This window comes from Streptomyces curacoi, assembly GCF_001513975.1.
Classification (GTDB): domain Bacteria; phylum Actinomycetota; class Actinomycetes; order Streptomycetales; family Streptomycetaceae; genus Streptomyces; species Streptomyces curacoi.
The window spans coordinates 225,724-341,066 of sequence record NZ_KQ947992.1 but is presented as its reverse complement, the minus strand read 5'-3'; the positions used below and the strand labels follow the sequence as shown (position 1 = coordinate 341,066).

The following is a 115,343-nucleotide window of genomic DNA, read 5'->3' as shown; positions in this document are numbered from 1 at the left end:
CTATCCGAACCTCAGCTTCATCCTTCCGCACGGAGGGGGCTTCCTCCCCTACATGGCCACCCGGCTGGAACTCTTCGGCGGGAGCCTCACCCCCGCCATCGAGCCCGGCCGGGTCCGTGACTACCTGCACCGGTTCTACTTCGACACGGCCGGTCCCATGTCCCCCTCGGCCACGCCCACCCTGCTGTCCACGGTGGACCCGGGCCGCATCCTCTTCGGCACCGACTGGCCGCCCACCCCCGCCCATGTCATCGCCGACCGCGTGGCTCCCGCGCTGGACAGCGACCCCTTCCTCTCGGAGCAGCAGCTGCGGGACATCAACCGGGAGAACGCCCTGCGGCTGATGCCGGCGCTCGCCCGTCCCTGACGGCTGCACCGGGCGACCGGGCTCGCCCGGAACGGCCGCCGCCCGCGCCTGGTGGGCGCGGGCGGCGGCCTTCTTCGTTCTTTCAGTCGCTCTCCCTGTTCAGTCTCTCTCCCAGTGGTAGAAGCACCGCGCCATCGCGTCCCTGGGACTGCGCCAGGTCTGCGGGTCGTACGGGCTGACGTACGCTTCGAGCTTTCTGCTGATGTCGACGAACTCGGGGTGCCCGGTCACCTTCGCGATGGCGGGGCCCGGGTCCTGCTCGGCTTCGATGAAGTGCATGTACACATCGCCGAACTGGAAGAGGGAGCGCTGGGTCACCCCGACGAGGTGCGGGAGTTCGCCGCGGTCGGAGGCCGCGAAGACACCGGCTATGTCCTGGGCCGACTGCGGGGCCATCCTGGCGACGATCAGGGCGTGGTGCACGAGACCTCCTCGATGCGGTCCCGGATGAGGGCCATCTGGATGGGCGAGTTGCGGTTGATGATGTCCGTCATCCCGGCGTCGTCGACCGGGGCGTCGGGCTTCATGGCGAAGTCCTGCGTCCAGTGCATGCGGGTGCCGTCGGGGGTCTCCTCGTACTCCCACACGATGTTCATGTACTCGAACGGGCCGGTCTCGACCCGGCGGGCACGGACGACGAGCTTCTCGCGGTCGGCGGTCCGTTCCGAGACCCAGCTCCACACCTTGCCGTTCTCGTCGGGGTGCATGGTCAGACGGAAGGTCACCGTGTCGCCCTCGCGGGAGAGCACCTCGCAGGAGGCGTACTCGCTGAACAGCTGCGGCCACCGCTCCAGGTCGTTGGTCATGTCCCAGACGAGGTCGACGGGTGCGGCGATGGTGATCTCGTTCTCGGTGTGTCCAGCCACCTCAGGCTCCCGTCGCCAGTGCGCCGTTGACGACGTCGAGGAAGGCGCGAGGGCTCTTGCAGCGCTCCGCGTCGGTGGGCAGCGCCCGGCCGTACCGGTTCTCCAGCTCGCCCACGATGCCGAGGAGGCCGAGCGAGTCCAGCCCGAAGTCGGCGAAGGGCGCGTCCGCCCGGCGTTCGAGGTCGCGCGGGTCGACGGTGACACCGGCGGCCTTCTTCATCAGCGTGGCCAGTTCCTCGACGGTCACTTGGGTCACTTCGGTGGTCATGCGGGTTCTCCTTCGTCGTACCAGGTGCGGAGGTGGTGCCGCCGGGCCGCCGCCTGTCCACGGCATCGGCCCGGCGGCAGCCGTTCTAGGCGGTCGACCCGGGGCCTCGGCGCAGCACGAGCGCCGCGTTGGACCCCATGAGTCCCCGGCTCAGGACCAGGGCCGTGCGGAGCTCGGCCGGGCGGGCCGTGGCGGTCACCAGGTCGATCTGGTGGCAGATGTCGAAGACGTTCGGCGTCGGCGGTATCTGCCCGTGCTCCATGGCCAGCACCGCGGCCGCGATGTCCAGCAGGGGCGCCCCGCAGTAGGACCGCCCGATGCCGGTCTTGGGGGCCGTGACGGGCACGCGGGTGCCGTGCCGGCCGAGGGCGTCGACGAGGGCGAGTGCCTCGGCGCGGTCCGCCTCGGGTACGCCCATCGCGTCGGCGAAGACCACGTCGATCTCCTCCGGCGCACAGCCGGCCTCGTCGAGGGCGCCGTGTATGGCGTGGGCGAGTCCTTCCCGTGACTGGTCCCAGTGCGAGGCGCCGGTGAAGGTGGCGGCGTGTCCCGCCACCGTGGCGCGGACGACCGCACCACGGCGGTGTGCCCGGTCCGCCTCCTCGACGATCAGTACGGCACCGCCCTCGGCGGGCACGAAGCCGCGGGCCGCCGAGGTGAAGGGCCGGTAGGCGGTCGCCGGGTCCTCGTCGGTGCTGAGTTCGGGGTAGCCGAGCTGGCAGACCATCGAGTACGGGGCGAGCGGTGCCTCGGCCGCCCCGACCACGACCACGTCGGTGCCCCGCTCCACGACCCGGGCGGCGTGCGCGACGGCGTCCAGGCCGCCCGCCTCGTCGCTGGCCACCACCCCGCAGGGGCCCTTGAAGCCGCTGCGGATGGAGATCTGGCCGGTGCTGGCCGCGTAGAACCAGGCGATGGACTGGTAGGGCCCGACGAACCGGGACCCCTGTCCCCACAGCTTCTGCAGTTCCCGCTGCCCGAACTCGCCGCCACCGGACCCGGCGGCGGTGACGACACCGACCGAGTACGGCGAGTCGGCCACGGCGGCGGCCTTGGTCAGCCCCGCGTCCTGGAGGGCGGCGTCCGCGGCGGCCAGGGCGAAGTGGGTGAACAGGTCGGTCTGGACGAGGAAGGTCTCCTCGATGAGCGCCGACGGGTCGAATCCGCGGACCTCACCGGCGACGCGGAGCGGAAGGTGCTCGCAGCCCTCCCGGGTGATGCGGTCCAGTACGCTCGCGCCCTCCTTGACGGACTTCCAGTAGGTGTCGGCGTGCAGGCCGTTGGGCGCGACCACACCGATCCCCGTGACGGCGGTCCGCCGGGTGCGTATGCCACTACCACTGCCGTTCATCGTTTCCTCCCAGCCGGCCCCGTCAGGAGCACCGCGGACTGGAACCCGCCGAAGCCGCTGCCCACGGAGAGCACGTGGTCGAGCCGGCGGGGCCGTGCGGTGCGCGGTACGTAGTCCAGGTCGCACTCGGGGTCCGGGGTCTCGTAGTTCGCCGTCGGCGGGACCACCTGCCGGGCCAGGGCGAGTACGCAGGCGACGACCTCGATCGCGCCGATCGCGCCGAGCGAGTGGCCCACCATGGACTTGATCGAGCTCATGGGGGTGTCGTAGGCGTGGGCGCCCAGGGACTTCTTGACCGCGGCGGTCTCGTGGCGGTCGTTCTGCCGGGTGCCCGAGCCGTGGGCGTTGACGTAGTCGATGTCGGTCGGGTCGACGCGCGCGTGGTCGAGCGCGACGTCGATGGCCCGGGCCATCTCCAGGCCCTCACTGGTCAGTCCGGTCATGTGGTAGGCGTTGCCGAAGGTGGCGTAGCCGCCGATCTCGCAGTAGACATGTGCGCCGCGCGCACGGGCGTGTTCCAGTTCCTCCAGGACGAGGACGGCGGCGCCCTCGCCCATGACGAAGCCGTCGCGGTGGGCGTCGAAGGGGCGGGAGGCGTGCTCCGGGTCGTCGTTGTTGGGCGACGTGGCCTTGATGGCGTCGAAGCAGGCCATGGTGATTGGGGAGATCGGCGAGTCCGACGCCCCGGCGATGCAGACGTCGGCGCGGCCCTCCTCGATGGTGTGGAAGGCGTAACCCACCGCGTCGAGCCCGGAGGTGCAGCCGGTGGACACGGTCTGCACCGGTCCCTGGGCGCCGAACCGCTCCGCGACGTCCGCGGCCAGCGTGCTGGGCGAGAAGGCGCGGTGCAGTTCCGGCTCGGCGGCGCGGTGGTCGACGTCCCAGCGCTGTCCCCGTTCGCTGACGAGGACGTAGTCGTGCTCCAGCCTGGTCGTCCCGCCCACCGCGCTGCCCAGGGACACGGCCACGCGCCAGGGGTTCTCGGTGCCGAAGTCGATGCCGCTGTCGGTCACGGCCTCGTCGGCGGCGACCAGGGCGAACTGTATGTACCGGTCGGCGCGTTCGACCAGCTCGGGGTCGAGGCCGTGGGCGAGCGGGTCGAAGTCGCACTCGGCGGCGATGCGGGACCGCAGCCCCTCGGGGTCGAACAGGGTGATGCCACGTGTCGCGGTACGGCCGCTCGAGAGGAGGTCCCAGAACGCGGGCACCCCGATGCCTCCCGGAGCGACCACGCCTATGCCGGTGACCGCCACCCGCCGGGTCACGACAGGACCCCGGGTCGTTCCGGCCGCCCGCTCTCCTCCTGGACGAGCGGGTACGCCTTGACGTCGTCGCTGATCGCCGGGGCCTCCGTGTCGACGTGGCCGAGGCTCGGCTTCGGTGCCAGCGGGCTCAGATGGAAGACCATCCGGGCTTCCTCGTCACCGACGTTGCGGAAGCGGTGCCGCATGTCGATGGGGATCATGAGGCCCTGGTCGGCACGGAGAGGAAACGTTTCGCCATCGAGGTCGACCTCCAGCCTGCCCTCGACGACGTACACGAACTCCTCGGAGTACGGGTGGTAGTGCTCGCTGATGCGTTCGCCCGGCCGCATGATGGCCAGGCCCATGAACCCGCTGGTGGCACCCACCGTGACAGGGGTGAGCAGCGTGCGCAGGTCACCGCCGCGCTTGCGGTTGGGCTCGATCTCTTTGACGTCCACGACGCGCGGGCGCATCTTGTCCATGGTCTGTCTCCAGGTCGGTCGGTGGGGTGGGGGTCCCTGCGCTGTCAGGGCTGCGCGGCCCTGCGGTCGGTGATCAGCGTCATGTCGGCGTGCGTCAGGAGACGGGTCGCCTCACGTTCGCTCGTGGGCGGTCCCGCCAGGCCGAGTGCGGCACCGTCGAGCAGACGGGCCAGCACGGCGGCCTTCCTCTTGCCGTGGATGCCGAGCGCCATGACCGGATCGGTCTCGGGGTCACCCGGTACGTCGATGAGGCGGACGACGATGTCCTCCCGCTGGAAGACGGTGCTGCGGTACACGGGGCCGGCCGGGTCGGCCGCCGCGGTCTCGTCCTGCCGGGAGAGCAGCCGGGCCAGCGCCATCCCACAACCGGGACGTGCCGGGTAGTACAGGGCGTGCCGCCGCAGGCCGGCCGGCTCCGGTCCGCCGCGTGCCACATGGTGGACGGCCGGCATGGCCGCGCGGGCGAAGAAGGCCCGCGCCGACTCGGGGTCGGTCAGATCCCTGTGCTGCTCCAGATGGGGGTTCATGGCCTCCTCGACCGCCCGCACCTCGGGCTGACGCGCGACATGGCGCAGCGCCGCCATCAGGTCGCCCTCCACCTCGACGGTGCGCACGACCCGGTTGCCGTGCATGAAGAGGGTGGTGCGGCGCAGCCGCGTGGAGTCGTCGACGCGGGCCTGCGGCGGGGCGTATCCGGCGAGGACCTCCGCGACCTTGGACTCGGAGCCGGGCTTGACGGTGAAGGTCAGGGCATGGCGCGTCACTCCGTCGCCCACCCGTACGGCCGTCTGGAGTCCGCCGAGGTGGGGGCGGGTGCCGCCGGTCTCCCGGACGATGCCGTACCGCATCGAACGGAGGTCACGGACGCAGCTCTGCAGGGGCTTGACCGTCTCGAGATGGTCCTCACTGTTCACCCAGGCGAGGTACGGCGGGGCAGCCGCCCATTCACTCGTGATGAGCCACTGGGACGGGTTTTCCAGGGACTGGCACAGCTGGTCACCGAGGTGACCGGGGACCGAGGCGACCCGGTCACGCATCTGCTCGTACGCGTCGAGGAACTCTTGCTGGGCGCCTTCGCGCAGGTCGACGAGCAGGGTGACCCGCATTCTGGAGCCGTCGAATGCCGACTGGGACGTGTAGGGCGAAGTGGTCATCCGGCAGACCCTTCCTTCGCGGGAGCAAGCGGCGGCCGTCCGTGTCCACCAGAGCGAACTCCGGTCGGCCCTGAGCCTTCATCGTGGTTGAGCGGCAGGAACCGCGCGAGCCATGCGGGCCAATTGAGGGAACTGCCCGGGCTCGCCGATGGTCGTTCGCATGTGCAGCCGGACGAAACGGGACGAGCGGACGCCCCCCGCCGACACGGCGTCAGGCCGCGCCGGGCCGACTCGAAGAGGCGGTCGCCGATACGCCGTTCGGGCGGTGGCAGGGCGGCGGCCGGTGCCTGACGGGTTCGGCGGCCGAGCGGGCGGCAGCCCGGGAGCCGGGGAAGTGCCGTTCGCGCTGCGAGGGTTGTAGGGGCGGGTCCGGCGAAGCTGGGAGTGGATCACCCTGGGCCCTGCCCGGGCGCGCTACGGGGTGGCCCGCCGGGCGGGCACACCGAGCCGCGGCCCGCGCTCAAGCGCTGCGGACCCAGGCGTTTCATGATCGGAGCGCGTACGGCTCGGCGCCCTCGACGTCCACCTGACAGTCGAGGGCGCTCAGTCGCCACGGGACGGCCCGCCAGGCGGGCTCACCGAGCCGCGGCCCGCGCTCATGCGCTGCGAACCCCGGCGCTTCTTGATCGGAACGTGTACGGCTCGGCGCCCTCGACGACCACCTCATAACCCGGATCGCCCAGCCACCACGGGATGGCCTGCCCGGCGGGCTCACCGAGCCGCGGCCCGCGCTCATGCGCTGCGAACCCCGGCGCTTCTTGATCGGAACGTGTACGGCTCGGCGCCCTCGACGTCCACCTGACAGTCGAGGGCGCTCAGTCGCCACGGGGCCTCATAACCCGGATCGCCCAGCCGCCACGGGATGGCTCGCCGGGCAGGCGCACCGAGCCGCGGCCCGCGCTCAAGCGCTGCGGACCCCGGCGTTTCATGATCGGGAACCTGCGAGCCGGCGCCTCTCGCCCGGCCACCGGCAGTCGGTAGCCGGTAGCCGGTAGCCGGTAGCCGGCCGCTCAGGGTGTCGCGGCAGGGAGTCGGTAGCCGGCCGCTCAGGGTGTCGCGGCAGGGAGCCGGGTCGGGACCACCGGCAGCATGATGCCGTCACCGATCGGCGCGACGTGCGGCACGAGCAGGCCCTCCCTGGCGACCTGGAGCAGGTCCGGCAGCGTGTACGGCTCGGCGCCCTCGACGTCCACCTGGTAGCCCAGGTCGCCCAGGCTCGCCGCGGTCATCCTGCTCAGCGGGTTGTCGCGGCCGGAGATGAACGGTGACATGAGCTCGTTCACGAACACCGACTCACGCCAGTGGCTGTCCTGGGTGCCGGGACCGCCGAAGTTGGCGACCGGTACCGGCTCCGGTTCCTCCTGGCCGAGGAGCGCGGCGAACTCGGCCATCGCGCCGGGGCCCGTGAAGGTGGGGTTCTGGGTGCCGGCGCCCTTGAGGAGGCCGAAGAAGTGCCACTGGGTGCCGACGCCCACGACATGCCCCATCTCGTGCGTGATGACGTCGACGAGGGTGTTGTTCGCCTCCATCTCCGCGAGGTCGGCCGTGTCGAACCTCATCAGGCCCTTCGCCGGCAGGTGGGCGCCGAACTCCGCGGTCTCGTCGCGGAAGTCGGTGGGTCCGGCCATGCCCAGGACGCGCCCGGGGCCGTCGATCTCCACGCCCTCCGCGTCGATCAGCAGGTCGTCGATGATGTCCTCGCCGACGAGGGCGGTGTCCAGGTCCCCGACGATCACCCGGGACCAGCGGTCGGCGGCGGCCGCGAAGGCGTCCTGCTGATTCTGGGTCAGCCCACCGAGAAAGCGGACCTCGATGGTGAACGGTGACGTGGTGTTCGCGATCTCCCTGGCCCGCTCGAAGCTGGCCACGGCCCGGTACGTCTTGAAGGTGCCGGTGGTGACTTTGCCCATCATGGATCTCCTCTGGCTAGGGCCTGGCGGAGTCGACCCCGCAAGCCAAACTAGGCCAAATGAGGCATATGTTCTTGTTGGCGAATCAACCACCGGCTGTTCTCGTTGGCGGATCAACCACCCGCGCACCGGCCCGCCCGCCCTCCGCGCGAGCAGACCGTCACCGGCGGCTCGTCCGCCGCAGGCGATGCCGAACCGCACGCTGGGCCACCGGCCCGAGGTCCTCCAAGGCCGCCGCGAGCACCCCCAGTTGCTCCAGCGCGTCCAACGCCGCGCCGGCTCCCGCCGCGTCCACCCCCTCGTACAGCTCGATCCCCACGAACGACGCCCCGACCGCCCGCGCCAGCCCCGCCGGGTCCGCGAACTCCCCGAACGGCGTCCCCGCCAGCACCCGCACGAGCACCTTCTCGATCTCGGCGATCCACAGCTCCAGCCCCGCCGCGGTGGCCGGCCCGAGGCTGTCGTGGGTCTGGGCGCCGGCCAGCAGCTGACCGAGCAGGGCGACATGGCCCCCGGCGCGTTCCTGCTCGTGTATCTCACGGCCCACGGCGAGGAGTTCGGACAGCGAGGTCACCGCGGCGAAGCGCTCCCGGTAGCGCGCCACCGACCGTTCCGCCCCGAACCGGCACGCGGCGGCGAGCAGTTCGTCCACCGATCCGAAGTGGTAGAAGACCAGCGCCTGGTTCACGCCCGCGGCGGTCGCGATCGTACGGGCCGACGCCTTCGCGATGCCCTGCTCGGTGAGCGTCCGCAGCGCGCCTTCCAGGAGCTTGGTCTTGGTCTCCTGGGACTTCTCGTGGGCCTTGTCGTGGGCCTTGTCCTGGGCCCTTTCCCGGGCCTTCGCCGACTCGGGGCTCACGCGCGCGCTTCCTCGCGGACGGGGCGCAGGCCGGGCCGTACGCCGCACTGGTCGATGTCCGTGTACGTCACCCGGAACGACCCCTCGTACCCGAACAGCGGCCCGAAGTACCGGTTCTCCACGCGCACCCGGATCCGGAACCGGCCGGCCGACTCGTCGTACGACTCCCGCACCTCGGCCGTCGCCCCGATCAGTTCGGGCACGCGCACGTCCACCGGCCCCTCCCGGAAGCGGTGCTCGCCGGAGCGGATCAGCAGCGAGCCGTCGGCCTCCGCGCGGAAGTGCAGTTCGCTGGCGAGATGCTGATGCGTGCCGAGGTAGTCGAGGATGCGGTCGCCCTTGGGGCTCAGCACCATCTGGGCGTCGAAACGGCGTGAACGGCCGGGCAGGTCAAAGGTGCGCACGAAGCTCACCGTCTCACGGCCGAAGGTGTCGAGGTACGGCACGTTCTCGATCACGAACGGCACGCCGCGCCCCGGCCGGGGCACGAGGATGTTCCGGGTGCCGCCGAGCATCAGGAAGGGCCTGACGAACGCCCCGCCGTGCCAGATGCGGTCCATCACGCCCCGGCCCGTGCAGGCCTCGCCGCCGGCCAGTCCGACGGAGAAACGGCGCTGCAGCTGAGGGTGCAGGCGCTCGAAGCCGGCTCCCATCACCGTACGGAACATCGAGGTCATCGCGGGTTCTCCAGAGCACGCAGGACACGCGGGGCGTGCACGCGGGTGGGCGGCCGGCGCAGACAGCGACGGCTCGCCGGGGTGGTGGGCAGGGGCGCCGCGAACAGCGCCGCGGCGACGGCGACCGCGCACAGCAGCGGCACCAGGTACGCCGCCGCGGGCGCCAGCGCGCCGAAGAGGTGCACGGCGGATTCCAGGCCGAGCCCGGCGCAGCCGAGGGCCAGGACGAGGGCGCGGACCGCCAGCTCCGCCAGCCAGTTCCGCAGTGCCCGCTCCGGGGTGATCCCCCGCTCCAGCCAGAGCCGCAGCCGGTCGAAGGACCACGCCGTCGCCCAGCCCATCAGCGGCCGGAACAGCCATCGGTCGGCCACGGCCCCGAACCGCCCCCAGCGGGGCCGGTAGTCGTATCCGGTGAGGAAGCGCACTCCGTCGCCGTCGGGGATGTACCGCCAGTAGCCGCTGCCCTCCGCGAGCAGGGAGAGCGGGTGCGGGGAGGCGAACCGCAGGGCGGAGGTGCGGGTGCCGTCCGGGCGCTCCTTCTCCCCCGCCGAGACGCCGGTGCCGGCGACCGTGAGGAACGGCAGCACGCGCGTGGCGTACCGGAAGCGCTGCGGCTCGCCCTCCGCGCGCGGGAGGTGGTCGATCTCGGTGAAACGGAGGTCCCAGCGCTCGTGTCGGGCCGGGTCCTGTGTGCGCGCCCACAGGTCGTCGAGGTCGGCCCGTATGCGCGCCTCTACGTAGAGACCCATTGATTCCCCCAGGTCAGAGCAGTGTTTGAGCGACTGCTCAAACCTCTTGACCCGAAGGCTATACCTGTTTGAGCGATCGCTCAAACAGCAGGGACGAGAAAACCCTGGCCCACACGGGCCAGGGTTCGCGGTGCGCTGTGACCGTCGGCGGTTACCCGGCGAGATACCGCTCCACCGTCTCGACCTTTGAGGTGAGACCGTCCGTCACGCCGGGCCTGATGTCCGCCTTGAGCACCAGCGACACCCGCGGTGCCCGTGCCTCGACGGCGGCGACAGCACGCTTGACCACGTCCATCACCTGGTCCCACTCGCCCTCGACGGAGGTGAACATCGCGTCGGTGCGGTGGGGCAGACCCGACTCGCGGACGACACGGACGGCGTCGGCGACGTACTCCCCCACGTCCTCACCGACCCCGAGGGGCGTCACGGAGAACGCGACGATCATGCGTTGACGATTCCTTCCTTGCGGGCGCGGGAGGCGATGACCGCGTCCTCCGCCTCGCGCCTGAGCTTGCGCTCGGCGAAGAAGCCGCCGGCCGGGAGGACGGACAGGACGAAGTAGAGCGCCGCGGTCTTCCAGGGCCACTTGGTGCGGTTCCAGGCGTCCGCCCAGAAGATCACGTACAGGATGAACAGGACGCCGTGGGTCAGACCCATGGGGAACACCGCGTCGAACCCGACGGTCCGCTTCAGTACCGAACAGACGAGCAGCAGCAGGAAGGAGATCGCCTCGGGGGCGGAGACCAGGCGGAGTCGGCGGAGGGCGGTGGCGGTCTTGATGTCCACGGGTCACCTTCGGGGTGGGAGAGAACGTCGGTCGGCTCGGATCGCTTGTGAACGCAAGCACAAACGCTCGCCCATTGTGGCAAACGAATGGGCGGGCGTAGGCCCGGGGGGCCGGAGCGGGCCTCTAAGGGTGCCGTCAGGGGTGATGTCCACCTGTGGGAGCTGTTGGCGGCGGGCGCCTGCGGTTACCTTCGCTGCGTGGCGATGTTCCGACTCCAGGGCAGCAAGGTGCTCGCCGTCGACATGACCGGGGACGCCGTGAAGGCGAAGAACGGCTCGATGGTCGCGTACGACGGGCAGATGGCCTTCAAGAAGATGAGCGGCGGCGGTGAGGGCCTGCGGGGGATGGTCACCCGGCGGCTCACCGGTGAGCAGATGACGGTGATGGAGGTGAAGGGGCACGGGACGTGCTGGTTCGCGGACCGCGCCGCCGAGATCAACCTAGTGAACCTCCAGGGCGACAAGCTCTACGTCGAGTCGAGCAACCTGCTCGCGACCGACGCCGGGCTGCGGACCGGCACGAGCTTCACCGGGCTGCGCGGCGCCTCACAGGGCAACGGCCTGTTCACGACGACCGTCGAGGGGCACGGACAGGCGGCGATCGTCTCGGACGGACCGGCCGTGGTGCTGCGGGTCAGCCCGCAGTACCCGCTGACCGTCGACCCGGGCGCCTATGTGGCCCATCAGGGGAATCTGCGGCAGTCCTTCCAGTCCGGTGTGACGTTCCGCACTCTGATGGGCGAAGGCGGCGGCGAGGCCTTCCAGATCCGGTTCGAGGGGGACGGGCTGGTGTACGTACAGCCGAGCGAGCGGAACACGATCGCGGGGGAGGTGTGACATGGCCTTCCGCGAGATCAACCCCAAGATGGTCGAGGCGACCGTCATGCCGGGCCAGAAGCTGTTCAGTCAGCGCGGTGCGATGCTCGCCTACAAGGGCGAGGTGTCCTTCACCCCCAACATGGCCGGCGGCCAGGGCGGGCTGCTGTCGATGATCGGGCGCCGGGTCGCCGACGAGGACACCCCGCTGATGACCGTCGAGGGCAGCGGCACTGTGCTCTTCGGGCACGGCGGCCACCACGTCCACGTGATCAACCTCGCCGGGGACACCCTGTGCGTGGAGGCGGACCGGCTCCTCGCCTTCGAGGGCACCCTCCAGCAGGGCACGATGTTCCTCGGCTCGCAGGGCGGCGTCATGGGCATGGTCCGGGGCCAGATCAGCGGGCAGGGACTGTTCACGACCACCCTGAAGGGGCACGGCGCGGTGGCGGTCATGGCACACGGCGGCGTCTTCGAGATCCCGATCACCCCGCAGCGCCCCGTCCATGTCGACCCGCAGGCCTACGTCGCCCACCACGGCGACGTCCGCAACAAGCTGTCCACCGCCCTCGGCTGGCGCGACATGGTGGGCCGTGGCTCCGGCGAGGCCTTCCAGCTGGAGCTCAGCGGCAGCGGTGCGGTGTACGTCCAGGCGTCGGAGGAGAAGCTGTGAGCACCCCCTACGGAACCCCCGGCCCCGGCTACGGCACCCCCGGCGGCCCCGCGGTCTTCGACCCGACGACGCTGCCCGCCGACGACAACGTCACGCCCTACACCTTCTGCGTGGAGCTCAAGGGGAGCCAGTGGTTCCTGCAGAAGGGGAAGATGATCGCCTACTACGGCTCGATGGAGTTCAACGGCATCGGGCACGGGCGACTCGACCGTCTTGTCCGTACGTCTTTCCATTCGCCTCTGCACGCGAGCGACTGGGTGGTGGCCGAGGGCTCGGGGAAGATGCTGCTGGCCGACCGGGCCTTCGACGTGAACTCGTACGACCTCGAAGACGGCAATCTGACCATTCGCTCGGGCAACCTGCTCGCTTTTCAGCCAAGTCTTGCGCTCAAGCAGTCGATCGTGCCGGGTTTTCTGACACTCATCGGAACCGGAAAGTTCGTGGCCGCATCTAACGGTCCGGTGGTGTTCATGGAACCCCCGATCCGGGTGGACCCGCAGGCCCTCGCCGGCTGGGCCGACTGCCCGTCGCCGTGCCACCACTACGACCATGGCTACATGACCGGCGTAATGGGCGGTCTACGTGCACTGACAGGCCTCGGCGGGGCCTCCGGAGAGGAGCATCAGTTCGAGTTCGTCGGAGCCGGCACGGTGCTGCTCCAGTCGACCGAGACCCTCATGGCCGAGCAGGCCACGGGGGCGGTTCCGCCGGACGCCGGAGTACCCGGTTCCGGTGCCGCGCACACAGGCCCTTCACAAGTGGCTGGGGGACAGCGCCTTCCCGGACAGCTGGGAGACCTCCAGCGTCGCTTCGGGCTGTGAGCGGTAGTCTGCGGAGTGTGACATCGAACGTGTGCGCACACAGCCATGTCACAGAAAACCCTCACTAGTTCGCCTTTCAACTTCTTAGGTAGACTTCATTCATGGAGACCGAGACGGCCACCCGCTGGCTGACCGATGCGGAGCAGTGCGCCTGGCGCACCCACCTGGAGGTCAACAGGCTGTTGACGTACCAGCTCGAAAAGGACCTGCAGCCGTTCGGCCTGACAATGAACGACTACGAGATCCTGGTGAATCTCTCCGAGTCGGAGGACGTACGGATGCGGATGAGCGACCTCGCGTCCGCCACCCTCCAGTCCAAGAGCCGCCTCTCCCACCAGATCACCCGGATGGAGAACGCGAACCTGGTCCGCCGCGAGAACTGCGAGTCCGACCGCCGCGGGCTCTACGCCGTGCTCACCGAGCACGGCATGGAGACGATGCAGAAGGTCGCGCCGTACCACGTGGCGTCCGTGCGCAAGCACTTCATCGACCTGCTGTCCCCCGAGTCCCTGACCGAGCTCGACAAGGCCCTCAAGCCGATCGCGGAGCATCTGCGCGGTCAGCGCGGACGTCCCTGACCCCCCGCGCCCGGGCGGTACCTACTGAGCCGACGGCAGACGGAGTTCGAACAGGGCTCCGCCCGTCGGCGCCCGGCGCACGGTGAGCGTGCCACCGTGCCGTACGGCGACGTCGCGGGCGATGGCCAGGCCCAGCCCGGCACCGCCGTCGTCACGGCTGCGGGCCTCGTCGAGCCGTACGAACCGCTCGAAGATCCGCTCCCGGTCGGCCTCGGCCACCCCGTCCCCGTCGTCGGCGACGGCCACGACCGCCCACGCCCCGGCCCCTTCGGCTTCCCGCCGGACGGTCACGGTCACCGCCGAGCGGGCGTGCCGCTGGGCGTTGTCCAGCAGATTGGTGAGCACCCGCCCGACCTGACCCCGCGACCCGGCCACCGCCACGGCCTGCGCGTCCACCGTCACACCCGTCCGCCCCTCGGCCTCCTTGCGCGCCAGCGCGCCGAGGTCGAACCGCGTGTCCCCGGGCCGCTCGCCCGCGTCCAGACGGGCCAGCAGCAGCAGATCGGCCGCGAGGCCCTGCAGCCGTACGGTGTCCTCCACGGCGCCTTCCAGGTCGAGCAACTCGGGGTGGGCGGCGCCCACTTCGAGCTGGGTGCGCAGGGACGCGATCGGGCTGCGCAGCTCGTGGGAGACGTCGGCGACGAACCGGCGCTGGCGTTCCACCGACGTCTGCAGCGCGGCCAGCGTCTCGTTCGTGGTCAGGGCGAGCCGGGCGACCTCGTCGTGGGTGTCCGGTACCGGCACCCGGCGCGCGAGGTCCTCCGAGGCGGTGATCGCGGCCATCTCGCTGCGGATGCCCTCGACCGGGCGCAGCGCGCGCCGGGTGACCAGCCAGGTGACGCCCGCGACGACGCCGAGCAGCAGCGGGAAGCCGATCAGCATGACGGTCAACGCCGTCTTCACAGCGCTCTGTTCGGCGGAGAGCGGCGCGCCCGCGTACACGGTGAGCGTGCCCCTGCCCTTGACCTCGACCTGGACGGCCGCGAAGCGGTAGTCGTCGGTCTCGCCGTCGAGCGTGGCGGTGCCGTTCGTGAAGGTGGTGTGCTCGCTGATCTCGCCCGGTTCGAGGGATTCGGCGGAGGAGTCGTCGTCCGAGTCGCCCGAGTCGCCCGAGCCGCCGGTGTCGTCCGCGTCGTCGTCGGCGTCACCCGCGTCACCGGAGTCGCTCGCCGCTCCGCCGGGCGAGGGCTGCGGCTGTGGCCGCACCGCGTCGGTGCCGGTGCCGTCGATCCGCTCCAGGTCCTCACTGGCCGCGAGCAGCCTCCTGTCCTCGTCGACGACCTGGACGGGTTCGTCGTTGTCCACGGACAGCGACTTGTGCGGCGGTGTGATCGCGATGTCCGTCGCGACGGCCCGTGCGGTGCGTTCCGCCTCCGTACCGGCCTGCCCGATCAGGTTGGACCGCAGCGACAGCAGTACGGCGGTGCCGGCCACGACCAGCGCCACGGCGACCACCAGCGTGGCGGCCAGCGTCGCCCGGGACCGGACGGAACCGAAAAGCCGGGCCCTCATGGCGAGGCCTCGGCTCTCTCCAGCCGGTAACCGGCGCCCCGGACCGTCCGGATGAGCCCGGCGCGCAGCTTGCGCCGCAGGGTGCTGATGTACACCTCGACGATGTTCGGATCGCCCTCGTACGCGAAGTCCCAGACGTGCTCCAGGATCTCGGCCTTGGACACCACCTCGCCGGCCCGCACCACGAGCTGCTCAAGGACGGCGAACTCCTTGGCGGTGAGCGTCACTTCGCCGTCGCCGAGGAAGACCCGGCGGGCGGCGGTGTCCACCTTGAGGTCACCGTGGACGTGCACGGGCGAGGCCCCGGCGCCCTGGCCGCCGCGCCGCAGCAGCGCCTTGACGCGGGCGACGAGGACGACGTACGAGAACGGCTTGGTGAGGTAGTCGTCGGCGCCGGTGTCCAGCCCCTCGGCCTCGTCGTACTCGCCGTCCTTGGCGGTGAGCATCAGGATCGGCACGTCGTGGCCGGCGGCCCGCAGGGCGGCGCACACGCGGTAGCCGTTCATGCCGGGCAGCATGATGTCGAGGATCACCAGGTCGTACGACCCCTCCGAGGCCCGGTACAGCCCTTCCCGCCCGTCGTGGACGACGTCCACGGCGTATCCCTCGGCCGTCAGCCCCCTGGCGAGCGACTGGGCCAGGCGTTTCTCGTCCTCCACGATCAGCAGGCGCATGCGTCAAGGTTCGCAAAGCCAAGCTGAAGATCTCTTCAGGGGGCTTCAGGTTCCTCTCAGCGTCGGTTCGGCAGATTGGTCCTCGTCGAAACGAAGCGAAACGAAGCGACACGAAACGACGTGAAACGCAACGACCCGGGAGGGAACCCCATGAAGCGCAACATCGTCATCGCCACCGTCGCCGCCGCGGCACTGATCGGAGGCGGCACCGTAGCGGCCTACGCGGCGGGGGACGACGGCGGCGCGCCCACGCAGGGTCAGTCGAACGTGCGGGTCGCCGACGACCGGGACGACAGCGCGCGGGACGACGCGGACGACCGGGACGACGACGCCACCGAGGTCCGCGACGCGGCCCGGACGGCCAAGGTCACGGCCGCCGACGCGATCACGGCCGCGCTCAAGCACACCCCGGGCACCGCCGTCGCCGCCGACCGGGACGACGACGGTGCGCAGGCCTGGGACGTGGACGTGGTGAAGAGCAACGGCACCGAGTACACCGTCTCCGTCGCCGCCGACTCCGGGAAGGTCCTCGGCGCGCACCGCGACGACGACAACGACGGCCGCGAGGACCTCGCCGCCCTGAAGGGCACGAGCGTCGACGCCCGCGAGGCCGCCCGGGCCGCCGCGGCCAAGGGCACGGTCACCGATGTCGACCTGGACGACGACAACCGCACCGCGGTGTGGAGCGTGGAGACCACCCACGGCGAGTGGCTGGTCGACGCCAAGACGGGCAAGGTGACCCAGGACCGCGACGACGCGGACAGCGACGACGACTGACGAAAGCCGCTACGCGAGGGGCACGGAAGCTTCCGTGCCCCTCGTTCGGCGTACGCCCGCGCCACCGCCACCGCCGTCGCCGTCGCCGTCGCCAGCATCACCCCGCCGGTCGCCGCGAAGCACACCCCCGCTGGCCGTACTCCCCGCGTTGACGGCCGTGTTGACCCAGTCGCCGGCCCGGACCCGGGCGTCGGGCGCGGCGGCCTCGTCGGCGACGAGGTACGCGGTGGTGATCAGCGGGGAGACGAAGAGCCCGGCGACCGCCACGGCCAGGGTGAGGGCGCCCAGCCCCTGGGCCAGCCCGGCACCGCACAGCGCCAGCCCCAGTCCGGCCGCCTGCCGAGGCAGCCGGGTCCCGGCGGCGGACCGCCAGGCGACGGCCCCGTTGAGCAGCCCGCCGACGGCGCTTCCGGCGGACAGGGCGGCGAGCACCCAGGCCGCGCTCCGTCGCCGCGACCCTGTTCCTGGGCGAAGGCCACCACCAGCAGCTCGACCACGCCCAGCGCGAGGCCGGCCCCCGCGGCGGCGACGACCGGCCGCCCGAGCCCGCGCGCCATCCGCCGCTCGGCCGTACGCCGCCCCGGCTTTCGGCCGCCGGACGGCACCGCCCGCACCGCGCCGCGTGGTGCCGCAAGCCGCTGCGGCCCCGGCCGTACGGAGAGGACGCCGACCCACACTCGCGAGCCGGCCGCGCGAAGGGGCTCAGGTCTGCGTGAGGCCCGTCACCAGCTCGTCCGCCGCCCGGTAGGGGTCCAGCTCCCCGGCGACGATCTTCTCCGCCAGCGTTCCGAGCCGACGGTCGCCGTGCAGGTCGGCGATGCGCTCGCGCAGGGCGGTGACGGCGATGGTCTCCACCTCGCGAGCGGCGCGGGCGCGGCGGCGTTCCGCGAGGACGCCCCGCTCCTCCATCCACGCCCGGTGCTTCTCCAGGGCCTCCACCACCTCGTCGACGCCCTCGCCGCGCGCGGCGACCGTCTTGACGATGGGCGGACGCCAGTCACCGGGGCCGCGGGACTCGCCGAGGCCGAGCATGTGGTTGAGCTCGCGGGCCGTGGCGTCGGCGCCGTCGCGGTCGGCCTTGTTGACGACGTACACGTCGCCGATCTCCAGGATGCCCGCCTTCGCCGCCTGGATGCCGTCGCCCATCCCCGGGGCCAGGAGGACGACGCTCGTGTCCGCCTGCGAGGCGATCTCGACCTCCGACTGGCCGACGCCGACCGTCTCGACCAGGATCACGTCGCAGCCCGCCGCGTCCAGCACGCGGATCGCCTGGGGGGCGGCCCAGGCGAGGCCGCCCAGGTGGCCGCGAGTCGCCATCGAGCGGATGTAGACGCCGGGGTCGGAGGCGTGCTCCGACATCCGCACCCGGTCGCCGAGCAGCGCGCCGCCCGAGAAGGGCGAGGACGGGTCGACGGCCAGGACGCCGACCCGCTTGCCCTGCTTGCGGTACGCGGTCACCAGGGCGGACGTGGACGTCGACTTGCCCACGCCCGGAGAGCCCGTCAGGCCGACCACGTACGCGTTGCCCGTCAACGGGGCCAGCGCCGCCATGACCTCCCGCAACTGCGGGGACGCCCCCTCCACCAGGGAGATCAGCCGGGCCACGGCCCGTGGCCGGCCTTCCCTGGCCTGGGCCACCAGGGTGGAGACGTCCTGCATCACAACTCCGTTCACGAGAGGTCCTACAAAGGAGAACTCAGGCCTTGGGTACCCGCACGATGAGCGCGTCACCCTGACCGCCGCCACCGCACAGCGCGGCCGCGCCGACCCCGCCGCCCCGCCGCTTCAGCTCCAGGGCCAGATGCAGGACGAGACGCGCACCCGACATACCGATCGGGTGACCCAGGGCGATGGCTCCGCCGTTGACGTTCACCTTTTCTGTGGACACTCCGAGGTCCTTCATTGACTGCACCGCGACGGCGGCGAAGGCCTCGTTGATCTCGATCAGGTCGAGGTCGGAGACCTCCAGGCCCTCCTTCTTCAGGGCGTGCAGGATGGCGTTGGAGGGCTGGGACTGGAGGCTGTTGTCCGGGCCCGCGACATTGCCGTGCGCGCCGATCTCCGCGATCCAGTCCAGGCCGAGCTCCTGCGCCTTGGCCTTGCTCATCACGACCACGGCCGCCGCGCCGTCCGAGATCTGCGAGGAGGAGCCGGCGGTGATGGTGCCGTCCTTGGAGAACGCGGGGCGCAGCTTGCCCAGCGACTCCGCGGTCGTGTCCCCGCGGATGCCCTCGTCCTTGCTGAACAGCACCGGGTCGCCCTTGCGCTGCGGGATCTCGACCGGGGTGATCTCGGCCTCGAAGATGCCGTTCTTCTGGGCGGCGGCGGCGCGCTGGTGGGACAGGGCGGCGATCTCGTCCTGCTCCGGACGGGCGATGCCGAGGCGCGTGTTGTGCTTCTCCGTCGACTCGCCCATGGCGACGCCCTCGAAGGAGTCGGTCAGACCGTCGTACGCCATCGCGTCGAGCATCTGGACCGCGCCGTACTTGAAGCCCTCGCGGGACTTCGGCAGCAGGTGGGGGGCGTTGGTCATGGACTCCTGGCCGCCCGCGACGATCACGTCGAACTCGCCGGCGCGGATCAGCTGGTCCGCCAGCGCGATCGCGTCGAGGCCGGACAGACAGACCTTGTTGATGGTGAGCGCCGGGACGTTCATGGGGATGCCGGCCTTGACCGCGGCCTGGCGCGCCGGGATCTGCCCCGCCCCGGCCTGGAGCACCTGGCCCATGATCACGTACTGCACCTGGTCGCCACCGATCCCCGCACGGTCGAGGGCGGCCTTGATCGCGAAGCCGCCGAGGTCGGCCCCGGAGAAGGACTTCAGCGAGCCGAGCAGTCGTCCCATCGGGGTGCGGGCACCCGCGACGATGACGGACGTCGTGCCGTTTTCAGAAGACATGAGGTGCGATCCCCTTCCAGCTTGAACAGCCGAGGAGTGAACGAGGGTTTACTTCGAATGTACTGAGTGGCACTCCGTGCCGTCACCGGGCTGTCGGTGTGATCGCGCGCACGTTGCGTAACCATCCCAGGAGCGCTGCACTGAATCCATGCTGACGCGAATCGACCACATCGGAATCGCTTGTTTCGATCTCGACAAGACCGTCGAGTTCTACCGGGCCACTTATGGCTTCGAGGTGTTCCACTCCGAGGTCAACGAGGAGCAGGGCGTCCGCGAGGCCATGCTCAAGATCAACGACACGTCCGACGGCGGCGCCTCCTACCTGCAGCTTCTTGAGCCGACGCGCCCGGACTCCACCGTCGCGAAGTGGCTCGACAAGAACGGCGAGGGCGTCCACCACATCGCTTTCGGTACGGCGGACGTCGACGGCGACGCGGCCGCCATCAAGGACAAGGGCGTACGCGTTCTGTACGAAGAGCCCCGACGCGGCTCCATGGGGTCACGAATCACGTTCCTGCACCCCAAGGACTGTCATGGCGTACTGACAGAACTGGTCACTTCGGCGCCTGTTGAGTCACCTGAGCACTGACCCTCGTACATAGGGGCCGGTAGGGTTGGGGGCGGTCGCTCCTCTCACCGGGGTGGCCCGGTCCCTCCGTCAGAGGTGGTGTCTGCCCTTCGGGCGGACGACACCCCCTCTGCCGGAGGGACCGTTCCGGGGTCCGGGTTTCGGGGGACGAGCGTCGGGGCAGCAGCCCATGCTCTGCCGTTGATCTGACACCATTCCCCGGGGGCCCCGTCCGGCGGACGGACGGAGCTCGTTTGGCCAGACTTGCGACCAGGGGACGGATGGGACCGCGCAGTGCGGGGCTACGAACGCCAGGAGCGAGAGCCGGCGGCTGACGTCGACCACCTCTCTCGGTTCGAGGCCGAGATGGATCGGCTGAAGACCGAGCGGGAGAAGGCGATCCAGCACGCCGAGGACCTCGGCTACCAGGTCGAGGTGCTGCGCGCCAAGTTGCACGAGGCGCGGCGCACCATCATGTCCCGGCCCGCCTTCGACGGCGCCGACATCGGCTATCAGGCCGAGCAGCTGCTGCGCAACGCCCAGATCCAGGCCGACCAGCTGCGCCAGGACGCCGAGCGCGAGCTGAGCCAGGCCCGCGCGCAGACCCAGCGCATCCTCCAGGAGCACGCCGAGCAGGCCGCCCGGCTCCAGGCCGAGCTGCACCAGGAGGCGGTGACCCGCCGCCAGCAGCTGGACCAGGAGCTGGCCGAGCGTCGGCAGACCGTCGAGTCGCACGTCAACGAGAACGTGGCGTGGGCGGAGCAACTGCGCGCCCGCACCGAGCAGCAGGCCCGACGCCTCCTGGAGGAGTCGCGCGCCGAGGCCGAGCAGGCCATGGCGGCCGCGCGGGCCGAGGCCGAGCGGCTCACCAGCGAGGCCCGGCAGCGGCTGCAGAGCGCGGCCGAGGAGGCCCGCGCGGAGGCCGAGCAGATCCTGCGCCGCGCGCGTACGGACGCCGAGCGGCTGCTGAACGCCGCCTCCACCCAGGCCCAGGAGGCCACCGACCACGCCGAGCAGCTGCGCAGCTCCACCGCGTCCGAGTCGGACGCCGCCCGCCGTCAGGCCCAGGAGCTGAGCCGGGCCGCCGAGCAGCGCATGGCCGAGGCCGAGACCGCGCTGCGCGAGGCGCGTTCCGCGGCCGAGAAGCTGGTCACCGAGGCCAAGACGGCCGCCGAGAAAGCGCTCGCCAGTGCCGAGTCGGCCAACGAGCAGCGCATGCGCACGGCGAAGGAACAGGTCGCCAGGCTGGTCGAGGAGGCCACGAAGGAGGCCGAGACCACCAAGGCCGACGCCGAGCAGGTCATCGTCGACGCCCGCGCCGAGGCCGAGAAGCTGCTCGCCGAGGCCGCCGAGAAGGCCCGCACCCTCACCGCCGAGGAGAGCGCGACCGCGCTGTCGAAGGCGGCCAAGACCGCCGAGGACGTCCTCAACAAGGCGCAGGAGGACGCGCGCAACACCACCAAGGCCGCGGCCGAGGAGGCCGAGCGGATCCGCAGGGAGGCCGAGGCCGAGGCGGACCGGCTGCGTTCCGAGGCGCACGACATCGCCGAGCAGCTCAAGGGCGCGGCGAAGGACGACACCAAGGAGTACCGCGCCAAGACGGTCGAGCTGCAGGAGGAGGCCCGCCGGCTGCGCGGCGAGGCCGAGCAGCTGCGCTCCGAGGCGGTCGCCGAGGGCGAGAAGATCCGCGCGGAGGCCCGCAAGGAGGCCGTCCAGCAGATCGAGGAGGCGGCCAAGACCGCCGAGGAGCTGCTGGCCAAGGCCAAGGCGGACGCAGACGAGCTGCGCCAGAGCGCCCAGACGGACAGCGAGAAGGTCCGCACCGAGGCCATCGAGCGGGCGACGACCCTGCGCCGGCAGGCCGAGGAGACCCTCCAGCGCACCCGTCAGGAGGCCGAACGGCACCGCGAGGAGGTCATCGAGCAGGCCGAGGGCATCAAGGCCGACGCCGAGCGGGCCGCCGCCGAACTGCGCGAGGAGACCGAGCGTGCCGTCGAGGCCCGCCGGGCGGAGGCCGCCGAGGAGCTGACGCGGCTTCAGTCCGAGGCCGAGCAGCGGCTCGTGGCGGCCGAGCAGGCCCTCACCGACGCCCGCGAGGAGGCCGCGCGCATCCGCCGCGAGGCCGCCGAGGAGACCGACCGGCTGCGCACCGAGGCCGCCGAGCGGATCCGCACGCTCCAGCAGCACGCCGAGGAGGAGGCCGACCGGCTGCGCACCGAGGCCGCGTCGGACGCGTCCGCGTCCCGTGCCGAGGCCGAGGCCATCGCCGTACGCCTGCGCTCGGAGGCCGCGGCCGAGGCCGAGCGGCTGAAGTCGGAGGCCCAGGACACCGCCGACCGGGTACGGGCCGAGGCGCAGGCCGCCGCCGAGCGGCTCGCCACGGAGGCGTCCGAGACGCTGGCCGCCGCTCAGGAGGAGGCCACCCGGCGCCGCCGCGAGGCCGACGAAGTCCTCGGCTCCGCCCGCCAGGAGGCCGACCAGGAGCGCGAACGGGCCCGCGAGCAGAGCGAGGAGCTGCTGGCCTCCGCCCGTAAGCGGGTGGAGGAGGCGCAGGCCGAGGCGGTGCGGCTGGTCGAGGAGGCCGACCGGCGCGCCACCGAGATGGTCTCGGCCGCCGAGCAGCACGCCCAGCAGGTCCGCGACTCCGTCGCCGGGCTGCACGAGCAGGCCCAGGAGGAGATCGCCGGGCTGCGCAGCGCCGCCGAGCACGCGGCGGACCGGGCCCGCCGGGAGGCCGAGGAGGAGGCGGACCGGGTCCGCTCCGACGCCTACGCCGAGCGGGAGCGGGCCAGCGAGGACGCGGGCCGCATCCGGCGCGAGGCGAACGAGGAGGCCGAGGCCGCCAAGTCCCTCGCCGAGCGCACCGTCGCGGAGGCGATCGCCGAGGCGGAGCGGCTGCGGTCGGACGCCGCCGAGCACGCCCAGCGGGTCCGTACCGAGGCGTCGGACAAGATCGCCGAGGCCGACCAGGCCGCGGCGCGCACCCGGGCGGACGCCCGCGAGGACGCCAACCGCATCCGCTCGGACGCGGCGACGCAGGCCGACACCCTCATCACCGAGGCGCGTTCCGAGGCGGAGCGGCTCCAGTCGGAGACGGTCGCGGAGGCCGACCGGGTGCGGGCCGAGGCGCTCGCCAAGGCCAAGAAGCTGGTCGGGGACGCCACGTCGGACGCGGAACGGCTGCGCGCCGAGGCCGCCGAGACCGTGGGGTCGGCACAGCAGCACGCCGAGCGGATCCGCGGCGAGTCCGAACGGGTCAAGGCCGAGGCGGCGGCGGAGGCCGAGCGGCTGGTGGCGTCGGCGCGCGAGGAGGCCGAGCGCACCCTCGACGAGGCCCGCAAGGACGCCAACAAGCGGCGCTCCGAGGCGGCCGAGCAGGTCGACAAGCTCATCAGCGAGACCACGGCCGAGGCGGACAAGCTGCTCACCGAGGCGCAGGCGCAGGCCCACAAGACGACCGCGGACGCCGAGGCGCAGGCCGACACCATGGTGGGCGCCGCCCGCAAGGAGGCCGACCGGCTGGTCTCCGAGGCGACGGTCGAGGGCAACTCGCTGGTGGAGAAGGCGCGTACGGACGCGGACGAGCTGCTCGTCGGCGCCCGCCGGGACGCGACCGCGATCCGGGAGCGCGCGGAGGAGCTGCGCGACCGCATCACGACCGAGATCGAGGAGCTGCACGAGCGGGCCCGCCGCGAGTCCGCCGAGACGATGAAGTCGACCGGCGACCGCTGCGACGCGCTCATCAAGGCCGCCGAGGAGCAGCTGGCCAAGGCCCAGGCGAAGGCCAAGGAGATCGTCTCGGAGGCCAACTCCGAGGCGGGCAAGGTCCGTATCGCCGCCGTCAAGAAGGCCGAGGGGCTGCTCAAGGAGGCCGAGCAGAAGCGGTCCACGCTGATCAAGGAGGCCGAGGAGCTCAAGGCCGAGGCGATCCGCGAGGCCAAGCGCACGGTCGAGGAGGGCAAGCGCGAGCTGGAGGTCCTCGTGCGGCGCCGGGAGGACATCAACGCCGAGATCTCCCGCGTCCAGGACGTCCTGGAGGCGCTGGAGTCCTTCGAGGCGCCGTCGGCGGGCAAGGACGGCGGGGTCAAGGCGGGTGCGACGGTTGGCGCCCCTCGTTCGGGTGGCAAGTCGCCGGAGAGCTAGCCAAGAGACCGGACTCCGGTGTTTTCTGGGGCCTTTGACCAGATCTTTGGCAAGCAGTCCTGAGGTTAGCCACCCAAAAGGGGTGTCATTCTCCAGATCAAACACGCATCCGCTCGATGACACACCGCTTCGGCCCCTAGGATTCCACCTATCACCTCACCGGTCTCATTCGACAGGAACCCCATGAGCGACACTTCCCCCTACGGCTTCGAGCTTGTGCGGCGTGGGTACGACCGCGCTCAGGTGGACGAACGGATCTCCAAGCTCGTCTCCGACCGTGACAGCGCTCTCGCCCGCATCACCGCTCTGGAAAAGCGCATCGAGGAGCTCCATCTCGAGACGCAGAACGCCCAGGCCGCCGTGACCGACGCAGAGCCGTCGTACGCCGGTCTCGGCGCGCGTGTCGAGAAGATCCTCCGCCTCGCCGAGGAAGAGGCCAAGGATCTGCGCGAGGAGGCCCGCCGCGCGGCCGAGCAGCACCGCGAGCTCGCCGAGTCGGCCGCCCAGCAGGTGCGCAACGACGCAGAATCGTTCGCTGCGGAGCGCAAGGCCAAGGCCGAGGACGAGGGCGTCCGGATCGTCGAGAAGGCCAAGAGCGACGCCGCTCAGCTGCGTGCCGAGGCGCAGAAGGACGCGCAGTCCAAGCGCGAGGAGGCGGACGCCCTCTTCGAGGAGACGCGCGCCAAGGCCGCGCAGGCCGCCGCCGACTTCGAGACGAACCTCGCCAAGCGCCGCGAGCAGTCCGAGCGCGACCTGGCGTCCCGTCAGGCCAAGGCCGAGAAGCGCCTCGCCGAGATCGAGCACCGCGCCGAGCAGCTGCGCCTGGAGGCCGAGAAGCTGCGCACCGACGCCGAGCGCCGCGCCCGCCAGACGGTGGAGACGGCCCAGCGCCAGGCCGAGGACATCGTGGCCGACGCCAACGCCAAGGCCGACCGCATCCGTTCGGAATCCGAGCGCGAGCTCGCGGCCCTCACCAACCGCCGCGACAGCATCAACGCCCAGCTGACGAACGTCCGCGAGATGCTCGCCACGCTCACGGGCGCCGCGGTGGCCGCCGCCGGCACGCCGGCCGAGGACGAGCCGATCTCCCGCGGGGTGCCGGCTCAGCAGACCCGGTAAGCAGTAGCGCGATCAGAGGCCCGCACCGTCTCCCCCGAGGGTGCGGGCCTTTGGCGTACCAGGGGAGGAAGACGTCGTCGAGGCCCGCCTCCCCCCTGGTGCTGGACCTTCTACGTCAACCTTCCCGTCTGCCTGCCCGTCTGCCTGCCCGCCTTCGCCCTCACATGGCGGAGGGTGCCCCGGGACACGGCGAGGTGGCCGTCGCCCACGCCGTCCTCCGCTCGACCGCGTTCACGGTTGTTTGCCGCCCTCGTCGGCCTCCGTTTGCCCCGTGGGGTGGCAGTCGCCGGGTCCCGGTCCTAGCGTGGCCGCATGATTGAGCTTGAGGGGCTGACCAAGCGGTACGGCGAGAAGGTGGCGGTCAACAACCTCACCTTCACCGTCAGACCGGGCATGGTCACGGGCTTCCTCGGGCCCAACGGCGCCGGCAAGTCGACCACCATGCGGATGATCCTGGGGCTCGACCGCCCCACCGCCGGGGACGTCCGCATCGACGGCAAGCACTACGACCAGCTCAAGGACCCGCTGACGTACATCGGCGCCCTGCTGGAGGCCAAGGCCTGGCACGGCGGGCGCAGCGCCTACAACCACCTGCTGTGTCTCGCGCAGAGCAACGGCATTCCGAAGCGCCGGGTGGCCGAGGTGCTGGAGACGGTGGGGCTCACGGCGGTCGCGCGCAAGAAGACCAAGGGCTTCTCGATGGGCATGGGGCAGCGGCTGGGGATCGCCGGCGCGCTGCTCGGCGATCCGCGGATCCTGATGTTCGACGAGCCGGTCAACGGCCTCGACCCCGAGGGCATCCACTGGATCCGCAACCTGATGAAATCCCTGGCCGCACAGGGCCGTACGGTCTTCGTCTCCTCGCACCTCATGAGCGAGATGGCGCTGACCGCCGACCACCTCGTCGTCATCGGCCAGGGCCGGCTGCTCGCCGACACGACCATGGCCGACTTCATCGAGCGGAACTCCAGGTCGTACGTCCGTATCCGCACCCCGCAGCGCGAGCGGCTGCTCGACGTGCTGCACACCGCCGGGATCACGGCCGTGGAGACGGGCAACGGCACCCTGGAGGTCGACGGCGGCAAGGCGGAGCAGATCGGGGAGCTGGCGGCCCGGCACGGCGTCGTGCTGCACGAGCTGAGCCCGCAGCAGGCCTCGCTGGAGGAGGCGTTCATGCAGCTGACCGCCGAGTCGGTGGAGTACCACGCGCACTCCGCGGCGCCGCCCCCCGGGCCGCAGGCACCGCCTCCCGGGCAGCAGGCACCGCCTCCCGGGCAGCAGCAGTGGGGCGAAGGCTGGAGGAGGAGCTGAACATGGCAGCAACCCAGGTCATCCGCTCCGAATGGACCAAGATCCGGTCCGTGGCGTCCACCGTGTGGACGCTCTCCCTCGCCGTGGTGGTCACCATCGCGCTCGGCATGCTGATCTCGGGCCTGTCGGCCAACGAGTTCGACAACATGAGCGAGCGGGACAGGCTCTCCTTCGACCCGACCTTCATCAGCTTCGCCGGGATGAGCCTCGGTCAGCTCGCGATGATCGTGTTCGGGGTGCTCGTCGTGTCGAACGAGTACAGCACCGGCATGATCCGCAGCTCGCTGGCCGCCGTACCGCAGCGCGGCACCTTCCTGTTCAGCAAGATCGCGGTGGCGACCGGCCTCGCGCTCGTCGTCGGCCTGGCCACCAGCTTCGTCGCCTTCTTCCTCGGACAGGCGATGCTCGGCGAGCACAGGGCGGCCCTCGGTGATCCCGGCGTGCTGCGCGCGGTGATCGGCGGCGGGCTCTACATGACCCTCATCGCGGTGTTCTCGATGGGCGTCGCCGCGATGCTGCGCTCGCCGATGCTGTCGCTGGGCATCCTGATGCCGTTCTTCTTCCTGATCTCCAACATCCTGGGCAACGTCTCGGCGACCGAGAAGCTCGGCCGCTATCTGCCCGACCAGGCCGGCAGCAAGATCATGCAGGTGGTCGCCCCGGTCGGCGACGACACTCCGTACGGCCCCTGGGGCGGGCTCGGCATCATGGCGCTCTGGGTGCTCGCCGCGCTCGCCGGCGGTTACGCCACGCTCAGGAAGCGGGACGCCTAGCGACGCCTAGCGACGCCTAGCGACGGAAGAAACGGGACGGCCGGCGCCGGGAGAGGGGGCGGGCGGCGCCGGGCCGGGTCCGGGAAGGTTTTACCCAGGCTTGAGCGGAACCGTCAGCGCCTGGATATCCTCCTAACCCTTACGGGGGCGTGTGCCCCGCTGTCCTGAACCTTTCGATGGGTGCGGAGCATGATCGAGGCTGTCGGCCTGACCAAGCGCTACGGCGACAAGACCGCTGTGTACAACCTGTCCTTCCAGGTGCGGCCCGGCGCCGTCACCGGCTTCCTCGGCCCCAACGGCTCGGGCAAGTCGACGACGATGCGGATGATCCTGGGCCTGGACAACCCGACCGCGGGCCAGGTCACCATCGGCGGCTATCCGTACCGCAAGCTGCCCAACGCCCCCCGCCAGGTCGGCGCCCTGCTGGACGCCAAGGCCGTGCACGGCGGCCGGGCGGCCCGCAACCACCTGCTGTGTCTGGCCCAGCTGTCCGGCATCCCGGCCCGGCGGGTGGACGAGGTGCTGGGCGTGGTCGGTCTCCAGGACGTGGCCAGGCAGCGCTCCAAGGGCTTCTCGCTCGGCATGGGCCAGCGCCTCGGCATCGCCGCCGCGCTGCTCGGCGACCCGCAGGTGCTGCTGTTCGACGAGCCGGTCAACGGCCTCGACCCCGAGGGCATCCTCTGGGTGCGGAACCTGATGAAGTCGCTGGCGGCCGAGGGACGGACCGTGTTCGTCTCCTCCCACCTCATGAGCGAGATGGCCCTCACCGCCGATCACCTGATCGTCATCGGACGCGGTCAGCTGCTCGCCGACATGAGCGTCAAGGACTTCATCGCGGCGAACTCCGCCGGCTTCGCCCGGGTCCGTACGCCGGACACCGAGCCGCAGCTGCGCGAGAAGCTGGCCGGCGCGCTCGCCGAGGCCGGCGGGCATGTGCTGCCCGAGCAGGACGGCGCGCTGCGGGTGACCGGGCTGCCGCTCCCCCGCATCAGCGACATCGCGCACGACACCGACGTACGGCTGTGGGAGCTGTCGCCGCACCAGGCCTCGCTGGAGGAGGCGTACATGCGGATGACGCAGGGCGCCGTCGACTACCGCTCGACGATCGACCAGAAGGCGGGGCTCCAGCAGCCGCTGCCGCCGGGCGCACAGCCGCCGATGCCGGTTCCGGGGCAGGGCCAGCCGGGCTGGTACGCCCCGCCGCCGCCCCAGCCGGGCGGGCAGCCGTTCGCCGCGCCGCAGGGGCCGTACGGCGCCCCTGGCGCGCCCGCCGCGGCGCCCGGAGCGGACGCGCCCAACCCGTATGCGCAGCAGGCCCCGCAGGCCCCCCAGAGCCCGCCGCCGGCCGCGCCCCCGGCTCCCGCACAGCCGCCCGCCGCTCCCGCGGCCCCCTCCGCCCCTGCCTCCCTGACCAAGCCCGAGGACGCCCGATGAGCACGCCCCAGCCCCCGATGCCGCAGACCGCCGCACCGAACTGGCAGGCGGCGCCCGGCTCGTCGTACCCCACCTACAACTCGCCGATCCCCGTCGTGCGCACGCACCTCGGGCACGCGCTCGCCTCCGAGTGGACGAAGATCAGGTCGGTGCGCTCCACGGTGTGGACGCTCGGCGTGTTCGTGCTGCTCGTGGTCGGCATCGGCCTGGCGGCCGCCGCGCTGATCGCCGCGAACTCGTCGGAAGGGAGCATGCGCAACGAGAACCCGCTGTCGTTCGGCTTCTTCGGCCTGCTGCTCGGCAGCATGTGCATCATCACGCTCGGCGTGCTGACCACGGCCTCGGAGTACGGCACCGGCATGATCCGCACCACGATGACGGCGTGCCCGTCCCGGGGGCGGGTGCTGACGGCGAAGGCGATCGTGTTCTTCTCGGTCGCGTTCGTGGTGACGCTGGCGTCGGCGCTCGTCGTGGCCCTCGCGGACGTGGCGTTCCTGGACGCCCGGGAGCCCAGCGGCCAGGAGTGGCTGAAGGGCACGGTCGGCATCTCGCTCTACCTCGCGCTGCTCGGCCTGCTCTCGCTCGTCGTCGGCTCGATCATCCGGCACTCGGCGGGCGCGATCACGATCATGATCGGCGTGCTGCTGGCCCCGCTGGTCATCGCGCTGTTCATGTTCTCGCAGTCGCTGCAGGACCTGCAGAAGGCCCTGTTCGAGTACTCCATCCCGAACCAGCTCAGCGTCTTCTACGAGCAGTCCCTCAGCAATTCCGGTCCGTCCGGCTGGGACCCGCTGTGGATCATGCTCGGCGTGACGGCCGCCGCGTTCGCCGGGGCCTACGTGCTGCTGGAGAAGCGGGACGTGTGAGGCCGCCCGGCCGGTCCGGCTAGAACCTCGGCGCGTTACGGGACCGCTGCACCCGCGTGGTGCGGCGGTCCTTCGCGTTCCAGCACGCCCTGTGCCAGTGCCTGCGGTCGTCCACGCCCGAGTGGTCCGGCCAGGCGACGACGTGCGGGACGCCGTCCGGGATCATCTGGTCGCAGCCCGGGCAGCGGTACGACTTGCCCTGCGCGCTCGCACCCGCCACATGCCGTACGTTCCAGTTCTCGCCCTGCCAACTCTCCGCGGACTGCCAGCCGCCGTAGCGGCCGGGGCGGTCGTCCTCGGCGCTGCGTCCGGACCAGCCGGAGTCCTTGGGTCGGTTGCGACGCGGGGACACGGAACACCTCACGGGGCTATACAGGATGCACGGGTCAAGCCCAGCCTACGCGGCACGGACAGGGGTAGTCGTACAGGACCAACCCCCACAAGTCCCTCACCCCGGAGATCCATTCTGCAGACAATCCGCAAATCTCTTCGCCAAGCCGTGTCCTCGGCACGTGTCAGACGGTTATGCCGGGCGGGGGAGCTCCGCGTCGGAGCCAAGGAAGCAGGAAAAAGCAATGCGCGTAGGAAGTTTCGTGTTGGCGGCCCGGTTCCCGGGACAGGGCGACGGGGAGGCGCTGCACCGCGCGGTCCGCTCCGCCGAGGTCGCCGAGGAAGCGGGGCTCGACTCGGTCTGGCTGGCCGAGCACCACTTCGTGCCGTACGGCACCTGTCCGTCCGCGGTCACCCTGGCCGCGTTACTGCTCGGCCGCACCCGCCGGCTGCGGGTCGGTACGGCGGTCAGTGTGCTGCCCACCGCCCACCCGGTGGCCCTCGGTGAGCAGGCCGCACTGCTGCACATCACGTCCGGCGGGCGGTTCTCGCTGGGGGTGGGGCGCGGTGGGCCGTGGGTCGATCTGGAGGTGTTCGGCTCGGGCCTTCAGGCGTACGAGGAGGGGTTCCCGGAATCACTCGATCTGCTGGTGCGCTGGCTGCGCGAGCCGTCGGTCGCGGCCGCCGGCGAGCGGTTCAGCTTCCGCGAAGTCCCCGTCGTACCAAGGCCGTCGGAGTGCCTCACGGAAGCCGACGGACCCGAGGTCGTCGTCGCGTGTACGTCCCCGCAGAGCGTGCGCCTCGCGGCCGAGCGCGGGCTGCCGATGCTGCTCGGGATGCACGTGGGCGACGAGGAGAAGGCCGAGATGGTCGCCCTGTGGCGGGAGTACGCCCGCGCGGCCGGGCGGCCGGCGGAGGAGATCCTCGGCGCGGCCCATGTCTCGGCCGGTGTCTGTCAGATCGCGGACCGGCGTACGGACGCGGTGGAGACCCTGACGAAGGCGATGCCGGGCTGGCTCCGGCAGGGCCTGGAGGCCCATGTGACGGTGGACGGCCGCCATCGCACGATGCGCGACCCGCTGGCGTACACCGAACTGCTCTGCGGGCTGCACCCGGTGGGCACCCCGCGGCTGTGCGCCGACCGCCTGGCGGCGACCAGCGAACGGACCGGCATCTCCCGTTTCGCCCTGCTCGTCGAGGGCTCGGGAGATCTCGCGGCGACCGAGGAGAACGTACGCCGGCTGGGCGCCGAAGTGCTGCCGCACCTCGACTGAACGCCCTGTCGTGGCCGACGTGGCTGAACGCCCGGTTCCTCAGGGAGCTTGCCGCCCAGTACTGAATGCACCTCCCACGTACGGAGCGGCAAGCAAGCGGCGTTCTGCGTCAGCAGTCCCTGAACTCCGGAGACTGGTTCAGCAGCTGGCTGCGGACCGAGGTGAAGCGGGCGAGCGTCTCGTCGACCGAGGCGTCAAGCGGGAACACCGCCACCCGGTGGCAGTTCTGGAAGGCCAGTCGCACCCCGAAGTGCCGCTGCAGCGCGCCGCGTATCGCGTCACTCGCAAGCGCACGCAGCAGCTGGCCACGTGCCTGCTCGTCCGGCGGGGGCGTCTGGTTGTCGGCGAACGAGCCGCCGTCGACCTTCAGCTGGGCCACCAGGGAGCTGATCATCTCCCATGCGTAGGGCAGGGAGGTCCGGACGCAGTCGACGAAGGCGGCTTCGTCGACCTCGCCTCGCTCGGCCTGTTCGAGTAGGGCCGGTGAGACGTCGAGCGACATGGGTTCTCCTCTCGCACCCCCAGAACAGCAGGGGTTGCCGGACAGATAGGGGAGTTCGCGATACCGGACACTCTGCGTACACGCCTCGCGACCTCCCGTTTAATACGGTAGGCAACGGACGGTGACCGCACCAGGAGAATGCGTACATGGGCGGTCCCCGTTGGGCACACAATCGGCCAGAAATGAACAGGGGCAGTCCGGGGTCTTACGGACTCCCCCAGGGCGAATCGCGTCGACCGGCGCCCGTCGAGTAGCGTTGCCGACCATGCGTCTCGTCATTGCCCGATGCTCCGTCGACTACGCGGGCCGGCTCACCGCCCACCTGCCCTCGGCGCCCCGTCTGATCCTGGTCAAGGCGGACGGCAGCGTCTCGATCCACGCGGACGACCGGGCCTACAAGCCCCTGAACTGGATGTCGCCGCCCTGCACCCTGAAGGAGGGTGACGGCGAGCAGAAAGACGTCTGGACGGTCACCAACAAGGCGGGCGAGAAGCTCATCATCACGATGGAGGAGATCCTCCACGACTCCTCGCACGAACTCGGTGTGGATCCCGGCCTGATCAAGGACGGCGTGGAAGCGCACCTCCAGGAACTCCTCGCCGACCGCATCGAGACGCTGGGCGAGGGCTACACGCTCATCCGCCGCGAGTACATGACGGCCATCGGCCCGGTCGACATCCTGTGCCGGGACGCCGAGGGCCAGACGGTCGCGGTGGAGATCAAGCGGCGGGGCGAGATCGACGGTGTGGAGCAGCTCACGCGCTATCTGGAGCTGCTGAACCGCGATCCCCATCTCGCGCCGGTGCGGGGCATTTTCGCGGCGCAGGAGATCAAGCCGCAGGCCCGGGTGCTGGCGACGGACCGCGGGATCGGATGCCAGGTGCTGGACTACGACGCGCTGCGGGGCATCGAGGACGACAAGCTGCGGTTGTTCTGACCCCGTTGACCGTCGCCCACCTGTCTCCGCCGCAACAGCGCTCCAACCGTACGGCGGCGTCCGGCGGTGCCGAACTCGTCTGAGGTCGGTTCGGCACCGTCAGAACGCGCCGTTGTGGTCGATCGCCGTTGCGGCGGCGCAGTTTTTGGCTGACGCAGGTCAGATCATCGAGTCCGAGCTGCTGGGCGATCCCGCCTCACCTGTCTCCGGGGCGCTCGCCGAACTGCTCGCGGGGGCGCTGGAGGTTGCCGGGCCGCTGGCCGAGTCCGACGTCTCCGGGGAGGAGGGCGGCGGGTCGCTGGTCGGCGGCTCGGAGGTCGGGGGCTCACTGGTCGGCGGCTCGGACGTCGGGGGCTCGGTCGTCGGCGGTTCGGACGTCGGCGGCTTGGAAGTCGGCGGCCTCGTCGTCGAGGACGGCGGCTTCGACGGCGAGTTCGAGGAACCGCCGCCCGAACCCTGCGTACCGCTCGGGTCGTCCGAGGGCTCCCCTGATTCCGCCGGGGTCGGATCGTCGGACGTGCCCAAGGTGCCGTCGGGACCCGGATCCGTGGGCCGGCTGGTCGCCTTGCCGGTGTCGCCGGAGCCCTTCCCGTCGTCGCCCTCCGCCTTGTCGGCGCCCAGGCTGCCGTCACCGATTCCCTGGCTGGCGGACGGGTTGACGCCGACCTGGTCGGCCGGGGCATTGGGGTCGTTGTCGGAGGTGGCGCCGAGCGTCACCACCGTGCCGAGCACGGCCACGAGCAGCGCCCCCGCGCCGGCCGCGACGAGGTTGCGCCGGGCGAAGCCACGGACGCCTCCGCGGCCCTTGTACGAGGCCGCCAGGGACGACGGCGAAGCCGACGAGCGGTGGAAGGTGACCAGCGTCGTGCCGTCCCCGCCGGGCGGGAAGGCGGCCGGCACTCCTCCCGGCGGCGAGGCCGACTCCTCGTACCGCGCGTCCGGCACCTCCTCCCCCGCCGTCGCACCGAACGCGGCCACGCCCGGCGTCGTACCGGAGCGGTCCGCGACCAGCGCCAGGGCGCGGCGGCCCGCGACCGTGCCGCGCTTGTCGGCGAGGGCGCCGCGCAGGCCGACGGAGGTCTCCAGCTCGGCACGGGCCCGGTCCAACTGGCCGCCGCACAGCGCGAGGACACCCAACTCGTGGTGGAAGTAGGCCTGTTCGGAGACGTCACCGGCCAGCCGGGCGGCCTCGGCGCCCGCTCGCAGCGCCCGCTCCCAGGCGCTCCAGTGCAGCCCCGCGGCGAACGCGGGCGCGGCCGTACGGGCCAGCTGCACCGTCGGGCTCTCCTCGCCCTCGGCGGGCGGCGAGCCGGGCACGAGCACGCCCAGCGCGGCGAGCACGGCGTCCGCCTCGGCGCACACGCGCTCCGGGGTGACCGACGGGTGCCCGGCCCACCAGGCGTAGTGCTGGGCGGCGGTCAGGGCGTCCGCTTGGACGTCCTCGGCGTATCCGGCGGCCGTCAGCTGGGCCTGCACCCCGGCGGCCAGCCGGTAGCGGGAGCCGACCGGCGAGACCAGCCCGCAGTCGGCCAGCTCGCCCAGGGCGGCGTCCGCGTGGGTGTCACCGACCAGCGCGGGCAGATGCGCCTGGTGCGGCACCTCGCCGCCGAGCGCGACGGCGAACTTCAGGGCGGCCCGGGCCGAGGCGCTGAGCCGCGAGGCGAGCAGCGGCGCGGGGCCGGCCGCCTCGCCGACCGACGGCAGCGGCACCTCCTCGCGGCGGCCCTCGGCCTCGGCCTCGGATGAAGCGTCGAAGGGGGCGGCGAAGGAGGCGTCGACCGGCGGCGCGTCCTCGAAGACGCCGAACTCGTCGACGGCGTCCGCCCCGGCCCGCAGCCGGTCCCGCTGCCGCAGCAGGGCCCCGGCCTGGACGAACCGCAGCGGCAGGCCCTCCGACTCGAACCACAGGTCGCCCGCCCAGTTCGCCTCGTCCTCGGTGAGGACCCGGCCGACCTGGCGCTCCAGGAGCTCCACGCTCGCGGCACGGTCCAGACCGCCGAGGGCGACGTCCTCGACGCCGGACTCGACGGAGGGCGCGGGCACCTCGGGGGTGGCGCCGATCAGGAAGGCGCACTCGGGCGTCGCGTCCAGCAGCTCGTCGAGCGCGGCGCCGCCGAACTCGATGTCGTCCAGGACGACGACCGCGCCGATCTCACGGACGAGGGCGAGCAGTTCGTCCTGGGCCGGGCGGTGCAGGGGCGCGCTGTAGACGGCGTGGAAGAGGTCGTACAGCAGGTCCTCGGAGGTGCGGTGGAAGCCGTTGAGGCGGACCACGCCGTCGGGGGCGAGATCCGCGCAGTCCTCGGCCACGAGGTCGAGCAGGCTGGTGCGGCCGACGCCCGGGGGGCCGACCAGGCGGACGGAACGGCCGCGCGCGAGCATCCGTACCAGCTGTTCGCGCTCGTCCTGGCGGGCGAGGAGCGGCTGTGCGGGCCGGCTCGGGCCGGGCGGGACGGACGGCTTGGCGGCGCGGTCGACCTCGGCGCGCTCGGCCGGGGTCAGCTTCTCGGGCCGCGCGGGCCGCTCCGCCGGCGGACAGACCTCGATCTCGCTGCCGTCGACGGGATTGACGGTGAGCAGGTAGTCGCCCGAGACCAGTTGCACCGTGCGGGCGAGTGCGGGCGAGTGCTGTCCGAAGTCGGGTGTGAGGGGATCCCTGGGCGGGCGCTGGCGCGGCGGCTGGCCGTCGCCATCATGGCCGTACTCCTCGGGTCCCCGGTTGTTCGGGTCCATAGGTTCAAGCCCCCCAAAAGCGTCGTGTGCTGTTTGCGGCCCCTCCCGGCCTTTGCACTCGCGCTGTCGCTTCTGGTCCGGGCCCGCTCGAAGGGGTTTGTTTAGGCAGCGGGCAGCCGAACCCTAAACCTTCGCACAGTATCTACGACAGTTCGGGGTACCGCGCCGTCCGAGACGTCACAGTCTCGTGAGGATTGTGCGCGACGTGCGGTTCGCAGCCGGAACGCCCGACTGTCCGGCCCCACCCGTGCCGGGTGTCACACCCGGGGCAGTGACTCCACCCCGATACTGCCCTCGATCGCCAGGATCCGGTGCAGTCGGGTGGCCACCAGCAGGCGCTGCATCTGCGGCGGTACGCCGCGCAGCACCAGGCGTCGGCCGCAGCGGCCGGCCCGCCGGTGGGCCCCCATGATCACCCCGAGTCCGGTGGCGTCCCAGGAGTCCAGCTCGGACAGGTCGAGCACCAGATCGCCGGCTCCGTCGTCGACGGCCGAGTGCAGGACCGTACGGGCGTCCGCCGCGCTGCGGACGTCGAGGCGCCCCCCGACGACCAGTTCGGCGTGGTCGCCCCTGATGTGCATATGCGCTCCCCAAGCGTGCGTTCGTGCTCCGCGGTGCTCTGTCTGTGTCTGTGCCTGTGTTTGCTATGAGTCTTCGCTGTGGCCGGTGATGCAACCTCTGACTGCGTTGAGCGGTCAGAGGTTGCCGTCTGTAAGCGAACCGATACCGAATTCACCCCATCGCGTGATGCGTCGAGGGGCCGGGCGGTGCTTTACGAACGCTCAGTAGCTGTAAAAGCCTTGCCCGCTCTTGCGGCCGATGTCACCCGCGTCCACCATCCGGCGCATCAGCTCCGGCGGGGCGAACTTCTCGTCCTGGGACTCGGTGTAGATGTTGCTGGTGGCGTGCAGCAGGATGTCGACGCCGGTGAGGTCCGCCGTGGCGAGCGGGCCCATGGCGTGGCCAAAGCCCAGCTTGCAGGCGATGTCGATGTCCTCGGCCGAGGCGACGCCCGACTCGTAGAGCTTGGCGGCCTCGACGACGAGGGCCGCGATGAGGCGGGTCGTCACGAAACCGGCGACATCGCGGTTGACCACGATGCAGGTCTTGCCGACGGACTCGGCGAACTCACGCGCGGTGGCGAGGGTTTCGTCACTCGTCTTGTAGCCGCGCACCAGCTCGCACAGCTGCATCATCGGGACCGGCGAGAAGAAGTGCGTGCCGACCACGCGCTCCGGGCGCTCCGTCACGGCCGCGATCTTGGTGATCGGGATGGCGGAGGTGTTGGAGGCGAGGACGGCGTCGTCCTTCACGATCTTGTCCAGCGTGCGGAAGATCTCGTGCTTGACTTCGAGCTTCTCGAAGACGGCCTCGACGACGATGTCCGCGTCGGCGACGGCGTCCAGGTCGGTGGTCGCGGTGATCCGGGCGACGGCGGCGTCGGCGTCGTGCGCCTCCAGCTTGCCCTTGCTGACGAACTTGTCGTACGAGGCCTTGATGCCGTCGGTGCCACGCTTCAGCGCCTCGTCGGTGACGTCACGCAGGATCACGTCCCAGCCCGCCTGCGCAGAGACCTGGGCGATACCGGAACCCATGAGTCCGGCCCCGATGACGGCGAGCTTCCGTGCCACTGACGACTCCCCTTTGAATCACGGCAGCATGACTGCGCGTGCGCTGACACGCTGTTGACGATTGCTTCTCCGGCGGACCTTAGCGCTCGTGGGGGACGGTGTGACCGCTTAGTAATGCGAGTCACGTCTCATCTGACGGACATCACACCGGCGCGGGTCATTGCGCGCCTCGGACGGCGTAGTTGAGCACCTTCTCGCTCAACAGCTCCTCGATGTCGTCGAGAAGCACCAGCACCTCGCGTGACACTTCGTCCGGATTGCGCCCGGCGACCATTTCGCGGCCGATCGTCACGAAAACGGTCTGATGGATCCAGGAGATCTGACCGGCGATCAGGCCGGGCAGCGGGTCGCCGTCGGGCGCGCCCGTCTCCTCCCGCAGGGTCGCCTCCAGGTGGTCGTGGATCTCCTGCTGCAGGCTCCACAGCCGGGAGCGCAGCGGCGGCGCCTCATGGATGACGCGCATGAAGCGGTCGTAGCCCTGCATGAGGCCGATCCGGGGCGAGACGGCCTCGGCCTCTGCCCGCAGCTCGCGCAGCACGGCACGGGCGGCCGACTCCCCCTCGTCCCGGCCGCGCACCCAGCGCGACAGCTGCTCGACGACGCCGGCGGAGCGGTCGAAGAACAGGTCCTCCTTCGCCGGGAAGTAGTTGTAGACGGTGTTGACGGACACGTCGGCCGCCTCGGCCACGTCCGCGATGGTCACCGTAAGGAACCCGTGCTCCAGGAACAGCCCCGTGGCGATGTCCGAGATCCGCTGCCTGGTCTCGCGCTTCTTCCGTTCCCTGAGCCCCTCTGCCATGGCCTCATCGTAGGCCGGACCACGATCACTGGGGTCTCTGAAAACTTGGAGTCGTTGCAAAATTTGGGGGACTCTGTTTTTCTGGGGTCATGGCAATCATCAGCACGGCCGGACTGGCCCGCACCTTCCAGACGAAGCTCGGCCCCGTGGAAGCCGTGCGCGGCATCGACCTGACCGTCCGCGAAGGGGAGATCCTCGGCTTTCTCGGCCCGAACGGCGCGGGCAAGACGACCACGCTCCGGATGCTCACGACCCTGCTGGCCCCCACCGGCGGCGCGGCCACCGTCGCCGGCTGCGACCTCGCGACCGACTCCGCCGGAGTGCGGCGGGCGTGCGGCTATGTGGCGCAGTCGGGCGGGGTGGACCCTCAGATCACGGTGCGGGAGGAGCTGGTCACCCAGGGGCGGCTGTACCGCCTGACGAAGGATCAGGCAGCCGGGCGCGCCGAGGAGCTGGCCCGCGATCTCGGCCTCACCGACCTGCTCGACCGCAAGTGCGGCGCGCTCTCCGGCGGCCAGCGGCGCCGTCTGGACATCGCGATGGCGCTCACCCACCGCCCGAAGGTCCTCTTCCTCGACGAGCCGACGACCGGCCTGGACCCGGGCAGCCGCGCCGACCTGTGGGACCTGGTCCGGCGCCTGCGCGACGAGCACGGCACGACCGTCTTCCTGACCACCCACTACCTCGACGAGGCCGACGCCCTCTCCGACCGCCTGGTGATCGTCGACCAGGGCGTGGTGGTGGCCGAGGGCACACCGAGCGCGCTCAAGCTCCGCTACGGCGGCTCGATCGACGCCCCGCTCCAGGACACGTTCCTCGCGATCACCGGCCGCAGCGCCGAGCCGGCCGGCCGGCCCCCCGTAGCCGTATAGGACGCCCAGGACGGACAGGACCTCTCAGATGCTGACCCACGACACGGCCCTCATCTACGGCCGCTACCTCCGCCAATCCTTGCGCTCCCGCTTCGCCCTGTTCTTCGGCGTCCTGATGCCGCTGCTCTACCTGCTCTTCTTCGGCCCGCTGCTGACCGGCCTCCCGCTCGGCGGGCGAGGCAGCTCCTGGCAGGTGCTCGTGCCCGGTCTGCTGCTCCAACTGGGCTTGTTCGGCGCGTCGTTCGCCGGCTTCGCGATCATCATGGAGAACGGCCAGGGAGTGGTGGAGCGCATGCGCGTGACCCCCGTCAGCCGCCTGGCGCTGCTGCTGGGCCGCGTGCTGCGGGACGCCACGGTGTTCGTCTTCCAGGCCGTGCTGCTGGTGCTGGCGGCGCTGGTGATGGGGCTGAGGGCGCCCCTGCCGGGCGTGCTGATCGGCTTCGCGTTCGTCGCGCTGCTGACGGTCTCGCTGGCCTCGCTGTCGTACGCGCTCGCCATGAAGGTCCGCACCCCGCAGGAATTCGGCCCGGCGGTCAACGCGCTGACCCTGCCGATGATGCTGCTGTCGGGCCTGATGCTGCCGATGACACTGGGACCGGCGTGGCTGGACGTCCTCTCCCGCTTCATCCCGTTCCGCTATCTGGTGGACGCGGTGCGGGACGCGTACGTGGGCTCGTACGCGACAGCGCACATGCTGTACGGCGTTCTGGTGGCGGTCGCCTTCGCGGCCCTGGCCGTGACGGTGGGCACACGTGTGTTCCGGACGGCCGGAGCATAACTACGCTGGCCACATGGTCAATCTGACGCGCATCTACACCAGGACCGGCGACCAGGGCACCACCGCCCTCGGCGACATGAGCCGGGTCGCCAAGACCGACCTGCGGATCTCCGCGTACGCGGACGCCAACGAGGCGAACGCGGTGATCGGCACGGCGATCGCGCTGGGCAACCTGGACCACAAGATCGTCAAGGTCCTCACCCGCGTGCAGAACGACCTGTTCGACGTGGGTGCGGACCTGTCGACGCCGGTGGTGGAGAACCCGGAGTTCCCGCCGCTCAGGGTGGAGCAGTTCTACATCGACCGCCTGGAGGCGGACTGCGACCACTTCAACGAGCAGCTGGAGAAGCTGCGGTCCTTCATCCTCCCGGGCGGCACCCCGGGCGCGGCTCTCCTCCACCAGGCCTGCACGGTCGTACGCCGTGCCGAACGCTCGACCTGGGCCGCGCTGGAGGTGCACGGCGAGACGATGAACCCGCTGACCGCGACCTACCTCAACCGGCTGTCGGACCTGCTGTTCATCCTGGCGCGGACGGCGAACAAGGAGGTCGGGGACGTGCTGTGGGTGCCGGGCGGGGAGCGCTAGACCCCCCGCACCTGGTGGAGGTCCCGTTGCTCAGCGTCGGGTGCTTTCCTTGGTCGTCGTGAGCCGCGGTTCCTCCGCGGGCGCGGCCGGCTCCTTCTTCGGCCAGATCAGATACGCGAGGGCGACCAGGCCGTGGATGCCCGCGGACCTGAGCGCCGCCCCCTGGAAGGACCGCAGCGACGAGATGTCCCCGTCGTCGCCGACGTACCAGACCGCACCTTGGAGCAACGCACAGGCGACGGCCGCCGCCAGCACCGTACGGAGCCACAGCCGCCCCTCGTGCCGGGCGCGCGGGATGCCGTAGCGCGGTGGCCCGACCGGCTTGGGCGCGCCGCCCAGGCGGTGGGCGGCGTGGCCGTCCAGCCAGCGGATCGTGTAGTGGCCGTAGGCGACGGTGAAGCCGATGTAGAGCGCCGCCACGCCGTGCTCCCAGCTCGGTTCGGCGCCGTTCTTCAGGTCGATCGCCGTCGCCACGAACAGCACGACCTCCAGGAGCGGCTCGCACAGCAGCAGGGCAACGCTCGTACGGCGCCACTTCAGCAGGTAGCGGACGGCGAGTCCCAGGGCCAGCAGCACCCAGAAGCCGACCTCGCAGGCGATGATGAGCGCGACGATCACAACATGCTCCCTTCGGTCACCTTTCCAGGCTCCCGTCGGCACCGGCCGCTTTCGTCGTCGGCGGTGACGAACTCGCGGTACATCGAAAGATGCAGTCCAGGACCCTTCGCGAGCATCAGGCGGTGAGCGCCGGGCCCGTGTTGGATGGAGTCATGGCCGTACGACTGCCCCGCCCGCACCGCTTCGACCTGTGCGCCGCGCTCGCCGGACTGCTCGGGGGCCTGCTGCTGTGGGGCGTGGGACTCGCGGCCCGGCCGGCCGGGGAGCCGATCGTGCTCCTGGAGGGCCGCTGGCCGATCCTGCTGCCGCTCGCCGTGACCGCCGGCTGCGAGGCGATGCGCCGCACCCTGCCGCGCACGGCCCTGCTGGTGGGGTGGGCCGCGCTGACCGTGGACACCGTCACCCAGGGCAACCTGGTCACGGTCCTGATGTTCACGGACCTCGTGTACGCCGCCGTGGTGTACGGGCCGCCCCCCACCGCGCGGCGCGTGCCCTGGATCAGCGGGCTGCTCACGGTGGCCGGCACGATCGTGCCCGTGGCGGTGTGGCGGGTGCCCGAGGCGCTGCTGATCGGCGTGATCATCGGCTTGGTCGCGCTGATGCCGGCCCTCACCGGCTGGATCGTCCGCAACCACCGCGACGCCGCCGAGGCCGCCCGTCTGCGCGCCGAACAGACCGCGCTGCTCGCCGAGATGGACCGCGCCCAGGCCGTGACCTCGGAACGGGCGCGCATGGCACGCGAGTTGCACGACATGGTCGCCAACCATCTCTCCGCGATCGCCATCCACTCCACGGCCGCGCTCTCCCTCGACGACCCGAAGACCTCCCGCGAGGCGCTCTCGGTCATCCGTGAGAACAGCGTCGAAGGGCTCTCCGAGATGCGGCGGCTCATCGGCATCCTGCGCGACTCCAGCGGCGACACCGAGCCGGTGGCCGCTCCCACGCTCGACGGGCTCGGCGCCCTCGTGGCCGGCGCCCGCACCAACGGGCTCGACGTCACCCTCGACGCCGCGCACGGCACCGTCCCCGCCCCGGTGGAGCTCGCCGCCTACCGCATCGTCCAGGAGTCCCTCACCAACGCCCTCAAGCACGCCTCCCCCGGCCGGGTGACCGTCGCCCTCGCCCAGCGGGACGGCTCCCTCACCGTCACGGTGACCAGCCCCTTCGGCGACCGTGACGGACCGCGCGCGCCCGGCTCGGGTGCCGGGCTGGTGGGGATGCGGGAGCGGGTCGCGCTGCTGGGCGGCACGTTCGAGGCCGGGCCCGTGCGGGACCCGGACTCCGCCGACGGCAAGATCTGGACCGTACGCGCCACGCTTCCCGTGTCCGAAGGAGACAGAGAATGATCCGCGTCCTGGTCGCCGAGGACCAGTCCGCCGTCCGCGCCGGGCTCGTCCTCATCCTGCGCAGCGCGCCCGACATCGAGGTGGTCGGTGAGGCGGCGGACGGCGAACAGGCGGTGGCCATGGCCCGTGAACTGCGGCCCGACCTGGTGCTGATGGACGTTCAGATGCCACGCCTGGACGGGGTGGCGGCGACCCGGCAGGTCGTCGCCGAGCAGCTGGCCGACGTCCTGGTGCTCACCACCTTCGACCTCGACGAGTATGTGTTCGGGGCGCTGCGGGCCGGGGCCGCGGGCTTCCTGCTGAAGAACACGGAGGCGAAGGATCTGGTCGAGGCGGTGCGGACGGTGGCGCGCGGTGAGGGGATCGTCGCGCCCGCCGTCACCCGGCGGCTGATCACCGAGTTCGCGGCGAAGCCCGTTCGGGAGCCGACGGTCGATCCGTCCGTGCTGGACAGCCTCACGCGCCGCGAACGCGAGGTGCTGGCCTGCCTGGGCGAAGGCCTGTCCAACGCCGCTGTCGCGGCCCGGCTCGACATGGCCGAGGCGACGGTGAAGACGCACGTCAGCCGGTTGCTGGGGAAGCTGGAGCTGCGCAGTCGGGTGCAAGCGGCGGTACTCGCGCAGGAGTTGGGGATCTGAGAGCCCGGCCGAAGGAGCCGATCGGGGAGCAAAGGGCAACTGGTCCAGACCTATTGACCCGTGGTCCAGACCTTTCTATTCTCACCGCACCATGAGTGCGGCATGAGGCTCAGTCATGCCCCCCTGACTCCCCAACAAGGAGGCGCAGCATGCGCTTCAGACACAGAGCCGCGGCAGGGTTCGCGACCCTGTTGCTCCCGCTGGCCGGTCTCGTCGGCCTGGCGAGCCCCGCCGAGGCCGCGACGTCCGCCACCGCGACCTACACCAAGACCCAGGACTGGGGCTCCGGCTTCGAGGGCAAATGGACGGTGAAGAACACCGGCACCACGACGCTCAGCTCCTGGACCGTCGAGTGGGACTTCCCCTCCGGTACCTCCGTCACCTCCGCCTGGGACGCCGACGTCACCTCCTCCGGCACCCACTGGACCGCCAAGAACAAGTCCTGGAACGGCACCCTCGCCCCCGGCGCCTCCGTCTCCTTCGGCTTCAACGGCACCGGCTCCGGCTCCCCCGCGCACTGCAAGCTCAACGGCGGCAGCTGCGACGGCGGCACCACGGAACCCGGCGACAGCGCACCAAGCGCCCCCGGGACCCCGACCGCCTCCGACATCACCAACACCTCGGTGAAGCTGACCTGGTCGGCCGCCACCGACGACAAGGGCGTCAAGAACTACGACGTCCTGCGCGACGGCGCCAAGGTCGCGACCGTGACGAGCACGTCGTACACCGACACGGGCCTCACCGCCGGCACCGACTACTCCTACTCCGTCCAGGCCCGCGACACCGCCGACCAGACCGGCCCGGTCAGCGGCGCCCGCGCGGTGCGCACCACCGGCGGCACCACCGAGCCGCCGCCCACGGGTGGCAAGATCAAGCTCGGCTACTTCACCGAGTGGGGCGTCTACGGCCGCAACTACCACGTCAAGAACCTGGTGACCTCGGGCTCGGCGTCCAAGATCACGCACATCAACTACGCGTTCGGCAACGTCAAGGACGGCAAGTGCGTCGTCGACGACACCTACGCCGCCTACGACAAGGCCTACACCGCCGACCAGTCCGTCAGCGGCACCGCCGACACCTGGGACCAGCCCCTGCGCGGCAACTTCAACCAGCTGCGCCAGCTGAAGGCCAAGTACCCGCACATCAAGGTGCTGTACTCCTTCGGCGGCTGGACCTACTCCGGCGGCTTCGGCCAGGCCGCGGCCAACGCCGCCGCCTTCGCCAAGTCCTGCAAGGCCGTCGTCGAGGACCCGCGCTGGGCCGACGTCTTCGACGGCATCGACATCGACTGGGAGTACCCGAACGCCTGCGGCCTGACCTGTGACACGTCCGGCCCCGCGGCCTTCAAGAACCTCTCCCAGGCACTGCGTGCCGAGTTCGGCCCGAACTACCTGGTCACCGCGGCCATCACCGCCGACGGCTCCTCCGGCGGCAAGATCGACGCGGCCGACTACGGCGGCGCCGCACAGTACCTCGACTGGTACAACGTGATGACCTACGACTACTTCGGCGCCTTCGACAAGGACGGCCCGACCGCCCCGCACTCCCCGCTCACCTCGTACCCGGGGATCCCGCAGGCGGGCTTCAACTCGGCCGACGCCATCGCCAAGCTGAAGTCGAAGGGCGTCCCGTCCGCCAAGCTCCTGCTCGGCATCGGCTTCTACGGCCGCGGCTGGACCGGCGTCACCCAGTCCGCCCCCGGCGGCACGGCGACCGGCGCGGCTCCCGGCACCTACGAGGCCGGCATCGAGGACTACAAGATCCTCAAGAACTCCTGCCCGGCGACCGGCACCATCGCGGGCACGGCGTACGCGCACTGCGGCAGCAACTGGTGGTCTTACGACACCCCGTCGACGATCGCCGGGAAGATGACGTGGGCCAAGAACCAGGGCCTCGGCGGCGCGTTCTTCTGGGAGTTCAGCGGTGACACCAGCAACGGTGAGCTGGTGACCGCCATCAACAATGGACTCAAGTAATAAGCAAATAGGCGAATAGACGAACTAAGCGACATTGACGCGCTGACCGGGCGGGGCTGCCTCCAGCCACGCGAGGAAACCGGTCAGCGCGTCTTCGCTCATGGCGAGTTCGAGGCGGGTGCCCCGGTGCAGACAGGTGAGGATCACCGCGTCGGAGAGCAGCGCCAGCTCCTCCTCGCCGTCGGGTACGCGGCGGCCGGCCACCTCGATCGACGCGCGCTCCAGGATGCGGCGCGGGCGGTAGGCGTAGGAGAAGACGCGGTACCACTCGATCCGGTCGCCGTTGTAGCGGGCGACGCCGTAGCTCCAGCCCTTGCCGCTGGTGTCGGGTTTCTCCGGCACGTCCCAGCGCAGGGAACAGTCGAAGGTGCCGCCCGAGCGCTGGATGAGCCTGCGGCGCAGGCCGAAGACGAACAACCCCAGCACCACAAGGGCGACGACGATTCCGCACACAGTCAGAGCGAGGACCATCGACACCGACCTCCTCGTCTCCTAGGTAACGGAACGGAAAAAACTTCCATATCTGCCTCAGCCGCGACCGGCACCGGATTGCTCCGGTCCCAGCCGCGGCTGAGTGACGTCATCGCGTGCGCTCTCCCCAGAGCCTAAACGGCCCGGGCGGTACCCCCAGGGGTCAGCGCGCCGTCGCCGCCCGCAGTCGTACGTCCGCGCGGCGCTCGGCGGCGGCGTCGCCCACCGCCTTCGCGCGCTCGAGCTCGCGCTCCGCGCGCTGGACGTCGATCTCGTCCGACAGCTCGGCGATCTCGGCCAGCAGCGACAGCTTGTCGTCCGCGAACGAGATGAAACCGCCGTGCACCGCGGCGACGACCGTTCCACCTTCACTCGTACGGATGGTCACCGGGCCCGACTCCAGCACACCGAGCAGCGGCTGGTGACCGGGCATGACGCCGATGTCGCCGGACGTGGTGCGCGCGACGACCAGGGTGGCCTGGCCGGACCAGACCTCACGGTCGGCGGCGACCAGCGCGACGTGCAGCTCAGCAGCCAAGGTGGCTCCTCGGGTCACCACCCGGCGGTTCTGCCGGGTGTTGGTTACAAGTCTAGTAGGCGTGAGTGAGGGGGCGGGACGTGCCCCGCCCCCTCACCAAGAGCACAAGGCTCAAGAGCACCGGTGCGTCAGGAGACGCCCAGCTCCTTCGCGTTCTTCTTCAGGTCCTCAAGACCACCGCACATGAAGAACGCCTGCTCCGGGAAGTGGTCGAACTCACCGTCGCAGATCGCGTTGAACGCGGCGATCGACTCGTCCAGCGGCACGTCCGAGCCGTCCACACCGGTGAACTGCTTGGCGACGTGGGTGTTCTGGGACAGGAAGCGCTCGACGCGGCGGGCACGCTGGACGACCAGCTTGTCCTCCTCGCTGAGCTCGTCGATACCGAGGATCGCGATGATGTCCTGGAGGTCCTTGTACTTCTGCAGGATCCCCTTGACGCGCATGGCGCAGTCGTAGTGGTCCTGCGCGATGTAGCGCGGGTCCAGGATGCGGGACGTGGAGTCCAGCGGGTCCACGGCCGGGTAGATGCCCTTCTCGGAGATCGGACGGGACAGAACCGTCGTCGCGTCGAGGTGGGCGAACGTGGTGGCCGGGGCCGGGTCGGTCAGGTCGTCCGCGGGGACGTAGATCGCCTGCATCGAGGTGATCGAGTGACCGCGGGTCGAGGTGATGCGCTCCTGGAGGAGACCCATCTCGTCGGCCAGGTTCGGCTGGTAACCCACCGCGGAGGGCATACGGCCGAGCAGGGTCGACACCTCGGAACCGGCCTGGGTGAAGCGGAAGATGTTGTCGATGAAGAACAGCACGTCCTGCTTCTGCACATCGCGGAAGTACTCCGCCATGGTCAGACCGGCGAGGGCCACGCGCAGACGGGTGCCCGGGGGCTCGTCCATCTGACCGAAGACCAGCGCGGTCTTGTCGATGACGCCCGAGTCCGACATCTCCTCGATGAGGTCGTTGCCCTCACGGGTGCGCTCACCGACACCGGCGAACACGGAGACACCGTCGTGGTTGTTGGCGACGCGGTAGATCATCTCCTGGATGAGCACCGTCTTGCCGACGCCGGCACCGCCGAACAGACCGATCTTTCCACCCTTGACGTACGGGGTGAGAAGGTCGATGACCTTGACGCCGGTCTCGAACATCTCGGTCTTCGACTCGAGCTCGTCGAAGTTCGGCGCCTTGCGGTGGATGGACCAGCGCTCGCCGTCGTAGGTCTCGTCGACGTTCAGCACCTCACCGAGGGTGTTGAACACCTTGCCCTTGGTGAAGTCGCCGACCGGAACGGTGATGCCCGTGCCGGTGTCGGTGACCGGGGCCTGGCGGACCAGACCGTCGGTGGGCTGCATGGAGATCGCGCGGACCAGGCCGTCACCCAGGTGCTGGGCGACCTCCAGGGTCAGGATCTTCTTCTCGCCCGCGTTCGCCGGGTCGGCGACCTCGACGTGGAGGGCGTTGTAGATCTCCGGCATCGCGTCGACGGGGAACTCCACGTCGACGACCGGGCCGATGACCCGCGCGACGCGGCCCGTCGCCGTGGCCGTCTCAACAGTGGTGGTCATTTGTCAGTCACTCCCCGCGGTCGCGTCGGCCAGGGCGCTGGCGCCACCGACGATCTCGCTGATTTCCTGGGTGATTTCGGCCTGGCGGGCCTGGTTGGCAAGCCGGGTGAGGGTCTCGATGAGCTCGCCGGCGTTGTCGGTGGCCGACTTCATCGCGCGCCGCGTGGCGGCGTGCTTGGAGGCGGCCGACTGGAGCAGCGCGTTGTAGATACGGCTCTCCACATAGCGCGGCAGCAGGGCGTCGAGGACGTCCTCCGCCGACGGCTCGAAGTCGTACAGCGGAAGAAGCTCGCCCTTGGACGGAGCCTCCTCCGCGACCTCTTCGAGGCTGAGCGGCAGCAGACGCGCATCCAGCGCCTGCTGGGTCATCATCGACACGAACTCGGTGTAGACGATGTGGAGCTCGTCCACGCCGCCGTCCGCCGTGTCCTTCTCGATGGCCTCGATCAGCGGGGCCGCGACCTTCTTGGCGTCCGCGTACGTGGGCTCGTCGGTGAAGCCGGTCCACGACTCCGCGATCTTGCGCTCACGGAAGTTGTAGTGGGCGACACCGCGCCGGCCGACGATGTAGATGTCGACCTGCTTGCCCTCGCGCTCCAGGCGCTCGGTCAGCTGCTCCGCCGCCTTGATGGAGTTGGAGTTGAAGGCACCGGCAAGACCCCGGTCGCTCGTCAGGAGCAGCACCGCGGACCGCGTGACCGTCTCGGCCTGCGTGGTCAGCGGGTGCTTGGTGTTCGAGCCGGTACCGACCGCCGTGACCGCGCGGGTGAGCTCGGTCGCGTACGGCGTGGAGGCCGCCACCTTGCGCTGCGCCTTGACGACGCGCGAGGCGGCGATCATCTCCATCGCCTTCGTGATCTTCTTGGTCGCGGTGACGGATCGGATGCGACGCTTGTAGACCCGGAGCTGGGCTCCCATGAGTCAGGTCCCTTCCTTACGTCACTTGGAGGCGCTGGTCGCCTTCGGGGCGGCCGGAGCCTCTTCGCCGAGGAGCTTGCCGTCCGAGGTCTCGAACTGCTTCTTGAACTCCGCGATGGCGTCGGCGACAGCGGTGAGCGTGTCGTCCGACATCTTGCCGCCCTCCTTGATGGAGGTCATGAGGCCCTGCTCCTTGCGGTGCAGGTACTCAAGGAGCTCGCGCTCGAAGCGGCGGATGTCGGCGACCGGGACGTCGTCCATCTTGCCGGTGGTGCCGGCCCACACGGAGACGACCTGGTCCTCGGTCGACATCGGCTGGTACTGAGCCTGCTTCAGCAGCTCGACCATGCGCTGACCGCGCTCCAGCTGCGCCTTCGACGCGGCGTCCAGGTCGGAACCGAAGGCGGCGAACGCCTCAAGCTCACGGAACTGGGCGAGGTCGACGCGCAGACGACCGGAAACCTGCTTCATCGCCTTGTGCTGCGCGGAACCACCGACTCGGGAGACGGAGATACCGACGTTCAGCGCGGGGCGCTGACCGGCGTTGAACAGGTCCGACTCCAGGAAGCACTGGCCGTCGGTGATGGAGATGACGTTGGTCGGGATGAACGCCGACACGTCGTTGGCCTTGGTCTCGACGATCGGCAGACCGGTCATCGAGCCGGCGCCCATCTCGTCGGAGAGCTTGGCGCAGCGCTCCAGCAGACGGGAGTGCAGGTAGAAGACGTCACCCGGGTAGGCCTCACGGCCCGGCGGGCGGCGCAGCAGCAGCGACACGGCGCGGTAGGCGTCGGCCTGCTTCGACAGGTCGTCGAAGATGATCAGGACGTGCTTGCCCTGGTACATCCAGTGCTGGCCGATGGCCGAGCCGGTGTACGGCGCCAGGTACTTGAAGCCGGCCGGGTCGGACGCCGGGGCGGCGACGATGGTCGTGTACTCCAGCGCGCCGTTCTCCTCCAGCGCGCGGCGGACCGACGCGATGGTGGAGCCCTTCTGGCCGATGGCGACGTAGATGCAGCGGACCTGCTTGTTCGGGTCGCCGGTGCGCCAGTTGTCGCGCTGGTTGATGATCGTGTCGACGGCCAGGGCGGTCTTGCCGGTCTGGCGGTCACCGATGATCAGCTGACGCTGACCACGGCCGATCGGGGTCATCGCGTCGACGGCCTTGTAGCCGGTCTCCATCGGCTCGTGCACCGACTTGCGGACCATGACGCCCGGGGCCTGCAGCTCGAGGGCGCGGCGACTGTCGGTCTCGATCTCGCCGAGGCCGTCGATCGGGTTGCCGAGCGGGTCGACGACGCGGCCGAGGTAGCCCTCGCCCACTGCCACGGAGAGCACCTCGCCGGTACGGGTGACCGGCTGCCCCTCCTCGATGCCGCTGAACTCACCGAGGACGATGGCACCGATCTCGCGCTCCTCGAGGTTGAGGGCGAGGCCGAGGGTGCCGTCCTCGAACTTCAGCAGTTCGTTGGCCATGGCCGAGGGCAGACCCTCGACCTTCGCGATGCCGTCGCCGGCAAGGGTGACCGTACCGACCTCCTCGCGCGAGGCCGCGTCCGGCTTGTACGACTGGACGAAGGTCTCCAGTGCGTCCCGGATCTCCTCCGGCCGGATCGTGAGCTCCGCCATCTGGGTTCCCTGCTCTCCTTGTTGGGCCCGAAGTTTCACTTTGGGGGTCTGGGGGCGACCCCCAGGAATCCTCTGCACGGCCCAACATGGGCCGTCGTAAGTACGTACTGCTATTAAGTTGCCGCTAGCTCGCCAGTCGGCGGCCGGCGTCCTCGATGCGGTCCGCGAGGGAGCCGTTGATGACCTCGTCGCCGACCTGCACCCGGATCCCGCCGACGACCTCGGGGTCCACGTCGAGGTTGAGGTGCATCTGACGGCCGTAGAGCTTCGCCAGCGCGGCGCCGAGGCGCTGCTTCTGTACGTCGCTCAGCGGCACCGCCGAGGTGACGACGGCGACCATGCGGTCCCGGCGCTCGGCGGCGAGCTTGGACAGGGACTCCAGTCCCGACTCCAGGCTACGTCCACGCGGCACGGTCACAAGACGCGTCACCAGACGCTCGGTGGTCGCCTTGGCCCGGCCGCCGAGCAGGCTGCGCAGCAGCTCGCTCTTGGCCGTCTTGGAGGCGGCGCGGTCGGTCAGCGCGGCGCGCAGCCCGGTGCTGGAAGAGACGATCCGGCCGAACCGGAACAGCTCGTCCTCGACGTCGTCGAGCGTGCCCGCCTTCTGCGCGGCCGTGAGGTCGGCGGTGTCCGCCAGCTCCTCCAGCGCGTCCACCAGGTCGCGCGACTGCGACCAGCGGGAGCGCACCATGCCGGCCAGCAGGTCCACGGCCTCGCCGCCGACCTGGCCGCCGAGCAGGCGCTGGGCCAGCTCGGCCTTGGCCTCACCGGCCTGCGCCGGGTCGGTGAGGACCCGACGCAGCGACACCTCGCGGTCGAGCAGCGCGGTGACGGCGGCCAGCTCGTCGGCGAGCTTGGCCGCGTCGACGGACGTCGAGTCCGTCAGCGCGTCGAGACGCTCACGTGCGGCTGCCAGGGCCTCGCGGCTCGCTCCGTTCATCGGCCGGCCTCGGCCTTCTCCTCGAGGTCGTCGAGGAAGCGGTCGATCACACGGCTCTGCCGGGCGTGGTCCTCAAGGGACTCACCGACGAGCTTGCCGGCCAGCTCGGTGGCGAGCTTGCCGACGTCCTGACGCAGCGCGGACGCGGCGGCCTTGCGGTCGGCCTCGATCTGCGCATGACCGGCGGCGACGATCTCCTCGCGCTGCCGCTGGCCTTCCGCGCGCATCTCGGCGATGAGCGCGGCGCCCTGCTCCTGCGCCTCCTGGCGCAGACGCGCGGCCTCGTGCCGGGCCTCGGCGAGCTGGGCCTTGTACTGCTCGAGGACGCTCTGGGCCTCGACCTGAGCAGCCTCGGCCTTCTCGATTCCGCCTTCGATCGCCTCGCGGCGCTCTTCCAGAACCTTGTTGATGTTCGGGAGCAGCTTCTTCCAGAAGAAGAAGAACACGATGGCGAAGGCGATGGTGCCGACGAGCAGCTCGGGGCCCGGAGGAACGAGCGGGTTCTGCTCTTCCTCGGCCGCCAGCTGTACCAGGTTGGCGATCACATCAGTGCCTTTCGTTGAAAGGTTTGCTCGTCAAGGTCCGTCAGTTGTAGACGAACGGCATGACGATGCCGATGAGGGCGAGCGCCTCACAGAAGGCGAAGCCGAGGATCTGGTTGGCACGGATCAGACCGGCGGCCTCGGGCTGGCGGGCGAGGGCCTGGGTGCCGTTGCCGAAGATGATGCCGACGCCGACGCCGGGGCCGATGGCGGCAAGGCCGTAACCGATGGAACCGATGTTGCCATCGACAGCGGCGAGGGTCTCAAGGGCAGCCATGCTGATTCTTCCTTCTCTTTCATGGACCGGCGGGGGTTGGCCACCGGACGTTCTTGGGGGCTGGTGGTGCGGCGGGGCTCAGTGGTGTTCGGCGAGAGCGCCCTGGATGTACGAGCAGGCGAGGAGGACGAAGACGTACGCCTGGACGGCCTGCACGAAGAGCTCGAAGAGGATCATGACGACGGTCATGACGAACGAGACACCGGCCGCCGGGATCATCCAGCTGTTCAGCAGGTACCAGGAGGCGACGGTGAACATGACCAGCATCAGGTGACCGGCGAACATGTTGGCGAACAGTCGCACCGCGTGCGTGAACGGCCGGACCAGCAGGTTCGAGAAGAACTCGATGACCATTACGAGCGGCAGCACCGGGCCCAGCGACTTGTCGTAGCCCGTGACGTTCTTGAAGAAGCCGACGAAGCCGTGCCGCTTGAAGGTCAGCGAGACCCAGACGACATAGACGATGAGGGCCAGCACCATCGGGAACGCGATGATCGATGACACCGGGAACTGGGCCAGCGGGATCACGGACCAGATGTTCATGATCCAGATGAAGAAGAACAGCGAGACCATGAACGGGACGTACTTCTCGCCCTCACGCTTGCCGAGGGTCTCGTAGACGATGCCGCGACGCACGAAGTCGTAGCCGGCCTCGCCCACCATCTGCAGCTTGCCCGGGACCACCTTGGCCTTGCCGAAGGCCGCCCAGAAGAAGGCGACAACGAGGACGGTGGTGATGAGCGCGAGCAGCATCACCTTGTTGAACTCGAACCCCCCGACCGTGGCGATCGGCTTGAAGAGGAACGAGTGCAGGCCCGGAGCCGGGAAGCCGCAGCCGTTGTCGGACATGATCCGACAGCTCCAGTCAAAGGCGAGCTGGGTCTGGTCAGCACTCACCACGGGCTCCTTCGGCGTGACGCATGGGTACGGCAACCTCGTTGTGTCGGCGCGGCGCGCAGCCGCGGATCGGCACCGGACTGGTGTTACGGATGTGGGGGCGGCTGTGGGGCATCAAGCCTCGCCATTGAGCAGGCGTCAGCTCAGATGCCCGCGCCCGCGATGCCGCAGTTGGCACCGGACGATAGCAGGACTTCTCACACGCACTTATCTCGGCCCTACCCCTCACGACGAGTGCCCCGATTTTTCGGGCTTTCCGCCCGAGGAGTCGGGTTCGACGTAGAGGATCTTGGCCTTCATGTGGGCCCGCGTCTGGGCGGCGATCCACACGAGGGTGGTGGCGATGAGAGTGATGGCGAAAGCCCTGGGGTGGAACAGCGTGGTGTTCTTGAACGCGCTCAGGAAAATGAACAGCAGCAGGATCTGCGCCGCGTAGAGCATCAGGCCCATCATCTGGAACAGATGCGGAAGCGATTTGGCAATCCGCTGCAGAACGTAGAGCCCGACACCCATGAAGAGGATCGTGAGCACCGCCGCCACGACGGACCCGATCGCTCCCTTGCCGCCGACGACCACACCACTGACGACGGCGGCAATCGCGCCGACGGCGGCTGTGGGCACAGCGGCCTGGAGCAGGATCCGGGCGTCATTGGACGGCATGGCGGCAACTCCGCTTTCACAGGGGGCAGGGTGTCGTCATGGACGAGCGTAGTCCCGGGATGAGAGAGGACCTCACACCAATGGACCGTCGCACTACGGTCCTTCGGCTCTGTCCGGGGGTTCTCGTGAACGGTATCACAAACTATTTGATGAGGTCTTTACCTGAAGGGTGTGCCTGCCGTCACACATGAGAGTGACAGTGCGCGTCTGTGCAGAAACACAGCCGACTTGTCTGGTATTAGGGCGCTTCGTTCCCCCATGACTTGGCAATGCTCTAGTCAGATTCTTACCTTGGCCCTGCCTCTTACCGTCGGCCCTCAGCCCGACGTTCCGGCCTTGCGCCTGTCCAGGAAGCGCGACCGGGCACCGATGGCGGTGGCGCCGTTGACGCCCGCCACCCCGGCGGCGACCGGCGTGCGCGGCTCCTCCTCCGAGCGGGCCTCGGACAGGGCGTCGGCCGGTGCCTCGGCGGCGCCGGTCTGCGGTGTGGTGGCCGCGGGCTCCGTCACCGCCCCGCGGCGGCGGTAGCGCGGCGGGACGAAGGCCTCGGCCCAGCGGGGGGTGCGCGGGGTGAAGCGGGGCAGCAGAAGCAGTACGAGACCGATCGCGCTCAGGAACACCACACCCAGCACGATCCACATGGACGCCGAGTTCACCGAGTAGGCCAGGGCGCCGAAGGCGATCAGCGCCGACCAGAAGTACATGATCAGGACCGCGCGGCTGTGGGAGTGGCCGATCTCCAGCAGGCGGTGGTGGAGGTGGCCCCGGTCGGCGGCGAACGGGGACTGCCCGCGCCAGGTGCGGCGGACGATCGCCAGCACCAGGTCGGCGGCCGGGATCGCGATGATCGTCAGCGGGAGCAGGAGGGGGATGTAGACGGGCACCGTCTGGTGCACGGCCTCCTTCTCGGAGCCGGCGAACAGCTTCAGCGCGTCCGGGTCGACCTGCCCGGTGATGGAGATGGCGCCCGCGGCGAGCACCAAGCCGATCAGCATCGAGCCGGAGTCGCCCATGAAGATCCGCGCGGGGTGCATGTTGTGCGGCAGGAAGCCCAGGCACATGCCCATCAGGATCGCCGCGAACAGGGTGGCCGGGGCGGCGGCCTCGATGCCGTACGACACCCAGACCCGGTAGGCGTAGAGGAAGAACGCGGCCGACGCGATGCACACCATGCCGGCCGCGAGGCCGTCCAGGCCGTCGACGAAGTTGACCGCGTTGATGGTGATGACGACCAGCGCGACCGTCAGCAGCGTGCCCTGCCACTGGGTCAGCGCGACCGAGCCGAAGCCGGGGATGGGCAGCCACAGGATCGTCAGACCCTGCATGACCATGACGCCGGCGGCGATCATCTGGCCGCCCAGCTTGATCAGGGCGTCGATCTCGAACTTGTCGTCCAGGACGCCGATCAGCCAGATGAGCGCCGCTCCGGAGAGCAGCGCCCGTGGCTCGTTGGACCTCTCGAAGACCGTGCTGAGGTTGGTGAGGTGGTCGGCGACCAGCAGGCCCGCGCACAGGCCGAAGAACATCGCGATACCGCCGAGCCGCGGAGTGGGTTCCCGGTGCACGTCGCGTGCCCGGATCTCCGGCATGGCTCCGGCCACGATCGCGAACTTCCGTACCGGCCCTGTCAGCAGATACGTCACCGCGGCCGTGATGCAGAGCGTCAGCAGGTATTCACGCACGGGCTTCCCCACAAGTCTCGCTGGCCATCTCAGCCCCACACCCTAGCGACGGACACATACGCGACGCATATGTGTGGGGACTTCCGGGTAGCGACGATGGTTGCACGTGTGGCTGTGTGCGCAGGTGCGTCTACCCCGCATCAGCCGGGATACGGCGGAAATCTACCGGCCAGCTCCCGCACTTCTTCACGGGCCTGGTGGCTTTCGGTCTCCCCCCTCAGCACCGCCGCCAGCAGCGCGGCGATCCGCGCCATCTCCTCCTCCCCCATGCCCTGGGTGGTGATCGCCGCCGTCCCCAGGCGCAGGCCGCGGGCGTCGCCGTGCGGCAGCGCACAGCAGTCCAGCACCATGCCGGCCGCCGCGAGCCGGCCCCGCGCGCTACGGCCGTCGACGCCGAGTGGCGCCGGATCGGCGGTGATGAGATGGGTGTCGGTCCCGCCCGTGGTGACGACCAGCCCCTGCGCGGCCAGGTGGGCCGCGAGAGCCCTCGCGTTGGCGACCACCTGATGGGCGTACACGGTGAACGCCGGTGTTGCCGCCTCGCCGAACGCGACGGCCTTGGCGGCGATGGTGTGCATCTGCGCGCCGCCCTGGGTGAACGGGAAGACGGCGCGATCGACCCGCTCGGCGAGGTCCGAGCCGCACAGGATCATGCCGCCTCGGGGTCCCCGCAGCACCTTGTGGGTGGTGGCGCACACCACATCGGCGTACGGCACGGGGTTCGGCGCCGCTCCCCCGGCGACCAGGCCCATGGGGTGGGCGGCGTCGGCGATCAGATACGCGCCCACCTCGTCCGCGATGTCCCGGAAGAGGGCGTAGTCGAGGTGGCGCGGGTAGGCGATGGACCCGCAGACGACGGCCTTGGGCCGGTGGTTGCGGGCGAGGGTGCGCACCTGGTCGTAGTCGATGAGCCCGGTCTCGGCGTCCACTCCGTAGCCCACGAAGTCGAACCAGCGGCCGGAGAAGTTGGCGGGCGAGCCATGGGTGAGATGGCCGCCGTGCGGCAGCCCGAGGGCGAGCACGGTGTCACCGGGCCGCAGCAGGGCGGCGTACGCGGCGAGGACGGCCGAGGACCCCGAGTGCGGCTGTACGTTGGCGTGTTCGGCGTCGAACAGCGTCCTGGCCCGCTCCACGGCGAGCCGCTCGGCGACGTCGACCATCTCGCAGCCACCGTGGTAGCGGGCCCCGGGATATCCCTCCGCGTACTTGTTGGCGAGCGGCGACCCGAGAGCCGCCAGCACGGCCGGCGACGTGAAGTTCTCGGCGGCGATGAGCTGAAGCGTCGTCGACTGCCGGTCGAGCTCCCCGAGCAGGATGTCGGCGAGTTGGGGGTCCTGGCGGCGCAGGATGTCGGCCTCGATGGCAGGGCTGACCGTCATGGTGGGCTCCCGGCGTCGACGTTGACGTAGGTCCAATGTAGGCCCGGTACGTCAGGGGCGCCCGGTGTCGGCGTCCATCGCTGCTGCCGACCGCCGGAAACCGAGGGCGGCCGTTCCGCCGGGCGAGGGAGGCCCCCGGTGGCCCCGGCCGTCGCCTGCGCCTACGTGCGCGCAGGCACCCCCGTCAACGCCGTCACCACCGGATCCAGCGCCTCGTGTATCTCGTCCCCCACCGACCGGAAGAACGGCAGCGGCGCCCCGTACGGGTCGTACACCTCGTCCGCCTCCGCCGTCGGCGCCAGCAGCCACCCGCGTAGAGCCGCCGCCGCGCGGACCAGAGCGCGTGCGCGGATGACCACGCCGTCCTCCAGGGGCGGCAGGGTCGCCGGATCTATCGCCTTCACCAGGCGGGTGAACTCCTTGAGGGTGAAGGTGCGCAGGCCCGCCGAGTGGCCCATGGAGATGACCTGGGCGCGGTGGTCGCGGGTGGCCGTGAGGACCAGGTCGGCGCGGATGACGTGCTCGTCGAGGAGCTCGCGGCCGACGAAGCCGGAGGCGTCCGCGCCGAAGTCGGCGAGGACGGTCTCCGCGTTGGCCTCCATGGGCGCGCCCTCGTGGCCCCAGGTCCCCGCGCTCTCCACGATCAGCCCGCCGCCGAGCACCCCGAGCCGCTGCGCGACGAAATGACGGGTCAGCCGCTCGGTGATCGGCGAGCGGCACACGTTGCCGGTGCTGACGTGGAGGATGCGGAAGCTGTCGCGCGGAAGCCCGACGAATGTCGTCGTGATCTCCGCGGCGTTCTCCCCGTTGCCTATGCCACGCCCCACATCAGGGGCTGTCAATTGGCCACCTCGAGGTCGGGTACCACCTTGCGCAGCTCGTCGGCCGAGATCGCGCCCTCGCGCAGCAGCAGGGGGACCTCGCCGGTCACGTCGACGATCGAGGACGGGACGTTGCCGGGGGTCGGGCCGCCGTCCAGGTAGACCGAGACGGAGTCGCCGAGCATCTCCTGGGCGGCGTCACAGTCCTCCGGCGCCGGGTGACCCGTCAGGTTGGCCGAGGAGACCGCCATCGGGCCGACCTCGGTCAGCAGCTCGATGGCGACCGGGTGCAGTGGCATGCGCACGGCGACCGTGCCCCGGGTGTCGCCCAGGTCCCACTGCAGGGACGGCTGGTGCTTGGCGACCAGCGTCAGCGCGCCCGGCCAGAACGCGTCGACCAGTTCCCAGGCCAGCTCGGAGAAGTCGGTGACGAGACCGTGAAGGGTGTTCGGGGAGCCGATCAGCACAGGGGTGGGCATGTTGCGGCCCCGGCCCTTGGCCTCCAGCAGGTCACCCACGGCCTCCTTGGAGAACGCGTCGGCCCCGATGCCGTACACCGTGTCGGTCGGAAGCACCACGAGCTCGCCACGGCGGACGGCGGACGCGGCCTCACGCAGACCCGTCGTGCGGTCGGTCGCGTCGTTGGTGTCGTATCGCCGTGCCATATCTAGCGGGCCTCCTCGTACACGTAATGCCGGGCTTCAGAGAGAACTGCGTGGGGGGCGGTCACGGCAGCGCCTTGCGGGCGGTCGCGAACCGGGGGCGGTTGTTGAGGTCGGGATGGTCGGCCGCGTCGGCCCAGCCCCGCTCCTCCGTGAAGATCCACGGCACCTGGCCGCCCTGGGTGTCGGCGTGCTCGATGACGACGACACCGCCGGGGCGCAGAAGCCGGTGCGCGGTGCGTTCCAGACCGCGGATGAGGTCGAGGCCGTCCTCCCCCGAGAACAGGGCGAGTTCGGGATCGTAGTCCCGCGCCTCGGGAGCGACGTACTCCCATTCGGTGAGCGGGATGTAGGGCGGGTTGGAGATGACCAGGTCGACCTGGCCGTCGAGGTCGGGGAAGGCGTCCAGGGCATTGCCCTGCCGCAGGTCGACACGGGACCCCGCCACGTTCTTGCGCGTCCACACCAGGGCGTCCTCGGACAGCTCCACGGCGTGCACGCGCGAGCGCGGGACCTCCTGGGCGAGGGCGAGCGCGATGGCGCCGGAGCCGGTGCACAGGTCGACGATGCAGGGCTCGACGACGTCCATCGCCCGCACGGCGTCTATGGCCCACCCGACGACCGACTCGGTTTCGGGGCGGGGCACGAACACTCCGGGCCCGACCTGGAGTTCCAGGTACCGGAAGTAGGCACGCCCGGTGATGTGCTGCAGTGGCTCGCGCTGCTCGCGGCGGGCGACGACCTCCCAGTACCGGGCGTCGAAGTCCGCGTCCTTCACGGAGTGCAGCTCGCCCCGCTTCACGCCGTGCACGAACGCGGCGAGCTCCTCCGCGTCATTGCGCGGCGAGGGCACGCCGGCATCGGCCAGCCGCTGGGTGGCCTGGGCCACCTCCGCGAGCAGCACGCTGCGGGGGCTTGAGGGTCGCCCCCCAATGTTTTGCTGCACGCAAGTCCTCCGTGTCGTACTCGCTGTCGTACTCGTACGTGCCTACGTCCTTACGCAGCCGCCAGCTTCGCCGCCGAGTCCGCGTCGACGCAGGCCTGGATCACCGCGTCGAGGTCGCCGTCCAGCACCTGGTCCAGGTTGTAGGCCTTGAAGCCGACGCGGTGGTCCGAGATGCGATTCTCCGGGAAGTTGTAGGTGCGGATCTTCTCGGAGCGGTCGACCGTGCGGACCTGGCTGCGGCGGGCGTCGGCGGCCTCCTTCTCCGCTTCCTCCTGCGCCATGGCGAGCAGCCTGGAGCGCAGGATACGCAGTGCCTGCTCCTTGTTCTGCAGCTGGCTCTTCTCGTTCTGGCAGGAGGCGACGACTCCGGTCGGGATGTGCGTGATGCGCACGGCGGAGTCGGTGGTGTTGACGGACTGGCCGCCCGGGCCGGAGGACCGGTAGACGTCGATCCGCAGGTCGTTGGGGTTGATCTCGACATCGACCTCTTCGGCCTCGGGGGTGACGAGCACACCGGCCGCGGAGGTGTGGATACGGCCCTGGGACTCGGTGGCGGGCACCCGCTGGACGCGGTGCACACCGCCCTCGTACTTCAGGCGGGCCCACACGCCCTGCCCGGGCTCGGTCTGTCCCTTGGTCTTCACCGCGACCTGGACGTCCTTGTAGCCGCCCAGCTCGGACTCGGTGGCGTCGATGATCTCGGTCTTCCAGCCGACGCGCTCGGCGTAACGCAGGTACATGCGCAGCAGGTCACCGGCGAAGAGCGCGGACTCGTCGCCGCCGGCGCCGGCCTTGATCTCAAGGATGACGTCCTTGTCGTCGCTGGGGTCACGCGGGACGAGCAGGAGGCGGAGCTTCTCCGTCAGCTCCTCGCGCTGCTTCTCCAGCTCCTTGACCTCGGCGGCGAACTCCGCGTCGTCGGCGCCCAGTTCCCGGGCCGTCTCGATGTCGTCGCCGGACTGCTTCCAAGAGCGGTACGTGGCGACGATCGGGGTGAGCTCGGCGTAGCGCTTGTTCAGCTTGCGCGCGTTCGCCTGGTCGGCGTGGACCGACGGGTCGGCGAGCTTCTTCTCCAGGTCGGCGTGCTCAGCGACCAGTTCCTCGACGGCCTCGAACATCTTGGGCTCCTGTGTAGGTACGTCTGTGAAGGGCGGGCGACCAAAAACGCCGGTCCCGGCGCGCCTGTGGTGGGGCGCGGCCGTGGACCGGCGAATTGGAGCTCGCTACTTCTTGGAGCCGGCAGCAGCCTTGCCGAAGCGGGCCTCGAAGCGGGCCACACGGCCACCGGTGTCGAGGATCTTCTGCTTGCCCGTGTAGAACGGGTGGCACTCGGAGCAGACCTCGGCACGGATGGTGCCGCTGGTGATCGTGCTACGGGTGGTGAACGACGCGCCACAGGTGCAGCTGACCTGCGTCTCGACGTACTCGGGGTGGATGTCGCGCTTCAAGGTGTCTCCTACTGTTTCGGGAGGGCGCCGGGTCGCCGCCGCGGGATGCGGGAGCGTGAACCGGAGCCGACGTACCAGTCTGCCAGGACTGACCGCATCCCCCAAAACCGGGGGGCGGTGTGATCTATTCCCAGGGGCGGAAGCGGGGGCGCGGGGATGAGTTACGAACTGCGGGCAGTGATCGCCGGCGAGGCGTTGCCGAAGGCGATCGCGGGAGACCTGTCCGCCTCGCACGCACCGCTTGACCAGGGCCTGTCGCTGATGCCGATGACGGACACCCACCGTCGCCGACGCCGTGCAGCAGGCGGCGGTGTGGGACCACGGTCGCCTCGTGCTCGGGCCGCTGCGCGTCGCGGAGGGCCGGCCGTTCCCTGCGGCCGGCGGCCCGGTCTCGCGGGCGCTGCGTCGGCTGGGTGCGGTGGCACGGGGCGGTGACGACGAATTCGCGGCCGTGGGGGCTGGGCCGTGATCGCCGCGGTGAGGACTGGATCGAGTGATCCGGCGTCGCTCAGGACGCCGTCACCACACCCTTGGCGTCGCCCGTCGCCGTGCCCTTCGTGGCCGACTTCGGGATCGGCTTGTCGTTCTTCAGGGCCGTCCAAACCTGCTTGGCCTTCGCCTCGGCGATGATGACGCGGTTGGGGTCCGCCGGGTCGTACTGGACCGGCATCGTGACCATCGTCATGTTCTTGGCGCTGATGCCCTTCAGGCCGTTCGCGAAGGACATCAGGGAGTTGACCGTGCCCAGGTCGGAGTCGGTCGTGACCGCGTTGGTGGCGGTGTTGGCGAGGTCGTAGAGCCGCTTGGGGTTGCCGAACAGGTCGATGTCCTTGACCTGGTTGATCAACGCCTTGATGAAGGCCTGCTGGAGCTGGATACGGCCGAGGTCGGAGCCGTCGCCGACGCCGTGCCGGGTGCGGACCAGGCCGAGGGCCTGCTTGCCGGTGAGCTGGTGGGGGCCGGCCTTGAGGTCGAGGTGGCTGTCGGGGTCGTTGATGTCCTTGGTGGTGGTGACCTCGACGCCGCCGAGCTCGTCGATGAGCTTCTGGAAGCCGGAGAAGTCGACCTCCAGGTAGTGGTCCATGCGGATGCCGGTGAGGGACTCGACGGTCTTCACCGTGCAGGCGGCGCCGCCCGTGGAGTACGCCTCGTTGAACATCACGCCGGACGCGGCGTCGTGCGTGTCCCCGTTGGTGTCCGTGCACTTGGGGCGGTCCACGAGGGTGTCGCGTGGGATGGAGACCACGCTGGCCTTCTTGTGGCCCTCGTAGACGTGCACGATCATCGCGGTGTCCGAGCGGGCACTGCCGTCGTCGGCGCCGCCCCCGAGCTTCTTGTTGCTGCCGGCACGGGTGTCGGAACCGAGGACGAGGATGTTCTCCGAGCCGTTGTCGACCTTCTCCGGCCGGTCGGTGCCGAGGGCCTGGTCGATGTCGACGCTCTTGATGTTGCCGTTGAGCTTGAAGTACAGGTATCCGGCGCCGGTGCCGCCCAGGACCACGATCCCGGCGGCCGTCCAGGCCATGATCAACAGGCCCTTGCGCTGGTCGCGAGGCTTGCGACGGCGGCCCTTGGCGCGGCGGCGCGGGCCCCTGGTGCCGGTGCTGCCCGGTATGCCGGACTCCGGCGTGCTCTCGGCGGACACTGTGCTCCTAGGTTCTCGTCGGTCGGTTACCCCCTGCTTTCAGGGTCAGGCGTGGCCAATCGGCCCGTACCACACCATCGTGACCCCGTCCGGTCAGACGGGGAAACTCGGAGAAGGGTTGCACAACGGACCGTGCCCACCGCCTGGCGAGCGGTGGGCACGGTGTGCGGTCGGCGATCCGGGCCGTACCCGTCTCACCTGCGAGGTCAGCCGAAGATGTCGTACTGCTTGAAGTCCGTGCCGACCGAGATCCTTGTGGCGAAGATCTCGCTGGTGGCCTTGCCGGTGCCCTTGTACAGGTAGAGCGTGCCGCCGGGCGTACGGGCCAGGAAGTCGGCCCTGCCGTCGCCGCTGATGTCGCCGACCGCGTCGAAGGCGTTGTAGCCGGCCCACTCCCGCACCTTGATACGGCTGGAGAAGGCGCCCGTGCCAGACTTGCCGGTGCCCTTGTACAGATACAGGTAGCCGGTGCTGGCCTGGCGGGCGATCAGGTCGGTCTTGCCGTCGCCGGTGAAGTCGCCGTGGCCGCGCAGGGAGTTGTACTGGTTCCAGCCGGAGCCGACCTTCACCCGGGTCCCGAAGCTGCCGTTGCCCTTGCCCGGGTAGATCCACAGGTAGCCGCCGGAGTCGACCGAGAGCAGGTCGGGCAGGTAGTCGCCGGTGACGTCACCGGGGACGACGATCCGGGTGCGGGTCTTCCAGTTGTCGGCGAGCTGCTTGGTGGTCCAGCTGCCGCTGGACTGCACGAAGTGCGACCAGAACACGTCGCCGTCGGAGCTGCGCCGGTACACCAGGTCCTGGTAGCCGTCCCGGTCGAGGTCGGTCTGCAGGACGACGTTGACCCCGTCCCAGTTGCCCCAGGACACGCGCGCGGCGAAGGAGCTGCCGTTGGAGTCCTTCGAGTAGCCGGTCCTGGTGGAGGAGTTGCGCACCCACAGGTCGGCCTTGTGGTCGCCGCTGATGTTGGTGTCGTCGACGCGCGGGTAGGCGGCGCCGACGTACGTGCTGACCTTGGCGAAGACGCTGTAGGCGCCCTCCGCGACACAGTCCGCCACGCCCCAGGAGACGACACCGACGATCCGGTTGTTGACGACGAGCGGCCCGCCGGAGTCACCGTTGCAGGCGCTGGTCGTACCGCTGTCGCTGCCGCTCGCCGGGTTGCCCGCGCAGACCATGTGGCCCTTGACGAACTCGCTGCCGTAGTAGCCCGCGCAGGTGCTGTCGGACTGGACGGGCAGGGTGGCCGTCTTCAGGGTCTCGGAGATGTCCTGGCTGGTGGAGCTGGTACGGCCCCACCCGTAGACCTTGGCGCTCGTCCCCGCGGCGTACGAGGCGGTGTCCCCGGACGTCGTCATGCGGATCGGCGTCGCCTTGACGGCGCCCGCCAGGGTGATCACGGCGATGTCGTTGTCGATCGTCGTCGAGTTGTACGAGGGGTGGTACCACTGCCGGTCCGGCAGGGTGACGGTGCCGCCGTGCAGGTCGGTGTTGCCGGCGTCGTCGGTGGACGGCAGCTGGGCGGTGCCGGTGACGACGGCGCCGTGGTTGTACCAGTCGTAGCCCTTGACGCAGTGCGCGGCGGTCAGGATCTTCGTCGGCGCGACGACGGCGCCGCCGCAGAAGAACCCGAGGTCGTCGCTCTCGTCGTCGGGGGTGCCCTGGTCGTCGTAGTACCAGAGCTGCGCCATCCAGGGCGCCGAGGCGATGGTGGTCTCGGTGCCCCCGATGACCATGGGGCTCACGGAGGAGTCAGCGGCGTCACCGGAAGAGCTGCTGGTGCTCGCGCTGTAGGACGACTTCGTGGTCGTCTCCCCCGCGGTGTCGTCACCGGCGAGGGCACCCGCGACGCGGCGCTCCAGCTCGGCGAGCGAGGCCGAACTGGTGGCGGGCTTCACGGTCGGCTGCGGCAGCGCGGTCGCGGCCCCCGCGGACGAGGTCATCAACGCGGCGGCGACAGCCGCGGCAACGCCGGCGGCGGCGACAGGCAGTGCGATACGCATCCGGCGTCTGTGACGCCCGCTGCCGGACATGGTCGTGGCCAAGGAGGTCCCCCCAGAGGTGCATGAGTAGGAAGGGGCGCACGAGTACGCCCGTCCCTATCTGCGCCAAAAGGCCGCCCTACGTCACTGAATGACGTAGGGCGGCCTCGACGCGTCCCAAAGGGGCGCGGGACTGCATCAATATGCGGCTCCGCCGCGTGGGCGCGACCAGCCACGAACAAGCCGCGGCCGACGAACAGCCGACAGCTCAACGGCGACTAGTCACCATTACCCGGCGCCGGCGTCGTCTTCTGGATCTGCATCAGGAACTCGACGTTCGACTTGGTCTGCTTCATCTTGTCGAGCAGCAGCTCGATCGCCTGCTGCTGGTCAAGCGCGTGCAGCACACGACGCAGCTTCCAGACGATGCCGAGCTCCTCGGCCCCGAGCAGGATCTCTTCCTTACGGGTGCCGGAGGCGTCCACGTCCACGGCCGGGAAGATGCGCTTGTCGGCGAGCTTCCGGTCGAGCTTGAGCTCCATGTTGCCGGTGCCCTTGAACTCCTCGAAGATCACCTCGTCCATGCGGGACCCGGTGTCCACCAGGGCGGTGGCGAGGATGGTCAGCGAGCCGCCGTCCTCGATGTTCCGCGCGGCACCGAAGAAGCGCTTCGGCGGATACAGCGCGGTCGAGTCGACACCACCGGACAGGATGCGGCCGGAGGCGGGCGCGGCCAGGTTGTAGGCACGGCCCAGACGCGTGATGGAGTCCAGCAGGACGACCACGTCGTGCCCGAGCTCGACCAGCCGCTTCGCACGCTCGATGGCGAGCTCGGCGACCGTCGTGTGGTCCTCGGCCGGGCGGTCGAAGGTCGAGGAGATGACCTCGCCCTTGACCGACCGCTGCATGTCGGTGACCTCTTCCGGACGCTCGTCGACGAGGACGACCATCAGGTGGCACTCGGGGTTGTTGTGGGTGATCGCGTTGGCGATCGCCTGCATGATCATGGTCTTACCGGTCTTCGGCGGGGCCACGATCAGACCGCGCTGGCCCTTACCGATCGGCGACACGAGGTCGATGATGCGGGTGGTCAGCACGCCCGGGTCGGTCTCCAGACGGAGCCGGTCCTGCGGGTACAGCGGCGTCAGCTTGTTGAACTCCGGGCGGCCACGGCCGTGTTCGGGCGCCATGCCGTTGACGGAGTCCAGACGCACCAGCGCGTTGAACTTCTCGCGCCGCTCGCCTTCCTTGGGCTGCCGGACCGCACCGGTGACGTGGTCACCCTTGCGCAGGCCGTTCTTGCGGACCTGGGCGAGGGAGACGTACACGTCGTTCGGACCGGGCAGGTAGCCCGACGTACGGATGAAGGCGTAGTTGTCGAGGATGTCCAGGATGCCCGCGACCGGGATCAGGACGTCGTCCTCGGCGATCTGCGGCTCCTGCACGTCGTCGCGGCCACGACGGCCACGGCGGTCTCGGTAGCGCCCGCGACGGCCACGGCGGCCGCCATCGAAGTCGTCGTCGTCCTGCTGACCGCGGTCCTGACGGCCGCCGCCCTGCTGCTGGTTCTGCTGCTGACCGCGCTGGCCGCCCTGCTGGTCGTCGCCCTTGCGACGGTCACCGCGGTCACCGCGGTCACCGCGGTCGCCTCGGTCACCACGGTCGCGGTCCCGGCCGCGCTCACGGCGGTCGCGGCGGCGGCCCTCGCCGCCCTCACCGGCTTCGCCCTTGGCGTCGCCCTGCTGGGCCTGCGACTGCGCGGGCGTCTCGGCCTTCGGCTCGCTCTTGGCCTCGGCGGCGACCGTCTCGGGGGCGGCCGCGGGGGCGCCCGCCTCGGCGGTGGCGCGGCGACGGCGGCGCTCGGCCGGGGCGTCATCGCTGGCCGGCTGACCGGGAATCTCGATCTGCTGCTGGGCCACGGCCTTCTCGGCGGGGGCCTCAGCCGACTTCGCCGCCTTCTTCTCGGCGGGAGCCTCGTCGCCCGTACGGGCCCGGGAGGTGGTGCGGCGCTTCGGCTTGGTCTCGGTGGCGGACTCGGCCTTCGCCGGGGCGGCGCCACCTCCTGCCTGCGCCTCCTTGATGACCTCGATCAGCTGGCTCTTGCGCATACGCGCGGTGCCCCTGATTCCGAGGCCGGATGCGACCTGCTGCAGCTCGGCCAGCACCATGCCCTCAAGGCCGGTACCGCGGCGCCGCCGGGAGCCGGCACCGGTGGCAGGCGCGGAGGCGTCCGTGGCGGGCGCGGCAGCGGTCTCCTCGACACGTGCGCCCATCAGATCGGTGGTGTCGCTCACGAAGGGTCCTTCCCTGGAGCGGACGTCGGCCTGTCTGGCTCGGCGACCGGTTGTGCTGTCCGGCTTCGGTCCCTGGTGTGTGGACCGTGCCGGGGCGGTGGTCCGCCCAAAGCGGCGGAGGAAATATCTGGTGATGGCGCTTCCCAGAGCCGTGGCACGGAGTGTCTGTGTCACTCGGCTCGGTCGCGCCGGTTCCGGAGCGTGCCCGGCAAGTCGCTCAGTGCCCGCGTACGAGGTACTGCCCGCGTACGTCGTACGGAACACAGTGCGGCTTGGGAGGCTCCCGGAAGAATGTCTGTCCCGGACGGGGACACGAAGCACCTCGCCATGGTGGGGTCGGGTGCAGACTTGAGATTAACACTACCGGATCCAACAAACATTCCCCCTCTCGAAATCCGGCAACCGTGTGTCAGGTCGCAAGCGGCAGCACGCTCGCTCCCTGGGCGTCGAGGTCGAGCCGGTTCGCGGCCCACCCTTCGCCTGCCAGATGGGCGACCTTGTCGGCGCTGTCGGCGTCGGCCAGCGCCAGAACGGTGGGGCCCGCGCCGGAGATGACCGCCGGGACTCCGTCCGCCCGCAGCCGCTCCACCAGCGCCGCGCTCTCCGGCATGGCGGGCGCGCGATATTCCTGGTGGAGGCGGTCCTCGGTGGCGGGCAGCAGCAGCTCGGGGCGCCTGGTCAGGGCCTCGACGAGCAGGGCGGCGCGGCCCGCGTTGGTGGCGGCGTCGACGTGCGGCACGGTGCGGGGCAGCAGGCCGCGCGCGGTCTCGGTCAGGACCGGCTTTCCGGGCACGAAAACCACCGGAACGATGGAATCGGCGGGATCCATCCTGATCGCTCGCGCGGCGCCGTTCTCCATCCAGGAGAGGGTGAAGCCGCCGAGCAGACAGGCCGCCACGTTGTCGGGGTGGCCCTCGATCTCGGTGGCGAGCTCCAGCAGGGCCGTGTCGTCGAGCCTGGCCTCGCCGCCTATGGTCACGGCACGCGCGGCGACGATGCCGGCGCAGATGGCCGCCGAGGAGGAGCCGAGGCCCCGGCCGTGCGGGATGCGGTTGGCGCAGACGATCTCCAGCCCGCGCGGCTGCCCGCCCAGCAGGTCGAAGGCGGTGCGCAGGGACCGTACGAGAAGGTGCTTCTCGTCGCGCGGGAGGGTCTCGCTGCCCTCACCCGCGATGTCGATGTGCAGCCCGGAGTCGGCCACCCGGACGACCACGTCGTCGTAGAGCCCCAGCGACAGGCCGAGGGCGTCGAAGCCCGGGCCGAGGTTGGCGCTGGTGGCGGGGACGCGCACCCGGACGGCGGCGGCGCGGAACGCTGGACCGGCCATCGCTCGATGACTCTCCTTGAGCTGCGTGATTGTCGAAGACATTCGATGACGTACGAGGACCCTTGCGGCCGCTTGCGGGCCACGGAGACGGCGCGGCACCGAGCCCCATGCGGAGGCATATGCGGCGGGCGGGTTCAGTACAGCCTATCGAAGGTGGGTTCTGTGGCGACATAGGGCGCACAGGAGGCGCACGATGCGTGTCGTATGCCCCCTGTGCACCCCCCGTAGAGAAGTTCCCCAGGTAAGCGCCCTCTTACTCGCGGATGCGAGCCCCGTACGACGGGGTGTGGCGCCGCTACGACGGCGTGCGGCGCCGCAGTGGTGGGGTGGGGCGCCGCTGCGGCGGAGTGTGGCGCGCCGCGGCGGCGGGGTGGGGTGCCTCTTACGCCAGCCCGAGCCGCTCGGCCGCCGTCGCCGCGTCGACCGGGACGGTGACGGGCTGCGGGGCGCCGGCGACGGCCCAGTCGGGGTCCTTGAGGCCGTTGCCGGTGACGGTGCAGACGATCCGCTGGCCCGGGTCGACCTTGCCCTGCTCGGCGGCCTTCAGCAGACCGGCGACGGACGCGGCGGAGGCGGGCTCCACGAAGACGCCCTCCTGCGCGGCCAACAGCCGGTAGGCGCGCAGGATTTCACGGTCCGTCACCTCATCGATGAGACCGCCCGATTCGTCCCGCGCCGCGAGCGCGTACTGCCAGGACGCGGGGTTGCCGATGCGGATGGCGGTCGCGATGGTCGACGGGTCCTTGACGACCTCGCCGCGCACGATGGGCGCGGAGCCGGAGGCCTGGAACCCCCACATCCGGGGGGTCCGCTTCGAGACACCGTCGGTGGCGTACTCCTTGTAGCCCTTCCAGTACGCGGTGATGTTGCCCGCGTTGCCCACCGGCAGGACATGGATGTCGGGGGCGTCGCCCAGCATGTCCACGATCTCGAAGGCGGCCGTCTTCTGCCCCTCGATACGTACCGGGTTGACCGAATTGACCAGGGCCACGGGGTAGTTGTCGCTCAGGTCGCGGGCGAGCGTGAGGCAGTCGTCGAAGTTGCCGTCGACCTGGAGGATCTTCGCGCCGTGCACGAGCGCCTGGCCCATCTTGCCGAGCGCGATCTTGCCCTGCGGGACGAGAACGGCCGAAACCATTCCCGCACGGACGGCATAAGCGGCGGCGGAGGCGGAGGTGTTGCCGGTGGAGGCGCAGATGACCGCCTTCGCCCCCTCCTCCTTGGCCTTGCTGATGGCCATGGTCATACCGCGGTCCTTGAAGGACCCGGTGGGGTTGGCGCCTTCCACCTTGAGGTGGACCTCGCAGCCCGTGCGCTCGGAGAGCACCTGCGCGGGCACGAGGGGCGTGCCGCCCTCGCGGAGCGTCACGACCGGCGTGGTGTCGGAGACGGGCAGCCGGTCCCGGTACTCCTCGATGATTCCGCGCCACTGGTGGGTCATTGCTGGTTACTCTCCTTCAACCCGCATGATGCTGGCGACACCCCGCACGGTGTCGAGCTTGCGCAACGCCTCGACGGTCCCGCCGAGGGCCGCGTCGGACGCACAGTGGGTGACGACGACGAGGGAGGCCTCGCCGTCCTTGCCCTGCTGGCGAACCGTATCGATCGAGACACCGTGCTCCGCGAACACGGTCGCCACCTGGGCGAGAACACCCGGTTTGTCCGCCACGTCGAGGCTGATGTGATAGCGCGTGACGACGTCGCCCATCGGAGAGACGGGCAGGGCGGCATACGCCGACTCGCCGGGCCCCGTTGCCCCGCTGAGCCGGTTGCGGCAGACGGCGACGAGGTCGCCGAGCACGGCGGAGGCGGTCGGGGAACCGCCCGCGCCGGGGCCGTAGAACATGAGCTGCCCGGAGGCGTCGGACTCGACGAACACGGCGTTGTACGCGCCGCGCACGGAGGCGAGCGGGTGGCTCAGCGGGATCATCGCGGGATGCACGCGCGCGGTGACCGACTGGCCGTCCTCGGCGCGCTCGCAGATGGCGAGCAGCTTGATGGTGCAGCCCATCTCCTTCGCGGAGGCGAAGTCGGCCGCGGTCACCTCGGTCATGCCCTCGCGGTAGACGTCGTCGAGGCGCACGCGCGTGTGGAAGGCGATACCGGCGAGGATGGCGGCCTTGGCGGCGGCGTCGAACCCCTCGACGTCAGCGGTGGGGTCGGCTTCCGCATATCCCAGGGCGGTGGCCTCGTCGAGAGCTTCCTGGTACCCGGCCCCCGTGCTGTCCATCTTGTCGAGGATGAAGTTGGTGGTCCCGTTGACGATGCCGAGCACACGGTTGACCTTGTCGCCGGCGAGGGACTCGCGCAGCGGACGGATCAGCGGGATGGCACCGGCGACGGCGGCCTCGTAGTAGAGGTCCTTGTTGTGCTCCTCCGCCACCGCGTGCAGGGCGGCGCCGTCCTGGGCGAGGAGGGCCTTGTTCGCCGACACGACGGAGGCGCCGTGCTCGAAGGCGGTGGTGATGAGGGTACGGGCGGGCTCGATGCCGCCGATCACCTCCACCACGACATCAATGTCACCGCGTTTGACGAGGGCGGTGGCGTCGGTGGTGACGAGGGCCGGGTCGATGCCCTCACGGACCTTGGAGGGCCGCCGTACCGCCACCCCCGCGAGTTCCACCGGAGCACCGATCCGGGCGGCGAGGTCGTCGGCGTGCGTCGTCATGATGCGCGCCACCTCTGAGCCGACCACTCCACAGCCCAGCAGCGCCACCTTCAGCGGACGCGTACGCATCATCCGACCTCGTTTCCTCATACCGTCTACGGTTGCACCAGTCTCACTCACCGGACGGGAGTTTCTGTCCTTCGTCCGGATTATGAGACATCTATTTCATTTGTACGGGGGTGCAAGACAGGAGATCTTCCACCCCGCTCCTTCTGTGGTCACCCGACGTCGAGACGCAGGAGGTCCTCCTCCGTCTCACGCCGCACGATCACCCGGGACTCGCCGTCGTTCACGGCGACGACGGGCGGCCGGAGCACATGGTTGTAATTGCTGGCCATCGACCGGCAGTAGGCCCCCGTGGCCGGTACGGCGATCAGGTCACCCGGTGCCAGGTCGGCCGGCAGGAACGCGTCCTTCACGACGATGTCCCCGCTCTCGCAGTGCTTGCCGACGACGCGGGCCAGCATGGGCTCGGCGTCACTCGTCCGCGACACCAGGGCGACGCTGTACTCGGCGTCGTACAACGCCGTACGGATGTTGTCGGACATGCCGCCGTCGACGGAGACGTACGTCCGCAGCCCGTCGAGGGGCTTGATGGTGCCGATCTCGTAGAGCGTGAAGGCGGTGGGCCCGACGATGGCCCGCCCGGGCTCGACGGAGATGCGGGGAGTCCGCAGCCTGGCGGCCTCGCACTCACGCGTGACGATCTCGGTCAGGGCCTTGGCGATCTCGTGCGGCTCGCGCGGGTCGTCGTCGCTGGTGTAGGCGATCCCGAGGCCGCCCCCGAGGTCGATCTCGGGCAGCTCGACGCCATGCTCGTCCCGGATGTCCTTCAGCAGCCCGACCACCCGGTGGGCGGCCACCTCGAACCCGGACATGTCGAAGATCTGCGACCCGATGTGGCTGTGGATCCCGATGAGCTCCAGCCCGTCGAGCTGAAGAGCCCGCCGCACGGCCTCGGCGGCCTGTCCCCCGGCGAGCGGGATGCCGAACTTCTGGTCCTCGTGGGCGGTGGCGATGAACTCGTGCGTGTGTGCTTCCACGCCCACGGTGATACGGATCTGCACGCGCTGCCGCTTGCCCAGGGACTGGGCGATGTGGGCGACGCGGACGATCTCCTGGAAGGAGTCGAGGACGATGCGTCCGACGCCGGCCTCGATGGCACGGTGGATCTCTTCCTCGGACTTGTTGTTGCCGTGGAAGGCGATGCGGTCGGCGGGCATGCCGGCGGAGAGGGCGGTGGTCAGCTCGCCGCCGGAGCAGACGTCGAGGTTGAGGCCCTCCTCGTGCAGCCACCGCACGACGGCGCGGGAGAGGAACGCCTTGCCGGCGTAGAAGACGTCGGCGTCGGACCCGAAGGCACTGCGCCACGCCCGTGCCCGGGCCCGGAAGTCGGCTTCGTCGAGGAAGTAGGCCGGGGTGCCGTGCTGCTCGGCGAGGGTCTTCACATCGATACCGCCGACGGTGACGACGCCTTCGGCGTTGCGGGCGACGGTCTGGGCCCACACCTTCGGGTCGAGGGCGTTGAGGTCCGCGGGCGGGGCGGAGTAGTGGCCCTCGGGGAGGACGTCGGCGTGACGGGGCCCGGCGGGGTGTGCGGAACGGCTCATCTGGCGTGCTCTTTCAGAGATGGTCGGGTGCGTCGATGCCGAGCAGGGACAGGCCACCGGCCAGCACCGTCCCGGCGGCTTCGGCAACGGCGAGCCGGGCGCGGTGGGTGGCCGAGGGTTTCTCCGCGCCGCGCGGGAGGACGGCGGGCAGGAGAGGCAGGACGGCATCGGCGACGGTGACGAGGTGCCGGGCGAGACGGTCGGGGGCGCGGTGCGCTGCCGCGCGGGCCAGGACGCGGGGGTGGTCGGCGAGGGCGGCGAGGAGCTCGTGCGCCTGCTCAACGGGCCCGGGTTCGGCGTCGAACCCCAGGTCGTCGGCGTTGCGCAGGAGGGCCCGGGTGCGGGCGTGGGCGTAGCGCACCCGGAAGAGGGGGTTGCTCTCACGCTGCACGAGGTGCTCGTCGGTGACGTGGGGCCGGTCGTGGGCGGCGGGGTGGAGCAGGGCCCAGCGGGCGGCGTCACGGCCGAGCGGGAGGGGGTCGGCGGGGGCGGGGGCCGGGCGGATGGTGACGTGTAGGGGGGTGGGGGGGTGTGGGGTGGCGGGGTGTGGGGTGGCGGGGTGTGGGGTGGGGCGGGCGTCGACAGGTACGCCGCCGTCACCGGTTACTCCCTCGACGGTTGCTCCCTCGACACGTACGCCCAGGAGGTCGGCCCACTGCGGCGCGATCCCGGCGTCGCATCGGGTACGGACGAGGGCGCCCTGGGAGCGCATGATCCGGGCGGCGGCGTCCATCACGACCACGGCCCGCACCTCATGCGGACAGGACAGCTGCACGAAGTCCGGGGAGGGAGCGTCGGCGTACCCGTACCGGGTGCCGCGCCCCAGGATCTCCTCGACGAGGGCGACGGACGCGGTGCCGCCCAGGCTGATGTTGAGGAAGCCGGGCCCTGTGATGACGACGTCGGCGACGCCGTCGCTGCCGAGCAGCCGGGCCTGCAGGATCTCGGCGACGTCCCGCGGCGGCTGCCCGGCCGGGCGGGCGAGCTGGAGGGCGATGTTGGTGGCGTAGTCGCCACAGCCGCCGGGCCCGGGAGCGGTCACCACAGCCCGCTCCGGCACGGCGACGCGCAGTTCCCCCTCGTCGACAGCACGACGCACCGCTCGCAGGACGGTACGGGAGAGCTCGACGGGGGTCACGGGACAAGCGTAGGGGAGGAGGGGGGCGGGTAAGCGAATGGGTTTGGGCGAGGGTCCGGGATGTGGACGGCGGTGGGGTGGGAGGCTGGTGAGGGAGGGGCTGATGGGGCGGGGGCGCCTGCTCTGATGGGGCGGGGGGCGCCTGCTCTGACTGCCGAGATTGCCGACTGCCGAGGCTGCCGACGCCGACGCCGACGGCAGCACTGCCGAGATCGTGCCGCCTTCCCCGGCTATCAGCCGCCGGCCCGCCCGGCGGCCTCTCCGGCCCCGAGGACGCCCCCCAGGACGGCCGCCGCGTCAGCGTCCATGTCCCCGCCCTCTGTCTGGCCCTCGCGCTCCCCGCCGCTCTTACTCTCCAGCAACTTCCGCACAAGGCTGACGAGTTCGGCGGGCTCGAAGGGCTTGGCCAGGAAGGCGTCCACGCCGACGTCGAGGCCGCTGTCGATCTCGTACTGGGTGCAGGCGCTGACGATGGCGAGGGGGAGATCACGAGTACGCGGGTCGGCACGCAGGCGTGCGGCGGTGCGCAGCCCGTCCAGCCTCGGCATGACCACATCCAACGTGATCAGATCGGGCCGCACCTGATGAACGACATCCAGACACTCGGCACCATCGGCCGCGGTCACGACCTCGAGCCCCTCCAGCTCGAGATTGACCCTGATCAGCTGCCGGATGACCTTGTTGTCGTCCACAACAAGCACCCGGCCCGACACGCCTGGCACAACTCGAGAGTAGGTCCGGACCGGCCACCGCGTCCGGGTTTTCCCCACTTCCACCCCGTGGGGGCGAGCCACCCCAGGTCGCACCCGGTGCCACCGCCCCGGAAACCCGTTCATGAACACCCCGCCAGAGCTGGTAGTGTTCTACCCGTCGCCGCCGAACGAGGCGCCCGACACGCCCCCGTAGCTCAGGGGATAGAGCAACGGCCTCCGGAGCCGTGTGCGCAGGTTCGAATCCTGCCGGGGGCACTCCGGATCAAGGCGCTGAACTGCAGAAATGCAGATCAGCGCCTTTCTTGTGCATGCCAAAACTGCAACGGCCAACTTGGCCGCGATCGCCCGATGCCCTAGGCGCCCTGACCTGCGGCTTCACAGCGCCGATCCGCTGAATTCCCATTTGTCCGATCCCATGGACTCGCTGCGTGTGGGACATGCGTGGGACGAACATACGTAAGCGGGAGTTCCCGCAAGAGATACACCTCGCCTCACCTGCACGTTTGCAGCCAAGACGGCGAGAAGAGCACCCGGCGCAGCAGGCCGTTTCACTTTTCTGGGTCGGAGTTCGCATCGGCCCGCTCAGGGGGTCGTTACTGCAGCCCGCCTGGACCGGCCGATGTTCGGGCTGGAGCTGATCGCGCAGGTTAACCCGTGGATCAGCCGGGGCAGTTCATGGCAGAGGATGCCTTCGGCAAGTACCTGCTGACGTCACCTACCCGGTGAGAGATACTGCGGAAGATTCCGACTGACGATCATGCACTGAGCTGGGGGAAACAGTGGCGGGCGGGAACGATCCTTACGCACGGGAGCTCGCGCGGCAGGCCAGAGAACGGGAGCGAGCTCGGAAGGCCGCCGAGGCCGACGCCAAGCGGAAGGCCCGTGAGGAGAAGCTCGCCCACGAAGCGGCCCGCGCCCAGGAAGCCGTCGACCGGACCAGCGTTGCCGAGAACGATGCCGAGCAACTCTCCAAACTCTTACGGACAGCCGTCCTGGAGAGACAACCGCTGACGTTCGATCGGCTGAAGCAGGAGTTCGTTCCCTCCTTGTTCGTGCCACCCAAGGGACGTACGAAAGCCGCACCCGTGCCGCGCTGGGAGGAGTACGAGCCGGAGGCACCACGTGGGCTGCTCGGCGCTCTCGGTTTCGGACGGCGCGGCTACGACGCGGAGGTCGAAGCCGCCCACAAGCAGTTCGACAGAGCGCTGCGGGACCATGCACGCGACGAGAAGAAGCGCGTCGAGAAGCTGGAAAATGCTCGCGCCCAACACGAGGAGCGCAACCAGGAAGAAGCCGCCCGGGTCGAGGCATGGAATACCGACCTCGAACAGCGGCGGAACGCATACCGGGACAGGGACGTCGAGGCCGTCGAGTGGTTCGCCGACCAGGTCTTGGCCGCCTCCGTGTACCCGCACAGCTTTCCCAAGGCCCATCAGGTCTCGTACCAGGCGGACACGGGTGACCTTCTGGTTGAGATCGACCTGCCACTGGAGGACGTGGTCCCAGCGGCCCGCTCATACCGGTACGTGAAGTCGCGTGACGAGATCACGCCTGTGCCGCGTTCAGAGAAAGAGTGCAAGGAACTGTACGCATCAGTCCTGGCTCAGACAGCTCTTCGCACCGTGCACGAACTCTTCGCCGCCGACACCGATGGCGTGATCCAGTCCATCGCCTTGAACGGACACGTGGCCACCATCGACCGCGCCACCGGGCGGAACGTCCATCCGTGCTTGATCACGCTCCAGACAGACAGAGACGAGTTCAGTCAGCTGGTCCTGACCCAAGTGGATCCGCGGGCCTGCCTGAAACGACTACGGTCACTGATCTCGCCGAACCCGTACGAGTTGGAGCCGGTGCGGCCGCTCGTCACGTTCGACCTGTCCAAGTTCCGGATCATGGACAGCCTGGACGTCGTGGCGGGCCTGGACAGTCGGCCCGTGCTGATCGACCTGACACCAACGGAGTTCGAGCATCTCATCAGGCAACTGTTCGAGGCCATCGGCCTGGACAGCGTGAATACCCAGCCCTCCAGGGACGAGGGTGTGGACGCGGTCGCAATGAACACTGACCCCGTGATGAAGGGGTTGTGCATCATCCAGGCCAAACGCACCAAGAACGTGGTTCCGTTCGAGACCGTCTCCGCGCTCGCCGGCGTGGTGGAACACAAACGGGCGGCCAAAGGCATCCTGGTGACAACCTCCTGGTTCGGCCGAGCCAGCGAAGCATTCGCCAACGAACACGGGCGCCTCGAACTCCTCGACGGAGCCAACCTGGTGCACCTGTTCAAGGAGCACATGAACCTCGATGTCATCCCGGGGCCTGTGCCTCCGAAACGACGCCCCAAGTAGGGGTCGAGCCCCAGGCACGGGGTGGGACGTCTCTACACCTCGCTACTGACGTACGCCCCGTACCCGGAAAGAAGTTGCTCTGGCTCTGGAGCAAGCTGCCCGCACCGGGTCCCTTCCCGCACTCCTCCCTACCTGGTGAGCGTCACCGGATCGGAAGCTCGGACTGTTGACCGCGACGAGTCAGCGAATGCACACGTTCTTCGCGCTCTATCGGTACTCGTTGAGCAGCGCCTCGATGCGCTGGTTAGCGACCGCCTGCCGTCCATACAGGCACTTGGCGTATCGAGTCATGAGGACCTCAACGCTGTTGCCGGCGCGTTCGGCGACCTCGGTGGGATCCACTCCGGCATTCAGCCAGGTAGACAGGGCCGAGTGGCGGAGGTCGTACGGGCGGGCCGCGAGTGGTGAGTCCGCCACATCGGGCGGGAGAGCAAGGTCACGGGCTTCATGCCAGACGCCGTAGTAGGTGCTGGAGCCCACGATGCCGCCATGCTCGTTGAAGAACAACCGTCCGTCCTCCGCAGTGCCGAAGGTCTGGATGCTCTCCCGCCACAGCGTCACCAACTCGGGCGGCAGCGGCACCGGTCGGGTGTCGCCCGGCGGGCGGCTCTTCAGACCGCGCTCGTCATGGAGACGTCCCGTGTCGGTCCACTTCTTGCCCGCCTGGGGCAGAGTGACGTGCAGGATCGCCCTGCCCCAACCCTCCGTAGGCAGAACGCAGTCCGGCAGGGACACTGCAACCGCCTCCGCAGGCCGCAATCCGGCGTAGTACATGCCAGCGAACAAGCCGACCAACCGCCGTCCGCGGGCACGCCGGTAGCCACCGGCGTAGGAGAGAGCACACAGCAGGGAGCGCGCCTGGGTAGGGTTGGCGACTACCCGTGGGTCGACCTGCTTGACGGTCTTGGTGATCCGCCAGTTGATGGGGGCCATCGGGTCGGTGCGGAGTCCGCCCTGCTCGATCGCGTACCGCACTGCGTTCACGAGGGTCATGCGCTTGTGTCTCTGGGTCTCGGCGGCTGCGATCGTGCCGTCCTGTTTCAGCTGCAGGGCTTGCATCACCGCCCGCATTACGACCGGGTCCATCAGGTCGACCAAGGGGCGTGACGCCCTCTCCACCCAGCGCAGAGCAAGCCGCACGTCGGCGGGCGCCATACGTGGCTCCGGCCGGGGCACGACGAACGCCCAGTCCCGAAGCGCCTGCCGCAGCAACTCGTCATTGGGGCGGCCTCGTACGTTCCGGAGCATCGCCTGGGTGATCGCGCACAGTGCATCGTTGGTCTCGTTGCGGGTTTTCGCCGCGACCTGCGGCCAGCGCATCTCCAGATAGCCGAGCGCGAAGTCGTACCAGCTGGTGGAGACCGAGCCCTGGCTTGTCCCCGCAGAGACCGACTCATCAGCGGCTCCCAGTCGAACCGCCCGGACCAGCGCGGCGCCGAGCTCGTCCGCTAGCGCCCTGACGTCCGCCGCACTTCCCGCGGAGGTGTTTCTGCTGGCCCGCGCTGCAATCACAGTCTTGCCACCACTTCTCCGTCTGGGAACGCCGTGTGTCTGCGATCCCGAACCCCTCATGACGTCCACCACCTCTCTGACCAGATGAACGCTTCGGGCCCAGGTTGCAGTGGCGCCCTCAGCGTCCTCGCCAGGTAACGCACAAGCCAACAAAGCGAGCCATAGGGGATCTCTCTGCCAGATGGGTTCCGACGCTCACTGAGGGGATGAGGGGTAGGATGAGTAGCATGAGTGAGCCTACCGGCAAGTATTCGATCACTATGCCGCGCGACATCGCCGAAGCCGCCAAGGCCCGCAGCGGCCCCTCCGGACTGTCCGCCTACGTGGCCGCCGCCGTGGCCCGTCAGATCGAACGCGACAATCTGAACGAGCTCATCCAGGTCGCCGAGGCCGAGCACGGGCCCGTCACGGACGAGGAGATCCAGACTCTCCGCGACCAGCTCCACCAGGCCCGGTTGGAGCAGACACAGGACGGGGCGAACGCCGCGTGACCCGCTCTCCCGCCGTCCCCGGCGGCACCCTCGTCCTGGATAGCGAAGGGCTGGCCAAGGCAGTGCTGCGCGATCGCACAGTCACCGGCTGGCTCGCCCTCGCACGCGCCGACGACCTGCGAGTGATCACCTCTGCGGCAACCCTCGTCGAGGTGGTCCACCCCCGGATCAACAGGCCGGCCCTGGAGTGGACACTGTCCCGCCTTGTCGTCGAACCGGTCACCGAACCCATCGCCCGCCACGCCGCTGCCCTCCTCGCCGACGCTGGCCTGCACGGCCACAAATACGCCATCGACGCCATGCTCAGCGCCACCGCACTCGCTGCCCCCGGCCCAGTCACGATCCTGACCTCCGACCCGGAGGACCTCACCGCCCTCTGCGGTGGACGCACCACCGTCATCAAGATTTGACTCCAGCACCCAGTGGGTTACGAACAACTATTCGACAACGTAGCGACGCTCGTTGAACGGCCACTCAGACCGCAGCAAGAAACGGGTGCCAATCCACAAAACAGATGACTCCTCCGTCTCGCATGTACCAGAATCCTTCTCAACTACGCCCGCGTGCTGAAGAGTTCGCGGCACCCGGTTGAGAGTGGTGATTACGGCGTCTCGTTGGTACAAGTGCGACCTTCAGGTCGCGACGCCCGCACACGAGTTTCGGTTGCCGGCTGGAAGCAGCTTTGACTTCTCCTCGCCGGAAGATCGTGCCGACTTCGCGGATCTTTACATGACCCGCCTGCGTGAACAAGGCATCGAAGTGATCGCCCTCGCCGACCACAACACCGGCGACTGGCTACCGGACATGCAGGCCGCAGGAGACCGCCACGGTGTCGTGGTCTTCCCCGGTGTCGAAGTTACGACCGCTTCTGGCGCCGATGGAGCACACGTCATCCTCATCGGCGATCTCGATCGAACGGCGCGGGACATCGACACGCTGCTCGCCCAAACGTGCGGGTTCAATGACGACCACCCCCGCTTCAACCCTGCAACCAATCAGCCCGCATCAGCAGGGCACACCCTCTGCCAGATCCTTGATGATCTACCGGATCAGTGGCTTGCGATCGCTCCCCATGCTCTTACGGACAACGGCATCGCGTCTGAAAAGACACTCAAAGGCGACCTCCGCTGGAAAGCTCTGCATCACGACAGGCTCGGCGCAATTGACCCCGGCAACGTCCAGCCCGAACGCTTGCGGTCTGGATCTTGGAATGCACGGTTCCTCAGCCGCACTCTCGACCACCTACCGTGCCTCAGTCGCCTGCCCTTCGTTGCCACATCCGACGCTTACTGTCTCGAGGATTTGGGACGTAGGTTCACCTGGATCAGGATGGACCAACCCTCGAAAGAGGCCCTGCGGCAAGCTTTCCTCGACCACGAGGCACGCATCATCCCCAGCTGGGACGCGCGTCTTACGGCAAATCCAGACCCCAATGTCGTCAACCACGCTTGGGTCGAACGAGTCAACCTGGGCGGCATTCTCGGCAACTCGGCGCCCCCCCTTGCTGTGTCATTCGATCCTCGGCTGAATGTCGTGATCGGAGGACGGGGGTCGGGCAAGTCGACACTCGTGGCAGCACTACGTCAGCTGTACGGGCGTCTGGACGGGCTGCCTTCCGGTATCGAACAGGAGGCACGCGCCTTCGTCGAGGGCGTCTTCAGCGCAGCAGAGTTGTCGGCCGACCATCGCATCGCGATCTCTCGAGAGCAGTACACGGCAAGCTGGACATCTGCCAGCCATTCACAGACACCGCTAGCCGGCCGGCCGCTTCCCACGCGTTTTCCCATGCGTATCTTCAGCCAGAAGGAGCTCTTTGAGCGGACGGCGCACGACCGTCATGATCGATTCGCCGCTTCTCGGCATCTGTTCAGCCTGGTCGATGATGCCTTGAAAGCAAACTCTGATTCTCCCGACGCATACGAGACAGAGTTGCAGTCGGCGCTGACCAACTGTCTGACCAGCGTGGCTGAGCGGCTCAATGCCGAATCCCGCCTGGCTCAGCGCCCCACTCTCGAAGCACGGCACACAGAGCTTTCGAAGCAGGTTGCCGCCTTCGGCGACACTGAAAGCCAAGGTAAGCGTCACGCGAGTGAGTCAATCGTACGGGAGCACGCACAGCTCGCGGCGACAACGTCACGGTTCAACCAGGCTCTCGACGAGCTGTTGGCCAGTGCGTTGAAGCGTTTGGGATCTGCACTCCCAACGCCCTCGTCACCGCCATCCGAAGCCGTCACTCCCTTCTACGCCGAACTTGAACAGATCCGTGCCCAGTTGGATCACAGCCTCCGGGCAACCGTCGCCGAGGCGATTCACGTTCTCGAAGACACCCGTGCGAATCAGCAAGGAGGTGAGTGGGCGACAGCGGTAGCCGAAGCAGAGCAGGAGATCCTCGCCTTCCAGGAGCACATGAACCGCCTGGGGATCGATCCGACGGCGTATCTCACACTCACTGAGGCTTTGAATGGTGTCTCTGAGAACCTGCACGCTCTCGAAGAAACCGCCCGCGCACTTAACGGACTCCTAGACGCTGAAGAATCAGCTTGGGCCGAATTGCAACACGTTCATGAGCGCCGTCGTCGCCGCCGGGAAAAGCTCTTGCTCGAAGTAGAACAGCGCAGCGGGTCCCTGCGGTTCACGATAACCCCATACGGGAATTCCAGCGGCTGGTGCAGAGAGGTTCGCGAGCTCCTTAGTATTCGTGCCGACGGCTACGTAGAGGATGTTCCCGCGCTGGCGACATGGCTTTGGGAAGGTCCACCAGAGTCCCAATCAGATCGCCTGGACCTCTGGCGACGCAGCGTCCTCAGCGGGACGTTCGGGGACATGAAACATCTGGTCAACTGTAAGTCAGCCTGGTGGAACAAGCTCGCAAATCTCGAGCCGACGCAACGTATCCGCCTCTCCATGGTCTGCCCGGACGACGTGGTGATCATGTACTTCTTGCGCGACGGCGGGAAGCGAGAGAACTCACACGACTGGCAGCCCGTCACCACCGGTTCTCCCGGCCAGCGAAGTGCCGCGATGTTGAGCTTCGTCCTCCATCACGGCACCGAACCTCTCGTACTCGATCAACCCGAGGACGACCTCGACACGGCATGGATCTCGCAGCTCATCGTTCCAGAGATCCGCAAGAGTCGCTGGAGGCGTCAGGTCATCGTCATCACCCACAACGCCAATATCCCCGTCAACGCTGACGCCGAACGCGTCATCGTCCTTGAGAACAATGGCACCTCCATCCGAGTAAAGACGAGTATGGAGCCAGACCCCACAGGCTCTCTGCAAGAGGTCGAGCATTCGGGCCCCATCGAAGTAACCCGGGTGCGACGAGACATACAAGATATCCTCGAAGGTGGAACGGAGGCGTTCATGTCCCGAGAACGGCGCTACAACAATGAACTGAATACCTATCGTGCTGCACTTCGGGGCTGATCCGGGGAAGCAGTCACTCTCATGGGAGCCGAGCGGGGCCGCGCGGCGATCTTCACCTGACACAGTCCGCGATTTGGTTCACGCAGGGCTAACTCGGCGTCAGCTCCGGCAGTTGGTGCTCGGGCTCGTGTCGGACCCGCCGCGCATGAACTGCCACGGCTATCGCCGAGTGGGTCGGGAAAGACACCTGGGACGGTGTAGACCAAGTGGAACGCCCGTCCAGCCGCCAGTCACCTTCCGCACCCCCACCGCCCGACTCCATAACGGCGCCCAATCAGGAGGCGGCCGGGACCACTCTGACCCTGACGCCACCCGCGAACAAGGATGACGAATAAGACATTTCTTCTTTGTGGGCTATTTGTGGGACGACGGGCCTGACGAGACGTCAGGAATGCCCCTGACCTGGGAAAACGCACGGGAAGCCGATGGCCTCCGGAGCCGTGTGCGCAGGTTCGAATCCTGCCGGGGGCACCCCTTCTGAGGTGCCTAAAGACCCCGTGATCAGTGGAAACGCTGAGTGCGGGGTCTTCGTGTATGTGCAGCCATGTGCCGCTGCTATTCAGCGGCGCCGAGTTGTGCGACGACACGGCCCAGTCCGCGTCGCGACGTCGCATCTCCTGTGCGTGCCCCGTCACGGCCTCGAACTCTAAGTGTCACGAGCATCCCCGCAGCCAGGCACTACGTCCTTGATCTCGTCCGCGATAGGTGATCCGTGACGGGGCCGTCGAAGTCAAAGAACGCTGCCAGTGTGCTGCCGAGGAGCTGCCTCCGGGAGACGGCGGAAGGAGGCGGCGGCGGAAGAGGGCCCTAAAAGGGAAAGGCAAGGAGGTCACCTACTCCCTGCCACTCTCAACCTATAGCGCACCGGGGGGCTTGCGGCAAGGCCCGGGGGGTGGCGCAGAATCGTCGGCCTTGGGCGGGAGCGGTGGACATCGGGGGTTGGTGAAGTGCGTGGGCTTGGCTGGTGCAGGGGGCTCGTGGGGACGCCAGTGCCGGGCGTCGGGGTGGGGTCTTGGGGAATGAGGGGGATTGGATGACTGACGTGATCGTTGTCGGCGGTGGGCCGACCGGATTGATGCTGGCCGCTGAGTTGCGGCTGCACGGTGTGCATGTGGTCGTGGTGGACAGGGAACCGGCGCCGACTCCGGTTGTCCGCGCGCTCGGTCTGCATGTGCGCAGTATCGAGGTGATGGACCAGCGCGGGCTGCTGGAGCGGTTCCTTGAGCATGGGCGGCAGTATCGGGTCGGTGGTTTCTTCGCCGGTCTCGCCGCCACCTGGCCCGAGCGGCTGGACACCGCGCATTCGTACGTCCTTGGAATCCCGCAGACCATTACGGATCGCCTGCTGGCCGAGCATGCCGTCGAGCTGGGCGCCGAGATCCGGCGTGGCTGCGAGCTGGTCGGGCTGAGCCAGGACGAGGACGGGGTGACCGCCGAGCTGGCCGATGGCACGCGGCTGCGCTCGCGCTACCTCGTCGGCTGCGACGGCGGGCGCAGCACGGTGCGCAAGCTGGTGGGCGTCGGCTTTCCCGGCGAGCCCGCCAGGGTCGAGACGCTGCTGGGCGAGATGGAGGTGGGCGTCGAGCCGGAGACAGTGGCCGCCGTGGTGGCCGAAGTCCGCAAGACCCAGAAGCGGTTCGGCCTCGGGGCTCTGGGGGACGGGGCGTATCGCGTTGTGGTACCCGCCGAGGGGGTGTCCGAGGACCGTACGGTTCCGCCGGCTTTCGAGGAGTTCAAGCGGCAGCTGCGGGCGTTCGCCGGTACCGACTTCGGCGTGCACTCACCGCGCTGGCTGTCCCGGTTCGGCGACGCCACCCGGCAGGCCGAGCGCTACCGGGTCGGCCGGGTGCTGCTGGCCGGTGACGCGGCGCACATCCATCCGCCGACCGGTGGGCAGGGGCTCAACCTCGGGATCCAGGACGCTTTCAACCTCGGCTGGAAACTTGCCGCCGAGGTGGGCGGCTGGGCGCCGGAGGGGCTGCTGGACAGCTATCAGGCGGAGCGGCATCCGGTGGCCGCCGACGTGCTGGACAACACGCGCGCGCAGATGGAGCTGATGTCCACCGAGCCGGGTCCCCAGGCGGTACGCCGACTGCTGGCGGAGCTGGTGGAGTTCGAGGACGTGAACCGGTACCTGATCGAGAAGATCACCGCGATCGGAGTCCGCTACGACTTCGGGGAGGGGCATGAACTGCTCGGCCGGCGGATGCGGGACGTGAAACTGAAGCGGGGGCGCCTCTATGAGCTGATGCGCGGCGGTCGGGGGCTGCTGCTCGACCAGACCGGCCGGCTCTCGGTGGCCGGTTGGGCGGACCGGGTCGACCATGTCGTCGATGTCAGCGAGGAACTGGACGTGCCCGCGGTTCTGTTGCGGCCGGACGGCCATGTGGCGTGGGTGGGTGAGGATCAGCGGGATCTGCTCGGCCGACTGCCCAGGTGGTTCGGCGCTGCCGTCGGCTGAGCCTGGTGCCGGATCGAGCGTACGGGGCTGGCCGTACGCCGTACGCCGTACGGCGTCCACGAACGGCCCGGGATCGGCGCGACGACCGTGGCACAGCGGCCTCGGTCGTCGCGTACTCGCCGTAGAGCGCCGAACTCCGGGAAGGGGAGGTCGCGTTCGAAAGTATCGTGCCCCTCCCCGCCCCCCATCGTCCTCAGGACGCGCTGACGCGCTCCCTCTCCGCCTCCGGCGTCTCCCGCCGAGCGGACTTCCCGGCGCGCCCGCGGCCCGGCAGTACGGCGAGGACGATCATCGTCCCGGCGGCCATGATGATTCCGCCGACCAGGCTGGTCTGCGCGACGCTGTGGGCGAAGGACTCGTGGACCGCGTCGATCAGGCCCTGGGCCTGCTGGGCGCCGCCGGCGGGGTTCTTCGCGACCTCCTGGGCCACCGCCAGGCCGCCGCCCACCGAGTCCTTCGCCGTCTCCAGCGCGGCGGGCGGGAGGTTGCCCGCCACCAGGTCCGTCAGCTTGTCACGGTAGGCGGTGCCGAGGAGTGAGCCGAGGATCGCGATGCCCAGGGCGCCGCCCAGCTCCAGGGCGGTGTCGTTGGCGCCGCCGCCCACGCCCAGTTCGGACTCGGGGAAGGAGCCCATGATGGTGTCCGTGGCCGGGGACACGCTCAGGCCGATCGCGAAGCCCAGCATCAGCAGGGGTGCCAGGAAGTCGGTGTACGTCGAGTCCGACTGGATGCGGGTGAGCAGGAAGACGCCCGCCGTGCCGATCGCCATGCCGGTGACGACCATGGCCTTCACGCCCAGCTTCGGCGTCAGCCACCCGGTCACCGCGGCGCCGGCGAAGACCGCGCCGGCCAGCGGCAGCAGTCGTACGCCGGTCTCCAGCGCGCCGTGGCCGAGGACGAACTGCAGGTACTGGGTGGCGTAGTAGATCGCGCCGAAGGTGCCGAAGAAGAAGAACAGCACCGCGAGCATGGAGCCGCTGAACGGGCGCTGGGCGAACTTGCGTACGTCCAGCATGGGGTGCGGGTGGCGCAACTCCCAGGCGACGAAGGCCAGCAGGCCCACTCCCGCGACGACGGCGGCGATGACCGGACCGGTGCCCCAGCCGAAGTGCGGGCCCTCGATGGTCGCGTAGACCAGGGAGCCGACGGAGACGATGGAGAGCAGACCGCCCACGTAGTCGATACGGCCCATGCCCTGCGCCCTGGACGGCGGCACCAGCACCAGCGCGCCGATCACCGCCGCGACGGCGATGGGGACATTGATCAGGAAGGTCGAGCCCCAGGCGTGGTCCTCCAGCAGCCAGCCGGCGACCAGCGGGCCGACGGCGATGGCGAGGCCGGAGGTGGCGGTCCAGGCCGTGATGGCCTTGGCTCGCTCGGACCTCGGGAAGATCGCGACCAGCAGGGACAGCGTGGCCGGCATGACCACGGCGGCGCCGACGCCCATGATCGCGCGGGCCGCTATGACCAGTGCGGTCTCGTCGACCAGGCTGCCCATCACAGAGCCGCCCGCGAAGATCACCAGGCCGGTGACGAGCGCGCCGCGGCGGCTGTACTTGTCGCCGATCGCGCCCAGCACCAGCATCAGCGCGGCGTACGGGACGGTGTAGCCGTCGATGACCCATTGCAGGTCGCTGCTGCTGAGGCTCAGGTCCTTGGTCATGTCGGGCGCGGCCACGATCAGCGAGGTGTTCGCCATGACCACGATCAGCAGGCTCAGGCAGAGCACCAGCAGGGCCCACCAGCGCCTGGAGTACGGCCTGGTCATCTTCTCGACGGGGGTGTTCGCGAGCAAGGGCATCGGGGCTCCAAGTGGGAAGCGGGAGGAAGCGCGAGTGAGTTAATTGCCCATCGATGTGCAGGCTAGTTTATTGCTCAGTGGCGTGCAAATAGTGCTGGAGGGCGTTCGGGCGAGGGGCGGGTAGCCGGGTCCGAGAAGGTCGGGGCATCCGGTCCGCCGAGGTTCAGTGCGCTTCTCGTGGCCCGGGGACGCGCCGGTGCCGTGGCTGGTCGCTCACTCCCGGTGCCGACGGGTTCCGTCGGGAGCGGGCGGGAAACATGCCGGGATGTCCGGCGTCACGCGCCGGGGGCCCTGTCCAGGGCCGTGACGTGGGAGGGCTCAGCCCTCGGGCGTGGTCTGCGCGGTGATCGTGGCGGCGACGGCGTCGACCACGGCACACGCCTGCTTCTCCGGAACACCGGCCGCGATGAGCGTGGCGACGGCCACTCGGGTCCCGTCGTCCTCCAGCGCCCCGGTGTTGACCTCCTCCAGCAGGGCGATCGTCATCGCTTCGAGGCCGGCGCTGAGCACCGCGGGCGGCAGGTGGGTGTGGAAGACGCCGGCCCGCTGGCCGCGCTCCAGGATGGCCGTGGCCTCGTCGCGGGCGGGCCTGAGGATCTCGCCCACGCGTTCCGCGCCCAGGTCGTGCCGGGCCAGGGCGAGGAGCATGCGGTAGCGGTCGCCGACCGGCCAGATCGACAGCACGAAGTGCGCGAGGGCCCGTTCGGCCGGTTCCGACGGCTGCACCGCGGCCGCCGTCGCGCCCCGGAGGCTTTCGGCGGCTTCCTCGGCCAGCGCCTCCAACAGCGCCGCCCGTCCGGGGAAGTGGCCGAAGAGGGTGCGTCGTACGACACCGGAGGCCCGCGCCAGCTCTTCCAGGGTGATGTCGGGGTTCCGCCCGAGTTCACGGCGTGCCGTGGCCAGGATGCGCGCCCGGTTGGAGCGCGCGTTGCGTCGCTGCGGCTCGCGGGCGACGGGCTTGGTCACGGAGCTACCTCAAGGGGTCACGGCGGCGAACTGGGGGGCGGAGCGCTCGGCGTGCCCATTCTGACATGCGGGATCACCGCAGGGTCCGGAGCCGGATACGACCGCCGGACCGGCCCCCGTCGTGGTGCGCCGGTGCTCGGTCGTCGGGGATGCCGGCGCCGCTGAGAGCGGGAACGGTGGCCTCCGGGCGGGCCAGGGAACGGGCACCGAGCCGGAACTGGTCGAGCCTGTCGTGATCGTCCGGCCGACCGGCCGGTGGCCCCAGACGCTGATGCCCTGGTGGGTGCCGGGCTCCCAGGTGCTCTCGTCGACGACGACGGGGTTCCAGCCGACCTCCCGCTCGAAGCCCGAGGGGGTGCGGGCGTAGGAGGAGAGCTCCTTGTCGTTGGTGTGCTGCCCGACGGTGAGGGCCATGTCGAAGCCGAGTTCGTGCACGCGCTCATGGCTGCGGGCCAGGTCGTCGAGGCTCGCGGCCTGGATGTTGAGGTGCTGGACCCGGGTGCGGACCGGGTCGACCGGCAGGCCCCGGACGGCGGCGACGGCGATGGAGTGGCGGCGTTCGTTGACGCGCAGGAAGCGGATCCTGAGCTTGACGCCGCTGATGGTCTCGTCGATGCAGTCCGTGAGGCGGGCGTCGCGGGCGTCGAAGACCGTGTCGTAGTAGCCGCGCACCAGCGTGGGCCTGGTCGAGGTGAGGGCGACATGGCCCATGCCCGCGTCACCGGTCACCCAGCCGGAAACGAGCATCCGCAGGGGCTCGGAGGAGGTGAGGAGGGTGGTGCAGATCTCCTGCGTGATGCCCTTGGGGCCGGCCTCTTCCCGCTGAGCCGGCGGGGCATGGTCGGCGGCCAGGAGGACATGATCACCGACATCGCGCTGGACCTGGTCGCCGGCGCGGGTGGCGCGGCCTGACCGCCCGGGGACGGCCGCCTATCCGAAGTCGGCCTGGGGCTGGTGCCCCGTCGGCCCGTCCCAGGTGTCCGCTTCGCCGCCGAGTAGATCCGCCGCCTGGTCCTGGGTGTGCGCGGCCGCCATCTGGGCCTCCGCCACGACGTCTCCGCGTTCCCGCACCAGGTCCTCGTAGATCGGCAGGTGAACGTTTTCGGCCGGACTGCGCGTCACAATGCCGATCCTTTCGCTGGTCGGAGCCGTCGGGCTCGGTGAGTCGGACAGGGGTCCCATGCCCGAGCCACAAATACAACACAGCAGAAGGAACGTAGTTGAGGAGAAACCGTGACTCCGGTGCGCCCATCATGAAAATGTCCCGTGCGTGTCGGGAGCAAAGGGCCGCCGGTGGATCAGGCCTGCCGGCCCGTCGGCAGCATGGCCCACACGGTCTTGCCCGCGGGCGGGCGCCGGGTCCAGCCCCAGTGCTCGGACAGGGCCTCGATGATGCGCAGTCCGCGGCCGTGCTCGTCGAAGGGGTCGCCGGCCTGCGGGTACACGGGCGGGCTGGAGCTCGGGTCGGCGACGGCGCAGACCAGGTGGGCGGGCCGCAGGCTGAGCTTCAGCCATACGTCGGCCTCGCCGTCGGCCGGGGACTGCGGTACGGCGTGCAGTACGGCGTTGGCGGCCAGTTCGGTGACCACCATCAGGGCGTCGGCGCTGCAGTGGCCCAGCGCCCAGCCGTCAAGGGTGCGGCGGACGAAGTCACGGGCCTGGCCGCAGCCTTGCTCACCGACGAGGCGCAGGGCGGCGGAACGGGGCGACGTGCGCGGGGCCTCGGGTCTGGTGACATGGCGCCGCCCAGGAGTGTCGGGGCGCGCTTCCGCCGGTGCGGCCCAGTGCGCGAGTGGCGCAGCGCTGCCGGGCAGTCGTAGCCCTTCGTACGCAGGTAAGGACACAACGCCTCCCTGATTCATGGTCAGGATCCGGCGTCTGCGCTGCAGTTGACGCCAAGGGCTATTATCCACGCCGACGGCGCCTCCGTGCAATTTCACGGGAAATTGCGCGAGTGGTGTCGACGCAGAGCACGTGGTGCGGTCCGAGCCCCGTGGGGCGGCGGGGCGTGCGCGTGGCGGAACGTGAGCAAGGAGAGTGCAGTGCCAACAGCACGGAACGGCGTACGGGCAAGCTCGTTGGGCGTCCGCTGGATCAAGAGCCGGCACAGCAACGCCGAGGGCAACTGCGTGGAGGTGGCCAGCCTGGGCGACGGCAGCGTCGCGATGCGCAACTCCCGCGATCCCGAGGGGCCGGCCCTCGTCTACACACCGGCCGAGATCGCGGCCTTCCTGGCGGGCGCGAAGGAGGGTGAGTTCGACCATTTGGTGTGACCCGGGGCCCCTGGCCTGAGGTCAACGCCCTGCGGGAACCGGAAGTTGGGCACCCACTTCCATCGGTTCCGGCGGCACGAGGCGGCGGGATGCGATAATGCGGTCTGTCGTATGCCGGTCTACGGGGAGTCAGGATGTCCGCGGAGTCACCTCGCATCTCCCGCCTCGAACCGTATCTGCACCGGACCGAGCCCGCGCCGACCTTGCTGAAAATGGTGGTCGGCGTCCAGTTGGCGGGCATCCGTGAGGACTGCGGCCTCTCCCAGGACCAGGCGGCGCGTGCCGTGGGGTTCAGCCCGGCGAAGCTGTCGCGCATCGAGGCGGGCAAGGGCCGCCGGCCGCCCACCGAGGCCGACGTCCGCGCTCTGCTGGAGTTGTACCGCGCCGACGACTACGCGGCCTCGGTGCTGCTGCAGTTGCTGCGGCGCGCCGGTGAGCCGGGGTGGTGGCAGCGCTATGACAAGAGGCTGATGCCGGAGTGGTTCGACCGGCTGGTCGGACTGCAGGAGGCCGCGACGGCCATCCGTACCTTTGAACTCCAGTACGTGCCCGGCCTGTTGCAGACCGAGGACTACACCCGGGCCGTGGTGGAGCGCGGGCTGCCCTCGGCGCCGGACCGCGAGGTGCGGCGGCGGGTGGAACTGCGGATGCGCCGACGGGAGCTGCTGCACCGCCCGGACGCGCCCCGGCTGTGGGCGATCGTCGACGAGTCGGTGCTGCTGCGGGTGCTGGGCAGCCGCGAGGTGATGCGCGAGCAGCTCGAACACCTGGAGGAGATGGCCCGGCTCCCCCATGTGACGGTGCAGATCGTGCCCCTGGACGTGACCAACGCCTCCGCGCCCGCGATCCCCGTCACCTATCTGCGCTTCGGCGGCGTCGACCTGCCCGACGTGGTCTATCTGGAGCACCTCAGGAGCGCCGCCTTCCTGGAGGACCAGGACGAGACGGAGGAGTACCGGATCGCTCTGGACCGGCTGGGCGACGAGGCTCTCAACCCGCGCGAGTCCCTGCAGCGACTGCGCGAGACGAAGGCGCGGTACTCCGCCGCGCCCTAGCGCCTCGCCTGTCGGAGCGGTACTCCCCCGTCCCTCGGCTTCGGCACTCTCCTACCGGAGCCGGCCCACGCCGCCGAACTCGATCCACTCCTGGGTGAGCTGGCGGGGCGCCACCTCGCTGTCGGGACGCCAGGTGGACACCTCCACCAGCCCCGGCTCCAGGATGTCCAGCCCCTCGAACCACTCGGCGACGTCCTTCTCCTCACGCACCCGGCCCCAGTGCCCCTGGGTCACCTGGTCCATGAAGTTGGTGACGAACTCGCGGACCTCGGCGTCCTCGCTGACCAGCTGGCACATGACCATGAAGCTGCCGGGGACGAGCCGTTCGGCCACGCGGCGGGACACGGTGAGGGGGCCGTCGGTCTCGCTGTCGGGGATGCAGTGGAACACCGAGTTGAACAGCACGGCCACCGGCTGCGAGAAGTCGATCAGGCGCTCGGTGTCGGCGTGGGAGAAGATGCCGTCGGTGTCGCGCATGTCGGCGTGGATGACGGCGGTGTTCTCGTTCTGCTCCAGCAGGGCGCGGCCGTGGACCAGGACCATCGGGTCGTTGTCGACGTACACCACGCGCGAGGAGGGGTCGACGGCCTGCGCGACCTGGTGGACGTTGTTCTGGGTGGGCAAGCCGGAGCCGTGGTCGAGGAACTGCCGGATGCCGTAGTCCTCGGCCAGCGTCCGGACGACCCGCTGCAGGAAGCGCCGGTTGTTCAGCGCGAGGGCGCGGGTGCTGGGGACGACCTTGTCCAGCTGTTCGCAGGCGGCTCGGTCGGAGGCGTAGTTGTCCTTGCCCCCGAGGTAGTAGTCGTACATGCGCGCGGCGGTCGGAACCGTGGCATCGATCGACGTGGACAGCTGCTTTCCAGGCTCCATCGCATCCCCCAGGGGCAGGCCGGCCGAGGAGATCACCTCGCCGACAACCCATCCTAGGGAGACGGAAGTTGCCGGGCCAGTCCGTCGGTCAACCACCAAGGGACGACCACCCTTGCCGGGGAGGACGCGGACGGCCGCCGTTGGCGGAGAAGCGGCGGAAGTGTCCGGAGAGGCCCTCACCCGTCCCGGATGTCGTTGTGTCGTCAATTGTTCGTAGGTGCCTACGAGGCGCTGCCGTTCGGGGCCCGTCAGCCAGCGGGCCGCACCGTCGTGGCTCGGCATCCGTGAGGGCTTCTCGGCCGCCTTTCATGATCGGGCTGTGCGCGACGCCGCTTCGAACTAAGGTTCTTGACCGGAAGCCACATTCGACGGGGGTACGCACGTGGCCGATTCGGCGCGCTCGCTCGACGACACCGCGCGGGACGGGGGGAAGCCGGGCCGGTTCGCCGGTATGGGCCCCTTCATGCTCGTCTGGAGCGGACAGGCGATATCCCTGGTCGGCAATTCCGTCCTGCGGTTCGCGTTCGTCTTCGAGACCTGGTCGGCCACCGGCCGGGCCACGGCGTTGACCACCCTGTCGCTGTGCGCGCTCCTGCCGCAGGTGCTGCTCAGCCCGCTCGCCGGCGCCCTCGTCGACCGGCTCGCCCGGCGTACGGCGCTGCAGCTCGCGGACGGCGGCGGACTGCTGGTCGTGGCGCTGCTGAGCGTCCTGCACTTCACCGGCGGGCTGCACACCTGGGAGGTCTACGCGGCCGTCGTGCTGCTCGGCTCGGCCGCCGCCTTCCAGTTCCCGGCGCTGGGCGCCGCCGTGCCGATGCTGGTGGACAAGGGCCAACTCCAGCGGGCCAACAGTCTGCTGGCCAGCGCCAAGAGCACGGCGGACGTCGGCGGTCCGGCGCTGGGCGGCCTCCTGGTGGCGTTCTCCGGGCTCGGTTTCATCCTCGTCGCCGACCTGGTGAGCTTCGCCCTCGCGCTGGCCGCCATCCGGGTCGTACGGCTGCGGGGGGACACCGGTCCCGGGAAGGAGCCGGGCGGCCGGGCGCGGGGGAAGCTCGTCGCCGAGGCCGTCGAGGGGCTGCGCTTTCTCTTCCGGTATCCGAGCCTGCGCGATCTGATGCTGGCCTTCTGTGTGGTCAACCTGGTCATGGTCTTCGGCTTCGCCGCCGTACAGCCCATGGTGCTGGCCCGGTCCGGCGGTGAGACGTCGGCGCTGGCGAGCGTCAACACCGCGATCGGTGTCGGGGGGATCGCGGGCGGGCTGCTGATGGCCGCCTGGAGCGGGCCGCGCAACCGGGCCCGGGGCATGCTGCTCGGGATCATCGGTATGTGCCTGTCCGCGCAGGTGGCCATGGCGCTGGCGGGCGGGGTGGTCGGCTGGTGCGCGGCCATCCTGGTGGGCGCGGCGCTCATGCCGATGATCAACGGCGTGATGCAGGCGATCGTGCAGACCAAGGTGCCCCAGGAGTGGCACGGCCGGGTCTTCGGCGCCGTGATGTTCCTGTCGCAGCTCTCCGTCCCGCTGGCGACCGCGGTCTCCGGGCCGCTGGCCGACCATGTCTTCGAACCGCGGGCCGAGGCCGGCACGGGCGTGTTCGTGGTGCTGGGGCCGCTCGTCGGCGACGGGCCGGGCAGCGGGATGGCCGCCATGCTGCTGATCGCCGGCCTGTGCGGCATCACCGTCGCGGTGCTGAGCATGACCCGGCGCACGGTACGTGAGATCGACACGCTGCTGCCCGACGCCGATGCCGAGCCGGGCGGGGGCGGTACCGGTGACGGGGGCGGTACGGGTGACGGGGACGCTACGGGTGACGGGGGCGGCGCGGCGGCCGGGAAGGCCGTGACCACCGACGGCTCCGGGCGCCCCGGCGATCCCGAGGACCCGGCGCACCCCGACAACCCCGAGACCAGAGAACTCGTGGAGGGCTGACCATGACCACCGATCCGTTCGAGGACGAGAACGGGACCTCCCTCGTCCTCGTCAACGCCCAGGGTCAGCACTCGGACCTGCGTCCCGACCGCACGGGTGCCGATGCCTGAGAAGGGGGCAACGGGGGCGTTGCACGGGGTACATGAACTCTTCGAGGAACAGGCTCGGCGGACACCGGCGGCGACCGCGCTGGTGCACGGCGACGAGCGGCTGAGCTACGGCGAACTCGACGCGCGCGCCGACCGGTTCGCCGGGCTGCTTCGTCGGCACGGCGTGCGGCCGGGGGCCCTGGTGGGGGTGTATCTGGAGCGGTCCGCCGAGATGGTGGTGGCGCTGCTCGGCACGCTCAAGGCCGGGGCCGGACATGTGCTGCTCGACCCGGACTTCCCGGCGCAGCGGCTGCGCGGGATGGCGGCCGACGCGGGGATCACCGTGGTCGTGTCCCGGCGCGGCACGGGGGCCGAAGAGCTCGGACTCGGCGCCGGGTCGGTGGCCGAAGAGCCCGGTCTCGGCGCCGGGTCGGTGGCCGAAGAGCTCGGACTCGGCGCCGGGTCGGTGGCCGAAGAGCCCGGTCTCGGCGCCGGGTCGGTGGCCGAAGAGCCCGGTCTCGGCGCCGGGTCGGTGGCCGAAGAGCCCGGTCTCGGCGCCGGGTCGGTGGCCGTGGAGGACGCCGAGAGCGCCCCGCCGCTCGACCGGGGTGCCGTCGCGGTACGGCCGCAGGACCCGGCCTGCGTGATGTTCACCTCCGGCTCCACCGGTCGCCCGAAGGGCATCGTGGCCTCCCATGCCGCGATCACCGGGACGTTGACCGGGCAGGACTTCGCCTCCTTCGGGGCGGGTTCGGTGTGGCTGCAGTGCTCCCCGGTGTCCTGGGACGCGTTCGCGCTGGAGCTGTGGGGTCCGCTGCTGAGCGGCGGCCTGTGCGTACTGCATCCGGGGCAGCGGCCCGACCCGGTGGTGATGGCCGGCCTGGTCGACCGGCACGCCGTCACCTCGCTGTATCTCTCCGCGTCCCTGTTCCAGGTGATCGTCGACGAGTGTCCGCGGGCCCTCGCCGGAGTACGCGAACTGATCGTCGGCGGCGAGCCGTTGCCGCCGGCCCACGCGGCCCGCGTGCTGGAGCGCTACCCGCAGCTGCGGCTGAGCAACGGCTACGGCCCGGTCGAGGGCATGGTCTTCCTGACCGTGCACCCGGTCACCGCCGAGGAGGTCCGTGACGGGCGCCCGGTCCCGATCGGCCGCCCGCTGAACGGCAAACGGCTCCTGGTGCTCGACGAGCGGCTGCGGCCGGTCCCGGACGGCGAGACCGGTGAGCTGTACGCCGCCGGGGCGGGCGTCGCCCTCGGCTACTGCGGCCGGCCCGAGCTGACCGCCGAGCGGTTCGTGGCCGACCCGTACGGTCCCGCGGGCGAGCGGATGTACCGCACCGGGGATCTGGTGCGGCGCCGGGCGGACGGGGTGCTGGAGTATCTGGGGCGGGCCGACGCCCAGGTCAAGATCCGCGGCTTCCGGGTGGAACCGGGCGAGGTGGAGACGGTCCTGACCGGCCATCCGGACGTCGTCCGGGCCGCGGTCGTCGCCCGGCCCGACGCGACGGGCGACAAACGGCTGATCGCGTACGTCGTCCCGCGCGAGGGGCGCCGACAGCCCCTGTCCGAGCGGGAGTTGCGCGACCACGCGGCCCGGGTGCTGGCCGACTACCTCGTCCCGGCCGCCTTCGTCCTCCTGGACGCGCTGCCCCTCACCCCCAACGGCAAGCTGGACCGCGCCGCCCTGCCGGAGCCCGGCCCGGTCACCGGCTCGCTCGGCTCGACGGCCGCACGACAGCCGTCGGGCGCGGCGGAGAAGGCGCTGTGCGGGCTGTTCTCCGAGGTGCTCGGGGTGGAGTCGGTGGGCCCGGACGACGACTTCTTCGCCCTGGGCGGCAACTCCCTGACGGTGGCCCGGCTGCTGGGCCGGATCCAGCTGACGCTGGGCGCGCGGGTCGGCGTACGGACGCTGTTCGAGTGCCGGACGCCGGGGGCCCTGGCGCCGCATGTGGAGAAGGCCGAGCCGGAGGGCGGCACCGACGTTCCGGCGCCTCTGCGGGACGGGGAGGCGCTGCCCCTGTCGTACGCCCAGCGCCGCCTGTGGTTCCTGGACCGGGTCGACGCGGGTACCGCGTACACCCTGCCCGTGCTGGTGCGGCTGCGCGGCGAGATCGACGCGCGGGCCCTTCGGGCCGCCCTCGGGGACGTGGCCGCGCGGCAGGCGGTGCTGCGCACCGTCTTCGAGGAGAGCGACGGCGAACCGGGGCAGCGGGTGCTGAGCGGTACCGAGGCCCTGCCTCGGCTGCGGCAGGTCCCGGTCACGTCGGGCGAGTTGGCGCGGGCCGTCAGCGAAGCCGCGCGGCACCGCTTCGACCTCGGCGCCGAACTGCCGCTGCACGCCGTGCTGTTCCATGTCCAGGACCGGCCGGGCGAGCACGCGCTGCTGCTCGTCCTGCACCACATCACCGGCGACGGCTGGTCCCTGCCCCCGCTGTTCCGGGACCTGTCGCGTGCGTACGCCGCCCGGGTCTGCGGCTCCGCACCCGAGCTCGCCCCGCTGCCCGTCCCGTACGCCGACTTCGCCCGCCGTCAGCAGCGGCGGCTCGGTTCCGCGGACGATCCCGCCTCCCTCGCCGCGACCCAGCTCTCCTACTGGCGCCAGGCGTTGGCCGGGCTTCCGTCCGGCGGCCCACTGCTCCCCCGCCGCCCCGGACGGCCGGCCGTGCCGGGGCGGGACGCCGCCACCGTCGTACGGCGGCTCGACGCGGGCGCGCACGCGCGGATCGTCGAGGCGGCGCGGGCGCAGGGCGCCACGCTCTTCATGGCGCTGCACGCCGCCCTCGCCGCCGCGCTGGTACGGGCGGGGGCCGGTGAGGATCTCGCGGTGGGCTCGCCGATCGCGGGGCGCGGGCAGGACGGCACGGTCGACGACGTCGTCGGGTTCTTCGTCAACATGCTGGTGCTGCGCACCGACGCCTCCGGCGACCCCACCGCCCGGCAGCTGCTCGCCCGTACCCGGGAGACGGCGCTGAACGCCTTCGCCCACCAGGACGTGCCGTTCGAGGAGGTGGTGGGCGCGCTCAACCCGGCGCGGCCACCGGGGCGGCAGCCGTTCACCGAGGTGGTGCTGGCGTTGCAGAACAACGCCCGCGCCGAGGTGGACCTGCCCGGCGCCGAGGCCGGCGTGGAGCCGCTGCGCACCGGCACCGCACGCTTCGAGCTGCTGGTCGACGTCACTGACGACCACGGCCCGTCGGGCGCGCCGGACGGTATGACGCTGGTCTTCGAGTACCGGACCTCCTGTCTGGAGCCGGAGTTCGTCCGGTGGCTGGCGGACGCGGTCGTCGAGGCACTGACCGCGGCGGCCGCCGACCCGGACGTACCGCTGTCCCGGCTCCCGCTGCCCGCCCCTCCCCGGCACGCGGACGGGACCCTCGACGCGGTCCGCGTCCCCGCCCCGGCCGGCGCGGCCCCGGCGGACTCGGCCCTGCACCGGGAGATCGCCGCCGTCTGGTCCGACGTCCTCGGCGTGGAGCGGATCGGCCCGTATGACGACTTCTTCCGGCTCGGCGGCAACTCCCTGCGCGCGGTACGGGTCGCGGCCCGCCTCAGCGGCGCCGGACGCACGGTGACCGCCGCCCAGCTGTTCACCTCCCCCACGGTCGCCGCCCTCGCGGCCGAGCTGGAGCGGGCATCCGCCGGGACGGCTCCGCCCGCTCCCGCTCCCATTCCGCGCCGGCCGCGCATTCCCCGGCAGCCCGGCCGTGACGGCCGTACCGACACCGGTCAGAGTCAGAAGGAGGTGCCATGGACCTGAGTGTGATGTTCTTCGGCGCCGATCAGCCCGCCGACCAGCCCACCGACCCGGCGGCCGACCCGGCGGCCGGGGGCGCCGCGCCCCGCCACCGCGAGGCCTACGACGACATCCTCACCGTCGCCCGTACCGCGGACCGGCTCGGCTTCCACGCGATCTGGACGCCGGAGCGGCACTTCCAGCAGGTGGGCCAGGTCTTCCCCAGCCCGCCGGTGCTCAGCGCGGCGCTCGCCGTCGCCACCGAGCGCATCAACATCCGGGCGGGCAGCGTCATCCTGCCGCTGCACCACCCGCTGCGGATCGCGGAGGACTGGGCCGTCGTCGACAACCTCTCGCACGGCCGGATCGGCCTGTCCGCGGCCACGGGCTGGCACTCCGCCGACTTCGTCCTGGCACCGGACAACTACGAGGGCCGCCGCGAGCAGACCCTCCGCGACATCCCGCTGCTGCGGCGGCTGTGGGCGGGCGAGCCCGGCGAGTTCACCGACGGCACCGGCACCGCGGTCTCCGTCCTGCCGCAGCCCCGGCCCGTGCAGGACACCCTCCCCCTGTGGCTGACCACCTCCGGCAACCCCGCGACCTGGGAGGCCGCCGGGCGCCTGCGCACCGGGGTCCTCGGGGCGACCGTCGGGCAGAGCCGGGAGGAGCTCGGCGAGAAGATCGCCCGCTACCGGGCCGCCTGCGCCGCCGCGCCCGACCAGGGCGGCACCGACGCACACGGCCGGGTGACGCTGATGGCGCACACGTTCGTCGGCGCGGACGACGAGGAGGCGCGGCGTCTGGCCGCCGTACCGCTGAAGCGGTACCTGCGCTCGTACGTGCGGCAGACCACAGCCAACCGCACCGCCGACAAGGCGACCGCGGAGCTCACCGGGGAACAGACCGCGCTGCTCGCCGAGTTCGCCTTCCACCGCTATCTGACCTGGGGCAGTCTGCTCGGCTCCGCCGAGACCTGCCGGAAGATGCTGGCCGGCCTGCGCGAGCTGGGCTGCGACGAGGTCGCCTGCTTCGTGGACTTCGGCCTGGGCCGTGACGAGGTGCTGGCCGGGCTGCACCGGCTGGCGGAACTCCGGGAGGAAGTGGCGTGACACGGGATCTCGCGAGGCTCCGGGAGGCAGCGGCGTGACGAGGACGACGGGGGCGGCCGGGGCGTCGATGGCCGAGCGGTTCAGCGCGCTCAGCGGTGAGCAGCGGGTGCGGCTGATGCGCCGGCTGGTGGAGTCCGGGCAGGCCGGGCTGATCCCGGCGGTCGTACCGCCGCGCGACGGGGACGGGCCGGTGCGGCTCAGCCCGGCGCAGGAGGACCTGTGGGTGTACGAGTCGCTGTATCCGGGCACCCCGGCCCTGAACCTGTGCTGTGCCTACCACTTCGACGAGACGGTCGAACCCGTCGACCCGGACCGGCTGGAGACCGCGCTGACGCTGGTGCGTGCCCGGCACGACGTCCTGCGGGCCCGCATCGGCGGGGAGCCGGGCGCGCTGTCCGTCACCTTCCCGCCCGAGGACCGCTTCGTCCTGGAGCGGGAGGACCTGCGGGGCACCGGCACCACCATCGCCGAGGCCTTCGAGACCTTCCGGCGCCGCCCCTTCGACCTGGCCGGAGGTCCGCTGATGCGGGCCCGGTACGTCACGGTCGACGACCGGCGGACCACGCTGATGCTGAGCCTGCACCACGTCATCGCCGACTGGTGGTCCTTCGACGTCCTCCAGGCCGAGTTCGCCGAGGCCCACCGCGCGCTGCGCGCCGGTACGGCACCGACGCTCACCCGGCCGCCGGTCCAGTACGCCGACTTCGCCTCCTGGCAGGGCGAGTTGGAGGCGGCCGGGGTCTTCGGGACGCGGCTGGCCTTCTGGCGCCGCTATCTCGCCGAGCCGCCGGGGCCGCTCACCGTGCCGGGCAGCGGACACGGCAGGTCCGACGGGGAGGGCATCGCACAGATCCCGTTCAAGGTCGACGCCCCGACCGCCCGGGCGGTGCGGATGCTGGCCCGGGAACGCGGCGCCTCCGTGTACGTCGTCCTGATGGCCGCCTTCGCGGTCCTGGCGCACCGGCTGACCGGCGCCGACGACCTGGTGCTCGGCACTCCCACCGCCAACCGGGCCGCCAAGGGCCTGGAGCGGGTCATCGGGTACGTCATGAACGCCATCCCCACCCGCTGGCGGATCCGGCCGGAGGACTCCTTCGCCGATGTACTGGCCCGGTTCGCCGCGGACTTCCCGGAGCTGATGGCCAACGCCGACGTGCCCGTGGGCCGGATCGTCTCGGCGGTCGCGCCCGACCGCAGTGCCGGGCGCTCCCCGCTGTTCCAGTGGGTCTTCATGCATCTCACCCAGCAGCGCAGCGTGGCCGCGCTGCGGGAGTTCAGTGAGCCGGAGCGCATCCACACCGGCGGTGAGCACGACCTGGTGGGCATCGTCCGGGACGCCGATGACGGCACCATGGACGGCAGCTTCGAGATCCGTACGGCCCTGTTCGGCGCCGACACGGTACGGCACTGGACGGACGCCTACCTGGAGCTGCTGCGCCGCTTCACGGCCGACCCCGGGGTGCCGCTCGCCGAGGTCGCCCTGGTGCCCGAGGCCGGCCTGCGGCGGCTGGCGCGGCTCGCGTCCGGCGGCCCCGCCCCCGAGCCGCTGGCCCTCCCCGACCTGGTGGCCCGGCAGGCGGCTCGCACCCCCGGCGCGCCCGCGCTGGAGGCCGAGGGTCTGCGGCTGACGTACGCCGAACTGAGCGAGCGGGTCGACCGGCTGGCCGCTGTGCTGACCCGGCACGGGGCGGGCCCCGGCCGCATCGTGGCCCTCGCCCTGGGCCGCACCGCCGCCCTGCCCCCGGCGCTGCTCGCGGTCCAGCGCACCGGCGCCGCATATCTGCCGATCGACCCCGACTATCCGCCGGAGCGCATCCGGCTGGCGCTGGAGGACGCGGCGCCGGTCCTGGTGGTGGCGGGTGAGCCCGGGGTGGTGCCGGAGACGGACGTCCCCACGCTGGTCCTCGACGAGCGGGCCTACGCCGAACCGCCGCTGGTGACCGGCGAGTTGGCGCCTTCGGCCGCCGCCTACGTCATCCACACCTCGGGCTCCACCGGCCGCCCCAAGGGTGTGGTCGTCCCGCACACGGGGCTGACGGCCCTCGCCCAGGGCCTCGTGGCGGCGCTGGCGCTGGACGCCGACAGCAGGGTGCTCCAGCTGGGCTCGCCCGCCTTCGACATCTCCGTGGCCGAGCTGTGTCTGGCCTTCGGGTCCGGCGGCACGCTGGTCGTACCGCCGGAGGGCCCGCTGGCCGGGCAGGAGCTGGCGGACGTGCTGACCGGCCGGCGGATCAGCTGCGCGCTGCTGCCGCCGTCGGTGCTGGCGACCGTGCCCGCCGGGGAGTACCCGCAGCTGCGTGCGCTGGCCGTGGGCGCGGAGGCGTGCCCGCCGGATCTGGTGGCCCGCTGGGCCGTCGGCGGGCGCCGGTTCCACAACGCCTACGGGCCCAGCGAGTGCACCGTCGCCGCCACCGTCTCCGGCCCCCTGACCGGCGACGGCACGGCACCGCCCATCGGCGGCCCGCTCCCGGGCACGCGCGTGTACGTCCTCGACGAGCGGCTGCGTCCGGTGCCGCCCGGGGTGTGCGGCGAGCTGTATCTGGCGGGTCCCGGTGTGGCGTACGGCTATCTGGGCCGGCCGGGCCTGACCGCCGAGCGGTTCGTCGCCGACCCGTGCGGGGCGCCCGGCGAGCGCATGTACCGCACCGGCGACCTGGCCCGCCGCCGGGACGACGGGCAGCTGGAGTACCTGGGCCGGTCCGACGACCAGGTGAAGATCCGTGGCCGGCGGATCGAGCCGGGCGAGATCACGGCCGTACTCGCCCAGCACCCCTCGGTCGGGCAGGCGGCGGCCGTCGTACGCGAGGACCGTCCGGGCAGGCCGCGGCTCGTCGCGTACGTCGTGGGCCACCCCGGCGCCGAACCGGAGCCGGGCGCGCTGCTGGCGTACGCCGCCGGGCGGCTGCCCGCCGCCCTGGTGCCGGCCGACGTGGTGGTGCTGGACGAGCTGCCGCTGGCGCCCAACGGCAAGCTGGACCGGGCGGCACTGCCCGCGCCGGGCAGCGGGCCGGGCGACTTGGGGCGTGCCCCGGCGGGTGTCCGCGAGGTCACCCTGTGCGCCCTGTTCGAGGAGGTGCTGGGCGTCGAACGGGTCGGTGCCGACGACGACTTCTTCCGGCTGGGCGGCGACAGCATCATGGCGATCCAGCTGGCGGGGCGGGCGGGGCTCGGCATCACGCCGCGTGATGTCTTCACGGCTCGTACGCCTGCCGTGCTCGCGCTGACGGCACGGGAGGCGGAGGACCTCGGGGAGGACTCCGGCACGGGGCGTTTCCCGCTCACTCCGGTGATGCGCTGGTGGCTCGCCCAGGGCGGGGACGCCACGGCGTTCACCCAGTCGATGGTCTTCCCCGTGCCGTGCGCCACGGACCGGGAGCGCGTCGAGGCCGCGGTGCGCGGGCTGGTCGAGCGGCATGGCGCCTTGCGGATGCGCCTGGTGGAGGGGGAGCTGGAGGTTCCGGAGGCCGTCCCCGAGGTGACGGTGGATCATGTCGCCCTGCCCGCTGGTGCCGAACCGCGTCAAGTGGCCGAAGAGTCGGCGGCGGCGGTGCGGCTCGACCCGGAGAAGGGCGAAATGCTGCGGGCCGCCTGGCTGGACGCCGGTCCCGGGCAGCGGGGACTGCTCGTGCTGACGGTGCACCATCTGGCGGTGGACGGGGTCTCCTGGCGGCTGTTGGGCCCCGAGCTGGCGGCCGGGCTCGCCGGGGAACCACTGCCGGACAGTCCGGGCACCTCCTTCGCGCGCTGGGCGCGGCTGCTGGCGCGGGAGGCGGTCCGGCCCGAACCTGCGGAGGCGGAGTCGGCCTGGTGGGAGCGGATGCTGGCCGGGCCGGACGCGCGGATCGCGGGCGGCCGGGGTGTCGGGGCGCGCCGCGCCGTGCTCACCGTCGAGCTGACGCCCGAGGTCACCGAGGCGGCACTGGCCGAGGTGACCGCGGCCTTCCACTGCGGCGCGGACGCCGTGCTGTTGACGGCACTGGCCGCGGCGGCGGTCCGGCGGCGCGGCGACGGCACCGGCCTGCTGGTCCATCTGGAGGGCCACGGGCGCGAGGCGCTCTCCCGGCCCGCCGACGTCTCGCGCACGGTCGGCTGGTTCACCACCCAGTACCCGGTCCGGCTGGACGCGGGCGACGCGCTCGGCGCGGACTTCTGGCAGCCCGGCCGGGAGGCGGCCGGTGCGGCGCTCAAGCAGATCAAGGAGCAGCTGCGGGCGGTCCCGTCGGGCGGCCTCGGCTGGGGTCTGTTGCGTCACCTCAACCCGGACACCGCCCCGAGGCTGGCCGCGCTGCCCGTCCCGGACCTGCGCTTCAACTACCTGGGCCGGTTCTCCGGCGGCGACACCGCGGACGGGGAGCTGCTCGGCATGACCGCGGACGCGCTGCCGCTCGGGCACGCCGTGGAGGTGGACGCGCTCGTCCTGGAGCGGGACGGCGGGCGGCTGTGTCTGAGCGCCGGGTTCTCCTACGCGCGCGGTGTGCTCGGCGAGGACGAGGTGCTGGAACTGGCCCGGCTGTGGTGCCGGGCCATCGAGGTGCTGGTCGAACACACCCGCCGTGACGGCACCGGCGGCCACACCGGCTCCGACTTCCCACTGGTCGACCTGTCCTCGGACCAGCTCGCCCTGCTGGAGGACGACCTGGCCTTCGCCCTGGACGACGAGGGGGACGACTGATGGGCGGCCGTATCGCGGACGTACTGCCGCTCTCCCCCGCCCAGGAGGGCCTGCTCTTCCACGCCCTGCGCGATCCGGAGCGCCCCGATCCCTATCTGGTGCAGGCCCGGTTCCGGGTCGCCCCCGGCATCCCGGCCGGGGCGCTGCGGGCCGGCGTGGCCGGGCTGCTGGAGCGGCACCCCAATCTGCGGGCGTGTTTCCGGCACGAGCACGTCGACCGGCCGGTGCAGGTGATCCCGGGCGCGGTGAAGGTGCCCTGGACGGAGACCGACCTCACCGGCCGGACACCGGACGGGACGGAGGCGGAGCTCGCGCGGCTCATGGCCGAGGACCGGGGCCGCCGCTTCGACCTGGCCCGGCCCCCGCTGGTGCGGGCGGCGCTGGTGCGCCACGACAAGGGCGCGGAGCTCCTGCTGACGCTGCACCACATCCTCCTCGACGGCTGGTCGCTGCCGTTGCTCGCGCGGGATCTGGAAGCGCTGACGACGGGCGCCGTGCTGCCGCCCGCCGTGCCCTTCAAGCAGTACCTGGTCTGGCTGAACGGCCAGGACCAGGCCCGCGCGGAGGCCGCCTGGCGGGCGGCCCTGGGCGGTCTGACGCGGCCCGCGCTGCTGTCCCCCGACGGGCCGGACGGCCAGGAGGACACGGTCGACGTCGAGCTGTCCGCCGAGCTGACAGCGGCGATCGCCCGGCGGGCCGCCGACGCGGGCGTCACCGTCAACACCGTGGCGCAGACCGCCTGGGCCCTGGTGCTGGCCCGGATGACCGGTGCCAAGGATCTGGTCTTCGGCGCGGTCGTCTCCGGCCGGCCGCATGATCTGCCCGGTGTCGAGCGGATGGTGGGGCTGTTCATCAACACGCTGCCGGTGCGGATCCGGCTGCGCTCCGGCGAGGGCGTCGACGAGCTGCTGGCCCGCGTCCAGGACGAGCGGCTGCGGCTGGCGCCGTATCACCACGTACGGCTGTCGCAGGTGCAGCGGGCGGCCGGCGCGGGCGAACTCTTCGACACGGTCCTGGCGTTCGAGAACTTCCCGCGCGCCGAAGGCCCCTCGCCGGCCGTGGAGCTGGTCGGGACGCGGGACGCGACGCACTACCCGGTGACGGTCGCCGTCGTCGCCGGGGAGCGGATGCTGCTGCGGGTGAGCTGCCGCCGGGGCATCTCGGCGGCCACGGTCGCCACCCGGCTGACGCGCGCCTTCGAGGTCCTGACGGCCGCGCACGGCACGCCGGCCGACCGGCTCGACGTCCTCCCACGGCAGGAGCGGCGGCAGCTGCTCGCCCTCGCCGAGGGCCCGGTGCGTGCGCTGCCCGGGGCGCTGAGCATCCCCGGGCGCTTCGCCGAGCAGGTGGCCCGTACGCCCGAGGCACCGGCCGTCGAGTCGGCGGGTGAGGTGCTGACGTACGGCGGTCTCGACGCCGCGTCCGGCCGGCTGGCGGGGCGGCTGCGGGAGGCGGGAGTGCGGCCCGGCGACACGGTGGCGCTGCCGCTGGCCCGTTCCGTGGCCATGGTCGTCGCGCAGCTGGCGGTGCTGAAGGCGGGCGCGTGCTGTCTGCCGCTGGATCGGGGGGCGCCGGCCGGGCGGCTGGGGGCGCTGGTGGGGGCGGCGGACGTGCGGGTGGCGGTCGCGGCCGAGGAGGTGCGGCTGCCGGAACACGTGAGGGTGCTGGGCCTGGACGGCGCCCGCGCGACCGCTCCGAGGGCGGCCGTGCACCCCGAATCCGCCGCCTACGTGATGTACACCTCCGGCTCGACGGGCGAACCCAAGGGCATCGTCACCCCGCACCGGGCCGTCGTCGAACTCGCCGCCGACACCCGCTTCACGGGCGGCGCCCACCGGCGCGTCCTCCTGCACAGCCCGCACACCTTCGACGCCGCCACCTACGAGACCTGGGTGCCCCTGCTGAACGGCGGCACGGTGGTGGTCGCCCCGCCCGGCCCCGTCACCCCCGACCTGCTCAGGAGGCTGCTGCCCGAGGCGCGGATCACCGCCCTGTGGCTCACCGCCGAACTGCTGCGCACCGTCGCGGAGATCGCGCCCGAGGTGCTCGGCACCCCGCGCGAGGTCTGGGCGGGCGGCGACGTGCTCGCGCCGGAGGCGGTGCGCCGGGTGCGTGCGCACTGCCCGGGCACGCGGGTCGTCAACGGCTACGGGCCCACCGAGACGACGGTGTTCGCGACGGCCCACCCCGTCGACGGTGATCCCGGAGCGGCCGTGCCGGTCGGGCGGCCGTTGGACAACACCCGTACGTACGTCCTCGACCGCCTCCTGCGCCCCGTACCGGCCGGGACGGTGGGCGAGTTGTACATCGCCGGGAGCGGGCTCGCCCACGGGTACCTGAACCGCCCCGGGCAGACAGCCGAGCGTTTAGTCGCCGACCCGTACGGGCCGGCCGGCGGCCGGATGTACCGCACCGGCGATCTGGCCCGCCGGACGGCCGACGGCGTCCTGGAGTTCGCCGGGCGCGCGGACGACCAGCTGAAGGTGCGCGGCGTCCGGATCGAACCGGCGGAGGTGGAGACGGCGCTGGCCGGCTGTCCCGGAGTGGTGCGCGCGGTGGTCGGCGCGGCTCCCGACCCGGCCGGGGGCAAGCGCCTGGTCGCCCACCTGGTCCTTGCGGACGACGTCACGCCGGACGCCGTACGGGAGCACGCGGCCCGGGTCCTCCCCGCGCACCTGCTCCCGTCCCTGTGGTCCCGCATCGACGCCGTCCCCCTCACCGCGCACGGCAAGGTCGACCGGGCGGCCCTGCCGGACCCGTCGGCGATCACCCCGCCGGCGCGGGCGCCGCGCACCGGGCTGGAGGGCGGCCTGTGCCGTCTCTTCGGTGAGGTGCTGGACGTCCCGGCGCACCCGGACACTGAGTTCTTCGCGGCCGGCGGGCACTCCCTGCTCGCCCTGCGCCTGGCCTCCCGTATCAAGGCCGAGCTGGGCGTCCGGGTCCCCGTCCCGCGCCTCTTCGAGGCGTCGACGCCCGCCGCGCTGGCCGACTGGCTCAGCGGCCCGGGTCCGGGCGCCGTCGACGACAGCCTCGCCCCCGTGCTCACCCTGCGCGCGGGCGGCGCGGACCGCACCCCGCTGTTCTGTGTGCACCCGGGGTCCGGCTTCGGCTGGTGGTACCGCGGACTCGTCCCACAGCTCGGCCAGGACCGCCCGGTGCACGTCCTGCAGACACCGGCCCTGAGCACCGGGGTCCCCCAGCTGGCGCCCACCGTCGGCGCGCTGGCCAAGTCGTACGTGGCGCGCATCCGCGCACTCCAGCCGCACGGCCCGTATCTGCTGATCGGCTGGTCCTTCGGCGGGCCGCTCTCCTACGAGATCGCGGTGGCGCTGCGCCGGGCCGGCGAGGAGGTCGCGCTGCTCGGTGTGGTGGACACCCTGCCCAAGCCGCCCGAGGTCGCCCGGATCCCCCTGGACCCGGCGGTCGTGGAGGCGAAGGTCCTGAGCATGCTGCTGCGCATCACCGCGCCCGAGGCACCCGTGCCGGCGACCCGGGCGGAGGCGTTCGCGCTGGCCCGGCACGACGAGAGCCTGATCGCCGGATTCGACGACGCGCGCACACACGCGCTGGTGGACACCATGGCCCACCACATCCGGCTGCACCGCGCGTGGAGCCCGCCGCCGTACGACGGCCGCGTGACCCTGTTCTCCGCGACGGAGGACCCCGAGGGCGTCACGACCGCGGAGAAGGTCGCGGGCTGGCTGCGCGGCGCCGCCGGAGTCGACGCCCACGACCTGCCGGGCACGCACTACGACGTCTTCGAACCGCCCCAGGCGGCACGGATCGCGGCGGTCGTCGAGAAGGCGGCACAGGACGCGACGCACAAGGCGGCACAGGACGCGGCACACAAGGCGGCACGGAACCGTACACAGGGGGAGCGAACCGTTGGACACAGCGACTGAACCATCGGACGGCACCGGCACGGAGGGCGGGGAACAGGGCGGGGAGTACGAGTTCCCAGCCTCCGACGCGCAGACCCGGCTGCTCGTCCTGGACCGGATGAACCCGGGCACCGCCCAGTACAACGTGCCCGCCGCGTACGCCGTGCGCGGCCCGTTCGACGTGGCCGCCTTCGGCCGCGCCCTGGACGGGCTGGTGGCACGGCACGAGTCGCTGCGGACGGTCGTAAGGACCGCCGAGGACGGCACGGCCGTGCAGATCGTGTCGGCGACGGGCCGGGCCGCGCTGCGCACCGAGCCCGCCGCACCGGCGGACGAGGTGGCACGGCGGATGCGCGCGGAGGCCGCCCGCCCCTTCGACCCGGCGACCGGCCCGCTGCTGCGCTGCACCCTGTACGCCGTGGACGACGGCAGCCACCGCATCCTGCTCGTCGCCCACCACCTGGTGTGCGACGGCTGGTCGCTGGGCGTCCTGCTGCGCGAGCTGTCGGCCGCCTACGAGAACGAGACCAAGGGCCTGCGCCACACGCCGCCCGAACTCCCGCTCCAGTTCCCCGACTTCGCCGCCTGGCAGCGGGAGCGGCAGGCGAACGGCGAGTACGCCGGCTCGGTCGCGCACTGGGCCGAACGGCTGCGGGGCGCCCCCGAGACGGTGCCGCTGCCGCTGGACCGGCCGCGCGGGGCGGTGCGTTCGGCGGCGGGCGGCACCGAGCGGTTCACGCTGCCGGCCCGGGTCCGTGAGCGGGTCGCCGAGACCGCGAGGGCGCGCGGCGGTACGCCGTTCATGGCGGTGTTCGCCGCGTACGCCGCGTTCGTGAGCCGTCTGTCCGGCGCCGATGACCTGGTGATCGGCTTCCCCGTCTCCGGCCGGGACCGCCCCGAACTCCAGGACATGGTCGGCATGCTCACCAACACCCTGGCCCTGCGCATCGACCTGTCCGGCGACCCGTCGTACCACGGCCTGATCGACCGCCTGCGCACCGCGCTGCTGGACTCCCAGCCCTACCAGGACGCCCCCTTCGAGGCGGTCGTGAACGCGGTGGCCCCGGCCCGGGAGATCAGCCACGACCCGGTCGTGCAGGTGGTGTTCGGCTACGACGACGACACGGAGCTGACGCTGGGGCTGGCCGGCGCGGAGGTCGAGCGGGTCCATGTGCCGCTGGCCACGGCCAAGTTCGACTTCCATCTCCAGGTGGAGCGGTGGGGCGAGGACCTCGCCGCGTATCTCATCTACCGCAGCGACCTGTTCGAGGCGGCGACGGTACGGCACTGGGTGCGCTGCTTCGAGACGCTGCTGGACGGTCTGCTGGAGCGGCCCGAGGCGCCCCTGTCGGCCATCGACATGCTCCCGGCGGACGAGAGGGAGCGGCTGCTGGCCCAGGGGACTGCGACGCCCCTCAGGGGCGCGGGAAACTGCGCGGCCGGCCACGCCGAGCCCGCAGACGCCCGACGACGGGACGCGGCGCACACCACGCAGCGCCTGGTACCCGACCTCGTGGCGGACCGTGCCGCCGAACGGCCGCAGGCCACCGCACTGGTCTGCGGCGATGTGCGTCTGACGTACGCCGAACTCCTCCGACGCGCCGACCACCTGGCCGCCCGGCTGCACGCACAAGGCGTCCGCCGGGGGCACCGCGTCGGGCTCCTGCTGCCCCGCGGCGCCGACATGGCCGTCGCCGCCCTCGCGGTCCTGCGCGCGGGTGCCGCGTACGTGCCGCTGGACCCGGCGCACCCGGCCGCCCGCCTCGCCCACATGGTCGCCGACTCGGGCACGTCCCTGCTGCTCACGGCGGAGGGGACGACGGGCCTGACGGGGTCGGACGTCCCGGGGCTGCGGGTGGACGAGGACACCGAACCGACTGCCGCGGTCGACCCGGTGGCGTGCGCGCCCAGTGACCTCGCGTACGTCCTCTACACCTCCGGCTCCACCGGCGTCCCCAAGGGCGTGGCGGTCGAGCACCGCGCCCTGCTCAACCTCGCGGTGAACGTGCGCCCCGTGTTCCCGGTGACGGAGACCGACCGCGTGCTGCAGTTCGTGTCGTTCGGTTTCGACGTGGCCGTCTCCGACCTGTTCTTCCCCTGGGTCGCGGGCGCGGAGCTGCACATCGCGCGGGAGGACGAGCGGCTGGGCGAGGCGCTCCAGGCCCGGCTCAGGGACTCCGGTATCACCTATGTCTTCCTGCCGCCGTCAGCCGCGATGACCCTGCCCCGCGCCCCGGGCGCCCTGCCCGGGCTGCGCACGCTCGCGGTGGGCGGCGAGGCGTGTCCGGCCGAGCTGGTGGAGCGGCTCGGCGAAAAGGGCCGCCGGATCGTCAACGCGTACGGTCCGAGCGAGGCCACGGTGTACTCCACCACGGCCGAGCTGCGCCCGGGGGAACCGGTGGTGATCGGCCGGGCGGTCCCGGGCACCCGCGCCCGTGTCCTGGACCGGCGGCTGCGTCCGGTCCCGGTCGGCGTGACCGGCGAGCTCTACGTGGCCGGTGCCTCCCTGGCCCGCGGCTACATCGGCCGGCCCGGCATGACCGCCGAACGCTTCGTGGCCGACCCGTACGGGCCGCCCGGCAGCCGGATGTACCGCACCGGAGACCTGTGCCGCATCGACGCGCACGGCGTTCTGCACTATCTCGGCCGCGGCGACTCCCAGGTGAAGCTGCGCGGCCACCGGATCGAACTCGGCGAGATCGAGGCCCTGTTGGCGGGCCGTGGCGAGGTCACGGTCGCCGCGGCGGCGGTACGCGGCCAGGGGGCGGAGCAGCGGCTCGTGGCGTACGTCGTCACCTCCCGCGAGGTGCCGGACGCGGCACTGCGGGCCCATCTGGCCGTGCGGCTGCCCGGCTACATGGTCCCCGAGGTCTTCGTGCGCGTGCCGGAGCTGCCGCTGAACCGCTCCGGCAAGATCGACCGGTCGCGGCTGCCCGAACCGCCTTCGGCGCGGCGCGGGTCGGGCGAGGCGTACGCCGCTCCCCGCACCGAGTCCGAACGGCGCGTGGCCCGGGTGTGGCAGCAGGTGCTGACCCTGGACCGGGTCGGCGTCCACGACAACTTCTTCGACCTGGGCGGCAATTCAATACGGCTGCTGGCCGTGCTCGCGGCGCTCCAGGAGCACCCCGAGTACCGGGACCTCACCCTGATGGACCTGTTCCGGCACCCGACGGTCGCCGCCGTGGCGGCCCGGCTCGACACCCCGGCCGAGGACACCGCACCCCACCCCGCGCCCCATGAGGAAGCGGCCCGGCGAGGCAGCGCCCGCCGTGAGCGCCAGGCGGCCCTGCACAAGCTCCGTTCCAGGAAAGGCACGACACGATGACGACCGAGGAAGTCCCGACGCAGGACCCGACGCGGGGTCTCGAATCCGCGGTGGCCGTCGTCGGCATGAGCGGCCGCTTCCCCGGCGCGCCGGACCTGGAGGCCTACTGGGCCAACCTCCGCGACGGCGTCTGCTCCCTGTCCACCTTCACCGAGAAGGAGCTGCTGGCCGACGGAGCGGACACGGCGGAGCTGCGCAACCCCGCCTACGTCGCCGTCCAGGGCCGGCTGCCGGACGCGGACCGCTTCGAGGCGGACCTGTTCGGCTTCGGCCGCACCGAGGCGGCGGCGCTGGACCCGCAGCACCGGGTGCTGCTGGAGACCGCCTGGGCCGCCCTGGAGGACGCGGGCCACGCCCCGCTGAACGCGCCGCCCCGCACCGGCGTGTACGTGGGCGGCAGCCCGACGGAGCACGCGCTCGCGGCCGGCACGGACCCGGCGCTCGCGGCGTCGATCGGCGCCCTCCAGGTCCGTATCCTCACCGACCGCGAGTTCCTGGCGCCCTGGATCTCCTACCGGCTGGGCCTGGACGGGCCCAGCATGACGGTCCAGACGGCCTGCTCGACGTCCCTCACGGCGGTCCACCTGGCCGTCCAGGCGCTCCTCCTCGGCGAGTGCGACACCGCCCTCGCGGGCGGCGTGGCCCTCGGCAGCGTGCGCAGGCAGGGATACGTCCACTACCAGGGCGGGATCTTCTCCCCGGACGGCCGCTGCCGCCCCTTCGACGAGAAGGCGGCCGGTACGGTCCCCGGCAGCGGGGTGGGCGTGCTGGTGCTGCGCCGGCTGGAGGACGCGCTGGCCGACGGTGACCCGGTGCGCGCGGTGATCCGGGGCACGGCGGTCACCAACGACGGTTCCGGCAAGGTGGGGTTCACCGCGCCCGGGGTGGACCAGCAGACGGCCGCGATCACGGAGGCGTGGGCGGCGGCGGGGCTGGAGCCGTCGGCGGCGCAGTACGTGGAGGCGCACGGGACGGGGACCGAGCTCGGGGACCGGATCGAGCTGGAGGCGGCGAGTGCGGCCTTCGCGGGCGGCGCGGGCATCGGCCTCGGCTCCGTGAAGTCGAACATCGGCCACGCGGACGCGGCGGCCGGGGCGGCGGCGCTGATCAAGACGATCCTGATGCTGGAGCACGCCACGCTGGCGCCGACGGTGGACGTCACCAGCCCGGTCGCCGCCCTCCGGCAGTCCCCGCTGCGGCTGGTGACCGAGGCGGAGCAGTGGCCGAGCCGGACGGGCCTGCCACGGCTGGCGGGGGTGACCTCGGTGGGCATCGGCGGTACGAATGTGCATGTGGTGGTGCAGGAGGCGCCCGAGCCCCGGCCGCGCCCGCGTGCCGCCGGGCAGCCGGTGGTCCTGCCCCTGTCGGCCCGCACGGAGCCGCAACTCGCCGTGCTCGCCGAGCGGTTGGCGGAGCGGCTGCGCGCTGCGGACGCCCCGTCCCTGGCCGCTGTCGCGCACACCCTCCGTACCGGCCGGGTGGCGATGCCGGTACGCGCGTACGTCGTGGCCGGCGAGCCGCAGGAGGCGGCCGAGAGGCTCACGGAGCTTGCGGGAGGCCGCCTGGGCACCACGGCCGACGCCCTGGGCGAGGCGTGGCTGCGCGGCGAGGAGGTGGCCTGGCCGGTCCTCGACGGGGAGGTACGGCGGGTGCGGCTCCCCACCTACCCGTTCGCGGGGGAGAGCCATGGCGCGCTGACGCTCCGACAACCACCGGCACAGGCGTCCCCGGAGCCGGAGGCGCCCGATCCCTCGCCCCCGGGCCCGGCGGGCGAACTCGAAGCCACGGTGGCCCGGCTGGTGATCGAGGCGCTCGACCTCGACGGGGCCGCCGGTCTGGCACAGACGTACTTCGAGGCGGGCGGCGACTCGCTGACGGCCGTTCATCTCGCCGGACGGCTCCGCGACGAGGTGGGCATCGACGTACCGATCCAGCTGTTCCTGGAGCCGGTCACGCTGAAGGACATGACGACGCGGATCGTCGGGATGAAGCAGAGCGGTGACGCGGACGGCGCTCTGGACGCCCTCCTCTCCGAGTTCGAGGCGGAGTCATGACCGTGCCGGACAGCACGACCCGTTGGCTCAGGGGCCTGAGCGAACCGGACGCGAGGATCCGCCTGGTGTGCTTTCCGCACGCCGGCGGGGCGGCGGGCTTCTTCCATGACTGGGGAGCGCTGACACCACCGGAGATCGAGGTGGTGTCGGTGCAGTACCCCGGCCGCCAGGACCGCCTGTACGACCCGTGCGCGAGCACGCTGGAGGAGCTGGCGGACGCGATCACCATGGCCCTGCTGGCGGAGCCGGCCGACGACCTGCCGTTGGCGCTGTTCGGCCACAGCATGGGTTCGGCGGTGGCGTACGAGGTGGCCCGCCGGCTGGAGGACGTCCCCGGCCGCACCCTCACCCGCCTGATCGTGTCGGGCCGGGCCAGACCCCGCCTCCCGCAGGAGTCCGCGCCCCGCCCGGCCCCGACCGACGCCGAGATCCTGAACCGCGTCCGCCTGTTGGACCCCAAGGGTGCCGCCGTCTACGACCACCCCGAGCTGCGGCCCATGATCATGCCGTCGCTGCGCGCGGACTTCGGCCTGCTGGCGGCGTACCGCCCGGCTCGCCTGCACCGTCTGGGCGTTCCCGTCACGGCGTGCGGGGGCGATCGCGACCCGGCGTGCGCGCGCGGGGAACTCTCGTCCTGGTCGGACGTCACGACGGAGGGCCTGGACGTCCGGATCTTCGAGGGGGACCACTTCTATCTCGGTCCGCGCAAGGAGGAGTTGCTCGCGCTCATCACCTCGCATCTGTCACCGCTGTGACGAGGCGGCTCGCCGTCCGGACGTGCAGGCCCCGAGGAAACCGGGCATGTTCCCCTTTCAACCACCTCAGGGAGCCCGCACACGATGCCCGAGTCCTGCGAAGCGCCGGAACCCCCCACAAGTCCCCACACGGTCAGCGCCGCAGAGGTCGTCCCGGGCGACCTGGTCGCCCTGTCCCCACCGGACGCCGAACGACAGCGGTGGTACGTCGTGACGCACACACTGCCCGAGTCGCCGGAGACGATCCGGGTGACGCTGCGGCCGCCGCTCGGCGGGGTGGACCGCGAGGAAGTGGTCGGCCGGGCCAGGCGGATGACGGTCGCCTGCCGCCGGGTGGACGTGGGGGCCGTACCCCGGCTGTCGTCACCCCCGCTCGACGAGGTCGGGTTCCGGGACGGGGACCGGGTGAGCCGCCTGCGGGCGGTCGACCCGCAGGGCGTCGAGGTGACGTATGTGCGGCGGTGGGGAGTCTGGCACCGGGACCTGGACGAGGTCTCGGGCCCGGACCCGGCCGTGTCCGACGACGAGGTGCGACGGTGGGCCGCCGAAGCCGACCGGGAGGGCTATGTCGTACGGCATCGGGCGCGGGCCCGGAGCGAGGCCGCCGCGGTCACGCCCCGGAGGGTCGTCGTCACCGGGCTCGGGGCCGTCACACCGCTGGGCGTCGGGGCCGGCGAGTTGTGGCAGGGGCTGCTCGACGGACGGCACGGGATAAGGGAGTTGCCGGAGGAGGAGTTCGCCGGGCTGCCCGTGCGGGTCGCCGGTGTCGTGCCCGTGGACCCCGGTGAGCTACTGCCCCGGCCGGTGGCGCGACGGATGAACCGGGCCGCGCGGTTCGGGGTGCTGGCCGCTCGGGAGGCATGGGCCGACGCCGGGTTCGCGGCGGGCGGCACCCGGGAGAGCGGGATCGATCCCGAGCGGGTGGGGGTGAGTCTGGGGGCGATTCTCGGGGACGCGTCCGTGCTCGTGGGCGGGGACCGGAAGCTGAGGGAGAAGGGCCCGCGGGCCGTCTCCCCGCTCACCACCCCCATGACCGTGCCCTCGCAGGCCGCCTCCCAGATCTCGCTCGATCTGCACATCACCGGCGAGGCCCGGACCGTGACGAGCGCGTGCGCATCGGGGACCGAGGCGATAGGGCAGGCGATCGACCGGATACGGCACGGACGCATCGACCTCGCCCTCGCGGGCGGTGCCGAAGCCGTCGTCACGCCGGCGATCATGGCGTCCTTCGCTGCGATGCGGGCCCTGGCCGACGGGGACCCGGCGGACGGTTCGCCCTCCCGCCCCTTCGCCAAGGACCGGGCCGGGTTCGTCAACGGCGAGGGCGCCGGGGTGCTCGTCCTGGAGGCCGAGGAGCACGCGCGGGCCCGTGGAGCGCGCGTCTACTGCGAGGCCGCGGGATGGGGACTGTCCGCCGACGCCCACCACATGGCGGCGCCCGACCCGTCCGGCACCGGGGTCGCGCTCGCCCTGCGCCGGGCACTGCGGGACGCCGGGGGTCATGTCGTGGACGTCGTCCACGTCAACGCCCATGCCACCGCGACGATCGAGGGCGACCTCGCGGAAGCGGGCGCGCTGCGAGCGGTCCTCGGCCGCCGCTCCGTGCCGGTCACCACCCTCAAGGGCCACCTCGGGCACCTCCAGGGCGCCGCGGGCGGGGTCGAGGCCGTCGCCGCCGTACTGACCCTGCATCACGGGCTGGTACCGCCGACCGTGGGCTGCGCGGAGGTCGACGACGCGATCGACCTGGACGTGGTGCGCGGGGCACCGCGGGCGCTGCCGGAGGACGGCGACCTGGTGCTCAGCAACTCGTTCGGGTTCGGCGGGCACAACGCGGTGCTGGCGCTGCGGCGGATGCGGTGAGCAGCGGGGCAGACGCCCGCCCGCTCCCCGTCACGCCGTGCGCTTGCGGGACGTGGTCTTCTTCTCCGGGGTCTTCTTCTCCGTGCTCTTCGCCGCGTTCTTCGCCGTGCTCTTCGCGGTCGTCTTCTTCGCCCCCTGGGCCGTCTTCGACGTGGACTTCTTGGCCGATGCCGCGGTCTTCTTGGCCGCCGTCTTCTTCGTCGTCGCCGTCGACTTCTTGCCGGCCGTCTGCTTCGGGGCCGCTCTGGCCGTCTTGCGCTGGGGCAGGCGTCTGACGTCCGCCGCCTCCTCCGGCTGCTCGCCCCGCGACTCCTTCGCCGCCCGTACGCTCTTCTCCAGCGCCGCCATCAGGTCCAGCACCTTGCCCGCCCGCGCCGGTTCGGGGGCCTCCGGCGGCGCCTCCCCTGCGGCCTTCGCGGCGACGACCTCCTCCAGGGCCTCGCGGTACTCGTCGTGCAGCTCTTCCAGGTCGATCTCACCGAGGGTGTCCATCAGGGCGTCCGCGAGGTCCAGTTCCTTGTCGTTCACCGTGACCCTCGTATCCGGCGCCACCCCCTCGGGCTCCCGCACCTCGTCCGGCCACAGCAGCCCGTGCATGGCGATGGCGTCGCCGACGACCCGGAGCATGCCCAGCCGTTCCTTGCCCCGGAGCGCGAACTTGGCGATCGCGACCTTCTGGCTGCGCTTGAGCGCCTCCCGCAGGAGGGTGTACGGCTTCGCGGCCGGGGCGCCGCCCGCCGCGAGGTAGTACGCCGCGTCCATCTGGAGCGGGTCGATACGGTCGGCCGGAACGAACGCCACGATCTCGATCGTCTTCGCGGTCGGGAGCGGAAGGTGGGCCAGGTCCTCGTCGGTGATCGGGATGATCGTGCCGTCCGCGTCCTCGTACCCCTTGCCGATCTCCGCCTGGCTCACCTCACGGTCGTCCAGCTCGCAGACCTTGCGGTAGCGGATCCGGCCGCCGTCCTCCGTGTGGATCTGGCGGAAGGAGATCGAGTGGCTCTCGGTGGCGTTCACCAGCTTGATCGGAATGCTGACCAGGCCGAACGAGATGGCGCCGTTCCATATGGATCGCACGTGCAGCACCCTTTCGGTCGGTTTGCCAGGATTTGCTCAGATATCACGCGGCATATCTGGAATTCTCATCGTATGACGCCGATCACAGAGGTGGAGGGGCGACGGCTCGCGCTCAGCAATCTGGAGAAGGTGCTGTATCCGGCGACCGGCTTCACCAAGGGCGAGATGCTGCACTACTACGCCACCACCGCCGACGCCCTGCTGCC

At 70.9% G+C, this 115,343-nt stretch carries 97 protein-coding genes, 2 tRNA genes and 2 pseudogenes (2 of these 101 only partly in view); 42 read left to right on the top strand and 59 right to left on the bottom strand.

All coding sequences use genetic code 11. The annotated features are described in order from the left end of the window. A protein-coding gene (locus AQI70_RS29700) for an amidohydrolase family protein (RefSeq protein ID WP_062155432.1) crosses the window boundary here: on the top strand, positions 1–367 show its end. It extends 602 nt beyond the left edge of the window; the window shows 367 of its 969 coding nt (coding positions 603–969); its start codon lies beyond the left edge, outside the window; the stop codon is at positions 365–367. 99 nt (positions 368–466) lie between these two features. Here AQI70_RS29700 and AQI70_RS29695 read toward each other — a convergent pair whose 3' ends face one another. The 13 genes from AQI70_RS29695 to AQI70_RS29635 all read right to left on the bottom strand — a co-directional run bounded on the left by AQI70_RS29695 (position 467) and on the right by AQI70_RS29635 (position 10,713). After that, the gene (locus AQI70_RS29695; RefSeq protein ID WP_062155430.1) at positions 467–790 is read right to left on the bottom strand and encodes a TcmI family type II polyketide cyclase; all 324 of its coding nucleotides are present in this window, start codon (positions 788–790) and stop codon (positions 467–469) included. After that, positions 775–1,233, bottom strand: a complete 459-nt coding sequence (locus AQI70_RS29690; protein WP_062155428.1) for an SRPBCC family protein — start codon at positions 1,231–1,233, stop codon at positions 775–777. The genes AQI70_RS29695 and AQI70_RS29690 overlap by 16 nt, the downstream gene beginning before the upstream one ends. Before the next feature lies 1 nt (position 1,234). Further along, positions 1,235–1,501, bottom strand: coding sequence for an acyl carrier protein (locus AQI70_RS29685; RefSeq protein WP_062155426.1), 267 nt, complete (start codon positions 1,499–1,501; stop codon positions 1,235–1,237). Between the two features lie 85 nt (positions 1,502–1,586). Further along, a complete protein-coding gene (locus tag AQI70_RS29680; RefSeq protein WP_062155425.1) occupies positions 1,587–2,852 on the bottom strand; it encodes a ketosynthase chain-length factor in 1,266 nt (421 codons plus the stop codon). Beyond that, a complete protein-coding gene (locus AQI70_RS29675; protein ID WP_062155423.1) occupies positions 2,849–4,117 on the bottom strand; it encodes a beta-ketoacyl-[acyl-carrier-protein] synthase family protein in 1,269 nt (422 codons plus the stop codon). The genes AQI70_RS29680 and AQI70_RS29675 overlap by 4 nt, the downstream gene beginning before the upstream one ends. Continuing rightward, positions 4,114–4,578, bottom strand: a complete 465-nt coding sequence (locus AQI70_RS29670) for a cupin domain-containing protein (RefSeq protein ID WP_003997818.1) — start codon at positions 4,576–4,578, stop codon at positions 4,114–4,116. Before AQI70_RS29670 ends, AQI70_RS29675 begins: the two co-directional genes overlap by 4 nt. Positions 4,579–4,622: 44 nt before the next feature. Further along, a complete protein-coding gene (locus AQI70_RS29665; RefSeq protein ID WP_062155416.1) occupies positions 4,623–5,732 on the bottom strand; it encodes a SchA/CurD-like domain-containing protein in 1,110 nt (369 codons plus the stop codon). A gap of 1,046 nt (positions 5,733–6,778) precedes the next feature. Next, positions 6,779–7,642 carry a leishmanolysin gene (locus tag AQI70_RS29660; protein ID WP_244181879.1) on the bottom strand — a complete coding sequence of 288 codons (864 nt, stop codon included), beginning with the start codon at positions 7,640–7,642 and terminating at the stop codon, positions 6,779–6,781. A gap of 160 nt (positions 7,643–7,802) precedes the next feature. Further along, on the bottom strand, positions 7,803–8,408 hold the full coding sequence (locus AQI70_RS29655) for a TetR/AcrR family transcriptional regulator (protein ID WP_062155535.1): 606 nt from the start codon (positions 8,406–8,408) through the stop codon (positions 7,803–7,805). An 89-nt stretch (positions 8,409–8,497) separates the two neighbouring features. Then, a complete protein-coding gene (locus tag AQI70_RS29650; protein WP_062155412.1) occupies positions 8,498–9,178 on the bottom strand; it encodes a DUF4166 domain-containing protein in 681 nt (226 codons plus the stop codon). Further along, positions 9,175–9,927 (bottom strand): hypothetical protein, encoded by a 753-nt coding sequence (locus AQI70_RS29645; protein WP_062155410.1) that lies wholly within the window; start codon positions 9,925–9,927, stop codon positions 9,175–9,177. Before AQI70_RS29645 ends, AQI70_RS29650 begins: the two co-directional genes overlap by 4 nt. A 151-nt stretch (positions 9,928–10,078) precedes the next feature. Next, a complete protein-coding gene (locus AQI70_RS29640; protein WP_062155408.1) occupies positions 10,079–10,372 on the bottom strand; it encodes an MTH1187 family thiamine-binding protein in 294 nt (97 codons plus the stop codon). Next, entirely contained in the window at positions 10,369–10,713 is a 345-nt protein-coding gene (locus AQI70_RS29635) for a DUF3817 domain-containing protein (RefSeq protein WP_062155406.1), read from the bottom strand. The genes AQI70_RS29640 and AQI70_RS29635 overlap by 4 nt, the downstream gene beginning before the upstream one ends. 204 nt (positions 10,714–10,917) lie before the next feature. Between AQI70_RS29635 and AQI70_RS29630 the strand changes: the two genes are divergently transcribed. The 4 genes from AQI70_RS29630 to AQI70_RS29615 all read left to right on the top strand — a co-directional run bounded on the left by AQI70_RS29630 (position 10,918) and on the right by AQI70_RS29615 (position 13,601). Further along, positions 10,918–11,550 carry an AIM24 family protein gene (locus tag AQI70_RS29630; RefSeq protein WP_062155533.1) on the top strand — a complete coding sequence of 211 codons (633 nt, stop codon included), beginning with the start codon at positions 10,918–10,920 and terminating at the stop codon, positions 11,548–11,550. Position 11,551: 1 nt separating this feature from the next. Then, entirely contained in the window at positions 11,552–12,202 is a 651-nt protein-coding gene (locus tag AQI70_RS29625; protein ID WP_062155405.1) for an AIM24 family protein, read from the top strand. Then, the gene (locus tag AQI70_RS29620) at positions 12,199–13,023 is read left to right on the top strand and encodes an AIM24 family protein (RefSeq protein WP_062155403.1); all 825 of its coding nucleotides are present in this window, start codon (positions 12,199–12,201) and stop codon (positions 13,021–13,023) included. The genes AQI70_RS29625 and AQI70_RS29620 overlap by 4 nt, the downstream gene beginning before the upstream one ends. 101 nt (positions 13,024–13,124) lie before the next feature. Continuing rightward, on the top strand, positions 13,125–13,601 hold the full coding sequence (locus AQI70_RS29615; protein WP_003997830.1) for a MarR family winged helix-turn-helix transcriptional regulator: 477 nt from the start codon (positions 13,125–13,127) through the stop codon (positions 13,599–13,601). Positions 13,602–13,622: 21 nt separating this feature from the next. Here the strand turns inward: AQI70_RS29615 and AQI70_RS29610 are convergent, their stop codons facing one another. After that, positions 13,623–15,113 (bottom strand): sensor histidine kinase, encoded by a 1,491-nt coding sequence (locus AQI70_RS29610; protein WP_062155401.1) that lies wholly within the window; start codon positions 15,111–15,113, stop codon positions 13,623–13,625. After that, the gene (locus tag AQI70_RS29605; RefSeq protein WP_003997832.1) at positions 15,110–15,787 is read right to left on the bottom strand and encodes a response regulator transcription factor; all 678 of its coding nucleotides are present in this window, start codon (positions 15,785–15,787) and stop codon (positions 15,110–15,112) included. Before AQI70_RS29605 ends, AQI70_RS29610 begins: the two co-directional genes overlap by 4 nt. 150 nt (positions 15,788–15,937) lie before the next feature. Between AQI70_RS29605 and AQI70_RS29600 the strand changes: the two genes are divergently transcribed. Further along, a complete protein-coding gene (locus tag AQI70_RS29600) occupies positions 15,938–16,564 on the top strand; it encodes a PepSY domain-containing protein (RefSeq protein ID WP_062155399.1) in 627 nt (208 codons plus the stop codon). 9 nt (positions 16,565–16,573) lie between these two features. On the opposite strand, the gene AQI70_RS37875 is transcribed toward AQI70_RS29600, so the two are convergent. The 3 genes from AQI70_RS37875 to AQI70_RS29585 all read right to left on the bottom strand — a co-directional run bounded on the left by AQI70_RS37875 (position 16,574) and on the right by AQI70_RS29585 (position 19,463). Beyond that, positions 16,574–16,996 carry a hypothetical protein gene (locus AQI70_RS37875; protein ID WP_062155397.1) on the bottom strand — a complete coding sequence of 141 codons (423 nt, stop codon included), beginning with the start codon at positions 16,994–16,996 and terminating at the stop codon, positions 16,574–16,576. 270 nt (positions 16,997–17,266) lie between these two features. Beyond that, positions 17,267–18,223, bottom strand: a complete 957-nt coding sequence (gene meaB, locus AQI70_RS29590; RefSeq protein WP_062155395.1) for a methylmalonyl Co-A mutase-associated GTPase MeaB — start codon at positions 18,221–18,223, stop codon at positions 17,267–17,269. Positions 18,224–18,260: 37 nt separating this feature from the next. Next, positions 18,261–19,463, bottom strand: a complete 1,203-nt coding sequence (locus AQI70_RS29585) for an acetyl-CoA C-acetyltransferase (protein WP_062155393.1) — start codon at positions 19,461–19,463, stop codon at positions 18,261–18,263. A gap of 148 nt (positions 19,464–19,611) precedes the next feature. On the opposite strand from AQI70_RS29585, the gene mce reads away from it, so the two are divergent. The 7 genes from mce (at position 19,612) to AQI70_RS29550 (ending at position 29,677) form a co-directional block, all read left to right on the top strand. Next, positions 19,612–20,052, top strand: coding sequence for a methylmalonyl-CoA epimerase (mce, locus tag AQI70_RS29580; protein WP_003997837.1), 441 nt, complete (start codon positions 19,612–19,614; stop codon positions 20,050–20,052). Positions 20,053–20,325: 273 nt separating this feature from the next. Further along, positions 20,326–24,174 carry a polarized growth protein Scy gene (scy, locus tag AQI70_RS29575; RefSeq protein ID WP_062155391.1) on the top strand — a complete coding sequence of 1,283 codons (3,849 nt, stop codon included), beginning with the start codon at positions 20,326–20,328 and terminating at the stop codon, positions 24,172–24,174. Positions 24,175–24,357: 183 nt separating this feature from the next. After that, the gene (locus AQI70_RS29570) at positions 24,358–25,293 is read left to right on the top strand and encodes a coiled-coil domain-containing protein (protein WP_062155388.1); all 936 of its coding nucleotides are present in this window, start codon (positions 24,358–24,360) and stop codon (positions 25,291–25,293) included. 312 nt (positions 25,294–25,605) lie between these two features. Further along, positions 25,606–26,604: an ABC transporter ATP-binding protein gene (locus tag AQI70_RS29565; protein ID WP_062155387.1), complete on the top strand. Its 999-nt coding sequence runs from the start codon at positions 25,606–25,608 to the stop codon at positions 26,602–26,604. 2 nt (positions 26,605–26,606) lie between these two features. Beyond that, entirely contained in the window at positions 26,607–27,377 is a 771-nt protein-coding gene (locus AQI70_RS29560) for an ABC transporter permease (protein WP_062155385.1), read from the top strand. Positions 27,378–27,566: 189 nt separating this feature from the next. Continuing rightward, positions 27,567–28,811: an ABC transporter ATP-binding protein gene (locus AQI70_RS29555; RefSeq protein ID WP_062155383.1), complete on the top strand. Its 1,245-nt coding sequence runs from the start codon at positions 27,567–27,569 to the stop codon at positions 28,809–28,811. Continuing rightward, a complete protein-coding gene (locus tag AQI70_RS29550; RefSeq protein ID WP_062155381.1) occupies positions 28,808–29,677 on the top strand; it encodes an ABC-2 transporter permease in 870 nt (289 codons plus the stop codon). The genes AQI70_RS29555 and AQI70_RS29550 overlap by 4 nt, the downstream gene beginning before the upstream one ends. A gap of 19 nt (positions 29,678–29,696) precedes the next feature. Here the strand turns inward: AQI70_RS29550 and AQI70_RS29545 are convergent, their stop codons facing one another. Beyond that, positions 29,697–30,029: a hypothetical protein gene (locus AQI70_RS29545; protein WP_062155379.1), complete on the bottom strand. Its 333-nt coding sequence runs from the start codon at positions 30,027–30,029 to the stop codon at positions 29,697–29,699. Positions 30,030–30,252: 223 nt separating this feature from the next. Here AQI70_RS29545 and AQI70_RS29540 point away from each other — a divergent pair, with 223 nt between their 5' ends. Beyond that, positions 30,253–31,281 carry an LLM class flavin-dependent oxidoreductase gene (locus AQI70_RS29540; protein ID WP_062155377.1) on the top strand — a complete coding sequence of 343 codons (1,029 nt, stop codon included), beginning with the start codon at positions 30,253–30,255 and terminating at the stop codon, positions 31,279–31,281. 109 nt (positions 31,282–31,390) lie between these two features. Here AQI70_RS29540 and AQI70_RS29535 read toward each other — a convergent pair whose 3' ends face one another. After that, complete coding sequence (locus AQI70_RS29535) at positions 31,391–31,783, bottom strand: SCO5389 family protein (RefSeq protein WP_020942287.1); 393 nt, start codon at positions 31,781–31,783, stop codon at positions 31,391–31,393. A gap of 265 nt (positions 31,784–32,048) precedes the next feature. On the opposite strand from AQI70_RS29535, the gene nucS reads away from it, so the two are divergent. Further along, positions 32,049–32,720, top strand: a complete 672-nt coding sequence (gene nucS / locus AQI70_RS29530) for an endonuclease NucS (RefSeq protein ID WP_003997848.1) — start codon at positions 32,049–32,051, stop codon at positions 32,718–32,720. Between the two features lie 159 nt (positions 32,721–32,879). Here the strand turns inward: nucS and AQI70_RS29525 are convergent, their stop codons facing one another. The 4 genes from AQI70_RS29525 to AQI70_RS29510 all read right to left on the bottom strand — a co-directional run bounded on the left by AQI70_RS29525 (position 32,880) and on the right by AQI70_RS29510 (position 37,883). After that, complete coding sequence (locus tag AQI70_RS29525) at positions 32,880–35,453, bottom strand: AAA family ATPase (protein ID WP_062155374.1); 2,574 nt, start codon at positions 35,451–35,453, stop codon at positions 32,880–32,882. A 257-nt stretch (positions 35,454–35,710) separates the two neighbouring features. Beyond that, positions 35,711–36,034 carry an STAS domain-containing protein gene (locus tag AQI70_RS29520; RefSeq protein ID WP_062155372.1) on the bottom strand — a complete coding sequence of 108 codons (324 nt, stop codon included), beginning with the start codon at positions 36,032–36,034 and terminating at the stop codon, positions 35,711–35,713. A 201-nt stretch (positions 36,035–36,235) separates the two neighbouring features. Further along, complete coding sequence (locus AQI70_RS29515; RefSeq protein WP_062155370.1) at positions 36,236–37,084, bottom strand: 3-hydroxyacyl-CoA dehydrogenase family protein; 849 nt, start codon at positions 37,082–37,084, stop codon at positions 36,236–36,238. A 157-nt stretch (positions 37,085–37,241) separates the two neighbouring features. Continuing rightward, positions 37,242–37,883, bottom strand: coding sequence for a TetR/AcrR family transcriptional regulator (locus tag AQI70_RS29510; protein WP_062155368.1), 642 nt, complete (start codon positions 37,881–37,883; stop codon positions 37,242–37,244). Positions 37,884–37,972: 89 nt separating this feature from the next. On the opposite strand from AQI70_RS29510, the gene AQI70_RS29505 reads away from it, so the two are divergent. Genes AQI70_RS29505 through AQI70_RS29495 form a run of 3 tightly spaced genes read left to right on the top strand, consistent with a single transcriptional unit; the run spans position 37,973 to position 40,119 of the window. Next, positions 37,973–38,755 (top strand): ABC transporter ATP-binding protein, encoded by a 783-nt coding sequence (locus AQI70_RS29505; RefSeq protein WP_062155365.1) that lies wholly within the window; start codon positions 37,973–37,975, stop codon positions 38,753–38,755. Positions 38,756–38,783: 28 nt separating this feature from the next. After that, the gene (locus AQI70_RS29500) at positions 38,784–39,533 is read left to right on the top strand and encodes an ABC transporter permease (protein ID WP_062155363.1); all 750 of its coding nucleotides are present in this window, start codon (positions 38,784–38,786) and stop codon (positions 39,531–39,533) included. A gap of 13 nt (positions 39,534–39,546) precedes the next feature. Then, positions 39,547–40,119 (top strand): cob(I)yrinic acid a,c-diamide adenosyltransferase, encoded by a 573-nt coding sequence (locus AQI70_RS29495; RefSeq protein ID WP_062155361.1) that lies wholly within the window; start codon positions 39,547–39,549, stop codon positions 40,117–40,119. 30 nt (positions 40,120–40,149) lie between these two features. Here AQI70_RS29495 and AQI70_RS29490 read toward each other — a convergent pair whose 3' ends face one another. Continuing rightward, positions 40,150–40,737 carry a hypothetical protein gene (locus AQI70_RS29490; protein ID WP_062155360.1) on the bottom strand — a complete coding sequence of 196 codons (588 nt, stop codon included), beginning with the start codon at positions 40,735–40,737 and terminating at the stop codon, positions 40,150–40,152. 152 nt (positions 40,738–40,889) lie between these two features. Between AQI70_RS29490 and AQI70_RS29485 the strand changes: the two genes are divergently transcribed. The 3 genes from AQI70_RS29485 (at position 40,890) to AQI70_RS29475 (ending at position 44,697) form a co-directional block, all read left to right on the top strand. After that, positions 40,890–42,083: a sensor histidine kinase gene (locus AQI70_RS29485; protein ID WP_062155359.1), complete on the top strand. Its 1,194-nt coding sequence runs from the start codon at positions 40,890–40,892 to the stop codon at positions 42,081–42,083. Continuing rightward, complete coding sequence (locus AQI70_RS29480) at positions 42,080–42,721, top strand: response regulator (RefSeq protein WP_062155358.1); 642 nt, start codon at positions 42,080–42,082, stop codon at positions 42,719–42,721. Before AQI70_RS29485 ends, AQI70_RS29480 begins: the two co-directional genes overlap by 4 nt. A 149-nt stretch (positions 42,722–42,870) precedes the next feature. Next, positions 42,871–44,697, top strand: coding sequence for a glycoside hydrolase family 18 chitinase (locus AQI70_RS29475; RefSeq protein ID WP_062155357.1), 1,827 nt, complete (start codon positions 42,871–42,873; stop codon positions 44,695–44,697). A 24-nt stretch (positions 44,698–44,721) separates the two neighbouring features. Here the strand turns inward: AQI70_RS29475 and AQI70_RS29470 are convergent, their stop codons facing one another. The 26 genes from AQI70_RS29470 to AQI70_RS29345 all read right to left on the bottom strand — a co-directional run bounded on the left by AQI70_RS29470 (position 44,722) and on the right by AQI70_RS29345 (position 73,425). Further along, on the bottom strand, positions 44,722–45,168 hold the full coding sequence (locus tag AQI70_RS29470) for a DUF2550 domain-containing protein (protein WP_062155356.1): 447 nt from the start codon (positions 45,166–45,168) through the stop codon (positions 44,722–44,724). Between the two features lie 163 nt (positions 45,169–45,331). Beyond that, on the bottom strand, positions 45,332–45,706 hold the full coding sequence (locus AQI70_RS29465) for a F0F1 ATP synthase subunit epsilon (protein ID WP_062155354.1): 375 nt from the start codon (positions 45,704–45,706) through the stop codon (positions 45,332–45,334). A 128-nt stretch (positions 45,707–45,834) separates the two neighbouring features. Next, entirely contained in the window at positions 45,835–47,271 is a 1,437-nt protein-coding gene (atpD, locus tag AQI70_RS29460) for a F0F1 ATP synthase subunit beta (RefSeq protein WP_062155352.1), read from the bottom strand. 3 nt (positions 47,272–47,274) lie between these two features. After that, complete coding sequence (locus tag AQI70_RS29455) at positions 47,275–48,189, bottom strand: F0F1 ATP synthase subunit gamma (RefSeq protein WP_062155350.1); 915 nt, start codon at positions 48,187–48,189, stop codon at positions 47,275–47,277. A gap of 21 nt (positions 48,190–48,210) precedes the next feature. After that, on the bottom strand, positions 48,211–49,818 hold the full coding sequence (gene atpA, locus AQI70_RS29450; RefSeq protein ID WP_062155348.1) for a F0F1 ATP synthase subunit alpha: 1,608 nt from the start codon (positions 49,816–49,818) through the stop codon (positions 48,211–48,213). A 124-nt stretch (positions 49,819–49,942) separates the two neighbouring features. Beyond that, the gene (locus tag AQI70_RS29445) at positions 49,943–50,758 is read right to left on the bottom strand and encodes a F0F1 ATP synthase subunit delta (protein WP_062155345.1); all 816 of its coding nucleotides are present in this window, start codon (positions 50,756–50,758) and stop codon (positions 49,943–49,945) included. Then, positions 50,755–51,303: a F0F1 ATP synthase subunit B gene (locus AQI70_RS29440; RefSeq protein ID WP_003997867.1), complete on the bottom strand. Its 549-nt coding sequence runs from the start codon at positions 51,301–51,303 to the stop codon at positions 50,755–50,757. Before AQI70_RS29440 ends, AQI70_RS29445 begins: the two co-directional genes overlap by 4 nt. A 40-nt stretch (positions 51,304–51,343) precedes the next feature. Then, entirely contained in the window at positions 51,344–51,577 is a 234-nt protein-coding gene (atpE, locus tag AQI70_RS29435) for an ATP synthase F0 subunit C (protein ID WP_003997868.1), read from the bottom strand. Positions 51,578–51,655: 78 nt separating this feature from the next. After that, on the bottom strand, positions 51,656–52,474 hold the full coding sequence (atpB, locus tag AQI70_RS29430; protein WP_482255595.1) for a F0F1 ATP synthase subunit A: 819 nt from the start codon (positions 52,472–52,474) through the stop codon (positions 51,656–51,658). Positions 52,475–52,699: 225 nt separating this feature from the next. After that, positions 52,700–53,134: a Cg1360 family ATP-synthase-associated protein gene (locus AQI70_RS29425; RefSeq protein ID WP_062155343.1), complete on the bottom strand. Its 435-nt coding sequence runs from the start codon at positions 53,132–53,134 to the stop codon at positions 52,700–52,702. Between the two features lie 317 nt (positions 53,135–53,451). Continuing rightward, positions 53,452–54,816: an MraY family glycosyltransferase gene (locus AQI70_RS29420; protein WP_062155341.1), complete on the bottom strand. Its 1,365-nt coding sequence runs from the start codon at positions 54,814–54,816 to the stop codon at positions 53,452–53,454. Positions 54,817–54,956: 140 nt separating this feature from the next. Then, positions 54,957–56,195 carry a serine hydroxymethyltransferase gene (locus AQI70_RS29415; protein ID WP_062155339.1) on the bottom strand — a complete coding sequence of 413 codons (1,239 nt, stop codon included), beginning with the start codon at positions 56,193–56,195 and terminating at the stop codon, positions 54,957–54,959. A gap of 161 nt (positions 56,196–56,356) precedes the next feature. Next, a complete protein-coding gene (locus tag AQI70_RS29410) occupies positions 56,357–57,037 on the bottom strand; it encodes an arsenate reductase/protein-tyrosine-phosphatase family protein (RefSeq protein WP_037886626.1) in 681 nt (226 codons plus the stop codon). Further along, entirely contained in the window at positions 57,034–57,681 is a 648-nt protein-coding gene (locus tag AQI70_RS29405; RefSeq protein WP_003997874.1) for an L-threonylcarbamoyladenylate synthase, read from the bottom strand. Before AQI70_RS29405 ends, AQI70_RS29410 begins: the two co-directional genes overlap by 4 nt. 61 nt (positions 57,682–57,742) lie before the next feature. Then, complete coding sequence (gene prmC, locus AQI70_RS29400; protein WP_062155337.1) at positions 57,743–58,582, bottom strand: peptide chain release factor N(5)-glutamine methyltransferase; 840 nt, start codon at positions 58,580–58,582, stop codon at positions 57,743–57,745. Between the two features lie 92 nt (positions 58,583–58,674). Further along, positions 58,675–59,742: a peptide chain release factor 1 gene (prfA, locus tag AQI70_RS29395; protein WP_062155335.1), complete on the bottom strand. Its 1,068-nt coding sequence runs from the start codon at positions 59,740–59,742 to the stop codon at positions 58,675–58,677. A 105-nt stretch (positions 59,743–59,847) separates the two neighbouring features. Further along, positions 59,848–60,072 carry a 50S ribosomal protein L31 gene (gene rpmE, locus AQI70_RS29390; RefSeq protein ID WP_062155333.1) on the bottom strand — a complete coding sequence of 75 codons (225 nt, stop codon included), beginning with the start codon at positions 60,070–60,072 and terminating at the stop codon, positions 59,848–59,850. A gap of 508 nt (positions 60,073–60,580) precedes the next feature. Then, positions 60,581–61,717, bottom strand: a complete 1,137-nt coding sequence (locus tag AQI70_RS29385; protein WP_062155328.1) for an LCP family protein — start codon at positions 61,715–61,717, stop codon at positions 60,581–60,583. Positions 61,718–61,923: 206 nt separating this feature from the next. Beyond that, positions 61,924–63,717 carry a trypsin-like serine protease gene (locus tag AQI70_RS29380; RefSeq protein ID WP_062155325.1) on the bottom strand — a complete coding sequence of 598 codons (1,794 nt, stop codon included), beginning with the start codon at positions 63,715–63,717 and terminating at the stop codon, positions 61,924–61,926. A gap of 257 nt (positions 63,718–63,974) precedes the next feature. Next, positions 63,975–65,990, bottom strand: a complete 2,016-nt coding sequence (gene rho, locus AQI70_RS29375; protein WP_062155323.1) for a transcription termination factor Rho — start codon at positions 65,988–65,990, stop codon at positions 63,975–63,977. Positions 65,991–66,399: 409 nt separating this feature from the next. Next, positions 66,400–67,317, bottom strand: coding sequence for a homoserine kinase (gene thrB / locus AQI70_RS29370; protein ID WP_003997881.1), 918 nt, complete (start codon positions 67,315–67,317; stop codon positions 66,400–66,402). 382 nt (positions 67,318–67,699) lie between these two features. Continuing rightward, entirely contained in the window at positions 67,700–68,758 is a 1,059-nt protein-coding gene (gene thrC, locus AQI70_RS29365; RefSeq protein WP_003997882.1) for a threonine synthase, read from the bottom strand. Positions 68,759–68,764: 6 nt separating this feature from the next. Then, on the bottom strand, positions 68,765–70,057 hold the full coding sequence (locus AQI70_RS29360; RefSeq protein ID WP_062155321.1) for a homoserine dehydrogenase: 1,293 nt from the start codon (positions 70,055–70,057) through the stop codon (positions 68,765–68,767). A 146-nt stretch (positions 70,058–70,203) separates the two neighbouring features. Then, positions 70,204–71,595: a diaminopimelate decarboxylase gene (gene lysA, locus AQI70_RS29355; protein ID WP_062155320.1), complete on the bottom strand. Its 1,392-nt coding sequence runs from the start codon at positions 71,593–71,595 to the stop codon at positions 70,204–70,206. A gap of 13 nt (positions 71,596–71,608) precedes the next feature. Next, entirely contained in the window at positions 71,609–72,733 is a 1,125-nt protein-coding gene (gene nrtL / locus AQI70_RS29350; protein ID WP_062155319.1) for an ArgS-related anticodon-binding protein NrtL, read from the bottom strand. Positions 72,734–72,966: 233 nt separating this feature from the next. Further along, positions 72,967–73,425 carry a response regulator gene (locus AQI70_RS29345; RefSeq protein ID WP_062155318.1) on the bottom strand — a complete coding sequence of 153 codons (459 nt, stop codon included), beginning with the start codon at positions 73,423–73,425 and terminating at the stop codon, positions 72,967–72,969. A 204-nt stretch (positions 73,426–73,629) separates the two neighbouring features. Here AQI70_RS29345 and AQI70_RS29340 point away from each other — a divergent pair. Then, positions 73,630–73,701: transfer RNA gene (locus tag AQI70_RS29340), tRNA-Arg, on the top strand. A 524-nt stretch (positions 73,702–74,225) separates the two neighbouring features. After that, entirely contained in the window at positions 74,226–75,794 is a 1,569-nt protein-coding gene (locus tag AQI70_RS29335; RefSeq protein WP_244181877.1) for a restriction endonuclease, read from the top strand. A gap of 207 nt (positions 75,795–76,001) precedes the next feature. On the opposite strand, the gene AQI70_RS29330 is transcribed toward AQI70_RS29335, so the two are convergent. After that, positions 76,002–77,306 carry a tyrosine-type recombinase/integrase gene (locus tag AQI70_RS29330; protein WP_159042710.1) on the bottom strand — a complete coding sequence of 435 codons (1,305 nt, stop codon included), beginning with the start codon at positions 77,304–77,306 and terminating at the stop codon, positions 76,002–76,004. A gap of 227 nt (positions 77,307–77,533) precedes the next feature. Here AQI70_RS29330 and AQI70_RS29325 point away from each other — a divergent pair, with 227 nt between their 5' ends. The 5 genes from AQI70_RS29325 to rox all read left to right on the top strand — a co-directional run bounded on the left by AQI70_RS29325 (position 77,534) and on the right by rox (position 83,687). Next, complete coding sequence (locus AQI70_RS29325) at positions 77,534–77,797, top strand: hypothetical protein (protein WP_062155317.1); 264 nt, start codon at positions 77,534–77,536, stop codon at positions 77,795–77,797. Continuing rightward, on the top strand, positions 77,794–78,207 hold the full coding sequence (locus AQI70_RS29320; protein ID WP_062155316.1) for a PIN domain-containing protein: 414 nt from the start codon (positions 77,794–77,796) through the stop codon (positions 78,205–78,207). Before AQI70_RS29325 ends, AQI70_RS29320 begins: the two co-directional genes overlap by 4 nt. 184 nt (positions 78,208–78,391) lie before the next feature. Then, positions 78,392–81,226, top strand: coding sequence for a TrlF family AAA-like ATPase (locus tag AQI70_RS39275; protein ID WP_159042709.1), 2,835 nt, complete (start codon positions 78,392–78,394; stop codon positions 81,224–81,226). Positions 81,227–81,619: 393 nt separating this feature from the next. Continuing rightward, positions 81,620–81,697: transfer RNA gene (locus tag AQI70_RS39270), tRNA-Arg, on the top strand. A 562-nt stretch (positions 81,698–82,259) separates the two neighbouring features. Further along, positions 82,260–83,687, top strand: a complete 1,428-nt coding sequence (gene rox, locus AQI70_RS29305) for a rifampin monooxygenase (RefSeq protein WP_062155311.1) — start codon at positions 82,260–82,262, stop codon at positions 83,685–83,687. A gap of 193 nt (positions 83,688–83,880) precedes the next feature. On the opposite strand, the gene AQI70_RS29300 is transcribed toward rox, so the two are convergent. From AQI70_RS29300 to AQI70_RS29290, 3 genes and pseudogenes are all read right to left on the bottom strand, one after another. Further along, the gene (locus AQI70_RS29300) at positions 83,881–85,488 is read right to left on the bottom strand and encodes an MFS transporter (RefSeq protein ID WP_062155309.1); all 1,608 of its coding nucleotides are present in this window, start codon (positions 85,486–85,488) and stop codon (positions 83,881–83,883) included. Positions 85,489–85,806: 318 nt separating this feature from the next. Beyond that, a complete protein-coding gene (locus tag AQI70_RS29295; protein WP_062155307.1) occupies positions 85,807–86,454 on the bottom strand; it encodes a TetR/AcrR family transcriptional regulator in 648 nt (215 codons plus the stop codon). Positions 86,455–86,527: 73 nt separating this feature from the next. Beyond that, positions 86,528–87,264: pseudogene (locus AQI70_RS29290) on the bottom strand (VOC family protein); the annotation flags it as partial. A 3-nt stretch (positions 87,265–87,267) separates the two neighbouring features. Between AQI70_RS29290 and AQI70_RS40960 the strand changes: the two are divergent. Further along, positions 87,268–87,366 (top strand): annotated as a pseudogene (locus AQI70_RS40960) (hypothetical protein); the annotation flags it as partial. Between the two features lie 18 nt (positions 87,367–87,384). Here the strand turns inward: AQI70_RS40960 and AQI70_RS29285 are convergent. Both AQI70_RS29285 and AQI70_RS29280 read right to left on the bottom strand, forming a co-directional pair. Beyond that, positions 87,385–87,576 (bottom strand): hypothetical protein, encoded by a 192-nt coding sequence (locus AQI70_RS29285; protein WP_062155305.1) that lies wholly within the window; start codon positions 87,574–87,576, stop codon positions 87,385–87,387. A gap of 176 nt (positions 87,577–87,752) precedes the next feature. Beyond that, entirely contained in the window at positions 87,753–88,298 is a 546-nt protein-coding gene (locus AQI70_RS29280) for an ATP-binding protein (protein WP_244181875.1), read from the bottom strand. 198 nt (positions 88,299–88,496) lie between these two features. On the opposite strand from AQI70_RS29280, the gene AQI70_RS29275 reads away from it, so the two are divergent. Both AQI70_RS29275 and AQI70_RS29270 read left to right on the top strand, forming a co-directional pair. Next, positions 88,497–88,727, top strand: coding sequence for a DUF397 domain-containing protein (locus tag AQI70_RS29275; protein WP_037886644.1), 231 nt, complete (start codon positions 88,497–88,499; stop codon positions 88,725–88,727). A 134-nt stretch (positions 88,728–88,861) separates the two neighbouring features. Next, complete coding sequence (locus AQI70_RS29270) at positions 88,862–89,782, top strand: helix-turn-helix domain-containing protein (RefSeq protein ID WP_062155303.1); 921 nt, start codon at positions 88,862–88,864, stop codon at positions 89,780–89,782. A gap of 51 nt (positions 89,783–89,833) precedes the next feature. On the opposite strand, the gene AQI70_RS29265 is transcribed toward AQI70_RS29270, so the two are convergent. Then, complete coding sequence (locus tag AQI70_RS29265) at positions 89,834–90,652, bottom strand: SAM-dependent methyltransferase (RefSeq protein ID WP_062155525.1); 819 nt, start codon at positions 90,650–90,652, stop codon at positions 89,834–89,836. A gap of 382 nt (positions 90,653–91,034) precedes the next feature. On the opposite strand from AQI70_RS29265, the gene AQI70_RS29260 reads away from it, so the two are divergent. The 10 genes from AQI70_RS29260 (at position 91,035) to AQI70_RS29220 (ending at position 114,060) form a co-directional block, all read left to right on the top strand. Then, positions 91,035–92,579, top strand: coding sequence for an MFS transporter (locus AQI70_RS29260; protein WP_062155301.1), 1,545 nt, complete (start codon positions 91,035–91,037; stop codon positions 92,577–92,579). 2 nt (positions 92,580–92,581) lie between these two features. Further along, complete coding sequence (locus AQI70_RS38780; protein ID WP_107117105.1) at positions 92,582–92,689, top strand: MbtH family NRPS accessory protein; 108 nt, start codon at positions 92,582–92,584, stop codon at positions 92,687–92,689. Between the two features lie 19 nt (positions 92,690–92,708). Next, positions 92,709–96,425: an AMP-binding protein gene (locus tag AQI70_RS29255; protein ID WP_062155299.1), complete on the top strand. Its 3,717-nt coding sequence runs from the start codon at positions 92,709–92,711 to the stop codon at positions 96,423–96,425. Beyond that, positions 96,416–97,510: a MupA/Atu3671 family FMN-dependent luciferase-like monooxygenase gene (locus AQI70_RS29250; RefSeq protein WP_079051530.1), complete on the top strand. Its 1,095-nt coding sequence runs from the start codon at positions 96,416–96,418 to the stop codon at positions 97,508–97,510. Before AQI70_RS29255 ends, AQI70_RS29250 begins: the two co-directional genes overlap by 10 nt. 34 nt (positions 97,511–97,544) lie before the next feature. After that, a complete protein-coding gene (locus AQI70_RS29245; protein ID WP_159042708.1) occupies positions 97,545–102,182 on the top strand; it encodes a non-ribosomal peptide synthetase in 4,638 nt (1,545 codons plus the stop codon). Next, entirely contained in the window at positions 102,182–106,084 is a 3,903-nt protein-coding gene (locus tag AQI70_RS29240; RefSeq protein WP_062155295.1) for an amino acid adenylation domain-containing protein, read from the top strand. Before AQI70_RS29245 ends, AQI70_RS29240 begins: the two co-directional genes overlap by 1 nt. Then, positions 106,068–109,388 (top strand): non-ribosomal peptide synthetase, encoded by a 3,321-nt coding sequence (locus tag AQI70_RS29235; RefSeq protein ID WP_062155292.1) that lies wholly within the window; start codon positions 106,068–106,070, stop codon positions 109,386–109,388. Before AQI70_RS29240 ends, AQI70_RS29235 begins: the two co-directional genes overlap by 17 nt. Beyond that, positions 109,385–111,442, top strand: a complete 2,058-nt coding sequence (locus tag AQI70_RS29230) for a polyketide synthase (protein WP_062155290.1) — start codon at positions 109,385–109,387, stop codon at positions 111,440–111,442. The genes AQI70_RS29235 and AQI70_RS29230 overlap by 4 nt, the downstream gene beginning before the upstream one ends. After that, positions 111,439–112,197 carry a thioesterase II family protein gene (locus tag AQI70_RS29225; RefSeq protein ID WP_062155288.1) on the top strand — a complete coding sequence of 253 codons (759 nt, stop codon included), beginning with the start codon at positions 111,439–111,441 and terminating at the stop codon, positions 112,195–112,197. Before AQI70_RS29230 ends, AQI70_RS29225 begins: the two co-directional genes overlap by 4 nt. Before the next feature lie 84 nt (positions 112,198–112,281). Then, positions 112,282–114,060: a beta-ketoacyl-[acyl-carrier-protein] synthase family protein gene (locus tag AQI70_RS29220; RefSeq protein WP_062155284.1), complete on the top strand. Its 1,779-nt coding sequence runs from the start codon at positions 112,282–112,284 to the stop codon at positions 114,058–114,060. Between the two features lie 30 nt (positions 114,061–114,090). Here AQI70_RS29220 and ku read toward each other — a convergent pair whose 3' ends face one another. Next, positions 114,091–115,137, bottom strand: coding sequence for a non-homologous end joining protein Ku (gene ku, locus AQI70_RS29215; RefSeq protein ID WP_482255594.1), 1,047 nt, complete (start codon positions 115,135–115,137; stop codon positions 114,091–114,093). A gap of 72 nt (positions 115,138–115,209) precedes the next feature. Here ku and ligD point away from each other — a divergent pair, with 72 nt between their 5' ends. Further along, positions 115,210–115,343, top strand: partial view of a non-homologous end-joining DNA ligase gene (gene ligD / locus AQI70_RS29210; RefSeq protein WP_062155280.1) — the start only. The gene runs 748 nt beyond the window's last position; only the first 134 of its 882 coding nucleotides appear in the window; its start codon is at positions 115,210–115,212; its stop codon lies beyond the right edge, outside the window.

Bases quoted from the DNA above. Each gene is read 5' to 3' on its own strand.
- AQI70_RS29685 (WP_062155426.1), bottom strand. From the start codon at position 1,501: ATGACCACCGAAGTGACCCAAGTGACCGTCGAGGAACTGGCCACGCTG.
- AQI70_RS29680 (WP_062155425.1), bottom strand. From the start codon at position 2,852: ATGAACGGCAGTGGTAGTGGCATACGCACCCGGCGGACCGCCGTCACG.
- AQI70_RS29670 (WP_003997818.1), bottom strand. From the start codon at position 4,578: ATGGACAAGATGCGCCCGCGCGTCGTGGACGTCAAAGAGATCGAGCCC.
- AQI70_RS29665 (WP_062155416.1), bottom strand. From the start codon at position 5,732: ATGACCACTTCGCCCTACACGTCCCAGTCGGCATTCGACGGCTCCAGA.
- AQI70_RS29660 (WP_244181879.1), bottom strand. From the start codon at position 7,642: ATGGGCAAAGTCACCACCGGCACCTTCAAGACGTACCGGGCCGTGGCC.
- AQI70_RS29650 (WP_062155412.1), bottom strand. From the start codon at position 9,178: ATGACCTCGATGTTCCGTACGGTGATGGGAGCCGGCTTCGAGCGCCTG.
- AQI70_RS29645 (WP_062155410.1), bottom strand. From the start codon at position 9,927: ATGGGTCTCTACGTAGAGGCGCGCATACGGGCCGACCTCGACGACCTG.
- AQI70_RS29640 (WP_062155408.1), bottom strand. From the start codon at position 10,372: ATGATCGTCGCGTTCTCCGTGACGCCCCTCGGGGTCGGTGAGGACGTG.
- AQI70_RS29630 (WP_062155533.1), top strand. From the start codon at position 10,918: ATGTTCCGACTCCAGGGCAGCAAGGTGCTCGCCGTCGACATGACCGGG.
- AQI70_RS29625 (WP_062155405.1), top strand. From the start codon at position 11,552: ATGGCCTTCCGCGAGATCAACCCCAAGATGGTCGAGGCGACCGTCATG.
- AQI70_RS29615 (WP_003997830.1), top strand. From the start codon at position 13,125: ATGGAGACCGAGACGGCCACCCGCTGGCTGACCGATGCGGAGCAGTGC.
- AQI70_RS29610 (WP_062155401.1), bottom strand. From the start codon at position 15,113: ATGAGGGCCCGGCTTTTCGGTTCCGTCCGGTCCCGGGCGACGCTGGCC.
- AQI70_RS29605 (WP_003997832.1), bottom strand. From the start codon at position 15,787: ATGCGCCTGCTGATCGTGGAGGACGAGAAACGCCTGGCCCAGTCGCTC.
- AQI70_RS29600 (WP_062155399.1), top strand. From the start codon at position 15,938: ATGAAGCGCAACATCGTCATCGCCACCGTCGCCGCCGCGGCACTGATC.
- meaB (WP_062155395.1), bottom strand. From the start codon at position 18,223: ATGCAGGACGTCTCCACCCTGGTGGCCCAGGCCAGGGAAGGCCGGCCA.
- AQI70_RS29585 (WP_062155393.1), bottom strand. From the start codon at position 19,463: ATGTCTTCTGAAAACGGCACGACGTCCGTCATCGTCGCGGGTGCCCGC.
- mce (WP_003997837.1), top strand. From the start codon at position 19,612: ATGCTGACGCGAATCGACCACATCGGAATCGCTTGTTTCGATCTCGAC.
- AQI70_RS29570 (WP_062155388.1), top strand. From the start codon at position 24,358: ATGAGCGACACTTCCCCCTACGGCTTCGAGCTTGTGCGGCGTGGGTAC.
- AQI70_RS29565 (WP_062155387.1), top strand. From the start codon at position 25,606: ATGATTGAGCTTGAGGGGCTGACCAAGCGGTACGGCGAGAAGGTGGCG.
- AQI70_RS29560 (WP_062155385.1), top strand. From the start codon at position 26,607: ATGGCAGCAACCCAGGTCATCCGCTCCGAATGGACCAAGATCCGGTCC.
- AQI70_RS29555 (WP_062155383.1), top strand. From the start codon at position 27,567: ATGATCGAGGCTGTCGGCCTGACCAAGCGCTACGGCGACAAGACCGCT.
- AQI70_RS29550 (WP_062155381.1), top strand. From the start codon at position 28,808: ATGAGCACGCCCCAGCCCCCGATGCCGCAGACCGCCGCACCGAACTGG.
- AQI70_RS29540 (WP_062155377.1), top strand. From the start codon at position 30,253: ATGCGCGTAGGAAGTTTCGTGTTGGCGGCCCGGTTCCCGGGACAGGGC.
- AQI70_RS29535 (WP_020942287.1), bottom strand. From the start codon at position 31,783: ATGTCGCTCGACGTCTCACCGGCCCTACTCGAACAGGCCGAGCGAGGC.
- nucS (WP_003997848.1), top strand. From the start codon at position 32,049: ATGCGTCTCGTCATTGCCCGATGCTCCGTCGACTACGCGGGCCGGCTC.
- AQI70_RS29525 (WP_062155374.1), bottom strand. From the start codon at position 35,453: ATGGACCCGAACAACCGGGGACCCGAGGAGTACGGCCATGATGGCGAC.
- AQI70_RS29520 (WP_062155372.1), bottom strand. From the start codon at position 36,034: ATGCACATCAGGGGCGACCACGCCGAACTGGTCGTCGGGGGGCGCCTC.
- AQI70_RS29510 (WP_062155368.1), bottom strand. From the start codon at position 37,883: ATGGCAGAGGGGCTCAGGGAACGGAAGAAGCGCGAGACCAGGCAGCGG.
- AQI70_RS29505 (WP_062155365.1), top strand. From the start codon at position 37,973: ATGGCAATCATCAGCACGGCCGGACTGGCCCGCACCTTCCAGACGAAG.
- AQI70_RS29500 (WP_062155363.1), top strand. From the start codon at position 38,784: ATGCTGACCCACGACACGGCCCTCATCTACGGCCGCTACCTCCGCCAA.
- AQI70_RS29495 (WP_062155361.1), top strand. From the start codon at position 39,547: ATGGTCAATCTGACGCGCATCTACACCAGGACCGGCGACCAGGGCACC.
- AQI70_RS29485 (WP_062155359.1), top strand. From the start codon at position 40,890: ATGGCCGTACGACTGCCCCGCCCGCACCGCTTCGACCTGTGCGCCGCG.
- AQI70_RS29480 (WP_062155358.1), top strand. From the start codon at position 42,080: ATGATCCGCGTCCTGGTCGCCGAGGACCAGTCCGCCGTCCGCGCCGGG.
- AQI70_RS29475 (WP_062155357.1), top strand. From the start codon at position 42,871: ATGCGCTTCAGACACAGAGCCGCGGCAGGGTTCGCGACCCTGTTGCTC.
- AQI70_RS29470 (WP_062155356.1), bottom strand. From the start codon at position 45,168: ATGGTCCTCGCTCTGACTGTGTGCGGAATCGTCGTCGCCCTTGTGGTG.
- atpD (WP_062155352.1), bottom strand. From the start codon at position 47,271: ATGACCACCACTGTTGAGACGGCCACGGCGACGGGCCGCGTCGCGCGG.
- AQI70_RS29455 (WP_062155350.1), bottom strand. From the start codon at position 48,189: ATGGGAGCCCAGCTCCGGGTCTACAAGCGTCGCATCCGATCCGTCACC.
- atpA (WP_062155348.1), bottom strand. From the start codon at position 49,818: ATGGCGGAGCTCACGATCCGGCCGGAGGAGATCCGGGACGCACTGGAG.
- AQI70_RS29445 (WP_062155345.1), bottom strand. From the start codon at position 50,758: ATGAACGGAGCGAGCCGCGAGGCCCTGGCAGCCGCACGTGAGCGTCTC.
- atpE (WP_003997868.1), bottom strand. From the start codon at position 51,577: ATGGCTGCCCTTGAGACCCTCGCCGCTGTCGATGGCAACATCGGTTCC.
- AQI70_RS29425 (WP_062155343.1), bottom strand. From the start codon at position 53,134: ATGCCGTCCAATGACGCCCGGATCCTGCTCCAGGCCGCTGTGCCCACA.
- AQI70_RS29415 (WP_062155339.1), bottom strand. From the start codon at position 56,195: ATGACGGTCAGCCCTGCCATCGAGGCCGACATCCTGCGCCGCCAGGAC.
- AQI70_RS29405 (WP_003997874.1), bottom strand. From the start codon at position 57,681: ATGGCACGGCGATACGACACCAACGACGCGACCGACCGCACGACGGGT.
- prfA (WP_062155335.1), bottom strand. From the start codon at position 59,742: ATGTTCGAGGCCGTCGAGGAACTGGTCGCTGAGCACGCCGACCTGGAG.
- AQI70_RS29380 (WP_062155325.1), bottom strand. From the start codon at position 63,717: ATGCGTATCGCACTGCCTGTCGCCGCCGCCGGCGTTGCCGCGGCTGTC.
- thrB (WP_003997881.1), bottom strand. From the start codon at position 67,317: ATGGCCGGTCCAGCGTTCCGCGCCGCCGCCGTCCGGGTGCGCGTCCCC.
- thrC (WP_003997882.1), bottom strand. From the start codon at position 68,758: ATGACCCACCAGTGGCGCGGAATCATCGAGGAGTACCGGGACCGGCTG.
- AQI70_RS29360 (WP_062155321.1), bottom strand. From the start codon at position 70,057: ATGATGCGTACGCGTCCGCTGAAGGTGGCGCTGCTGGGCTGTGGAGTG.
- lysA (WP_062155320.1), bottom strand. From the start codon at position 71,595: ATGAGCCGTTCCGCACACCCCGCCGGGCCCCGTCACGCCGACGTCCTC.
- AQI70_RS29325 (WP_062155317.1), top strand. From the start codon at position 77,534: ATGAGTGAGCCTACCGGCAAGTATTCGATCACTATGCCGCGCGACATC.
- rox (WP_062155311.1), top strand. From the start codon at position 82,260: ATGACTGACGTGATCGTTGTCGGCGGTGGGCCGACCGGATTGATGCTG.
- AQI70_RS29300 (WP_062155309.1), bottom strand. From the start codon at position 85,488: ATGCCCTTGCTCGCGAACACCCCCGTCGAGAAGATGACCAGGCCGTAC.
- AQI70_RS29270 (WP_062155303.1), top strand. From the start codon at position 88,862: ATGTCCGCGGAGTCACCTCGCATCTCCCGCCTCGAACCGTATCTGCAC.
- AQI70_RS29265 (WP_062155525.1), bottom strand. From the start codon at position 90,652: ATGGAGCCTGGAAAGCAGCTGTCCACGTCGATCGATGCCACGGTTCCG.
- AQI70_RS38780 (WP_107117105.1), top strand. From the start codon at position 92,582: ATGACCACCGATCCGTTCGAGGACGAGAACGGGACCTCCCTCGTCCTC.
- AQI70_RS29250 (WP_079051530.1), top strand. From the start codon at position 96,416: ATGGACCTGAGTGTGATGTTCTTCGGCGCCGATCAGCCCGCCGACCAG.
- AQI70_RS29240 (WP_062155295.1), top strand. From the start codon at position 102,182: ATGGGCGGCCGTATCGCGGACGTACTGCCGCTCTCCCCCGCCCAGGAG.
- AQI70_RS29230 (WP_062155290.1), top strand. From the start codon at position 109,385: ATGACGACCGAGGAAGTCCCGACGCAGGACCCGACGCGGGGTCTCGAA.
- AQI70_RS29225 (WP_062155288.1), top strand. From the start codon at position 111,439: ATGACCGTGCCGGACAGCACGACCCGTTGGCTCAGGGGCCTGAGCGAA.
- AQI70_RS29220 (WP_062155284.1), top strand. From the start codon at position 112,282: ATGCCCGAGTCCTGCGAAGCGCCGGAACCCCCCACAAGTCCCCACACG.